The following is a 103,986-nucleotide window of genomic DNA, read 5'->3' as shown; positions in this document are numbered from 1 at the left end:
CCGTGAAACGACTCCACGCCGATGATAGTGCGGATCTCCCGTGTGAAAGTAGGTAATCGTCAGGCTCCTCATGCAGCAACAAAAACCCCACCCCCAAACAGGTGGGGTTTTTGCGTTTCTGCGGCATCTGGCGTGCAAAGAAAGCGCTGCTTGGTTCGAGCAGCGCCAAAATAAAAAAATCAAAGTTATCGGGCTAAGAACCGCTCTGCCAATCGAACCCAGTAAGACGAGCCGACAGACAACAAATCGTCATTGAAATCGTAACTGGCGTTATGCAACATGCAGGGACCGGCACCATGTCCATGATCCCGATGACCGCCGTTGCCATTTCCGAGAAACGCGTAACACCCGGGCTTTTCAAGCAACATGAACGAAAAGTCCTCCGCGCCCATTGTCGGTTCGACTGAGGCGTTCACCTTATCCTTGCCTACAACGGCAGTCATCACTTCCGCCGCAAACTTCGTCTGCTCAGCGTCGTTGATCGTCGGTGGATAATTTCGATGAAAATGCAGTTCCGCCTCGCAATCGTAAGCCGATGCCGTCGCTTCGACGATCTTGCGCATACGTTCTTCGATAACGTCTAAAGTCTCGACCGTGAACGTGCGCACCGTACCACCTAACCATGCCTCGTCCGGCACGACATTGACCGCGTCGCCAGCATGAATTTGGGTGATCGAAAGCACGGCGGTATCGATAGGCTTCTTGTTTCGAGTGATGATGCCCTGTAACCCATTAGCGATCTGCACAGCAGTGAATACCGGATCGCGTCCGTTATGAGGCATTGCCGCATGCGAGCCGATGCCGCGAATTGTGATCTGAAACTCATTGCTCGACGCCATGATTGGTCCGGAAACCACGCCGAAGTGCCCCGCTGGCATTCCCGGCCAGTTGTGAATCCCAAAGACGGCATCGACAGGGAAACGCTTGAACAAGCCGTCTTCGATCATTGCACGCGCGCCTGCGCCACCTTCCTCGGCCGGCTGAAAGATGAAAACAATCGTGCCGTTAAAGTTGCCATGCTCCGCCAAGTGTTTTGCTGCGCCGAGCAGCATGGCAGTGTGCCCGTCGTGACCGCACGCGTGCATGCGGCCGGGGTGGGTCGATCGATGCCCGAAGGTGTTGATTTCCTGAATGGGCAGTGCGTCCATATCGGCGCGTAGTCCGATCGACCCGTTGCCGGAGCCACGCTTGAGCACGCCGACGACGCCCGTCTTTCCCAGCCCACGATGCACAGTAATGCCCCATTGCTCGAGGCTTTCCGCGACAAGCTTGCTCGTCCCCGTCTCTTCGTAACGCAGCTCCGGGTGAGCGTGAATCGTTCGTCGGAGAGCTTTGATTTCTTCGTGCGATGCTTCGATTTCGGGGATCAGATTCATTTTGGAACCGTTCTCACGTTTGAATTCGGACGTTGCGCATTGACACTGCGTCGGTCCTTGCATTCTACGCCGTCATTATTTGATGATTTGAACGGTCGTTCTCACGACGACCATAATAAAATCGACTCATCTGACGCTTTTCATCTGGTAATCCCGGACCCACGCCATGAACGCTCCAACCGAGTTCGCCCGAGCCGTCTGCCCACATGATTGTCCCGATACCTGCGCAATGCGCGTCACGGTCAAGGACGGCAAAGCGGTAAAGGTCAGCGGCGATCCGGATCATCCGCCGACGCAGGGCGTGCTTTGCACGAAGGTGACGCGTTATGCCGAGCGCACGCATCATAAAGACCGGCTGCTCACGCCGTTGCGCCGCGTCGGCCGGAAAGGCGAAGGGCGCTTCGAGGCGATTAGCTGGAACGACGCGCTCACCTTGGCGGCCAACAAGCTGAAGTCGATTGGACAGCGCGCGCCCGAAGCGATTCTCCCGTACAGCTATGCCGGCACGATGGGACTGGTACAAGGCGAGAGCATTGCGGCGCGTTTTTTCAATGTGCTCGGGGCGTCGCGGCTGGATCGGACGATCTGCGCCGCCGCCGGGACTGCCGGCTTGCGCTACACATACGGCGCGAGCCTCGGCATGCATACCGAGTTTTTCGAGGAAAGCGAGCTCATCCTGATCTGGGGAGCGAATCCGATCGCGTCGAGCCTGCATTTCTGGACGCGTGCGCAGGAAGCAAAGCGGCGCGGCGCCAAGTTGATCGCAATCGATCCGTATCGGTCGCTCACGGCGGAAAAGTGTCATCAACATATCGCGTTGCGGCCCGGAACGGATGCCGCGCTCGCGCTCGGCATGATCGACGTTTTGATTCGCGAGGATCTCATCGACCGTGAATATGTCGATGCTCACACGCTCGGCTTCGAAGAACTCAAGGCGCGCGCGGCGCAGTTTCCGCCTTCGCGCGTGGCGTCGATATGCGGTCTTGACGAGAAGACGGTGATCGGTCTCGCGCGTGCATTCGGTTCTACCAGGAAGGCGTCGATTCGCCTGAATTACGGTATGCAGCGCGTGCGCGGCGGCGGCAATGCGGTCCGCGCCATTGCCTGTCTGCCGTCGCTCACGGGCGCATGGCGTGAGCGCGCGGGCGGAATGCTGCTGTCGTCGTCGGGTTGGACTGCGGTCGATGGAAACGCGCTCGAACGTCCGAACCTGTCGCCCGGCTGGCCGTCGAAACTGCCGCGCATCGTCAATATGAACGCTATCGGCGACGCGCTGCTGAACCCCGGAGACGACGCATTCGGCCCGAAGATCGAAGCGCTGATCGTCTATAACTCGAACCCGGTGGCCGTGGCGCCCGACTCCGCGAAAGTCGCCGCGGGCTTTGCGCGTGACGATCTGTTCACCATTGTTCTCGAACACTTTCAGACCGATACGGCTGACTATGCCGATCTGATTTTCCCGGCGACGACACAGCTCGAACACTTGGACGTCCATAAGTCTTACGGGCATACGCATGTGATGGCCAACTTGCCGGCCATTCAACCGGTCGGCGAAGCGCGCACGAATACAGACATCTTTCGCGGTCTCGCGCGCGCCATGGGCCTCACCGAACCGGCACTTTTCGAGACCGACGAACAGATTGCATCGAAAGCCTTTCGCTGGGCCGATGCGACGCTCGAAGGTCAGGACTGGAACGCGCTCAAAGAGACGGGTTGGCTGAAACTCAATCTCGCCGATGCGCCCTTGGCTCAAGGCGCCTTTCGCACGCCTTCGGGCAAGTGCGAGTTTTATAGCGAAGGTCTGAAAAGCGAAGGACTCGATCCGCTGCCCGATTATCTGCCGCCGTACGAATCGACGGACGGCTCGCCCGAACTCGCGGCGCGCTATCCGCTCGCGATGATCTCGCCGCCCGCGCGCAATTTCCTGAACAGCAGTTTCGTGAACGTCGAGAGTCTGCGCGCGACCGAAGGCCAGCCGCATCTCGATATCCATCCTGCCGATGCCGAACTCCGCGGTATCGAAGACGGCATGCTGGTTCGCATCTTCAACGATCGTGGCTCGATGCAAGCGCGCGCCCGTGTAACCGAACGCGCGAAGGAGGGCGTCGTGGTCGGGTTGTCGATCTGGTGGAAGAAGTTGTCCCCCGATGGCCGTAACGCCAATCAGGTAACGAGCCAGGCATTGACCGATCTGGGGGGATCGGCGACGTTTTACGACTGCCTGGTCGAAGTGGAGTCAATGCATTGAGTCGTAATGAAAGAGCAGGCCGGAACGAGTCTGGAAGGCGGCGTCTAACCCAATTGTCGGAAGCGAGGCAAGCAGCTAGCATCTCGTTTTCGCACGATCATTCTAAATTCCAATAAGAAGGAGACGCCGCATGGAAAAACCATGGTTGAAGTCCTACCCGGACGGCGTACCGGCTGAAATCGACGTTTCCGCGTACCTGTCGGTTTCCCAGTTGCTCGAAGACAGTTTCCGCAAGAACCGCGACCGGCGCGCGTTCGTCTGCATGGGCAAGTCGATTACCTACGGCGAACTCGACGACATGTCGAAAAAGCTCGCGGCATGGTTTCAGACGAAGGGTCTCAAGCCCGGCGCGCGCGTCGCGTTGATGATGCCCAACGTGTTGCAATATCCGATCGCGATTGCGGCGGTTCTGCGCGCGGGTTATATCGTCGTCAACGTCAATCCGCTTTACACACCGCGTGAGCTCGAACATCAGTTGAAGGACAGCGGCGCGGAAGCCATCGTTTTGCTCGAGAATTTCGCGCATACGCTGCAAGCCGTGGTGAAGAACACGGCCATCAAACACGTGGTTGTGGCCGCGCTCGGCGACCTCATGGGTTTGAAAGGGCTCGTCGTCAATCTGGTCGTGCGGCGCGTGAAGAAGCTCGTGCCCGAGTGGAGTCTGCCCGGACGGGTTCGCTTCAATGACGCGCTCAGCGAAGGTGGACGCGCCACGTTTCATAGCGTCGAACAAAGGCCCGATGACGTCGCGTTCCTGCAATACACGGGCGGCACGACGGGCGTTGCCAAGGGCGCGACGCTTTTGCATCGCAACCTGATCGCGAACGTGTTGCAATCCGAAGTCTGGCTGGATCCGGCACGCAAGCGCCGGCCCGATATCGACCAGTTCATCTGCGTGGTCGCGTTGCCGCTTTATCACATCTTCGCGCTGACGGTGTGCGGCATGCTGACGATCCGCACCGGCGGACTCGGCGTGCTGATTCCGAATCCACGCGATATCGCGGGGACGATCAACGAACTGAAGGGCATACAGATCAATACGTTTCCGGCCGTCAACACGCTCTATAACGCGCTGTTGAATCATCCCGAATTCGACCAGCTAGATTTCTCCAAGCTCATCGCGGCGAATGGCGGCGGCATGGCGGTGCAGGAAGCCGTCGCCAAACGCTGGTTCGCGAAGACGGGCGTGCCGATTGTCGAAGGCTACGGGTTGTCCGAAACGTCACCCTGTGTGACCTGCAATCCGGTCACGGCGATGGAATATACGGGGACGATCGGCTTGCCGTTGCCATCGACGGAAATCGTCATTCGCGACGACGACAACAACGACGTTCCGTTCGGTCAGCCCGGCGAAATCTGCATTCGCGGTCCGCAAGTCATGGCGGGCTACTGGAACCGCCCCGACGAAACCGCGAAGGTGATGACGCCCGACGGCTTCTTTCGCTCGGGCGACGTGGGCGTCTTCGATGATCGCGGTTACGTGAAAATCGTCGATCGCAAGAAGGACATGATTCTCGTGTCCGGCTTCAATGTTTATCCGAACGAGATCGAGGACGTGGTCGCCATGCTGCCCGGCGTGTTCGAAGTGGCCGCGGTCGGCGTTAAAGATCAGAACTCGGGCGAGGCGGTGAAGCTCTTCATCGTGCGCCGTGATCAGAGCCTGACCGAAGCGGATGTCGTGGCGTTCTGCAAGGAGCGGCTGACGGGGTACAAGCGGCCGCGCATCATCGAGTTTCGCAATGACCTGCCGAAGAGCAATGTCGGCAAGATCTTGCGGCGCGAATTGCGCGACGGCACGGCCTGAAGAATCGATTTGGCAAATGGAAAAGCCTTCGTGTCGAAAGACCGAAGGCTTTTTTCTTTGCATCGCATAGAAGCGGTTATGCCCGACGCGCCATGCCATATAAAAAAGGCGCCCGAAGGCGCCTTTCAAGAGATACCGCTATGTTAAGACTTGTTAGAACTTGTGGCGAATACCGACCAGTGCCGCGACCTGGTTCGACGTCGACGAAGGCGACAGACCGTTGATGCTTGCGACTGCTGCGCGTTGCGTCGAATCCGTACCCGTTGCGTGCTGGTACACACCGTCGATATACACGTCCGTGCGCTTGGACAGGAAGTAGTCCGCGCCGAGCATGCCTTGGTGGTACTTGGCATCGGCCAGGCCGTAGCCCTTCGTGTAGTCGTAAGCGACGCCGAGCAGCAGAGCCGGGGTCAACTGATACTTGAAGTTGAGTTCGGCGTTGTGGAACTTGCCCGAACCGCCCGTGTAAGCAGCCGGGTTGAGGCCGGCGCCGGCTTCGCGGCCGACATCCTTGAACTGCGTGTTGCTGTACGTCGCGCCGACCGTTGCCGCGCCGAACGTATAAGCACCGCCCGCCGAGATCACTTGTTGCGTGTGAGCCGATGCGAAGCCCGAGATCACGCGGCTGTTCGGGAAGTTCGAAGCCGTACCGGCCGTTGCAGCCGTGCGCGAGGTCGTGTTGTTGCCGAAGAACGAATAGTTCGGGTCCTTGACGTTCAAGTACGCAGCGCCCAATTGCAACGGGCCTTGCGAGTAGCCGAGGCCAGCCGACCAGATCTGGTTGCGATTGAACTGACCTGCGTTGCCGCCCAGGCTGTACAAGCCGCCGAACGTGAAGCCGGCGTAGTTGGCGCTCGTGAACTTGACCGAATTGTTGACGCGCAACGAGTTGTTCATGTTGTCGAGGTCGCCCGGGTGCGCACCGAAGTACGTCGCCCACTGGCTGCCGACTTCGAACGCGCCGGTGAAGTCAACCACGGAGTCGTACTGACGACCCAACGTGACCGTGCCGTACTGCGCCGTCGACAGACCGACGTAAGCCTGACGGCCGAACTCGTCGCCGCCTTGACCCAGCGCGCCGTTGAACACGTTGAAGCCGTTTTCCAACACGAAGAGGGCCTTCAGACCGCCGCCGAGATCTTCCGTACCACGCAGGCCCCAACGGCTGCCCTGCACGTTGCCGCTGTTCAAGGCATACAACTTCTGACCAGCGCTATTGTTCGAGTACAGGAAGCCAGCGTCGATGATGCCGTACAGCGTCACGCTGCTTTGCGCGTGGGCGGCGCCAGCGAAGGTGCCCAAAGCGGCCAAAGCGAGAAGCGACTTTTTCATTGAATAGATCTCCAAGGAGTGTTTGCGACTTTTGGGCAAGGTCACTGTTCTATCGCCAGTGTGTTGACGTCCCTGCCGGGCACTTCTGAATGAAGTTGAGACGTAATGTAACAAAGAGGTCTTGGGCGACAAAGGAAAAGGGGCCGGTCTGCGCACCTCGTGTGACGTTTTTGCAACATGCGCTAAAATCTTGGTTTTGCAGGAATTTTATGACTCGCGTTTGCCCTAATTCAAAATTTGATTAGTTCAAAAAGCCTGCTTTGGATATTTCTTGCCAGAGAATATGGCTTGCTGAAAGAAGGCGAAGAGCATCGAATTCCGCGCAACGAGATGAGGGAGAAAAACCATGACGCTAGACGAAGTCATCAGCGAATTCGACCGCGGCCTGCGTTCCATGGCGGGTATCAGCCGCATGTCGCGGCCGGTTCCGGAGCCGAACGCGCTCGGTCAGTCGGAGATGAGCCTTCCGGGCATCGACGAACCCGCGCTCGACGAGAAGGAGCGGTCGCACGCCGCTGGTCTGATGCGCGTGAACCATGTCGGCGAAGTCTGCGCGCAGGCGCTTTATCAGGCCCAGAAGCTGGCGACCAATAGCCCGCAGCTGAAGGCGAGCTTCGAACACGCCGCGCGCGAGGAAGAAGACCATCTCGCGTGGACGTCCAAGCGCCTTCGCGATCTCGATTCGCGCCCGAGCCTGCTCAATCCGTTGTGGTACGCAGGCGCACTAGCCATCGGCTTTGCAGCCGGACGCCTCGGCGACCGCGCGAGCCTGGGTTTCATGGCCGAAACCGAGCGTCAGGTGGAGCAACATCTCGATGGCCACATGAAGACGCTGCCGCAAAACGATCACGCGTCGCGCGCGATCGTCGAGCAGATGCGGCAGGACGAAGCCGCACATGCCGCCGCGGCTATCGGAGCGGGCGGTGGTGAGGTTCCGTTCCCCGTGCGAGCGTTGATGCGCGCAGCATCGAAGATCATGACCCGCACCGCTTACTATATTTAGACGGCAGTCTCATGGTCGATGGCCTGCTCCATCGACCAAATTACCGTTTGCGCGTGCGCGGAGGCGGCATATCCACCTATAAGAACGGTTACATTTCATTCATTTTGTCGGTCAAATTCACGTAACACTTTCACATCGTCCACTAGCTCTATAATTTATAACGCTTTTCTACTTTGTGCTACTTTAAGCTCCTGCGCTAAGTCCTTGTTCTAACGGGCAAAAACTACTCGAAAAAAAGTTTCGCGTCTTGACCGAGGAAATGCCTTCCACTAAAGTGGGAGACAGTGTCAGAAAGTGGTCTTTTGTGTGATTTCGGAGTCACATTAAGGCTACTTCGCAAAAAGACGGGCGCCAACGGGGGCGTCAGCACAGGGAGAAGGGCGAGTGTTCCAGGGAGCGTCGGCGCTGACGCTCGATGCGAAAGGACGGATGTCGGTTCCGTCTCGCTATCGGGAAGCGCTGCAAGGGCAGGCAGAAGGCCGGGTGACGCTCACAAAGAGCCCGGATGGATGCCTGTTGCTGTTTCCTCGCCCGGAGTGGGAAGTCTTTCGCGCCAAAGTCGCCGCGCTTCCCATGGAAGCCATGTGGTGGCGGCGCATCTTTCTCGGCAACGCAATGGATGTGGAAATGGACGGCGCCGGCCGCGTATTGGTCTCGCCCGAACTGCGCTCTGCCGCATCGCTTGAAAAAGAAGTGACCCTGCTCGGCATGGGCGTGCACTTCGAATTATGGGACTCGCAGACCTATGCGGCGAAGGAAGCCGCGGCGATGGCGCAGGGCATGCCCGACGCGCTGAAGAATTTCACTTTCTGACGCGGCGCTAAAAACATGGCACCTGCGATGAGAAATGAACTGCAGCATCGCACGGTGCTGCTAAACGAAGCAATTGACGGGCTGATCACGCGCGCGGACGGCATCTATATAGATGGCACTTTCGGGCGCGGCGGACATAGCCGGGGCATTCTGGATCGGCTGGGCGAAGCGGGGCGGCTCGTCGCCTTCGACAAAGACCCGCTCGCAATCGCCACGGCGCAACAGATACAAGACTCACGCTTTTCGATCGTGCATGACAGTTTCGCTGCCCTGCGCGATACGGCGAGCGAGCGTGGGATGGGGCGAGTGTCGGGCGTGTTGCTGGACCTGGGCGTGTCGTCGCCACAAGTGGACGACCCGGAGCGCGGCTTCAGTTTTCGCGCGCAAGGTCCGCTCGACATGCGCATGGACCCGACTCGAGGGGAGTCGGCGGCAGGGTGGCTCGCGCGGGCAACGGTGCAGGAACTCACGGAGGTGATCAGAGATTATGGGGAAGAACGGTTTGCTTTTCAGATTGCAAAGGCGCTTGTTGCTCGCAGGGCAGAGTCCGAGCGTCTTGGGCCTCTCGACAGCACGAGCGAGCTTGCCGAAATCGTGGGTCACGTCGTCAAAACCCGTGAGAAGGGCAAGGACCCGGCAACTCGCACCTTTCAAGCTATACGGATTCACGTCAATCAAGAGCTTGCGGAGTTGCAAGTAGTACTTGAGTCGGCACTTTCGTTGTTGGAGCAAGGGGGGCGGCTGGTCGTGATCAGCTTTCATTCGCTCGAAGACCGGATCGTCAAGCGTTTCATGCAGGCGCATGCCAGCGCGCCCGCCGTGGACCGTCGCTTGCCGATCCGCGCGGTCGATCTTCCCAGCCCGCCGTTGCGGGTCGTGGGCCGCGTGTTTCCGAGCGACGCTGAAGTCGCCGCCAACCCGCGCGCCCGGTCCGCGGTCATGCGTATCGCGGAGCGGATCGCGCCATGAATCGCCTCAACATCTTCCTGTTGATCGTCGTGCTCGGGTGCGCGTTGTCGGTCGTCAGCGCCACCAACAAGCAGCGGCAAGTGTTCATCGAATTGCAAAGAGCGCAGTCGCAAGAGCGTCAGTTGCAGCAGGATTATGCGCAGTTTCAGTATCAGCAGAGCGCGTTGTCGAAGACCTCGCGCATCGAGCAATTGGCTACTAACTCGTTGAAGATGCAGCCCGTCACTACCGGCCGCACGCAATACCTGACCTACGACCCGGCGACCTTCAAGGCCGCCGACGCGCCCATGCCGCCGCCGCTGCCCGCGTCGGCGCCGCCCGCACGCGGAGCCAAACGATGAAAAAATCCGCGAAACAAAAGGACGTCGCCTACACGCCGAATCCGATCCTCGCCGTGCGTCTGCCCATGTGGCGCTCGAAGCTGGTCGTGTTCATGTTGTTCATGGCGTTCGTCGCGCTCGCCGGGCGGGCATTCTGGATCCAGGGTCCGGGCAACGCGTTCTTCAAGAAGCAAGGCGAAAGCCGCTATCAACGCACGCTGGAAATGCCCGCCACGCGCGGCCAGATTCGCGACCGTAACGGTCTCGTGCTCGCCACGAGTCTGCCGGTGAAGGCCATCTGGGCAATTCCCGAAGCCGTGCCGAACGACCTCGGCGCGGACAAGCTCGCGCAACTCGCAAAGTTGCTCGACATGACGCAGAAAGATCTGCGCGCGAAACTCTCGATGGACAAGACCTTCGTCTACGTGAAGCGTCAGGTGCCGCTCGAAGTCGCGCAAAAGGTCGCGGAGCTCGACGTTCCCGGCATCTATTCGCGCGGCGAATACAAGCGCTTCTATCCGGAAGGCGAAATCACTGCGCATCTGATCGGCTTTACTAATATTGAAGACAAGGGACAAGAAGGCGTCGAACTCGGCGACCAAGGTGTCCTCGCGGGTACGCCTGGCATGCGTCGCGTCATCAAGGACCGCATGGGTCATATCGTCGAGGATGTCGACGAGCAGGTCGTGCCGCATAATGGTACGGACGTCGAACTCTCGATCGACAGCAAGATTCAGTACATCGCGTACACGAATCTGAAGGCTGCGGTCGAGAAGTCGAAGGCGAAGGCTGGCGCTGCAATTGTGATCGACACCAAAACGGGCGAAGTACTCGCGCTCGTCAACTATCCCACGTACAACCCGAACGACCGCACGCGCATGACTGGCGAGCAGTTGCGCAACCGCATTCTCACGGACACTTTCGAGCCAGGCTCGATCATGAAGCCGTTCACCGTTTCGCTCGCGTTGGATTTGCATCGCGTGACGCCGAATACGCTCGTCGAAACGGGCGGCGGCACGTTCGTGCTGGACGGCGCGCGCATCACGGACGATTCGGGTTTCGGCACGCTCACTGTCGGTGGAGTGATTCAGAAATCGAGCAATATCGGCGCGACCAAAATTGCGATGCAATTGCGCGCCGAAGAAATGTGGAACATGTACACGAGCCTCGGTCTCGGTCAGGCGCCGAAGGTTGGTTTCCCTGGCGCGGTGACGGGACGGTTGCGGCCGTGGAAGAGCTGGCGGCGCATCGAGCAGGCAACCATGTCTTATGGCTACGGCTTGTCTGCTTCGCTGTTTCAGCTAGCACGCGCTTATACCGCGATTGCGCACGACGGTCAGGTCATGCCGGTGTCCATTTTCCGCACGCCGGGCGATCAACCGGCGCAGGGTCAGCAAGTGTTTTCGCCAACCACCGCACGTGAAGTGCGCGCCATGCTCGAAACCGTGGTGTCGAAGGGCGGCACGTCGCCGGATGCAGCGGTGCCGGGCTATCGCGTCGGCGGCAAGAGCGGCACCGCGTACAAGCATGCGGGTCGCGGTTACGACCATTCGAAGTATCGCGCGTCGTTCGTCGGCATGGCGCCAATGCCGAATCCGCGCATCGTCGTGGCCGTATCGGTCGATGAACCGACGGCGGGCAGTCACTTCGGCGGCCAGGTTTCGGGTCCCGTTTTCTCGGCCATCGCCGGCGACACGCTGCGTGCGCTCAATGTGCCGCCCGACATGCCGGTCAAGCAAATGGTCGTGACCGACGATTCGAACTCCGCAACGCAACCGCCGGCGAAGCAGCCCGCGAACAACGCCAACAACGCAATAGCCGCGAAGAAATACGCAGTGTCGAGCAATACGAAGACGCATCCGGGAGTCGTGCGATGAGCGCGCAGGCCCGCCAGATATCGAACGCGGTCGAATGGCTGCGCGCACATGCGCAACCCTCGGCGAACCTGCATGCCGACACGCGCTCACTCAAGAGCGGCGACGTGTTTCTGGCCTATGCCGTCGATGGCGCGGACAACCGTTCTTATCTGAATGCCGCGCTCGCAGCGGGCGCGGTGGCGGCGCTGTATCAGCCGGAAAACTTCACGGGCAAGGCGGATGCGTCGAAGACGCTCGCCGTCGCAAAACTCAACGAACTCGCCGGCCCGATTGCCGCTGCATGGTACGGCGAGCCGACCGCGTCGATGCTCACCGTTGGCGTGACGGGCACCAATGGCAAGACTTCGTGCAGTCAGTGGATTGCCACCGCGCTCACCGCGCTTGGCCGGCCGTGCGCAATCGTCGGCACGTTGGGTATCGGCATGCCGGGCAAGCTCGTGCATACCGGCTTCACCACGCCCGACGCGGCACAGCTTCAGCGCAATCTCGCGCAACTCAAGACGCAGGGCGCGGAGGGCGTGGCAATGGAAGTCTCGTCGCATGCGCTGCATCAAGGGCGCGTGAACGGCACGGATTTCGACCTCGCCATCTTCACGAACCTCACGCAGGATCATCTCGACTATCACGGCACTTTCGACGCATACGAAGCCGCCAAGGCGCGTCTTTTCGCGTGGCCCACGCTCAAGACCGCAATCGTCAATCGCGACGACGCGGCGGGACAACGTTTGATCGAATCGCTGCGCGGCAAGGTGCGCACGATTGCATACGGCGTCGATATTCCCGTGAACGCCGTGCCAAGCGCCGATGCGCTTTTGCTCGCGACCAACGTGCGCGCCACCGCAACGGGCACCGCGCTTCATCTTTCGTCGGACTGGGGCGAAGCCGACGTGGAAGTCGGCACGCTCGGCGCCTTCAACGTCAGTAATCTGCTTTCCGTGCTCGGCGTGCTGCTCGAAGTCGGCGTGCCGTTCGACACCGCGCTTGCACGCATCGCGAAACTCGAATCGGTGAACGGCCGCATGGAGCGGCTCGGCGGACGGCCGCAAAGCGATGAGCCGCTCGTCGTGATCGACTACGCGCATACGCCCGACGCGCTCGACAAGACACTCGCCGCCTTGCGTCCAATTGCGACTGCGCGTGGCGGCGAACTCGTCTGCATGTTCGGATGCGGCGGCGACCGCGACGCGACCAAGCGCCCGCTCATGGGCGCGATTGCCGAGCGCCTTGCCGATCAGATCGTCATCACGAGCGACAACCCGCGCGGCGAAGACCCGCAAGCGATCATCGACCAGATCGCGGGCGGCATGAAGGACGCCAGGAAAGCGCGCCGTATCGAAGATCGCGCGAGCGCGATCTTGCAGGCGATTCGCGCGGCGGCGCGCGAAGACGTCGTCGTGCTGGCCGGAAAGGGCCACGAAGCCACGCAGGAAATCATGGGCAAGAAACGCGCTTTCTCGGATCAGGACCACGCACGCCTCGCGCTTGCCGCACGTGCCACGCAGCAGCGCGGAGGTGGCGAATGACCATGTTCACCTTGCGCGAAGCCGCAGCGCTCATTCCCGGCGCCGTTTTGCAGGGCGATGAAAACCTCGCGATCGAACGCATCGTCACCGACAGCCGCGCGGTTCAGGCCGGCGATCTCTTCGTAGCGGTGAAGGGCGATCGTTTCGATGCGCACGACTTCCTCGATCAGGTTGCAAAGGGCGGTGCGTCGGCGGCGCTCGTTTCGCGCGAGCCATCATCCGGGAATGCCTGGCCGCTGCCAGTCATCAAGGTAAAGGACACGCGCATCGGGCTCGGTGCGCTGGCACACGGCTGGCGTGAGCGCTTTGCCATGCCGCTCGTCGCCGTTACCGGCAGCAACGGCAAGACCACGGTCAAGGAAATGATCTCGTCGATCTTCGCGGCCGCGGTCGGCGAAGATGCGCGGCTCGCCACGGCCGGCAACTTCAACAACGACATCGGTTTGCCGCTCACGTTGTTTCGCCTGAACGCGGCGCACAAGCTCGCGGTCGTCGAACTCGGCATGAATCATCCCGGCGAAACGAGTGTGCTCGGCAAGATCGCCGCGCCGACCGTCGCCGTGGTGAACAACGCGCAACGCGAGCATCAGGAATTCATGGCAACGGTGGAAGCCGTCGCGCTCGAACATGCATCGGTCATTCACGCGCTCGGCGAAACCGGCACGGCCGTGTTTCCCGCCGACGATCACTACGCGAGCATCTGGCGCGTGGCCGCGACCGGCAATCCGATCATGGACTTCGCATTGAGCGAGGACGCAGCGAAGGCGGCCGTCACCGGCACGCTCGACGGCACGACGGTGCACGTTCGCTCGCCGCAAGGCGAGATCGACATCGCGCTTGCCGTGCTTGGCGATCACAACGCGCGCAACGCATTGGCCGCAACGGCGGCGGCACTGGCTGCAGGCGTATCGCTCGATGCCGTCAAGCGCGGTCTCGAAGCATTTCAGCCGGTCAAGGGACGTCTGCAAGTGAAGCGCGCGGTGCTTGGCGCGCTTTCCGGCGCCACCGTTATCGACGACACGTACAACTCCAACCCCGACTCCATGCGCGCGGCCATCGACGTGCTCGCATCGCAGGCATCGCCGCGCGTGCTCGTCATGGGCGACATGGGCGAAGTAGGCGAAGAAGGTCCCGCGTTCCATCGCGAAGTCGGTGCTTATGCGGCACAACGCGGAATCGACGCGCTCTTCGCGTTGGGCGACGCGAGCGTCGATTCCGTGAACGCATTCAACGCTGCGGCATCGAAGCAGGCCGGCGCGCATTTCAACGATGTCGCCGCCCTGATTCAAGCAGTGCAACAAGCCGGCTTCGGACCCGGCGCCACGTATCTCGCGAAAGGCTCGCGCTTCATGAAGATGGAGCGCGTGGTGGACGCCGTGACAAGTCCACAACCACCCGTCGCGGGCACCACGCCCGCGGCACACTGAACTGAAAGAGAAGGACCAGCATGCTACTCGCACTCGCGCAATGGCTCCAGAATGACGCCAGCTTCATGCGCGTGTTTACCTACATCACGTTCCGCGCAGTGGGCGCCACGGCGACGGCGCTCCTGATCGGGCTCGTCTGCGGTCCGTGGGTGATCCGCAAACTGACCGCGCTGAAAGTCGGTCAGGCCGTGCGCCGTGACGGCCCGCAATCGCACCTCGTCAAGTCCGGCACGCCGACCATGGGCGGCGTGCTCATCCTCATTGGTATCGCCATTTCGACGCTGTTGTGGGCCGACCTCACCAACCGCTTCGTGTGGATCGTGATGCTCGTGACCTTCGGCTTCGGCGTGATCGGCTGGGTGGATGACTACCGCAAGGTCGTGTACAAGGACCCGCGCGGGATGTCGTCGCGCGAGAAGTATTTCTGGCAGTCGGTCATCGGTCTCTTCGCCGCGGTGTACCTCGCCTTCAGCGTGTCCGAAGCGAACAACGCGCGCGTGTTCGATCTCTTCATGGCGTGGGTGCGCAGCGGTCTTTCCATGGGTCTGCCAGCGCGTGCCGACTTGATGCTGCCGTTCATCAAGGCGATCAGCTATCCGCTCGGCGTATGGGGCTTCATCGCGCTGACGTACTTGGTGATCGTCGGCGCCAGCAACGCGGTGAATCTCACCGACGGCCTCGACGGCCTGGTCATCATGCCCGTGGTGCTGGTGGGCGCGTCGCTCGGCGCGTTCGCTTATGTCATGGGTAGCTCCGTGTATTCGAAGTACCTGCTGTTCCCGCATATTCCCGGCGCGGGCGAATTGCTGATCTTCTGTTCGGCCATGGGAGGCGCCGGTCTCGCTTTCCTCTGGTACAACACGCACCCGGCGCAAGTGTTCATGGGCGATGTCGGCGCGCTCGCGCTCGGCGGCGCGCTCGGCACCATTGCCGTCATCGTGCGTCAGGAGATCGTGCTGTTCATCATGGGTGGCATTTTCGTGGCCGAAACGCTTTCGGTCATGTTGCAAGTCTTCTGGTTCAAGTTCACGAAGCGCCGTTATGGCGAGGGCCGCCGCTTCTTCAAGATGGCGCCGCTGCATCACCATTACGAACTGTCCGGCTGGACCGAGACGCAAGTGGTGGTGCGCTTCTGGATCATCACGTTGATGCTGTGTCTGCTTGGTTTGTCGACGTTGAAGCTGCGTTGATTTCGCGGTGATTTTCGTGTCGATGGTGCGACGTTCGAAGGTTTCTTGAATTTTCGTTTCAGGTCAAAGGTAAAGCGATGTTTGGCGAGAAGTTTGTGGATCGGCAAAGTCCGATGGTGCTTGTGCTGGGACTCGGTGAATCGGGTCTCGCGATGGCGCGCTGGTGCGCCAGGCACGGCTGCCGCCTGCGCATCGCCGACACGCGCGAACTGCCGCCCAATCTTTCAGAGCTCGCCATCCATCAGATCGATGCGGACTTCGTCGGCGGTCCGTTCTCGACTGAATTGCTCGATGGCGGTATCGAGATCGTCGCCATCAGCCCGGGACTTTCGCCGCTCGCGCCGGACCTCGCGCCGCTGATCGATGCTGCTAAAGCACGCGGCATTCCTGTGTGGGGCGAACTCGAATTGTTTGCGCAGGCGCTGGCCAAGCTCGGTATGGACGGCTATCAGCCGAAGGTGATCGCCATCACGGGCACGAACGGCAAAACCACGACGACCGCGCTCACGGGCCTCCTGTGCGAACGCGCGGGCAAGCGCGTGGCGGTCGCGGGCAACATCAGCCCGGCCATGCTCGACAAGCTCACGGAAGCCATCGATCAAACCGCGCTGCCCGACGTCTGGGTGCTCGAACTGTCGAGTTTCCAGCTCGAAACCGCGCACACCTTCGCGCCGGACGCCGCCGCCGTGCTGAACATCACGCAGGATCATCTCGACTGGCACGGCGGTCTCGACGCCTACGCCGCCGCGAAAGGCCGCATTTTCGGCGCGCGCACGACGCGCGTGCTGAACCGCGACGACGCCCGCACCATGGCGCTCGCGAAGAACGTCGCGGCGAATCGCGTGGTGAGCTTCGGTCTGGACGAGCCGGTCAACGTGGGCGACTACGGGCTTTTGCGCGAGAACGGCATGGTCTGGCTCGCGCAAGGCGTGGATCAGGACGCCGCCGACGAACCGGTCAGCTCGCGTCGTCGCAAGCAGGAAGCCGCCGCGCCGAACGTGGTGAGCAAGCGCCTCATGCCCGCCGACGCGCTGCGCATTCGCGGTCTGCATAACGCCGCCAACGCGCTGGCGGCGCTGGCGCTCGCACGTGCGGTCGATCTGCCGCTCGCCGCCTTGCTGCACGGCTTGCGCGAATATCACGGCGAGCCGCATCGCGTCGAAGTGATCGCGCAGATCGAAGGCGTCGATTACGTCGATGACAGCAAGGGCACCAACGTCGGCGCCACGGTCGCCGCGCTCGACGGTCTCGCGCAACGCATCGTGCTGATCGCGGGCGGTGACGGCAAGGGCCAGGATTTCTCGCCGCTCGAAGCACCGGTCGCACGCTGGGCGCGCGCCGTCATGCTGATCGGCCGCGACGCGCCGCGCATTCGCGAAACGCTCGAAGCCACCGGCGTCGCGCTCGAAAATCACGCCTCGCTCGAAGCCGCGACGCAGTCCGCCGCGCGCCTCGCGCAACCGGGCGATGCCGTCCTGCTCTCGCCCGCCTGCGCGAGCCTCGACATGTTCAAAAACTATGCACATCGCGCCGACGTATTTCGCGGCGCGGTCGAAGAAATTGCCGCCGCGCGGGGAGTCATGCTATGAGCTGGTCGGAACGCTTTGGATCGAAATTGACTGGCCAGCGCAACGCGGTTCCGCAGGATTCGCTTGCGGGTCGCGCGGGCGCTTCGGTGCGCGTCGGACGTCCCGAAACCGCGGGCGGCATTTCGAGCGCGGTCAACGGCGTGCGTCCGGCGCGCTCGCGCATGCTCGACTACGACTACTCGCTTTTGTGGGTGATGATCTCGCTGCTCGGCCTTGGCATCGTGATGGTGTATTCGGCTTCGATCGCCATGCCCGATTCGCCGAAGTACGCGCAGTATCGCGACTATCACTTCCTCGTGCGCCATCTGATCTCGATAGCAACGGCGCTCGTCGGCGCGGTCATCGCGTTCAAGATTCCCATCAAGACCTGGGACAAATACGCGCCGAAGCTCTTTCTCGTGGCGCTCGTGCTGCTCGTCATCGTGCTGGTGCCGCATGTGGGCAAGGGCGTGAACGGCGCGCGCCGCTGGATTCCGCTTGGCATCACGAACATGCAGCCGTCGGAAATCATGAAGCTCGCGGTGACCATCTACGCCGCGAACTACACCGTGCGCAAGCAAGAGTTCATGCATAGCTTCGGCAAGGGCTTTTTGCCGATGGCGGTCGCGGTCGGCGCGGTCGGCGCGCTCTTGCTGCTCGAACCGGACATGGGCGCGTTCATGGTGATCGCGGCTATCGCCATGGGCGTGCTGTTCCTCGGCGGCGTCAACGGCAAGCTGTTCGGCGGCCTGGTGGCGACGGCGGTCGGCACCTTCACCTTGCTCGTGTGGGCATCGCCTTGGCGTCGTGAGCGAATCTTCGCTTACCTCGATCCGTGGGACGACCGTTACGCGCAAGGCAAGGCTTATCAGCTCACGCACTCGCTCATCGCATTCGGACGCGGCGAATGGTTCGGCGTGGGCCTCGGCGGCAGCGTCGAGAAGCTCAACTATCTGCCGGAAGCGCATACCGACTTCATCCTCGCGGTGATCGGTGAAGAGCTCGGCTTCGTCGGCGTGATCTGCGTGATCCTGTTGTTTTACTGGATCGTGCGCCGCGCATTCGAGATCGGCCGTCAGGCACTCGCACTCGATCGCACCTTCGCCGGTCTGATGGCCAAGGGCGTGGGCATCTGGTTCGGCGCGCAGACCTTCATCAACATGGGCGTGAATCTCGGTCTTCTGCCGACCAAGGGTCTCACGTTGCCGCTCGTGAGCTACGGCGGCTCGGGCATTCTTTTGAACTGCGTCGCGCTCGCGGTACTGCTGCGCGTCGATTATGAAAACCGGGTGCTGATGCGCGGAGGCAAGGTATGACCGTGCAAGGCTCATCCACTGCGAACGCACGCACGCTGATGGTCATGGCGGGCGGCACCGGGGGCCACGTGTTCCCCGGTCTAGCGGTCGCGCACTGGATGCAGGCGCAGGGCTGGCGCGTGGTGTGGCTCGGCAATGCGAGCGGCATGGAAGCGACGCTCGTCCCGAAGCACGGTATTCCGATGGAGTCCGTGCGCTTCGGCGGCGTGCGCGGCAAGGGCATCAAGACCAAGTTCATGTTGCCCGTGAATCTCTTGCGCGCGTGTTCGCAGAGTCTGCGCGTGCTGCGTCAGGTGAAGCCGGATGTCGTGCTCGGCATGGGCGGCTACATCACGTTCCCGGCGGGCGTGATGACGAGACTCGCCGGCTGCCCGCTCGTGCTGCACGAACAGAATTCCATCGCGGGACTCGCGAACAAGGTGCTCGCGCATCTTGCGAAGCGCGTGCTCGTCGCTTTTCCGAACGCGCTGCCCAATGCCGAATGGACGGGTAATCCCATTCGTGCGGAACTAACGCGCACATTGCCACCTAAAGAACGCTATGCCGCGCGTTCGGGCCGGTTGAACGTGCTCGTGGTCGGCGGCAGTCTCGGCGCGGCTGCGCTCAACGAAACGGTGCCGAAGGCGCTTGCCCTGTTGAGCGACGAAGAACGTCCGCGCATCGTGCATCAGGCAGGCGCGAAGCATATCGAAGCGCTCGAAGCGAATTACGCCGCGGCAGGTTTTTCGCGTGGCGGCGACTTGCAACTCGTGCCGTTCATCGAAGACATGGCAAGCGCTTATGCGGCAGCCGATCTCGTGATCTGCCGTTCAGGCGCGATGACCGTCTCCGAGATCGCGGCGGTCGGCGTAGCGGCGCTGTTCGTGCCGTTCCCGTTCGCCGTCGACGATCACCAGACGACCAACGGCGCGTTCCTCGCCAGGAACGGCGCGGCGAAATTGATACAACAACGCGATTTGTCGGCGGAAAGGCTCGCCGGCTGGTTGCGTATGCAGTCGCGCGAAACGCTCACGGCAATGGCCGAGCGTTCGCGCGCGCTGGCGAAACCGGACGCGACCGAACGGGTCGCGAAGGTTTGCGCCGACGTGGCCGGTGCGCGTACCCACGCGCAAGCTCGAGAGGCACATTAAGTCATGAAACATATCGTCAAACACATTCACTTCGTCGGCATTGGCGGAGTCGGGATGAGCGGCATCGCCGAGGTGCTGCTCAATCTCGGTTATCAGGTCAGCGGTTCGGACCTGTCGAACAACGCAATCACCGAGCGCCTCAAGATGCTCGGCGCGCGCGTGGCTATCGGGCATCACGAACAGAACATCGAAGGCGCGAACGCGGTCGTCGTATCCACGGCCGTGCGGCAAGACAATCCGGAAGTGCTGGCCGCGCGTCATCGTCGCGTGCCTATCGTGCCGCGCGCGGTCATGCTCGCGGAACTCATGCGCCTGAAGCAGGGCATCGCCATTGCCGGCACGCACGGCAAGACCACGACCACGTCGCTCGTCGCAAGTGTGCTGGCGGCAGGCGGACTCGATCCGACCTTCGTCATTGGCGGCCGGCTGATCAGCGCGGGCGCGAATGCGCGGCTCGGCACCGGCGACTTCATCGTCGCGGAAGCGGACGAGTCGGACGCGTCGTTCCTCAACCTCTTTCCCGTGATCGAAGTCATCACGAACATCGACGCCGATCACATGGACACCTATGGCCACGACTTCGCGCGGCTGAAGCAGGCGTTCATCGAATTCACGCATCGCCTGCCGTTCTATGGCATTGCCGTGTTGTGCGTGGACGACCCGAACGTGCGCGAAATCCTGCCGTTCGTGTCGAAGCCGATTATCCGCTACGGTCTCGGCGCCGAAGCGCAAGTGCGCGCGGTGAACGTCGAAGCGCGCAGCGGCCGCATGAAGTTCACGACGCTGCGCGAAGACGCGCCGCCGCTCGATATCGAACTGAATCTGCCGGGCACGCACAACGTGCAGAACGCGCTCGCCGCCATCGCCATTGCGACCGAACTCGAAGTCGCGGATGCCGATATCCAGCGTGCGCTCGCCGAGTTCAACGGCGTGGGCCGGCGCTTCCAGCGTTATGGCGAAGTGAAGGCGAACGACAACGAAGGCGCGTACACGCTGATCGACGACTACGGTCATCACCCGGTCGAGATGGCCGCGACCATCGCGGCGGCGCGCGGCGCGTTCCCGGATCGCCGGCTCGTGCTCGCGTTCCAGCCGCATCGCTACACGCGCACGCGCGACTGCTTCGAGGATTTCGTGAAGGTGTTGTCCACCGTCGATGCCCTCGTGCTCACCGATGTCTACGCCGCGGGCGAAGCGCCCATCGTCGCCGCCGACGGCCGTGCGCTCGCGCGCGCCATCCGCGTGGCGGGCAAGGTCGAACCGGTGTTCGTCGAAACCGTGGACGAAGTACCCGATGCCGTGACGACGCTTGCGCGCAACGGCGACGTGGTGATCACCATGGGCGCGGGTTCCATCGGCGGTGTATGCGGGCGGCTCGCGCTGAGCCAGAACTGAACATGAAAGACGCAACCAAAAGCAACGTGAATCAACTCGATCCCAAGGTCTTCGGCAAGGTCGCCGTGCTGCTTGGCGGTAACTCGGCCGAGCGCGAAGTCTCGCTCAACTCGGGACGGCTCGTGCTCGAAGGTTTGCGCGACGCGGGCATCGACGCGCATCCGTTCGATCCGGCGGAGCGTCCGCTCTCGGACTTGAAGGCGGAAGGTTTCGAGCGCGTGTTTATCGCGCTGCATGGCGGCTATGGAGAGAACGGCCAGTTGCAGGGCGCGCTGGACTTTTACGGCATCCGTTATACGGGCAGCGGCGTGCTCGGTTCGGCGCTCGGCATGGACAAGCTGCGCACCAAGCTCGTGTGGCAGCAGACCGGCATTCCCACGCCGCCGTTCGAGACCGTGTATCGCGGTGAAGACTACGACGCGCGCACACACGAGATCATTGCGAAGCTCGGCTTGCCGCTCTTCGTGAAGCCGGCGACGGAAGGCTCGAGCGTCGCGGTCATCAAGGTGAAGAGCGCGGAAACGCTCGCGCCCGCGCTCGAAGAAGCCGCGAAGTACGACAAGATCGTGATCGTGGAGAAGAGCATCGAAGGCGGCGGCGAGTTCACGTGCTGTATCGCCGGCAATCTGGATTTGCCGGTCATCAAGATCGTGCCGGCGGGCGAGTTTTACGACTATCACGCGAAGTACGTCGCCGACGACACCCAGTACCTGATTCCCTGCGGCCTGACCGAAGCGGAGGAAGCGCGCATGAAGCAACTGACGCAGCGCGCCTTCGACATGCTCGGCTGCACGGACTGGGGCCGCGCCGACTTCATGCTGGACCTCGACGGCAATCCGTACTTTCTCGAAGTCAACACGGCGCCGGGCATGACGGATCACTCGTTGCCGCCGAAAGCGGCGCGCGCGGTGGGCATCAGCTACAAGGATCTGGTGGTGAAGGTGTTGTCGTTGACGCTCGAAGACTAAGCATTCGCACAGGACACAAGCAAACGAACCATGTGGAACAACGTTCGCCAAATGAACCTCGCCGCCAGCGCGCTGCACTTGATGCTCGTGCTCATGCTGCTGGCCGCCGCGGGCATCTGGGCGATACAGCGTCCCGAGTTTCGTCTGCGCGGTATCCAGATCGACGGCGACACGGCGCACATCAACACGCCGACGGTGCGCGCGAGCGTGGTGGGGCATCTGAAGGGCAATTTCTTCACGGTCGATCTCGATACGGCCCGCGCCGCGTTCGAGCAGATGCCGTGGGTGCGTCATGCAAGCGTGCGGCGCGTCTGGCCGAATGCGCTCGCAGTGACACTCGAGGAATACAAGCCGCTCGGCACCTGGGGCAACGACCAGTTGGTGAGCGTGGACGGTGAACTCTTCACGGCGAACCAGGGCGAACTCGACGACGACCTGCCCGCGTTCGACGGTCCCGAGGGCACGGCGAAGGAAGTGGTCGCCCGGTATCACGATTTTCAGAAGTGGTTCGCGCCGCTCGACGCGCAGCCGGAGGAAGTGACGCTGTCGCCGCGATTCGCGTGGACGGTCAAGCTCTCGAACGGCACGCAGCTCGAACTGGGCCGCGAGCGCAATGAAGACACATTGCTCGAACGCAGTCGGCGCTTCGTCGCGTCGTGGCCGTCGGTGACGGGGCGTTGGGGCAACGACATCGAATACGCGGATTTGCGTTACCCGAATGGCTTCGCGATACGAGCAGCTGGAATGCGTTTCATCAATGACACCGACAAGGCCAAGAAGTAAGCAGACAAAACGGGCATGAGCACGCTATGAGCAAAGACTACAAAGACCTGCTGGTTTCCCTCGACATTGGAACGTCGAAGGTGGTCGCGATCGTCGCCGAACTGAAAGGCGAGGGCCACTACGAGGTGATCGGACTCGGTCAGAGCGACTCGAAGGGGTTGAAGAAGGGCGTCGTGGTCAACATCGAGGCCACGGTGCAATCCATTCAGCGCGCGCTCGAGGAAGCCGAGCTGATGGCGGATTGCAAGATCACGAATGTCTTCACGGGCATTGCGGGAAGCCATATCCGCAGCTTCAATTCGAGCGGCATGGTGGCGATCAAGGACAAGGAAGTCACGCAGACGGACGTCGCCCGCGTGATCGAAACGGCCAAGGCCATCAACATCCCGACCGATCAGCAGGTGCTGCATATCCTGACGCAGGAATTCATCATCGACGGTCAGGAAGACGTGCGCGAGCCTATCGGCATGAGCGGTATCCGGCTCGAAGTAAAGGTGCATATCGTGACGGGCGCGGTGAGCGCGGCGCAGAACATCGTGAAGTGCGTGCGCCGCTGCGGGCTCGAAGTGAACGACCTCATTCTTCAGCCGCTCGCCTCGTCGCTGGCGGTGTTGACGGAAGACGAGAAGGAACTGGGCGTGGTGCTCGTCGATATCGGCGGCGGCACGACGGACATCGCCATCTTCAGCGAAGGCGCGATCCGTCACACGGCCGTGATTCCCATCGCCGGCGATCAAATCACGAGCGACGTCGCGATGGCGCTGCGCACGCCGACGCCGGACGCGGAAGACATCAAGGTGAGCTACGGCATCGCGAAGCAGGCGCTCGCCGATCCCGACGAGATGATCGAAGTGCCGGGTCTCGGCGAACGCGGTCCGCGCACGCTGTCGCGTCAGGCGCTCGCAGCGGTGGTCGAGCCGCGTGTCGAGGAACTGTTCTCGCTGGTGCAGCAGGTCGTGCGCGAATCCGGCTACGAAGAATTGCTGTCGAGCGGCGTCGTCCTGACCGGCGGCGCGGCGATGATGCCCGGCATGGTCGAACTCGGCGAAGACATTTTCCTGAAGCCAGTGCGTATCGGCGTGCCGGAATACGCGGGCGGCCTTGCAGATGTCGTGCGCAATCCGCGCTATTCGACGGCCATGGGCTTACTCGCCGAAGGACGCTCGCAACGCATGCGCGGCCGCAAGGTCGCGGTACAGAACGGATCGATGGGCCAGGTCTTCACGCGCATGAAAGACTGGTTTCTCGGAAACTTCTGAATCGAATAAGAAACATAAGTAGCACGAAAGAAAAAGCAGCAGACGCTGAATATAATTCGTGCCAGTACCGGCGGCTGGCGCGCGGTGAGGGGTTGCCCGATCTCTCGCCGAATAACGCCGATCTTCATTCTTGACGGAGGCAACATGGATTTCGAAATGCTGGAAACGGAAACCAACGGAACGATCATCAAGGTGGTCGGTGTCGGAGGTGCGGGTGGCAACGCCGTGCAGCACATGATCAACAGAGGTGTACAAGGCGTCGACTTCATCGTGATGAATACCGACGCGCAGGCACTGGCTCGCTCACGCGCGCCGGCGGTTCTGCAATTGGGCATGACCGGTCTCGGTGCGGGCGCCAAGCCGGACAAGGGTAAGGAAGCGGCGGAAGACGCGCGCGAGCGTATCGCCGATGCATTGCGTGGCGCGCACATGGTGTTCATCACCGCGGGCATGGGTGGCGGCACGGGGACGGGCGCGGCGCCGGTGGTCGCGCAGATCGCGAAGGAAATGGGCATTCTGACCGTCGGCGTCGTGAGCAAGCCGTTCGAGTTCGAAGGCGGCCGCCGCATGCGCGTGGCGGAAGCCGGCTCGCAGCAGTTGGAAGATCACGTCGACTCGCTCATCGTCGTGTTGAATGACAAGCTGTTCGACGTAATGGGCGACGACGCCGAAATGGACAAGTGCTTCCAGTGCGCGGATGACGTGCTGAACAACGCTGTCGCGGGCATCGCGGAAATCATCAACGTCGATGGTCTCGTGAACGTCGACTTCGAAGACGTGAAGACCGTGATGGGCGAGCAAGGCAAAGCGATGATGGGCACGGCGACAGTCGCCGGCGTCGATCGCGCGCGTCTCGCGGCGGAACAGGCCGTGGCGAGCCCGTTGCTCGAAGGCGTGGACTTGTCGGGTGCGCGCGGCGTGCTCGTGAATATCACGTCGAGCCGTTCGCTGCGTTTGTCGGAAACGCGTGAAGTGATGAATACCATCAAGAGCTACGCGGCCGACGACGCAACCGTGATCTTCGGCGCGGTGTACGACGACGCAATGGGCGACGCCCTGCGCGTGACGGTGGTGGCAACGGGACTGGGCCGCGCGGCGAAGAAGCAGCAGCAAGCGCCAATGACCCTCCTGCGCACGGGCACCGACAATCAGCCGGTCGCGCATGCGCACGCAACGCACAACACGTATTCGCCGCAGCATGGTCAGCCGACGGATTACGGTCAGCTGGACACGCCGGCAGTGTGGCGTTCGACGCGGGAAACGGCGGCATCGCATGTGCAGGCATTGCAGGAAAAGGGCGTCGACACTTACGACATCCCGGCGTTCCTGCGCAAGCAAGCGGACTAAGACGGGCCTCATCGCCGAATCATGGCGACGAGCGAAGCCGTAGCAGCCGTTATCACGCGCGCTGAGTCGAGAAGCGCGACAATGCAGGCTTCACGTGGGGCGACTGTCCAAGGCCGCGTTCGAGGACGTATCGAATCGGACGCCAGGCCGTGGCCAGGCGCTCTCCACGAATTTGCCACTGTGCAGATGAAGCCGGTGTCGTCGAACTTCGCGATAAAGCGTCAAGCGCGGGACGATGCACTTCGCCGGAATGTGCGGGCACTGACGAGGGAAGGACCGAGCATGATCAAAGTGGGTGAAACGTTGCCGGATGTGCGTCTCTTCGAGTTCATCGAGGAGCCGAGCGAAGGCTGCGCCGTGGGACCGAACGGGTTCTCGGCGCGCGAGCGGACCGCTGGCAAGCGCGTGGTGATCTTCGGATTGCCGGGCGCGTTCACGCCAACGTGTTCCGCCAGACACGTGCCCGGCTACGTCGAGGCGGCGGAGGAGTTTTCCGCTGAGGGTATCGACGAAGTCTGGTGCGTTTCCGTCAACGACGCGTTCGTCATGAACGCGTGGGGACGCGATCTTCAAACCGCGGGCAAGGTGAAGATGATCGCGGACGGCAGTGCGCGTTTTGCCCAGGCACTCGGACTGGATCAGGATTTGACCGAGCGCGGCATGGGAATTCGTTCCCAGCGCTACGCGATGGTGATCGACAATGGCGTGGTCAAGACGCTCAATGTCGAAGCGCCCGGCAAGTTCGAAGTCAGCGACGCTCAAAGCATCCTGGCGACGTTGCGCTGAGTGAAGCGGCGTCGCGTTGTCTCTGTACAACGCCGCAGACGCACTCTCAAACAGCCGCAACTTGGGGCCGATGACCGGAAATGCCTCCATTCCGGCCATCGGCCCGTTCTACTTCATTAAATCTGTCATCGGCAGGTAACACCGGGAAACACTTGAAACCTCCCGGAGCGCGACGACGTGCACTGGATGGAGTATACTTCGGCCTATTAGCTTATATAGTGCGATTAATTCTCTTTATTGGGAATTCATATCGGAAGAAGAAAATCATGTTGAAGCAGCGAACAATCAAGACCGTAGTCAAGACCGTGGGGATCGGGCTCCATTCCGGCCGGAAGGTCGAACTGACGCTCAAGCCCGCACCGGCTGGCACGGGCATCGTGTTCTCGCGTATCGACTTGCCGCAGCCGGTCGACATTCCCGCGTCCGCGATGTCCGTCGGCGACACGCGCCTGGCGTCCGTGTTGCAAAAGGACGGCGCGCGCGTTTCCACTGTCGAGCACTTGATGTCGGCATGCGCGGGACTCGGGATCGACAATCTGTATGTCGATGTAACCGCCGAGGAAATCCCGATCATGGACGGCAGCGCGGCTTCGTTCGTGTTTCTGATTCAATCGGCGGGTATCGAAGAGCAGAACGCACCGAAGAAATTCATCAAGGTGACGAAGCCCGTCGAAGTGCGCGACGGCGATAAATTCGCGCGTCTCGACCCGTATTTCGGCTTCAAACTGAGCTTTACCATCGACTTCCGTCACCCGGCCGTCGACAAGACCGGTCAGGCGTTGGAAGTGGATTTCGCGACTACGTCATATGTGCGTGAAATCGCGCGTGCTCGTACGTTCGGCTTTGCGCACGAAGTTGAAATGATGCGTGAACTCGGTCTCGCACGCGGCGGCAGCATGGACAACGCGATCGTGCTCGACGAGTACCGCATCCTGAATAACGACGGCTTGCGCTACGACGACGAATTCGTGAAGCACAAGATGCTGGACGCCATTGGCGACCTGTATGTCGTGGGGCATCCCCTGCTCGCGTCCTACAAGGCGTACAAGGGCGGCCACGCCATGAACAACATGCTTTTGCGCGAATTGCTCGCGAACGAAGACGCTTACGAAATGGTCACGTTCGAGGACATTCAGAAGGCGCCGCGCGGTTTCAGTTTCGACACGCAGACGGCATTTGCCTGAGTCACTTCAGGCAGCGAGTTTCAAGCGAATGAGCGGTGCGAAAGCATCGCTCATTTTTTTTCGCCTTTGCCTTGATGACGCGCGGCCATTTTCGCGAGCGCTTCCTGCAGCGGCGAAGGCGCGAGCGTCTCGGCAAGCTCGTGCAGCGCCGATGCGCCCGCCGCCGACATCCGCGCTTGCTTGGGCGGCACCGCGTCCTGCATCGATTGCGGACGCACGCGCACTCTCAGCGAGTTGACCGCCCAGCCGCGTTGCTGCAAATCGGCGAGCAAAGTGGGCTCGATATGGCGCAGCCGCGCCGCGAGCGCGTTATGCGCGGCGAAAAGCGCTAGCACGCCATCCTTGATGAAACCGGGCTCGACATTGGCCGCGAGATAATCCGGCAGGAGCGTGCTCAGATCGCGCTGCAGCGCCGCCACTTGCTCGACGCCTGCCCGCAATGCGCGAAAGGCATCGGTGCGATCAAGGACATCGGCCAGCGCCTGTGGCTTGCGCGGATCGAACCGCTGCGGTCCAGATCTTGAATTTGTAGAAAAACGGCTCATTTTTGGCTTGAGAACGCCCGACGCAATGGTTCGATTGTAACGCGCGCCCGCGCGCTTCCCCGACGCGCAAGCCTTATTCGGCAACCGCGCCGGAACAAACTTTCAAACGGTTGACTGTCGCGTTCCCCCGACGCGCGCGAGCCCACGCGGACGTAAGGTCTGCCAAACTCGCGTGCTAAAATTCCCGATTCGATTTCACCCAATGGACTTAAGTCGCCGGGGTTCTCCGAACTCGGACGCAGCAAGCAACATGCGCCCATCCGAAGCCGCGACGCAGACACTGATCCGATGACCACCGGTTTCCTTCAGAAGATTTTTGGCAGCCGCAATCAGCGGCTGGTCAAGCAGTACCAAAAGACCGTTGTGGCGATCAACGCCCTCGAGCCGACCGTCGAGAAATACACGGACGATCAGCTACGCGCGAAGACGGACGAGTTCCGCCAGCGCGTCGCGAGCGGCGAATCGCTCGACGTGCTTCTGCCCGAGGCGTTCGCGGTCTGTCGCGAAGCGAGTCGGCGCGTCCTGAAAATGCGCCACTTCGACGTCCAGTTGATCGGCGGCATGGTGCTGCATTACGGCAAGATCGCGGAAATGCGCACGGGCGAAGGCAAGACGCTCGTCGCCACACTCGCCGCGTATCTGAACGCGCTGTCGGGCCGCGGCGTGCATGTCGTGACGGTGAACGACTACCTCGCGCAACGCGACGCCGAATGGATGGCGCGTCTCTACAACTTCCTGGGTCTTTCGTGCGGCGTGAATCTGTCGCAAATGGAACACGGCCAGAAGCAGGAAGCCTACGCGGCGGACATCACTTACGGCACGAACAACGAATTCGGCTTCGACTATCTGCGCGACAACATGGTCTACGAGACCAACGCGCGCGTGCAGCGGCCGCTCAACTTCGCCATCGTCGATGAAGTGGACTCGATCCTCATCGACGAAGCGCGTACGCCGCTTATCATTTCCGGTCAGGCCGAAGATCACACCGACCTCTACGTGCGCATGAACGCGCTCCCGCCGCTGCTCGAACAGCAGATCGGCGAGGAGAAGGCGGACGGCACGGGCGTCGAAAAGCCGGGCGACTACACGCTCGACGAGAAAGCGCGTCAGGTGTTCCTCACCGAATCGGGCCATGAAAAGGCGGAGCGTCTGCTTGCCGAATGGGGTTTGATCGGCGAGGGCGAAAGTCTCTACGCGCCGCAGAACATCACCTTGATGCACCACGTGTACGCCGCTTTGCGCGCGCACACGCTGTTCTTCCGCGATCAGCACTACGTCGTGCAGGGCAGCGAGGTCGTTATCGTCGACGAATTCACGGGCCGCATGATGACGGGCCGCCGCTGGTCGGACGGTCTGCATCAGGCAGTGGAAGCCAAGGAGCACGTGCAGATTCAGAGCGAAAACCAGACGCTCGCTTCCATCACGCTGCAAAACTATTTCCGCATGTATTCCAAGCTGTCCGGCATGACCGGCACGGCTGACACGGAAGCCTACGAGTTCCAGGAAATCTACGGTCTGGAAACGGTCGTGATCCCGACCAACCGGGCGCCGAAGCGTGTCGACAAGCAGGATCAGATCTACAAGACATCGAAGGAACGTTACGACGCCGTCATCCGCGACATTCGCGAGTGCGTCGAACGCGGTCAGCCAACGCTCGTCGGCACGACGTCCATCGAAGCGTCGGAATTGCTCTCCGGCCTGCTCACTCAGGCAGGCATTCGCCACGAAGTGCTGAACGCGAAGCAGCACGCGCGCGAAGCGGCCATCGTCGCGGAAGCGGGGCGTCCGAGCGCCGTGACCATTGCGACCAACATGGCCGGTCGCGGCACGGACATCGTGCTTGGCGGCAATGTCGAGAAGCAGGCTTCGTTCATCGAGGCGGATCTTTCGATTGCCGAAGGCGAAAAGGCCCGGCTGATTCAGAAGCTGCACGACGAATGGCAGATGCTGCAGGACACCGTGAAGGAAGCGGGCGGCCTGCATATCATCGGGACCGAGCGGCATGAATCGCGCCGTATCGACAACCAGTTGCGCGGCCGCGCGGGCCGTCAGGGCGATCCGGGTTCGTCGCGCTTCTATCTTTCGCTGGATGATCCGCTTCTGCGCATTTTCGCAGGCGACCGCGTGCGCGCGATCATGGACCGCCTGAAGATGCCGGAAGGCGAGCCGATCGAAGCGGGCATGGTCACGCGGTCGATCGAAGGGGCGCAGCGCAAGGTGGAAGCGCGCAACTTCGACATCCGGAAGCAACTGCTCGAATACGACGACGTCTCCAACGATCAGCGCAAGGTGATCTATCAGCAGCGCAACGAGTTGCTGGAAGCGACGGACGTGCAGGAAACCATCGCGGCCATGCGTCAGAGCGTGATCGGCGACCTGGTGCGCAACTTCGTGCCGGCGGGCAGTATCGAGGAACAGTGGGACGCGCCCGAGCTCGAAGAAGTGCTGCGCAATGACTGGTCGCTCGATCTTGCCGTGCAGGAGATGATCAACGAGTCGAACTCCATCGACGCCGAGGAAATCAACGAAGCCGTGCTCGCCGCCGCCGACGAAGCGTACGAGGCGAAGGTCGCCATGGTCGGCCGCGATTCATTCAGCGCGTTCGAACGCTCGATCATGCTGCAGACGCTCGACAGCCGCTGGCGCGAACATCTGGCCGCGCTCGATCATCTGCGTCAGGGCATCCATCTGCGTGGCTATGCGCAGAAGAACCCGAAGCAGGAATACAAGCGCGAGGCGTTCGAACTCTTCGCGGCCATGCTCGACGAGGTCAAGCAGGAAGTCACGCGCGTCGTGATGAACGTGCAGATCCAGTCGCCGGAGCAGCTCGAAGAAGCCGCCGAACAGTACGAAGAGCGCGGCAGCCATCTGGAGAACGTGTCGTTCACGCACGCGGATTTCAACGCGCCGGCGGCAGCGCCCGCGCTGGCCGCGGTGGCGGCAACTGCCGCCGCGCAGATGGTCAATCAGGCTATGTCCGCAGGCGACGACGTCAGCGTCGTCACACGTTCAGCCGACGATCTGCCGAAGGTCGGCCGCAACGACCCGTGCCCGTGCGGCAGCGGGAAGAAGTACAAAAACTGTCACGGCAAGCTGGCTTAATAGGCTGCTCAGACGAAACGGACCAAGCGACGCAGCAATGCGTCGTTTGTCCATCTGGCGCTTTCGCGCGCGTTTCACGGCGTCGCTCCGCTTCCGGCGCGCGTCAGTCCTTCATCCTGTGCCGGCCTGGTCTTCTCACCGGCACGCGTCACCTACAGCTGAGTCGCGAACATGGCCGTCAATTTCCCCTCGATCGTTCCCGCAGCGCTTCATCCCGTCGCCGGCGTCACGCTAGGCTGGGCCGAGGCGAACATTCGCAAGCCCAATCGCAAGGACGTGCTGGTCATTCGCGTCGATGAAGGCGCGACCGTGGCGGGTGTGTTCACGCAAAATCGTTTTTGCGCCGCGCCGGTAATCGTCTGCCGCGAGCATCTCGAAGCCGTTCGCGCGGGCGGCAAGGGCATTCGCGCGCTCGTCATCAACACGGGCAACGCGAATGCGGGCACCGGCGAGCCGGGCCTCGTGATCGCTCGCGAGACTTGCGCGGAGCTTGCGCGCCTCGCGAACCTCGACGCGCAGCAGATCCTGCCGTTCTCCACGGGCGTGATTCTCGAGCCGCTACCGCTCGATCGTCTGAAAGCGGGCTTGCCTGCCGCGCTGGCCAATCAGCAGGCCGCGCACTGGTTCGAAGCCGCGCAGTCCATCATGACCACGGACACGCTGCCGAAAGCCACGTCGCGTCAGGTGCGGATCGACGGCCACACGGTGACCTTTTCGGGCATCAGCAAGGGCGCGGGCATGATCAAGCCGAACATGGCCACCATGCTCGGGTTCCTCGCCTTCGATGCCAACGTCGCGCAACCCGTGCTCGACGAACTGGTGAGGCACGTTGCGGATCGCTCGTTCAACTGCATCACCATCGACGGCGATACCTCGACCAACGATTCATTCATCCTGATCGCGTCGGGCAAATCGAGCCTGCCGGCAATCACTTCGACGGATTCACCCGCTTACGCTGCTTTGCGCGATGCAGTCACTGCCGTCGCGCAAGAACTGGCGCAGCTCATCGTGCGCGATGGCGAAGGCGCGACCAAGTTCATGACGATCACCGTCGAAGGCGGCAAGGACGTCGCGGAGTGCCGCCAGATTGCTTATGCAATCGGCCATTCGCCGCTCGTGAAGACCGCGTTCTATGCGTCGGACCCTAATCTCGGGCGTATTCTCGCGGCAATCGGCTATGCGGGCGTGGCGGACCTCGACGTCGGCAAGGTCGATCTTTACCTCGACGACGTGCTCGTCGCGAAAGCGGGCGGGCGTAACCCCGAGTATCGCGAGGAAGACGGCCAGCGCGTGATGAAAAAGAGCGAGATCGCGATTCGCGTGCTGCTCGGCCGTGGCGACGCACAAGCCACCGTTTGGACCTGTGACCTTTCGCACGATTACGTGAGCATCAACGCCGACTATCGCTCCTGATCCGGCGCGCCCAAGAAAAAGACACCATGGACAAGCTCGAACAATTCCTTACGCGCGCCGAAGCGGTGCTGGCGCGCATCGAAGGCATGTTGCCGCCCGCGGCGCCGGAAATCGACTGGGAATCCGCAGTGGCGTTTCGCTGGCGCAAGCGCCAGGGGCGCGGCTATTTGCAGCCGGTGACGGCTGTTTCGCAGATTGCGCTGGATGATCTCCAGAACATCGACCGTCAGAAAGGCCTGATCGAACAGAATACGCGCCAGTTCGTGCAGAAGCTGCCCGCCAACAATGTGTTGCTGACGGGCGCGCGCGGCACGGGTAAATCGTCGCTCATCAAGGCTTGCCTGAACGCGTATTCGAAAGACGGCCTGCGTCTGATCGAAGTCGACAAAGACGATTTGCACGACCTTGGCGATATCGTCGATCTCATTTCGACGCGACCGGAACGCTTCATCGTGTTCTGCGACGATCTTTCCTTCGAGGAAGGCGAGTCTGGCTACAAGGCGCTCAAAGTCGCGCTCGACGGCTCGGTTGCCGCGCAGTCTGACAACGTGCTCATTTACGCGACGTCGAATCGCCGGCACTTGATGCCCGAGTACATGAGCGAAAACGAGACGTACAAGCACACGTCCGATGGCGAGATTCATCCGGGCGAAGTCGTCGAAGAAAAGATTTCGCTGTCGGAGCGTTTCGGGCTGTGGGTGAGCTTCTATCCATTCAAGCAGGACGATTATCTGGCGATCGTCGGCCATTGGCTGAAGCATTTCGGCGTCGATGAAGCCGAGATTGCCGGCGCTCGTGGCGATGCGCTCGTCTGGGCGCTCGAGCGCGGTTCGCGTTCGGGCCGTGTTGCATGGCAGTTCGCGCGCGATTGGTCGGGACGCAAGCAATGACGGACATGACCGACGCCAGGAACGAGAACGAGGCGACCATCGATCTTGCACCCGATGGCCGCAAGGTGACGAAAGTGGCCGTCGGCGTCATGGTTCAGCCGGACGGGCGCTATCTGCTTGCGCAGCGTCCGCCGGGCAAGCCATACGAAGGTTACTGGGAATTTCCGGGCGGCAAGCTGGAACGAGGAGAGAGCGTCGAGGCTGCGCTTGGCCGGGAGTTGCATGAGGAGCTGGGTATCGACGTGGTCGCCTGTGAACTTTGGCGCACGCTCGAACACGATTATCCGCATGCCTACGTGCGGCTCTTTTTCTGCAAAGTGACGGAGTGGAAGGGCGAGCCGCTCGGGCGCGAAGGGCAGGCTATTTCTTGGCAGACTCTGCCGGTGGACGTGGCGCCGCTGCTGCCTGCAGCCATTCCCATTTTGGAATGGCTCGCCGAAGAAGCTTAGTTCAGGCTGCCGCGCGTGTCGTCGTCAGGCGGCGTTTCCTGGGCGTTGCCTCCGATCTTGTACTTTTCGGTGGCCCAGGCGCCCAGATCGATCTGCTTGCAACGCTCAGAGCAGAACGGACGAAAACGGTTTTCCGGTACCCAGCGAACTTCCTTGGCGCAGGTCGGGCATTTGACGACAGTGGTCATGACGATGAGACGTAACGAATGGAGCGGGCTTCGATCTATCCTCGATACGAAACCGAAATGCTCGGGTTCAAAGGCTGCAAAGCGTCAGATGAAAGGGCACGTCGACATCGACGGCGCGCGGCTTGAGATCGCCGTCCTGCACGGTGAAACGCACCCACAGCATGTACTTGTTTGCGCTTGCTTCGGGAATCATGCGAACTTCTTGCGACACCCGCACCTGCATTAGTTGATACGTTCTGCCGGACAACATCTGCTGATAGCTGCCCTGCATGGCCATGACTTTAGACGCCTGGCCGGATTCGCGCGCAAGCCGCAATACGATGGCGGCGGCGTCGCGCAAAGCGAGCATGGGCATGACCCATTTGGCGATTTCCTGCCGGCGCTCTTCCACCGGCAACTGCTGCCACGCGTAATACGAGGGCAAATCGAATTTGCACGTACCGCCGGGAATGATCGTACGACTACGAATACTTGCAAGCCACTCGTTGTCCGCAAGATGCTGGCCGGTCTTGCCGTGCATGTCCGCAAGGCCCGCGAGCGTCTGTTCGATCTCGCCCAGCACCGCTTCCAGCGCTTCTTGTTCGATCCCGGGATTGCCGCGAAAGGGCGCAAGCGTCTGGCGCTGGCGCTCCAGTTCCTTCATGAGATCGGCTTTGAGGTCCGTACGGCCCGCTACTTCGGCGATCTCGAAGAGCGTGATCAACGCGACATGATGCTCCCGCGGATCTTCCTGAGTCAGAAAGAACGTGAAGCGCTCGAACAGGTCTTCGAGACGCAACAGCGTCCGGATTCGCTCGTTGAAGGGATACTCGTAAAGGATCAAGCGCTCGCCTCGGCGTAGGTCGGTTGCTTCCCCGGCAGGGAAGTCAGGACATTCTAATGCTGCATCCCTACCCTAGCAAATCGCGCCACATTTAGGTCGATTTCGAAGCATTTCGATAATTTCGCCCATGCCGGCCGCAACGAACGCTCATTCGGACGCCAGCGCGAGATAGCGGGCGTGCAAGGTGTCGACATGACGGGCGAGCGTGTCCAGCGTGGATGTTTCATCGTTTATGACGATATCGTCCGCTGCTTCGAGGCGTGCTTCGCGCGTTGCCTGCTTCGCAATGATCGCGAGCACTTGTTCGCGCGCAAAGCCATTACGCCGCATGACGCGCGCGATCTGCGTTTCCACCGGGCAATCGACCACCAGCACGCGTGACACTCGCGTCTTCCAGTTGCCCGATTCCACCAGAAGCGGTACGACGACGATGTGATACGCGCCCGTTGCAGCCTGCCGCTGACGCTCGGTCTCCGCGCGAATCAGCGGATGCACGATGCCTTCGAGCCGGGCCTTCGCGGTATCGTCGGAGAAGACGAGCGTGCGCATTTTCGTGCGGTCGAGCGAGCCGTCGGTTGCAACGAACTCTCGGCCGAATTCATTCGCGATAAGCGGCATTGCGACGCCGCCCGGCGCTGTCACCCGATGCGCGATGAGATCGGTATCGACTAGCGGCACACCGCGCGCCGCGAAAAGGTCAGCGACCGTGCTTTTGCCGCTGCCGATGCCGCCCGTCAGACCGATGCTGAACATCCGTGGCTCCTTGTCGTCATCCGAACAAAGCATAAAGCGGTGTTCCGATAAAAAGCGTGATCGCGCCGCCCGCCGCGAGGAACGGCCCGAATGGCAGCGGTTCTTCGAAGCGCATGCGCCCGCGCCACGTCGCCACGATGCCGAAGGCCGCGCCCGCAACCGCCGAGATCAGCACGACCTGCGCAAGCGCTTCCCAGCCGAGCCACGCGCCGATAGCCGCGAGTAGCTTGAAGTCACCGTAGCCCATGCCTTCGACGCCGCGCGCGAGTTTGAAGAGCCAATAGACGCACCACAGGAAAAGGTAGCCCGCGATGGCACCGGTCACGGCATCGTGCAGCGTCGCAAACCCGCCCGCGCCGAAATTGACGATGAGCCCGGCCCAAAGCAGAGGCAGCGTCAGCACATCGGGTAAATAGCGCGTGTCGTAATCGATGAGACTGGCCGCCAAGAGCGTCGCGCACAGCCCGAACGCGGCGAACGCGGGCCAGTCCGGTCCGAACGCGTAGAGCGAAAGCGCGGCGAACGTGCCCGTCGTCAGTTCGGTCAGCGGGTAACGCGGGCTCACGCGCGCGCCGCATGACGCGCATCTTCCACGCAGAGCGAGATAGCTGACGACGGGAATGTTTTCCCACGCGCGCAGGACGTGACCGCAATGAGGGCACGCACTGCGCGGCACGGCGAGGTTGAAGCGTTCAGGGTAGGAATCGCCTTCGGGCTGCGGAGCATTTGGAAGCGCTGCATCGACTTCGGCGCGCCAGGCGCGTTCGAGCATGACCGGCAAGCGGTGCACGACGACGGTGAGAAAGCTGCCGATCACGAGGCCGAACACGATGGCGAAGCCGTACTGAACGGCGTACGGAAGCGCGGCAAAAGCCGCGAAATAGCGGCTGGCGTAATGAACGGCGGATGGATCGAACAAAGGCTGCATGTTAGTGAAACGATGGCTTTGGCCCGCGATGCTACACCACGTTGCCGAGCTGAATGATGGGAAGATACATCGCGATGACGAGACCGCCCACGAGCGCGCCCAGCACGGCGATCACCACGGGTTCGCACAGACTCGCAAACGTGCCGATGCGATCGTCCACCTGCCGGTCGGCAAGGCTCGCGAGATTGAGCAGCATGGCGTCGAGCGAGCCGGATTCCTCGGCGACGGCGATCGGCTGCACGACGTCATCGGGGAAGCACCGCAGCGCGCGCATGGCGGCCGCGAGACGCTCGCCGCGCCGCAGACGCACGGCGATCTCCACGGTGGCGTCGTCGAACACGCGATTTCCGGTGGCCTGAGTGAGCGAATCGAATGCGTCGGAGAGTGGCGTGCCGGCCGCGAGCAGCGTGCCGAGCGCGCGGCTCCAGCGCGCCACCGCAAGCGAGCGCAGCAACGTGCCCGCGAGCGGCAAACGCAGCGCGGCGAGATCCACGCGCCGTCGCGCCTGCGGTGACCGCTTCAGCCGATGCACGCCGATCAGCGCCACGCACGCGCAAACCACCACGAACGGCACGCCATGACGCGCGACGCCGTCCGATAGCGCGAGCACGAAGCGGGTCGGCGCGGGCAGGGCGGCGCCGAAGCCGTCGAAGATCGTCTTGAAGGTCGGCACGACGCCGATCAGCAGCCCCGCCGTGATCGCGAGCGACAGCAGTAGCACCATCACCGGATAGGTCAGCGCGGCCCGCAGCTTCGCGCGTTGCGACGCGCTGCGCTCGCGGTCATCGGCGATACGTCCGAGTACGGCAGGCAGCGCGCCCGCCACTTCGCCGACCGCGACGAGCTGACAATACAGCGCATCGAACGAAGCGGGATGACGCGCTAGCGCCGCCGAAAACGGCACGCCGCGTGTGATGTCGCGGGCGAGCGTGCGCATGAGACGCGCCAATCCGCCGCGCGAACCGGCATTGGATAGCATGTCGAGCGCATTTGCGAGCGGCAGTCCCGCGCGCAGCAAACCGGCGAGCTGACGCGTAAAGACCGTGATCTCGATCCCTTTCGTGCGCGGCGCCGGGGCCCGGCCGAGTGCCTCCAGCCCGATGACGATCACGCCGTTGGACCGAAGCGACGCGCGCGCCGATGCGGCATCGGCGGCGATGGTCTTGCCGCTGCGGCGCCGGCCGTCGGCATCGACGCCGCGCCACGCGAAGCGCGTGTCCGTGGATTCGTCGCGCATCATGCGATTTCCGTGGCCTCGGTGGCTTCCGCGACGCTCGTCACGCCCTCGCGAACGCGTGCGAAAGCGGCATCGCGCAAGGCGGGCATGCCGTGCAGTTGCGCTGTGCGGGCAATGGCGTGCGTCGCCGCGCGTCCGACGATGAGTTCGCGGATGTCATCGGAAACCGGCATAACTTGATGCACGCCGACGCGCCCGCGATATCCGATGCCATGACACGCCGGACACCCACGCGGTTCGAACGGCCGGATGCCGTCATCTAGCGTAAGTGGCGCGGGCGCGCGACACGCTTCGCACAGCTTGCGCACGAGCCTTTGCGCGGTGACGAGCCGCAGCGCGGATGCGAGGTTATACGGCGCGACGCCGATATCGATCAGCCGTGCGATAGCCGCGGGCGCGTCGTTGGTGTGCAGCGTCGAGAGCACGAGATGGCCGGTCTGCGCGGCTTTCACGGCGACGTCGGCGGTTTCGGCATCACGGATTTCCCCGACCATCACGATGTCCGGGTCTTGCCGCATGAACGCGCGCAAGGCGACGGCGAAGTTGAGCCCCGCCTTGTCGCGCACGTTCACCTGATTGATGCCCGCGAGCTGAATCTCCACCGGGTCCTCGACCGAGCAGATGTTGCGCGCCTCGGCGTTGAGCATCTGCAGGAAACAATAGAGCGAGAGCGTTTTGCCGCTGCCGGTCGGACCCGTCACGAGCACGAGACCATGCGGCGCGCGAATGGCGGACTCGACCGTGCGACTTTGCTGCGCATCGAGCCCGAGGGCATCGAGCGAAAGAGCGGGCGGCAGCGCGTCGAGCCTGCGCAATACCAACTTTTCGCCGAACACGGTCGGCAGCGAACTCACGCGATAGTCGCCGACTTGCCCGCCCGCCAGCGCGAGACGCAGCCGCCCGTCCTGCGGTACGCGCCGCTCGGCGATATCCATCCGCGCCAGCACCTTGATTCGCGTGATAACGGCATCGCGCAGATGCGTCGGCGGATGCCGCAACACATGGAGCACGCCATCGACACGCAAACGAACGCGCCAGCCATGCTCGCCCGGCTCGATGTGGACATCGGACGCGCCGCGCGAAGCCGCTTCGCGCAGCGTATCGGCGACGAGCGTGACCGCGGGCGCGTCTTGATCGGAAGGGGAATCGGGTGCCGGATCGGCGGTAGAAGCAAGGCGAAAGGGAGAATTCATGCGCGTGAGCCGGTCGATGTCGGAAGGCTCCGATCATCTCGCGGCGCATGGCGCGTGCGTAGTCGTCCGAATGGCTAACGCTGCGGCCGTTTGACCGGCGCGACGGGGCGGAAAATCTTGACCGTGCGGATGGCTTGATCGTCGCTGCGCATGACTTCGAAATACACGCCCGCGATGCGCACCGACACGTCGCCGTCCGGAATGTCCTCCAGCGTTTCGAGGATCAGACCGTTGAGCGTCTTGGGGCCATCGGTCGGCAGGGTCAGCTTGAGCCAGCGGTTGAGTTCGCGCAGCGGCATGCTGCCCGCCACGATGCACTCGCCTTTGTCGTCCCAGCCGCCGCGCGAACCTGCGCCGCGCGGAATCGTCGTCGTGAATTCACCGATCAGTTCTTCGATGATGTCTTCCGGCGTCACGAGCCCCTGCAATTCACCGTATTCGTTGACGACGATCGCGATTCGCTGGCCGCTTTCCTGAAAGTACTGAAGCTGCTGGAACACGGGCGTTCCGGTCGGCACGAAGTAAGGCTCGGCGAGCAGCGCGCGCAGCGTCTCGCGTTCGAGTTCCTGGTTATGCAGCGCGGACAAGGTCTTGCGCACGTGGAGCACGCCTAGCACGCGGTCGATATCGCCCTGAAACACCACCAGCTTATTGTGATAGCAGGTTTCGAGTTGATGCAGAATTTGGTCGAAGGGCGCATCGAAGTCGAGCGCTTCGATGCGTCGGCGCGGGATCATCACGTCATCGACGGAAATGTTTTCTAGATCGAACAGATTCAGCAGGATGCTGCGGTGCTTGGTCGGCATGAAACTGCCCGATTCCAGCACGATGGTGCGCAATTCTTCCGGCGAAATGCGCTGATCGCGGCCGCCTTTCGTGTTGATGTGCAACGCGCTCAGAATGGCGTTGGCGAAAAGATTCACGAACCACACGAGCGGCCGCGCGATGCGCATGAGCGGCGAAAGGATCAGGCTCGCGGGCAGCGCGACTTTTTCGGGATACGTCGCGCCGACGATTTTCGGCGCAATTTCCGCGAACACGATGATGAGAAACGCGACCATGCCCGTCGTGATCGACAGGACCATGTTGTTGTGGCCGAAAGTCTTGAGCGCAATCGACGTGGTGAGAACCGGGATGATCGTATTGATCAGGTTGTTGCCGATGAGAATGACCGAAAGCAGTTGATCGGTCTTGGCGAGTAGTCCTTGCGTGGTGCGCGCGCGCAGCGATCCTTGACTAGCAAGGAATTTCAACCGATGGCGATTGAGCGCCATCATCGACGTTTCGGAAATCGAGAAAAAACCGGAAAGAATGAGCAGCAGAAAGATGGCGCAAATTTGCGCCCATAAGGGAAGGTTGTCCACGCGTTGATCGAGTAGGGGCGGTGATGGGGACGACTATAACAGACGGTTTTATTGACTTGCCTGCTGCGTGCACGCGCTTGGCGGACCCATGGCAGACGCGTAAATCAGCCGCGCAAAACAAAAAACCCGCATGGCGGACCATGCGGGTTTTTCAGCAATTCTGGTCGGGGTGAGAGGATTCGAACCTCCGGCCTCTACGTCCCGAACGTAGCGCTCTACCAGGCTAAGCTACACCCCGAATTTGTTTTTACCTGGACTTTAGAGGCGGTTTAGTCTCTTTCAAGACTGCCTCGACGTCGAGTAAGAACATAATTCTATCAGGCTTTCTTTGTAAATGGAATCTGGAAACGAAGAAATCGCGCTTGCCGCAGCGTGCGCTTCCTTGCGCGCGCACTCAAGCGTGTGATCGAGCGCGCCGGAAGTCGTAATGGCGTGGAAGATCGTATCGAATCGATCGGTGCCGCCTTGCTCGATCGCCTCGCGCGCGAGTGTCGCTTGCTCCGGCGTGCCGTGCTCCATCAAATAGATGAGCGGCAGCGTGGGCTTGCCTTCGCGCAGGTCGTCGCCGGCATTCTTGCCCATGGATTCAGGCGTACCGGTGTAATCGAGCCAGTCGTCCATGATCTGAAACGCGGTGCCGATGCGCCGGCCGAATTCCGCCGCCGCTGCTTCCGTGCGCGCGTCAGAGCCTGAAAGTACCGCGCCGAGCTGAGCCGCCGCTTCGAAAAGCTTCGCCGTCTTGTAGCGGATCACCTGCATGTAACGCGCTTCGTCCACGTCCGGATCGTGCATGTTCAGAAGCTGCAGCACTTCGCCTTCGGAGATGACGTTGGTCGCGACGGATAAAATCTCCATCACGCGCATCTTGCCAACGGTCACCATCATTTCGAACGAGCGCGAATACAGGAAGTCGCCGACCAGCACGCTCGCGGCATTGCCGAAGAGCGCATTGGCCGTCTTGCGGCCGCGACGCAGGTCGGATTCGTCGACCACGTCGTCGTGCAGAAGCGTCGCCGTATGAATGAACTCGACCACGGCGGCCAGTTCATGCCGGTGCCCCGTCGTGTCCCCGAGCGCGCCCGCGACGAGTAGCAAGAGCGCCGGCCGCAAGCGCTTGCCGCCCGCGCCGATGATGTACTCGGAAATCTGGTTGATGAGCATCACTTCTGATGCCAGGCGCTGCCGGATGACGCGATTGACCTGCTGCATGTCCTCGGCGATCGGGGCAAGCAGTGCGGCGGCGTTGGGAGGGGAAGTGGCGGTGGACGACATGATCGGCTAATAAGGTGATGCGGCGGATTATAAGGCGAATCCGACTGACCACGCGTGTCGGGCGCGAGCATCGGAGGCGTTTGCCCGCGAAATCGGCGTCAAATCGGACTGTTTTCGCCGAGGATCGCGCCGTCATGCACAACGCACGGGATTGTCAATGCGTTTTGACGAAGCCTCTAACCCTATGTATAATCTCGTGTTTTCCTCGCGCGGTGCGTGGAAAAATGAATTCAGAGTGAGGTTCTCAATGTACGCGGTCATAAAAACCGGCGGCAAGCAGTACAAAGTTGCCGTTGGCGAAAAATTGAAAGTAGAACAGATACCGGCAGACATTGACGCTGAAATCACGCTCGACCAGGTTCTCGCAGTAGGCGAAGGCGAATCGATTAAGTTCGGTGCGCCGCTGGTCAGTGGGGCTTCCGTCAAGGCTACCGTGGTCTCCCAAGGTCGTCATGCCAAAGTGACCATCTTCAAGATGCGTCGCCGGAAGCACTACCAAAAGCACGCTGGCCATCGCCAGAACTACACCGAACTGCGCATCGACGCGATCAACGCCTAAGGCGTGGTCGCATCGTTATCGTTACGCGGAAATCGGTTAAGGAGCTAATCAAATGGCACACAAAAAAGCAGGCGGGTCTTCCCGCAACGGCCGCGACTCAGAATCGAAACGCCTCGGCGTGAAGGTTTATGGCGGCCAGGCAATCAACGCAGGCGGCATCATCGTTCGCCAGCGCGGCACGCGCATGCACCCGGGTGAAAACGTCGGCATCGGCAAGGATCACACGCTGTTCGCGCTGGCCGACGGTCACGTCAAGTTCGTGACGAAGGGCGCAGCAAGAAAGCACACGGTCGTCGTCGTCCCGGCAGCTTAAGTTTTACTGCACGGGCTTCAGGACCGACAAAGGCCCCGCGAAGTTCGCGGGGCCTTTTGTTTTTTGGATGCGCGAAACGCCGCATCGCCAGGAATTCTTCATCACCATGGCTGGCGCACGTCAGTCACGGCAAAATAGTATCTCGACCGGAATTGGAGCTTCAATGCTTGCTCCGGTCTCATCGAGCAGAAACACGGGACGGAGCAACGCATGAAGTTCATTGACGAAGCGAGAATTGAAGTCATCGCCGGCGACGGGGGAGATGGCAGCGCGTCGATGCGCCGCGAAAAATTCGTCCCGTTCGGCGGACCGGACGGCGGCGACGGCGGTCGCGGCGGCAGCGTCTACGCGGTTGCGGATCGCAATATCAATACGCTGATCGACTACCGGTTCTCGAAGAAGCATCAGGCGCGCAACGGCGAAAACGGTCGCGGCGCGGACTGCTACGGCAAAGGTGGCGACGACATCACGTTGCGCATGCCGGTCGGCACCATCATCACGGATCAGGACACGGGCGAACTCATCGCCGATCTGACCGAACACAATCAGCAGATTCTGATTGCTCAAGGCGGCTCGGGCGGCCTCGGCAATCTACATTTTAAGTCGAGCACGAACCGTGCGCCGCGTCAGAAGACCGACGGCAAGCCGGGCGAGCGCCGCATGCTCAAGCTCGAGCTGAAGGTGCTCGCGGATGTCGGTCTGCTCGGCATGCCGAACGCGGGGAAATCCACGTTTATCGCGTCGGTGTCGAACGCGCGGCCGAAGATCGCCGATTATCCCTTCACCACGCTTGCGCCGAATCTCGGCGTGGTGCGCGTGGGTCCGAGCAAGAGCTTCGTGATCGCGGACATTCCCGGCCTGATCGAAGGCGCGGCGGAAGGCGCGGGGCTTGGGCATCGCTTTCTGCGTCACTTGCAGCGCACGGGCGTGCTGCTGCATCTGGTCGATCTCGCCCCGTTCGATGAAAACGTCGATCCCGTTGCCGAGGCGAAGGCCATCGTCAACGAACTGCGCAAATACGACGAGTCGCTCTACGAAAAGCCGCGCTGGCTCGTGCTGAACAAGCTCGACATGGTGCCGGAAGACGAACGTCGCGCGCGTATCGACGACTTCGTCGAGCGTTTCGAATGGACCGGGCCGGTGTACGAGATTTCGGCGCTGACCGGTCAGGGTTGCGAGGCGCTCATCTACGCAATCTACGACTACATTTCGCAGAACTCGGACGCGTCGCGCGCGGCCGAAGCCGAGGATCTCGCGGCGGACGTGCGCTTTCGCGACACGCCTGTGAAAGAGCAAGCAGACAAAGACGTAGACGAAGAGTAACGACGCGGCCCGCCCGCGTGGGCCGCGACACCCGAGGAGAATGCGCACGATGCGTTCGGTCATCGCCGCTGCGAAGCGAATCGTAGTGAAAGTAGGGTCCAGCCTCGTTACCAACGACGGGCGCGGGCTCGATCATGCGGCAATCAATCGCTGGGCGGCGCAAATCGCGGCCTTGCGCGAGCAGGGCAAGGAAGTCGTGCTGGTGAGTTCCGGCGCGATCGCGGAGGGTATTCATCGGCTTGGATGGACCAAGCGTCCGCGCGAAATCGACGAATTGCAGGCCGCCGCCGCCGTCGGGCAGATGGGGCTTGCGCAGGTCTACGAGAGCAGCTTCGGCGCGCACGGCATTCGCACCGCGCAGATTCTGCTGACGCACGCCGACCTGGCCGACCGTGAGCGCTATCTGAACGCGCGTTCCACTTTGCTCACGCTGCTGCGTCTGGGCGCGGTGCCGATCATCAACGAGAACGACACGGTCATCACCGACGAAATCAAGTTCGGCGACAACGACACGCTCGGCGCGCTCGTGGCGAATCTGATCGAAGGCGACGCGCTCGTCATTCTCACCGACCAACGCGGCCTCTTTACCGCCGATCCGCGCAAGGACCCGAGCGCGACGCTCGTCGGACAGGCGGACGCCGGCACGCCAGAACTCGAAGCCATGGCGGGCGGCGCGGGTTCGAGCCTCGGACGCGGTGGCATGCTGACGAAGATTCTCGCGGCGAAGCGCGCGGCGCATAGCGGCGCGAACACGGTGATCGCAAGCGGCCGCGAAGCCGATGTGCTCACGCGGCTCGCTTCCGGCGAGATGATCGGCACGCAACTCATCGCGCGTACGGCGCGCATTGCGGCGCGCAAGCAGTGGATGGCGGATCACCTTCAAATGCGCGGTCACGTGGTGATCGACAACGGCGCGGTTCAGAAGGTCACGGCCGAAGGCAAGAGCTTGCTGCCGATCGGCGTGATCGACGTGAAGGGCGCGTTCGATCGCGGCGAAGTCATCGCCTGTTTGGACGACGAAGGACGCGAAGTGGCGCGCGGTATCACGAATTACAGCAGTTCAGAAGCGCGGCTGATTCATCGGCGGCCGAGCGGCGAGATTGAAACGGTGCTCGGCTATATGCTGGAGCCGGAGCTGATTCACCGCGATAATCTGGTGCTCGTCTGAGATTTGATGCGTAAAAGGCCCGCGTGAAAGCGGGCCTTTTCGCATGAGCGCATGTTCGACGCAACTCAACTCAACGTAAACTCAACGCAACCCAACTTCAGCGCACGTTGATGGAACTCTGTGTGCGCTTGTACTGAATGTTGCTGGCGATCTGCTTGGCCGTGCCGACCGGCAGTTTGCTCGTGCAGAAATAATCCTGATACAGCGCCGCCTGATACGCATTCAATTCGCCATTTTCTATGCGGCGAAAGTCGAATGCGACCTCGCGATCCCAGGCCGTACCGTTATCGTTGATGCTCGCGTAGCGGCGCCATTCGTAGGTATCGCAGCGAATGCCTTCGTAATTTACATTGCGCGCGCCGCTCGGGCTCGTCGCGACGATCACGTAGCGAATGACGCCATCCTTGCCGACCGAAAGCGAAGTCTTGTCGACGGCGAAAATCAGCGGCGTATTCTGCGACACGTTGAACGCAAGCATATTCGAGGCTTCGGGCAGCGGCGGAAGCGTATCGACCTTTTCCTCGGTCCACTCCGGCTTCTGGTCGAGCAGATAGGTGAAGACGCCATCGTCCTGAGTGGACGGGCCTTTGTTGCTGGAGCAGGCAGCGAGCGTGGCCAGCATGGCCACGGATACCGCAGCGGACAACGCAAATGAACCAATGGCTTTCAATTCGATCTTCCCGAAAACAGGTGCGCATACGGCAACAGCACGGCGAATTGCTCGCCGTGCCGTGCTCAGTGTCAAAGTAAAAGAAGAACCGCAGTGATCAGTCGCACGAAGACCGCTGCACGATGATATGCACTTCCTCGCTGATCGTGCATTCTGCCTGAACCTCGTTGCCAGCGACGGTTACGGCAGGTGCTTCGATCGTCATCGTCTGGACGACGCGTGGATAGCGCGGTCCGTGATGCGCGACGCGCTCGCCGCGTTCGACGCGGGAGTTGGTACGCCGCAAGAAGCGGGATAGCTCGGTCAGAGCCAGTTGATAAACGTCACGCTTGAACTCGATTACCGCATCCAGCGGGACCCAGTATTCGTTCCAGCGCCAGGCATCGAATTCCGGATGGTCCGTCGCGCGCAGGCAAATGTCACAGTCGCGTCCCACCATGCGCAGCAGAAACCAGATCTGTTTCTGTCCGCGATAATGTCCGCGCACTTCGCGCTTGATGAACTTATCCGGCACCTCATAACGCAGCCAGTCGCGCGTGCGACCGACGACCTTGACGTGCTCCGGAAGCAAGCCGGTTTCTTCGTGTAACTCCCGATACATCGCTTGCACAGGGGTCTCACCGTACTTGATGCCCCCTTGCGGAAACTGCCAGGAATGTTCACGCAGCCGCTTACCCCAAAACACTTCGTTGCGCGCGTTCAAGAGGATGATGCCGACGTTCGGGCGAAAGCCTTCACGATCCAGCATACAACCACCTTCGAATCCTTTAAAATTGCTTTGATTATAAACAGATAACGGGCACGGCGTATTGGAATCAACCCGCGGAACCGGCCTTCGTCATTAGCCCGGGTTCGAAGCACGCATAAGCGACTTTTTGCCAGAGCACTCCGCGTGCGGCAAAATCTTCTTCCGTTGGCCGAAGTAGCGCATCGACGCGCTGCCTCTGCTCCGTACAAAGCCGTCGTCCGTCCCGTCGTTCACACGTATCGCCAGTTTCGAGAGCCAGAGCTTTCGAAGCGCGTGGCGCATTTGGAAAACTCGAATGAAAGCATCCCGTTTCTTCATCGGCACCCTGAAAGAGGCGCCCTCCGAGGCCGAAATCGTCAGCCACAAGCTCATGATGCGCGCCGGCATGATCCGTCGCGTCGCGGGCGGCATTTACGATTACCTGCCAATCGGCTTGCGTTCGGTACGCAAGGTCGAGGCCATCGTGCGTGAAGAGATGAACCGCGCGGGCGCGCTCGAACTGCTGATGCCCGCCGTGCAGCCCGCCGAACTGTGGCAGGAATCGGGACGTTGGGAACAATACGGCCCCGAACTGCTGCGCTTCAAGGACCGTCACGACCGCGACTTCGTCATGGGCCCGACGCACGAGGAAGTGGTGACCGAGATCGCGCGCAGCGCAATCAAGAGCTATCGGCAGTTGCCGGTGAACTTCTATCAGGTGCAGACGAAGTTCCGCGATGAAATCCGCCCGCGCTTCGGTGTCATGCGTGGCCGCGAGTTCATCATGAAAGACGCGTATTCGTTCGATAAAGACACGGCCGGCCTCGCCGAGTCGTATCGGAAAATGTTCGATGCCTACGTGCGCATCTTCACGCGCATCGGCCTGGAGTTTCGCGCCGTCGCGGCGGACAACGGTTCGATTGGCGGCAGCGGCTCGCATGAATTCCACGTGATCGCCGAGACGGGCGAGGACGACATCGCGTATTGCCCGGCTTCGGATTTCGCGGCGAACGTCGAGGCTGCCGAAGGCGTGCCGCTCATCGCCACGCGCGCCGCGCCCGCCGAAGAGCTCAAAAAGACGCCGACGCCCGGCAAGGCGAAGTGCGAAGCCGTCGCCGAGTATCTCGGCATTCCGCTCGAGCGCACGATCAAGTCGATCATTCTCGCCACCGACAACGAAGGCGCCGAGCCGACCATCTGGCTTCTGATGCTGCGCGGCGACCATTCGTTGAACGACATCAAGACGGGCAAGTTGCCGGGCCTCAAGGGTTATCGCTTCGCGACGGAAGCGGAGATCGTCGAATGGTTCGGCACGCCGCCGGGCTATCTCGGCCCAATCGGCACGAAAAAGCCGGTGCGCGTGATCGCCGACAGCACGGTCGCGAACATGAGCGACTTCGTGGTCGGCTCGAACGAAGTGGATTTCCACACGACCGGCGTGAACTGGGGCCGCGATCTGCCCGAGCCGGAAGTCGCGGATATCCGCAACGTCGTCGCGGGCGATCCCTCGCCGGACGGTAAGGGCACGCTCGAAATCTGTCGCGGTATCGAAGTGGGCCACGTGTTCCAGCTTGGCACCAAATACTCGGATTCGATGGGCGCGACCTTCCTCGACGAAAACGGCAAGCCCGCGCCCATGCAGATGGGCTGCTACGGCATCGGAATCACGCGTATTCTGGGCGCAGCCATCGAACAGAACTTCGACGACAAGGGCATCATCTGGCCGGAAGCCATTGCGCCTTTCGAAGTCGTGATCTGCCCGATGGGCTACGACCGCAGCGAAGCCGTGCGCGAGCAGGCCAACAAGCTCTACGCGACCTTGCAGGAAGCCGGCCTCGACGTAATTCTCGACGATCGCGGTGAGCGCCCGGGCGTGATGTTCGCGGACTGGGAACTGATCGGCGTGCCGCATCGCATCGTCATTGGCGATCGCGGGCTCAAAGACGGCAAGCTGGAATATCAGGCGCGCCGCGATACCGAAGCCACGCTCGTGCCGGTGGACGAGGCCGCGGGCATGGTGACGGCCAAGATTCGTGAGGCGCTCGCGAAGTAACGTGCAATACAACTTCCTGTCGGCGACGATTCTGCTTCTGTTGATTACCGATCCGCTCGGCAATATTCCAATCTTCATCAACGCACTGCGCGGCGTCGCTATCGAGCGGCGCCGCGTCGTGATTTTGCGGGAAGTGGCGATTGCGTTCGTGATCCTGCTGGTGTTCATGCTGGCCGGCGACCGCTTCCTGCGCGCGATGAACTTGACGGATCTGTCGTTGCGTATCGGCGGCGGGATCGTGCTGTTTCTGATCGCGCTGCGGATGATCTTTCCGCATCCTGACGGCCCGATGGGCGGCGACTCGCGCGGCGGCGAACCGCTTATCGTGCCGCTCGCCATTCCCGCGCTTGCGGGACCGTCCGCGCTTGCCACGGTAATGCTGCTGACATCGCAAGCGCCGGGGAAGATGCTGGAATGGATCGGCGCGCTCACGGTCACCATGGTCGTGTGCGCCATCGTGCTCGTGCTGGCCGAGAAGATTCAACACTGGCTCGGCGAGCGCGCGGTGACGGCATTCGAGCGCTTGATGGGGCTCGTGCTCGTGGCCATTTCGGTCGAGATGATGCTCACGGGCATACGGACCTTCGTGCATCAGCTATGAAAAAAGCGGCCTCGGCCGCTTTTTTTCACTGACTACCGAACGAACGCTCATGCGCCTTCGGTTAGCGCGCGAATGGTTGGTAGATTCCGCCAATAACCCTTCGCGTCCATGCCGCAGCCGAACACATAACGGTCCGGCACTTCGAAGCCGCAGAAATCAGGACGCAGCGGTTTCGCCTTCGGGATGATCTTCTCGCACAGCACCGCCGACAAAAACTGCTTCGCGCCCATCGCCATGATGCGGTCGCGGATAGCAGCCATGGTTTCGCCTTCGTCGAGGATATCGTCGAGTACGAGTACCACGCGATCTTTCACCGATTCGGCCGGCGCCACGCGCCACTGCATTTCGCTGCCGCCCTTGATGGCGTTGCGATAGCGCGTCAGATGGATGTAATCGAACTCGAGCGGGAAGTCGAGATGCGGCAGCAGCATGCCGGTGAAAACGGCCGCGCCTCCCATGACCGAAAGCACGAGCGGGAAATCGTCGCTCGTTGCCGCCTTGATGGCTGCAGCCATGCGTTCGATCGATGCGTTGACGGCCTCGACCGAAACGATCTCTTCGGAGTGGCTGAAAATATGGAGAGCTTCTTCGCGATTCATAGAGGGAAGCGGGGAGGCGGACTACTTAGTGTGGAAAGAAACGGCGGCGTGCGCCCTATGATAAACCCGCGCTCCTCGCGGCGTTCGGCGCGAGCGCGGGCCTGTTCTGTCGCGCCTAGCGCATGCCGGGCATCATGCCCTTCATGCCGCGCATCATCTTTTGCAGGTTGCCGCCCTTGAGCTTCTTCATCATGCCGCGCATTTGCTCGTACTGGTTCAGCATGCGGTTGACTTCCTGCACATGCACGCCCGCGCCCGCCGCGATACGACGTTTGCGCGCGGCCTTGATGAGCTCGGGCTTCGCGCGTTCCTGAAGCGTCATGGAATTGATGATGCCTTCCATGCGACGCATCTGCTTCTCGGCGTTGTTCATGTCCGCGCCTTGCGCCGCTTGCTGAAACTGCGCGGGCAGCTTGTCCATGAGCGAAGAGAGGCCGCCCATTTTCTTCATCTGCGAGAGCTGCGCCTTGAAGTCGTTCAGGTCGAAGTCGCCGCCTTTCTTGACCTTGTCGGCGAGTTGCTGCGCGGCTTGCGTGTCGACGCCGCGCTGCGCTTCCTCGACGAGCGCGAGAATGTCGCCCATGCCGAGAATCCGGTTCGCCATGCGATCCGGATGGAACACTTCGAGACCGTCGAGCTTTTCCGCGACGCCGACGAACTTGATCGGCTTGCCGGTGACATGACGCACGGAGAGCGCCGCGCCGCCGCGCGAGTCGCCGTCGAGCTTGGTGAGCACGACGCCGGTGAGCGGCAGGGCGTCGTTGAACGCCTTGGCGGTGTTGACCGCGTCCTGACCGAGCATGGCGTCGACGACGAAGAGCGTTTCGGCGGGCTTGAGCAGCGCGTGTAGCTCGCTGATCTCCTTCATCATGGCTTCGTCGATACCGAGACGGCCGGCCGTGTCGACGATCACGACGTCATGGTAGTGGCGCTTGGCCCAGTCGATTGCCGCGCGCGCGATATCCGCGGGCTTTTGATCCGGCTCGGACGGGAAGAAGTCCGCGCCGACCTGCTCGGTCACCGTCTGCAACTGACGAATAGCCGCCGGACGATACACGTCGACAGAAACCGTCAGCACCTTCTTCTTGCTCTTTTCGCGCAGCAGCTTGGCGAGCTTGCCGGTGGTCGTGGTCTTGCCCGCGCCCTGCAAGCCGGCCATGAGGATGACGGCGGGCGGCGTGACCGCGAGATTCAGTTCGGCGGCCTTGCCTTCGTAGTCGCCGCCGATCACGGCAGTCAGTTCGCGCTGCACGACGCCGACGAGCGCCTGGCCCGGCGAAAGGCTCGACAGGACTTCCTCGCCGAGCGCCTTTTCCTTCACCTTGGCGATGAATTCGCGCACGACCGGCAGCGCCACGTCTGCTTCGAGAAGCGCGAGACGCACTTCGCGCAGCATCTCCTGCGTGTTGGCCTCGGTGAGGCGGGCCTCGCCGCGCAGCGTCTTGACGACGCGCGCCATCCGTTGAGTGAGGTTGTCGAGCATGGGGAGCGCTATAGAATGCGGCCCAGAATTCACAGTGACATGGCGCGCTCACCGCGCTGCGCACTATGCTGGCGCAAGGGTGAAGGCGTCGCGGAACCGGGGCCTAGTGTAAACTTCGAACATGGATATTGTACTGTATGCCCTCACTGCGCTTCTCTACGGCGGACTAGCCGTGGCGGGGTGGCGCGCGCATCGTCATACCGCCGTCGAACCGGCGCTGGCGGGCGTGCCTGCGGGCGTAGGCTCGATGACATCGACGTCGCGCGCATCGGGCATGAGCGGTGTCGGGCGCGCTTTATTATTAGTGGCATTGCTGGTGCACGGCGTTCTGCTGCACACCACCATCTTTCCGCAGAACGCGATGATCTTCGGCTTCGCGTTCGCGCTCTCGGCCATGTTCTGGCTGGGCGCGGGCATCTACTGGATCGAAAGCTTCTTCTTTCCGCTCGACGGCCTGCGTCTGCTCGTGTTGCCGCTCGCTTGCGTGGCGTCCTTGCTGCCGCTTCTGTTCGGCGGCGTGCGCGTGCTCTCGTATTCCGCCGCGCCAATGTTCAAGCTGCATTTTCTGATCGCCAATATCGCTTATGGGCTGTTCGCCATCGCGGCGCTGCATGCGGTGCTCATGTTGCTGCTCGAGCGCCGGCTGCAGCGCATGCGCGGTCTCAACACGCGTCATGCGGCCAATGGCGGCTGGCTCGCGAGCTGGCTCGATACCTTGCCGCCGCTGCTTACACTCGAAAAGCTGCTGTTCAGATTGATCGCGGCTGGCTTCGTGCTGCTTACGCTGACGCTGGTGTCGGGCATCGCGTTCAACGAGCAACTGGTCGATCGCGCGCTGCGTCTCGATCACAAGACCGTGTTCGCGTTCCTTTCCTGGGTAATGTTCGGAGCACTGCTGACCGCGCGACGCGTTTCCGGCTGGCGCGGACGCGCTGCCTTGCGCTGGGTGCTCGCTTCGTTCGTCGCGTTGCTGCTGGCTTACGTGGGCAGCCGGTTCGTCTTCGAAGTGCTGCTGCATCGCGCAGTGGTGTGAGCGCGGCATTTCCAACCTGTTCAAGTCGATGCGAAACTTCATTCTTCTGATCGCGCTCTTCTTCGTGACCCAATGGCTCCTGAAGAAACTGCGCCGCGCCAACGAGCGCGCTCAAGCCGATGCGCGTTCGTCTGCGGGAAGCGGCGCGCCGGGTTCATCGGGCGCTGCGGGTGCTGCGGGTGCCACTGGTGCGCGTCGCACGCGTGGCGGCGCCGCTGCGAGCGATGCTCCGCAGCTCACCGATCCGCTCATCCGCTGCGTGCAATGCGGCGTGCATACGCCACGCAGCGAGTCGATCGTGGTGGCGGGACAGCGCTTTTGTTGCGATGAACACGCGCGACGTCATGCCGCGAGCCCGCGAGGGCGTGACGCGCGTTGAGCCTTCGGTGCCGAAACGAACATGCGCCGCCTCACGTCGAGGATGTCTTGCAGACCGCAAAGGCGCGCTGTTCCCGCAAAGGCCGTGCTGCGGTAAGCACGGTCATCCTCCATTGACACGCACTAAGCGCATGCGGCGGCTACTTAGCCAACCGTGAACGTGAGATGCGGTTTGCGGCGTCTATAGTGCGGCGAGCGCAGTCTCATACATCTAAACTCTCGCCGACTGCAAACGCCTCCATCGCCAGGATGGCTTCGGCGCGAACGTCCCGCACGCGCAAAAACTCGAAGCGGCCTTCGCGTATAGCGCAATCACGCGCCCGATTCACGCCTGTCCACACATCTTGACTTCGTTATAAACACCTCGCGGAAGCTCCGTCTCGCTGCGCCGCAGCAAGCTCACGCCCGATCCCTTGCCGTGCTTTGACGCAGCAAAAGTCAACCCCGTGAGCGCATGGTCAGAGCAAATAAAACTTTTTGAGACTGTGCGAAAGTCCACTATACTTGGTGCCGAAAGACGTACTTTGCACTATATCTTGTGTTGTTGAGGCGGCGCCCGCTCTAATGAGCCGGCGCCGTCGGCTTTCCGGCGTAAGAGAAGTTGGCTGGCCCGGGGCGGTGCGCGCGACGCTTCCATCTGCGAGGAATGGGGCATCGGTGTATCGAGCGCCAGCAAGAAGCACCGTGAAGAAGGCATGCAAGTGAACGTGAGTCGGAACGTGAGTCGGAACGCGAGTTGAAACGTGAAATCGCGTCGACCGACACCGCGCGCCAACGCGGGCATCGCATGAGACGCCAGAAACAATGCGGGCCGTTATCGGCGTTATTTTTTGCGCGATTCGTGTTCCGAGCCTGCTGTATTCACAGCCTGGCTTTACCGTCAAACATCGCGCGTGTCGCATCGGTTCAACGACGACAGCAAACGCGCGCGGCATAAGTGATAAATCCGCGGACCATCCGCACCATTCGAACATCAGGAGTTTTGCACATGCAAACCACCGAGAACGCCACGACTTCCTTCGAAGGCGCATCCGCGCGGCCGCAGGGCGGCGCCAATGCATCGGGCGCGCCAGCGCTCGCGCCGAACACGACGTACGCGGACTACAAAGTCATCCGCCGCAACGGAAGCGTGGTGTCGTTCGAGCCGTCGAAGATCGCCATCGCGGTCACGAAGGCGTTCATCGCCGTGAACGGCGGTCAGGGCGCGGCGTCCGCTCGCGTGCGCGAACTCGTCGACCAACTGACGCAAGCCGTCGTGCGCGCGCTCGTGCGCAGCCGTCCGCATGGCGGCACGTTCCATATCGAAGACATTCAGGATCAGGTCGAACTCGCGCTGATGCGCGGCGGCGAGCACAACGTCGCGCGTGCCTATGTGCTGTATCGCGAGAAGCGCACACAAGAGCGCGCGCACGCGCCGGAAGTCCGGGCGAACGCGAGCGGCATCAACGTGGTGGACAACGGCGTCACGCATCCGCTCGATCTGGACGCGCTCAAGGCTCTGATCGTCTCGGCCTGCGCCAATCTGGGCGATGCCGTCTCTGCCGACCCGATCGTCGCCGAAACGGTGAAGAACCTGTACGACGGCGTGCCGATGAGCCAGGTCTACGACTCGGCCATCCTCGCCGCGCGCACGATGATCGAAAAAGACCCGGCGTACAGCCAGGTCACCGCGCGCATTCTGCTGCACACCATCCGCCGCGAAATTCTCGAAGGCGAAGTGACGCAAGCCGAAATGGGCGAGCGCTACGCCGAATACTTCCCGCAATTCATCAAGCAGGGCGTGCAAGCCGAACTGCTCGACGATAAGCTCCAGCAATTCGACCTGAAGCGTCTCGGCGCCGCGCTCGACGCGAGCCGCGATCTGCAATTCGGCTATCTCGGCCTGCAGACGCTGTACGACCGCTACTTCCTGCACACGGAAGGCAAGCGTATCGAACTGCCGCAAGCGTTCTTCATGCGCGTCGCAATGGGTCTGTCGCTCAACGAGATCGACCGCGAAGCGCGCGCCATCGAGTTCTACAACGTGCTGTCGTCGTTCGACTTCATGTCGTCCACGCCCACGCTCTTCAACTCCGGCACGCGCCGTTCCCAGCTTTCGTCGTGCTATCTGACGACCGTCGCCGACGACCTCGACGGCATCTACGAAGCGCTCAAGGAAAACGCGCTGCTCTCGAAGTTCGCGGGCGGGCTCGGCAACGACTGGACGCGCGTACGTGCGCTCGGCTCGCACATCAAGGGCACCAACGGCAAGTCGCAAGGCGTCGTGCCGTTCCTGAAGGTCGTGAACGATACGGCCGTCGCGGTGAATCAGGGCGGCAAGCGCAAGGGCGCGGTGTGCGCGTATCTGGAGACGTGGCACCTGGACATCGAGGAATTCCTGGAACTGCGCAAGAACACGGGCGATGACCGTCGCCGCACCCACGACATGAACACGGCGAACTGGATTCCCGACCTGTTCATGAAGCGCGTGCACGAAGGCGGCGACTGGACGCTGTTCTCGCCGGCTACCTGCCCGGACCTGCACGACCTGTTCGGCGCGGCTTTCGAAAAGGCCTACACGGCTTACGAAGAGAAAGCGGCGCGCGGCGAGATCAAGCTGTTCAAGAAGCTGCCCGCGGCGCAACTGTGGCGCAAGATGCTCGGTATGCTGTTCGAGACCGGCCATCCGTGGATCACGTTCAAGGACCCGTGCAACGTGCGCTCGCCGCAGCAGCACGTGGGCGTCGTGCACTCGTCGAACCTGTGCACGGAAATCACGCTGAACACGAGCGATAACGAAATCGCCGTGTGCAATCTGGGTTCCGTGAACCTGGTCGCGCACTTGGCGAAGCAGGCGGACGGCACGCTCGCGCTGGATCACGCGAAGCTCAAGCGCACCATCAGCGTGGCGATGCGCATGCTCGACAACGTCATCGACATCAATTACTACGCGGTGGCGAAGGCGCGTAACTCGAACCTGAAGCATCGTCCGGTGGGCATGGGCATCATGGGCTTCCAGGACTGCCTGCATCTGCTGCGCACGCCGTATGCGTCGCAAGAGGCGGTCGAGTTCGCGGATCGTTCGATGGAAGCCGTCTGCTACTACGCTTATTACGCGTCGACGGAACTGGCGGAAGAGCGCGGCCGTTACTCGAGCTATCGCGGCTCGCTGTGGGATCGCGGCATCCTCCCGCAGGACACGCTGCAGTTGCTGGCCGAGGCGCGTGGCGGTTATGTCGAAGTCGATACGTCCGAATCCATGGACTGGTCCGTGCTGCGTTCGCGCATCTCGACGCACGGCATGCGCAATTCGAATTGCGTGGCGATTGCGCCGACGGCGACGATCTCGAACATCATCGGCGTGTCGGCGTGTATCGAGCCGACGTTCCAGAACCTGTACGTCAAGTCGAACTTGTCGGGCGAGTTCACGGTGGTCAACGACTACCTGGTGCGCGACCTGAAAGCGCGCGGCCTGTGGGACGAAGTCATGGTGTCGGACCTGAAGTACTTCGACGGCACGCTGTCGCGCATCGACCGCATTCCGGCCGATCTGCGCGCCATTTACGCCACCGCGTTCGAACTGGACGCGAAGTGGGTGGTGGAAGCGGCGGCGCGTCGCCAGAAGTGGATCGATCAGGCGCAGTCGCTCAATATCTACATGGGCGGCGCATCAGGCAAGAAGCTGGACGAGGTCTACAAGCTCGCATGGCTGCGCGGCCTCAAGACCACCTACTATCTCCGCACGATGGCGGCGACGCACGTCGAGAAGTCGACGGTGGCGCACGGCGCGCTCAACGCGGTTCCTTCAGGCGATGGCGGTAGCGGTGCCGCTAGCGCCGGTGGTGCGGACGGATTCAACGGCGGCGCGGTTGGCGGTGCGGCGGCGGGCGGATTCAACGCTGCGGCGGTGGCTGCTGCCGTGCCGGTTGAAGCGGCTCCGGAAGCCGATGGTCCCGTCTGCATGATGCGTCCCGGCGATCCCGGCTTCGACGAGTGCGAAGCTTGTCAGTAAGCTAGTTGCTGGCGGTTCGATCAGGTAGGGCTTTATGTTTTACGCCGGGCCGGCATTGCGTGCTTCGTTGAAGGAAGCGCGCGGTGCCGGCCCGGTTTCGTTTTGGTTCGATCGTTCTGTTTGCTTCGCGGCTTTGCAGCGTGGCGCTTCAGGCTTTCATCAACCTCGCGTTCCTCGCGAAATCTCCGATCCGGCATCGAGCGGCAATCGCGCGGTTATCGGCATCGACAAGAACGAAAACATTCCGACGACGAAAAACGCGGGCCAAAAATCCGACCACTGCACAGCCGAATGTCCGTTCAGATACTGCGAGAACTCGAGCGTCACGCCGGCGATCGTCACACCCAGCCCGAGCGATACCTGCTGCACGAAGCTCGCGAGACTCGTCGCGCGTCCGACATCGCGCGTTTCGATCTCCGCATAAGCGAGCGAGTTGAGGCTCGTGAACTGCAATGCGGGAAAGAAGCCGCCAAGCAGCACGACTGCCCAGATCAGCCAGGTCGGCGTGCCCGGAAAGAAGGTCCCGCAGGCGGCGATGGCAATGCCGGAAAGCGCCGCGTTGAAGAAGAGCGTGCGTCGAAAGCCGAAGCGCCGCAACACGCGCGACGCCAGCGAGCGCATGAACATGCCGCCGAAAGCCGAAGCGCAGGTGATCGCGCCGGACTTGAATGCCGTCATGCCGAGCCCTTCCTGCAACGCGAGCGGCAGCAGAAACGGCACCGCGCCAAGCCCGATGCGAAAGAGCGATCCGCCGATCACGCTCGCCTGAAACGTCGGCACCTTGAAGAAGCGCAGATCGAGCAGCGGCCGTTCGACGCGCGCCGCATGCATGATGTAGAACGAGACCATGAGCGCGCCGACGACGCACATCGCAACGGCCACGCTTGGCGACACGAGCTCGCCGCCCACGAGCGACAAGCCGAGCAGCAGCAGCACGCCCGCGCCCGCCGAGAGAAAGAAGCCGAACCAGTCGAGCCTGCCCGGATGCTCCTCGCGCGAATCCGCGATGTAGCGGTTGGTCAGATAGATACCGAGAATGCCGATCGGAATGTTGATGAAGAAGATCAGCCGCCAGTGCAGATAGGTCGTGATGAAACCGCCGAGCAGCGGCCCCACGGCGGGTCCGAGCATTGCGGGCAGCGAGAGATAGTTCATCGCGCGAATGAAGTCCGCGCGCCGCACCGAGCGGAAGATGATGATGCGCCCGACCGGCACCATCATCGCGCCGCCGACGCCTTGGATGAAGCGCGCCACCGTGAATGGTCCGAGCGAGGTGGACGCCGCGCAGAGGATAGAGCCGACCACGAACACGCCGATGGCCGCACGAAACACGGTGCGTGCGCCGAAGCGGTCGGCGACCCAGCCGCAGATCGGTATGAAGACGCCGAGGCCGAGCACATAACTCGTGACGGCAATCTTCAGCGTGACGGGATCGCGCCCGAAGGCACGCGCCATTTCGGGAATCGCAGTGACGATGACATTGGCATCGACGCTTTCCATGAACATCGCGCACGCGACGATGAGAGGGGCGATGAGAGCTTTGGCGATCGGCATGGAGAATCGCGTTCGACACGAGGCAGCGAGAGCGGCGATTATGGCACCGATATGGAGCAGCCGACGAGTACGAAACTCGCAACGCGCCGCGTTGAACATGGAAGAGGAGTGAAGAAGCGATGGACCCGCAAGACCTGCAACGACTCGTCACGCAGACGATGCCCTACGGCAAGTACAAGGACCGGCTCATCGCCGACTTGCCCGCTCACTATCTCGCGTGGTTCGCGCGTGAGGGTTTTCCAGAGGGCAAGCTGGGTCGCCTGCTTGCGCTCATGCATGAGATCGACCATACAATTTGCGCTCTCTGCTCGATCCGCTGCGAGGCCGCTGAGGCTGTGCGTCAAGCGCTATAGGTTGTATTTGCCGGGAACGCAAGACACAATATCTAGTGGAAATTGGATGCGCCAAATGCTAGACTTCGGCAACGGTTTCGACGCATCGGAGCGCTTTGCCGAGAGGTCGGAAACAGCCTTCGGTGCATGCATGAACAGGCTTCGAACCCTTGCATCGAGTCACTCGTCGAGCTCATGCATCCGCGTCTCGCGAGACCACGGCAAAGCACATCGAAGCACGGCGAAGAGCATGCAGAGATGACGTATCGACACCACGAATCATCCAAGCGCTTGAGTCTTGTGACATCGCTCGACATTGCATCGCTCGAACATCGCAAGCAAGAACGTCAGCGCTACGCGGCATCTATCGCGAAGAGAGTCATCGAGCAAGCGCGAAGTCACGCGACATGATTTGATCGTCAGCCGCAAAGCCTTATGCGGCAACGCTCTCAGAGCTTCGAGAGAACACGGTCGAAGCACTCGCCGGTGTCATCGAACACACTCGATCAGGACCGCTTCACACACGCTTCCACCGATCTTGCATGACGCTTCACACACGATGTGATGAACCAAATGTTGTATGCAGGAAGCAACGCCGAAACTAAAACGCGTGAAAACGAGAATTTCCATGAGCAAACTCTTTTAATGCTCATGGAAAGATGGTACAAACCGAACTAAATTGATGGTGAGAATTTATGCTCAACTGGGATGACGAGACCACTGCCGTAGCTCCCTCGAGCGCTTCGCAACAGAACCCGTTGCAGAACGCTCAAGGCACGACTTTCGGTACGCAAGGTACAGCGCATGTCGATCATCGTGCTGCCCAAGCTCATCAAGCTGCTCATCAGATCGCGCAAGCGAACAACATCTTCTCCGATGGCTTCGTTCCGCCCGCAGCCGCGACTCCTTCCGCTGGCGTCATCGCCGCGCAAAGCGAAGCACGCGTCAACGTCGCGGACAAACGCATCATCAACGGCAAGACCGACGTCAATCAGTTGGTGCCGTTCAAGTACAAGTGGGCGTGGGAAAAGTACCTTGCGGGTTGCGCGAACCATTGGATGCCGCAGGAAGTGAACATGTCGCGCGACATCGCCCTGTGGAAAGACCCGAACGGTCTTTCGGACGACGAGCGCCGCATCGTCAAGCGCAACCTGGGCTTCTTCGTCACGGCAGACTCGCTCGCCGCGAACAACATCGTGCTCGGTACGTACCGTCACATCACCGCTCCCGAGTGCCGCCAGTTCTTGCTGCGCCAGGCGTTCGAAGAAGCCATCCATACGCACGCGTATCAGTACATCGTCGAATCGCTCGGGCTCGATGAAAGCGAAATCTTCAACGCCTATCACGAAGTCGCTTCCATCCGCGCGAAGGACGAGTTCCTGATTCCGTTCATCCAGACGTTGACGGACCCGGCCTTCACCACGGGCACGCTGGAAGCGGACCAGAAATTGCTGAAGTCGTTGATCGTGTTTGCCTGCATCATGGAAGGGCTGTTCTTCTATGTAGGCTTCACGCAAATCCTGGCGCTGGGTCGCCAGAACAAGATGACGGGGGCTGCCGAGCAGTATCAGTACATCCTCCGCGATGAATCGATGCACTGCAATTTCGGCATCGACCTCATCAACCAGATCAAGCTCGAAGAGCCGCAATTGTGGACCGCCGACTTCAAGGCCGAGATCCGCGAGCTCTTCAAGGAGGCGGTCGAACTTGAATATCGCTACGCTGAAGACACCATGCCGCGCGGGGTGCTCGGCCTGAACGCGTCGATGTTCAAGAGCTACCTGCGCTTTATCTGCAACCGGCGTTGCCAGCAGATCGGGCTTGACCCGCTCTACCCGAACGAGGAAAACCCGTTCCCGTGGATGAGCGAAATGATCGACTTGAAGAAGGAACGCAACTTCTTCGAGACACGCGTGATTGAGTATCAAACCGGCGGCGCGCTGACCTGGGAATAACAACAAGCCCAGGACGTGTTGCAGACGAAATCGATGGGACGGCCGGGCAGCGGCGTGACACTCACGCGCGCTCGGCCGACAAGGTTTAGGAGAACGGTCGCCTGATGCAGAGTGCGCCTTGTGACTTAGCTAGCCCGTGCTCGTACACGGCTGCGATAGAAGACAGGCCTTTTGCGATCCCTTCAATGGGATGGGCAAACTTCCCCCCGGAAAACGCCAGCGGCAAGCTCGCTGGCTCGATCAAGCGATGGCCGGCGCCGCGTATCAGCGGTGCTGACACTATCTGGCGCGCGGTGCCAAAGGGCACGGCGCGCCTTGCCGTATTCATTAGCGTAAGCAGGTGGGATCAGCGTACGCCGATGAATAATCCGCTTCGTAGCGTGCGCCTTGAGAAGCGACGCGTGGGAAGCGGGTTTTGACGAAGGGTGTAGTTTGAACTGACTCTCATCTGAAAACCTGAAGGAGAAAAACCATGGCAGTTGCCAAGAAAAAACCCGCAGCCAAGAAGGTTGCAGCAAAGAAAGTCACCGCAAAGAAGGCCGCCCCGGCGAAGAAAGTAGCAGCCAAGAAGGTCGCCACGAAGAAGGTAGCAGCCAAGAAAGTCGCGGTGAAGAAGGTCGCGGCGAAGAAGGTTGCAGCGAAGAAGGCTCCGGCCAAGAAGGCGGCAGCAAAGAAGGTAGCGTCGAAGAAGGTCGCAACGAAGAAGGTTGCTGCCAAGAAGGCGCCCGCCAAGAAGGCTGCAGCGAAGAAGGTAGCCACCAAGAAAGTAGCCGCGAAGAAGGCGCCTGCGAAGAAGGCCGCAGCGAAGAAGGCTGCTGCCAAGAAGGCGCCTGCTAAGAAGGCTGCGGCGAAGAAGGCCCCCGCGAAGAAGGCTGCCGCCAAAAAGGCTGCCGCGAAAAAGGCTCCTGCGAAGAAGGCTGCCGCGAAAAAGGCTCCCGCCAAAACCGCTGCTGCCCCTGCTCCCGCCGCCGCGCCTGCCCCCGCTGCCGCTCCTGCTTCCGCTGCTCCCGCAGCGAAGAAGGCTCCCGCAGCCAAGAAAGCTCCGGCCAAAAAGGCCGCTGCTGCGAAGAAGACTACGGCTGCCGCTCCTGCAACGACGGCAACGACCGTATCGACGCCTGCTCCGGCTCCGGCCGCCGCAGTCAAGACGGCGTTGAATCCGGCGGCAGCATGGCCGTTCCCGACGGGCAGCCGTCCGTAAGTCTTTACGTTCGTAGTTGGCAGGACCACGGCACACACCGATGTGCCTTTCGACCGGGTAGGCCTACCCGGCCTCAAACCCGCTGCTCAGGGAAACCTGGCGGCGGGTTTTTCCGTTCGCATGACTTGGGGCTTCGCCGCGTTTTCGTGAGCCAAAGAAAAAGCGCGTGCATCTTTCGATACATGCGCTTCGTTCGGAACGCGAAAGACCTGCGTGCGCTCGATCTGACGAGCCCACGCGAGGGCTAATCCTCCGCTGAATACCTTAGTGCGTGACGCGTGTGACGCCGCCACTCGACAGCAGGCGAACCCGCTCGCCTGCCTGGAACACTTCTCCGTTCGAGGTTTGCGTGATGGCGCGCATGTCGCCGTTATCGAGACGCACGGTGATCTCCAGGCCGTTCTTCATGGCGACGTTGTTCTCGACCGCGTTACCCGCGACCGCGCCTGCCAGACCGCCGATGATGCCCGCGATGATCGACCCGTTGCCGCCGCCGATGACGCTGGCTGCGGCCACGCCGCCGAGCGCGCCGCCACCTATGGTGCCGAGACCGGTCGGTTGACCGTTGTTCGAGCTGATCTTCACGCCCCGCACGCTTTCGACGGTCGCCATGCGCACCGTCTCTTCACGTTGCGCCTGCGAAGCCGTGTACACGTCCGGCGAACTGCTGTTGTAGGCGCAGCCCGTGAGCGCCACCGAGCCGACGAGCGCTACTGCAAGCGCGATACGACTTATCGTTTTCATTCCATTACTCCACTCAATCACGACAGGCTGCTTCCGAAAGCCTGCTTGTAACGCTCTTCAATTTCGGCACGTGCCGGCTCATAAGTTTGCGGACCCTGATGTTCGATCTTCAATGCGCCCATCAGACTTGCAAGACGGCCCGTCTTTTCCCAACCAAGCTTGTTTTCGATACCGTACAGCAGGCCGCCGCGGAATGCGTCGCCGCAGCCAGTGGGATCGACGACTTGCCGCGCTTTCACGGCGGGCACTTCGAGCACGCCGTCCTCGTGATAGATCTGCGCGCCATGCTCGCCGCGCGTGATGATGAGCGCATCGACGCGGCTCATGATGTCTTCGATCGACCATCCGGTCTTGTTGCTCAACAACTTGGCTTCGTAATCGTTGACCGCCACGTAAGTGGCAAGTTCAATCATGCGACAAAGCTCGACACCTTCCAAGATCGGCAGACCCTGACCCGGATCGAACACGAACGGCACGCCCGCCGACGCGAACTGCGCCGCGTGCTCGCGCATGCCGTCGGCGCCATCCGGAGCCACGATGCCAAGCGAGATGTTCTTAGCTTCCTCGGCGCGGTTCAGGTGCGACTCCATCATCGCGCCGGGATGGAACGCGGTGATCTGATTGTTCGCCAGGTCGGTCGTGATGAAGCATTGCGCCGAGTGCTGGTCCGGCAGGACGCGCACGTACTCTTTCGAGATACCGAGCGCGTCGAGCCGGTCGATATACAACTGAGCATCCGCCGCGCCCAGTGTCGCCATGATCTTGGGATCGCCGCCAAGTAGCTTGAGCGCGTAGGCGATGTTGCCCGCGCAGCCGCCGAAGTTGCGCCGCATCGTCGGCACCAGGAAGCTGATGTTCAGCATGTGCACCTGGTCCGGCAGGATGTGGTCGCCGAAGCGGCCCTGGAAAGTCATGATGTTGTCGTAGGCGAGCGAGCCGCAGATAAGCGTAGCCAAGGCGAACGTCCTTTAAGTTTAGGTGCCGAGGAAGAGGGTGCGCATACGGCGCGCGGCGGTGAAACCCTTATGAGCGTCCACCGCGTCCCGTATGCGGACCGCCGAACCGCCGCGGCGGTCCGGCATGCCGTCGACCTTACTTGAGCGAAGCAAGCGCGGCGTCGTAATTCGGCTCCTGCTTGATTTCCGGCACGAGTTCCGAATGCAGCACCTTGTTGTCTGCGTCCAGGACGACGACGGCGCGTGCCGTCAGGCCCTTGAGCGGTCCGCTCGTGACGTCCACGCCATAAGCTTCCGCGAATTCGTGACCGCGAAACGTCGATGCCGTCACCACGTTTTCGATGCCTTCGGTCGTGCAGAAGCGCTTGGCGGCGAACGGCAGATCGCCCGAGACGACCACCACGACCGTGTTGTCGAGGCCGGCGGCGGCCTCGTTGAACTTGCGCGTCGAGGTCGCGCAGGTCGGCGTGTCGAGACTCGGCACAATGTTCAGCACTTTGCGCTTGCCCGCGAAATTCGCCAGCTTGACGTCGCCGAGATCGGCGCCGACGAGCGTGAATTCGGCCGCCTGCTGGCCGGCGCCCGGAAACGTGCCGCGTACGTCGATAGGATTGCCGCCGAGGGTAACTTGACTCATGTTGCGCTCCAGAGAATGTGTCAGATGCTGACGGGAAAGCGCGCGCGTTCGTTCATCTTCGATGTTAACGCGCGCGTCAGAATGGACAGGGTTCGTGCGGCCGCGCGGGCACGCATCATGGATAGAAAACCTGAACCCTGTAGTTCGCGGCGACCGCATCGCCCGTATCCAGCCTCACGACGACCGGCTGCGCGCTTTGCGGCGGAAGGCCGATGGGGAATATCGTACCCGGTCGGGCGTAATCCTGCGGCCACAGCACGCGGCGCACGGCGACGTTGCTCTTGTCGTCGAGCAGGGTGAGTTCGAGCGCAGGATAAGCCAGCGATACATCCGACCGATTGCGCAGCGACAGCTTCAGTTCGAGCTTGTGCGGACCGTCGACCTGACGCAGCCCGGAGCTCTCGATCTGCAGCCCGTCGATATAGCGCGGCGGCGCGATGGTGCAGCCGAACTGATAGCAGATATCCGCGTAGAGCGAATGCGTGCCGGGAACGTAGACCATGACGGATTCGCGTTGCCACCACAATATCTGTCCGATCAGCGTCAGCACGAGCAGCACCGAGAGCACGATGCCCGCCGCGCGCCAGCCCTTGCGCGGACGCGTCCATTCGGGATCGGGCGGATCGAGCGGACCGAGTGCATCGCGCGATTCGCGGATGACCGGGAACGCTTCGTTGGCGCTGGCCGCGTGCGCGGCGCCCGGCGGGCGCGGTGACTTTGCGCCGAAGGCCGGCTCGGGGTCCTTGCCCCAGTCGGCGGCGGGCGCGGGCTCCGGTGCGGGACGCGGCGGTTCGGCCGCGGTCGGCGTCGGGCCGATGAACGGCTCCGCGCGATCGTCCGGCGGAACGAAGCGTGCGGCGGGTGTCTCGGGCGGAGGGACAGGGCGCGTTGGAGATTGTGCGGCCGGAGTGACGTGATCGGCTGGCGGTGCATCGACACGAACGAACTGCTTCGCGGGATGGTTCTGCGCTGGTTGCGCGGATGCAGGCGTATTCGCGTAGACGGTGCGGTCGCTGTCCTCTTCAGGCGCCAAAGGCACAAGCGGCGCGGGCGGCGCGGGCGGATTATTCGCGCCGAGATCGAGCGGTCGAGGCGCAGATGCAGACGGTCCGCTTGGAACCGGCGCAGGTGTCTTTCGCGTGATCGGCTTGGCGGCGGGAGGCGTCGAAGGCTTTACAGCGGCAGGCGCTGCCGGACTCGGCGTCGCCGGCTTCCCTACTTCCTTCGCTATCTTCGGCGTTGCCGGCGCCGTAACACCCGGAGATTCCGCTGCCACCGAATTCGCCGATGCATCGCCCTTCGCATCGGATGCAAAGCTTGCAGGACCGACGGCGACTTCATCGTCGATGATCGCCGCATGTTGCGCCTCGTGCGGCGCGGCGTGCTCTTCCGGAAGCTCGAAGCGATGATGCGCGGCGTCGAAGACTTCCTGACAATGGCCGCAACGCACGCGGCCGTCATGCGGCGCGAGCAGATGCGGGTCCAGCCTGAAGACGGTTTCGCAGTGTGGGCAGCGGGTTGCCAGCGCCATAGGAGAGTGCCATTGGCCTCGCGGCCTAGTCGTGGACGATGGCGTTATTCTAAAGGCTTTCGCGCCGAGTTCCGGCGAGGCACACCCAGCCTTCGTGCTCGCGCCAGACAGCGATGTCGATCCACTGCGCGTAGACCGCCGCAACCTCGTCGGCCTGTCGCGCGAGAATGCCCGACAACGCGATACGGCCGCCCGCTTTCACCTTCGAGGCAAGCATCGACGCCATCAGCTTGAGCGGATTGGACAGAATGTTGGCAACGACGATATCGAACTCGCCGGCAGGACATTCGTCGGGCAGACCGTAGATGACGTCGGCGTGATTGCGTTCGCTATTCTGACGCGCGGATTCCACCGCCTGCGGGTCGATGTCGATGCCATATACCGGCTGTGCGCCGCACTTCTTCGCGAGAATCGCGAGGATGCCCGAGCCGCAACCGTAATCGAGCAACGACTGTCCGGGTTTCACCGACTGCTCCAGCCACTCCATGCAGAGCCGCGTGGTCGGATGGCTGCCCGTACCGAACGCGAGGCCCGGATCGAGTTCGAGCACGAGCGCGTCCGGGTCGGGCGCGTCATGCCACGAAGGCACGACCCAGATACGCTCGCCGATATGAATCGGATCGAACTGCGCTTGCGTGAGCCGCACCCAATCCTGCTCTTCGACTTCGCGCAGGGAATAGGCGGGCGTGTCGGCGAGACGGATTTCATTCGCGGCGGCCGCGAGAAGCACGGCGGGATCGGCGTCGTCGGCGAGCAGCGCGACCACGCGCGAACGCTTCCACGCGCTCTTCTCCGGCGTGAGGCCGGGTTCGCCGAAAAGCGGTTGCTCGTCAGGCGTGTCGGCGTCGGCGTCCTCGACGGAGACCGACAGCGCGCCCACGTCGAGCAACGCATCCGACAGCGCTTCCGCGTGCTCGCGATCCAGCTCGGCGATCAATTCCCGGTAACTCATGCTAATCGACTCGCTTATGCCTTCGACTCTTCGGCCACCGCCGCCTTGCGCGCGGCGAGCTTGTTTTCGAGGTAATGGATGCTCGTGCCGCCTTCGACGAACTTGGCGTCGATCATCAGTTCGCGATGCAGCGGGATGTTGGTCTGAATGCCTTCCACGACCATTTCCGAGAGCGCGATCCGCATGCGGTTGATCGCCTGCTCGCGCGTCGCGCCGTAGGAGATCAGCTTGCCGATCATCGAGTCGTAGTTGGGCGGGACGAAATAGCCGTTGTACGCATGCGAATCGACGCGGATGCCCGGACCGCCCGGCGCGTGCCACGACGTGAGACGTCCCGGCGACGGCGTGAACTTGAACGGATCTTCCGCGTTGATCCGGCATTCGATCGCGTGGCCGCGAAACTGAATGTCTTTCTGGCGGATCGAGAGCTTCTCGCCAGCCGCGATGCGAATCTGTTCCTGCACGATATCCACGCCCGTGATGAGTTCCGTCACCGGATGCTCGACCTGCACGCGCGTATTCATTTCGATGAAGTAGAACTCGTTGTTCTCGTACAGGAACTCGAACGTGCCCGCGCCGAGATAGCCCATCTTCTTGCACGCGTCGGCGCAGCGGTCGCCGATACGCTCGATCAGCCGCCGCGCGATACCCGGCGCCGGCGCTTCCTCGACCACTTTCTGGTGTCGGCGCTGCATCGAACAGTCGCGCTCGCCGAGCCAGATCGCGTTGCGGAACGAATCCGCCAACACTTGAATCTCGATATGCCGCGGGTTCTCCAGGAATTTCTCCATGTAGACCTGCGGATTGCCGAACGCACGGCCCGCTTCCTCGCGCGTCATGTTTACCGCGTTTACGAGCGCCGCTTCCGTATGCACGACGCGCATGCCGCGTCCGCCGCCGCCGCCCGCCGCCTTGATGATGACCGGATAGCCGACCGTGCGCGCAATCTTCACGATCTCTTTTGGATCGTCCGGCAACGCGCCTTCCGAGCCCGGCACGCACGGCACGCCGGTCTTGATCATGGTCTGCTTGGCCGTGACCTTGTCGCCCATCATGCGGATGGTTTCGGGACGCGGCCCGATGAACGTGAAGCCCGATTGCTCGACGCGTTCGGCGAAATCGGCGTTCTCGGAAAGGAAGCCGTAGCCGGGGTGGATGGCTTCGGCGTCCGTGACTTCGGCCGCGCTGATGAGCGCGGGCATGTTCAGATAACTGAGGTTCGACGGCGCCGGACCGATACACACGGCTTCGTCGGCCAACTTCACGTACTTTGCTTCCTTGTCGGCTTCCGAGTAGACGACAACGGTCTTGACGCCCAGTTCGCGGCACGCGCGCTGGATGCGAAGCGCGATCTCGCCGCGGTTCGCAATGAGGATTTTTTCAAACATGGCTGTGGGTCGGCTCATCAACGGGCGCGACGGGCGCGCCCTCAGGAATCGAATCGGCGGCGCGCGGTTCGGGCATCGGGGAAAACCGATGCGAAGCGCGCGGACACGGCGGGCAGCCGGAGATCGAAAACACGGTGCGAGCCATCGTGATGAGGTGCATCCGGCGTCGTCCGGCGTAACGCGTCAGTCGCCGATCACGAAGAGCGGCTGGCCGTATTCGACCGCCTGACCGTTCTCGACGAGGATCTCCTTTACGACGCCGGACTTGTCGGCTTCGATCTCGTTCAGGAGCTTCATGGCTTCGATGATGCAGATGGTCTGGCCTTCCTTGACCGTATCGCCGACCTGGACGAACGGGTCCGCGCCCGGCGAAGGCGCGCGGTAGAACGAGCCGACCATCGGCGAAGTGACGATGTGTCCTTGCGGCGCGACGGCAGCGGGGCTCGCGGCGGGCGCCGCCGAACCTTCGCCTGCGCCGCCGGCGAACGGCGCGGGTGCGGCCTGCATTTGCGGCGCGTATTGCTGAGGCGCCTGCATGTAGACCGGCGCCGCATTCTTGACGATGCGAACCTTGCCTTCGCCTTCCGTCACTTCGAGTTCCGAGATGCCGGATTCCGAGACGAGGTCGATCAGCGTTTTAAGTTTACGAAGGTCCATCGAAAATTCCCCTTTCAATGCTTGGAGACCGGGACTGTCCCCGGTGCTTGACTTGACTTTGTGGTGTTCTGACTGTCAGCCGCGGACCGGCAGGGCCAGCGCTTCGGCACGCGTTTGTTGCAAGCGCCGTGCGCTGGACCAAACGTGAGCCGAAGTTGCGGCGGCAGAATCGATTGGCACGCAAGGCGCGTTCATGTCGAATGCGTCATCGTGATCGTTTTGAAGCGCGCTCCCCGATGGCCTGCGAAAAGGCTGGCCGACGCACACCAAACGCGTGTCGGTTTCGACAGCAATGTCGCCTTGCGGCACCGGTTGAGTGTTCATGGTCGCTTCGGGTTGTGCGGAATTCGGCGCACTTTAGCGCTCTTTAGAGAATTTTGTCTAGTTTTACCGTTCCGACAGGGTCCGATCAGTAGGGCAGAAGTTCGGACAAGTCGTAGCGAAAGAGCGAAGTTCCGGCAAGATCGGCGTTCAACCTGCTAACTTGCTGCTTATTGAGCGACACTTCGGTTAAAAACGCAGCGAATTTTTACAGCGCGTCGAGTGTGCGCTTAAGTTCGGCGACGTTGACTTCACCAAGCTTGGTCGACCGGACCACGCCTTTTGCGTCGATCACGACGGTGAACGGCAAACCGCCCGCGTTATTGCCGAAGCTGCGCGCGAGGTCGGCACCGCCGAAGCCCGTCACATAGACGGGATAGTCCACGTTCACCTTACCGAGAAAATCGTTGACGTTCTTCTCGCTGTCCACTCCCAAGCCGATGAATGTGATGCCTTTTTTCTCATATTCGCGATGCAGCGCCGACAACTCCGGCATTTCCTTGACGCACGGTCCGCACCACGAAGCCCAGAAGTTCACGACGACCGGTTTTCCTTTGAAGGATGCAAGCGGTTGCGCGGTGCCCGAGGCTCCCGGCGGCGCGGCCTTCCATAATTGTTCGACGGCGTTGCCATTGTTCTGTGTCGCGGCCACGGTTTCGCCGCCGGTGAAGACATGCCCCGCGTAGAAGCCGCCGACCGTCGCTGCGACCGCGACGACTAGAAGCGCCAGAATCCGTTTGCTGTTCATAGGAAAAATAGCGTCAGCCGCTGATTTCGAGCGACGGGGTATCGGGATGATCGAGCAGCGTGCGCACCGTCGCGGCGTTCGCCCGCGCGAGACGACCGCGGCCATCGGCGCGCACGGCGCCGCGCAGGTCGTCAGGATCGTACAGCGCGATGTGCAGGCCCATTGGTTCCTCGCCGGGTATGCGCTGCAAAAAACTCAGCGTTTCCACGTAACCGCGCCCGGCGAAATGCCGCGTCTCCGACACGTCGTACTGAATGTTCGCGTTCAGCAAGTAGATCGCGACTTCCTTCGGGTTGTCGCAGAAGCATTGCAAGTGGACGTCGGAATGCTCGCCCGCCGTGCCGTTGAGTACCGCGCCGGTCAAATACGGATCGAAGGGCTTCAACCGTTCCATCCATTCGAGCGCGAACTCGCGCATGCGGCGCAGGACGACAGGCTGACTGTCGCTCTGGAAGATCGCCTGATACTCGCGGATCTCCTCTTCGATCTGATCGTTGTCGGGCAAGAACTCGCCGCCGATCTTCGCCTCGCCGACCACCTGCCGCGCCGCCTTGCGCTTGGCTGTGGAGTAGTCGAGGCCGTCTTCGGCGATCATTCTCGCGGCCGCGATGGCGATTTCCTCGCGCACGCGCTGCGGATCGAAATGTGATTTGCGAACCATGGCGAAATAATACTAGATATCGTTGAACGGCTTCGATCGGGTCTCGATCGAGCGTTGATCGGCCCTCGATCGCGCCGGTTTGCATCGGCTGCTGGCGGGCGTAAGGTGGCGGAGTGCGTCGGTTACAATATGCGCCTCCAGGCGTCTTCGCGCACGGCGTGCACGCGGCGCCGTTTCATGTTTCCCGCACTCTTCGCCCACGCGGCGCGACACGGTTTATGCACATCCACATCCTCGGCATCTGCGGCACCTTCATGGGCGGACTCGCCGTGCTGGCGCGCGAAGCGGGCCACAAGGTCACCGGCTGCGACGCCGGCGTCTACCCGCCGATGAGCACGCAACTCGAAGCGCAAGGCATCGAACTGATCGAAGGTTACGGCGTCGAGCAACTCGCGCTCGAACCCGACCTATTCGTGATCGGCAACGTGGTGTCGCGAGGCAACCCGCTGATGGAGGCCATTCTCGACCGCGGCCTGCCTTACACGTCAGGTCCGCAGTGGCTCGGCGAGCACGTGCTTGCGGGCAAGTGGGTTCTGGCGGTTGCGGGCACGCACGGCAAGACCACGACGAGCTCCATGCTTGCGTGGTTACTGGAAGATTCGGGCTTGAATCCGGGCTTTCTCATTGGCGGCGTACCGCTCAACTTCGGCATTTCCGCGCGACTGACCGATTCGAGCTTCTTCGTCATCGAAGCCGACGAATACGACACCGCGTTCTTCGACAAGCGCTCGAAGTTCGTCCACTATCGGCCGCGCACGGCGGTGCTCAACAATCTCGAATTCGATCACGCCGATATCTTCCCCGATCTCGCCGCCATCGAAACGCAATTTCATCATCTTGTGCGCACGGTGCCGGGCATCGGACGCATCGTCACGAACGGGCGCGAAGGCGCGCTCGAACGCGTGCTGACGCGCGGCTGCTGGTCGAGCGTCGAACGCTTCGGTGTGGATGGCGGCTGGCAAGCGCTACCCGCGACCGAGGGCGCGCGCGTCGACGAGCAATTTGCGGTGTATTGGGAAGGCGAGCGTCAAGGCGTGGTCGAGTGGCAAGTGCAGGGCGAACACAATCGCATGAACGCGCTCGCGGCGATCGCAGCGGCGCGCTCGGTTGGCGTGCCGGCGTCGCAAGCGGTCAAGTCGCTGGCGAGCTTTCGCAACGTCAAGCGGCGCATGGAAGTGAAGGGCAGCGTGGATGGGGTCACCGTCTACGACGACTTCGCGCATCATCCAACCGCCATCGAAACCACGGTTGCCGGCCTGCGCACGCGTATTGGCGACGCGCGCATTCTGGCCGTGCTGGAGCCGCGCTCCAACACCATGAAACTCGGCACGATGAAAGCGCAGTTGCCCGGCAGCCTCGCCGACGCGAATCTCGTGTTCGGCTATGGCGCGCGTGATGGCCGCGACAAACTCGGCTGGGATCTGGCGGAAGCGCTCGCACCGCTCGGCGACAAGGCACAGGCATTCAACGAGATCGAACCGTTGGTGAAGGCGGTCGCGGCCGCCGCGCGCCCCGGCGACCACGTGCTCGTGATGAGCAACGGCGGCTTCGGCGGCGTGCATCAAAAGCTGCTCGACGCACTTTCGGCGCGTCCGTCCGGAGGAAACGCGTGATTCTCTACCTACACGGCTTTCGCTCCTCGCCCCAATCTTTCAAGGCGCGCGTCATGCATGCGCGTCTGGCGGACCTCGGGCGGCTGAGCGAATGGCAATGTCCGGTATTGCCCGTCTCGCCGAAAGAAGCGATCGAACTGGCGGAATCGCTAGTCGCGAATACGTCCGCTGCTGAAATCACCGTGGTCGGCAGTTCGCTCGGCGGTTTCTACGCCACGTATCTCGCCGAAAAGCACGGCTGGCGCGCCGTGCTGCTCAATCCCGCCGTGGTGCCGCAGCGCGATCTGAGCCACTATCTCGGCGAACAGCCGCTGTGGCATGGCGGCGGCAGCATCACCGTGTTGCCGCGCCATCTGGACGAACTGCGCGCGCTCGCCGTCGAGAAGATCACGCAGGCCGAGCGTTACTATCTGATTGCGGCCACCGGCGACGAAGTGCTCGATTACCGCACCATGCTCGCCCACTACCCCAGCGTGCGCACCACGCTGATCGAAGGCGGCGATCACGCCATCAGCGACTTCCCCGACTATCTGGACGACGTGCTCGCGTTCTGCGGACGCGAACCGCCGCCCGCCGTCGCATCCGCGGCCGCGTGACACGCGCGCGGCGCGAGGACATAGCCCATTCAACCGCCGGCGCGCTTGCCGCGACCCGGTCCACCGTTTTACGAGAGTATTGAGTGAACGTTTTCTTCGAGGAATCGGGTAGTTTCAAGGCCGGATCGGTGCTGTCCAAACAGGGCGATGCCTTCCAGGTCGAATTGCCGGGCGGACGGCGTGCGAAAGTGCGCGCGAAAGACGTGCTGATCGAATTCGATAAACCCGCTGCGGGCGAGCTGATGCAGGAAGCCGACGCCATCGCGCAGGAAATCGATCTCGACTTTCTGTGGGAATGCGCGCCCGACGACGAATTTCCGTTCGCCACGCTCGGCGCGGATTACTTCGGCGACAAATTCGGCGCGGCCGAACGCGCGGCGCTCGTGCTGCGCATGCATGGCGCGCCGGTGTACTTTCGCCGCAAGGGGCGCGGGCAGTATCAGCGAGCGCCGCAAGAGCAATTGCAGATGGCGCTTGCCGGGCTCGAACGCAAGCGTCAGCAGGCGCTCGTGCAAGCGGGCTACGAAGAGGAACTGAAGGCGGGCAAGTTGCCCGAGGCGCTCGCGGGCAAGGCAATCGGTTTGCTCACGAAGCCCGACAAGAACTCCATCGAGTACAAGGCGCTCGAAGCGGCGGCCGCCGCGCGCGGAATTTCGCAAGCGCGGCTTATGCTGGAATGCGGCGGAATTGCCTCGGCGCGCGCCTTGCACGAAGCGAAGTTCCTGTCGGAGTTCTTTCCGCACGGCGTCGGTTTTCCGTCGCTGCAACCCGCGCCTTTCCCGGAAGACTTGCCCGAAGCGGATGTCGAAGCATTCTCCATCGACGACGTCACGACGACCGAAATCGACGACGCCTTCTCCGTCCAGCATCTCTCCGATGGCCGCGTGCGCGTGGGTATTCACATCGCGGCGCCGGCGCTTGGCATCGCGCGGGGCGATGCGATCGACGCCATTGCGCGTGGCCGGCTGTCCACGGTCTACATGCCGGGCGACAAGATCACCATGTTGCCCGACGACGTCGTCAATGTTTTCACGCTCGGTGAAGGCGGCTTGCGCCCGGCGCTGTCGCTTTACATCATCGTGAATCGCGAGACGCAGGAGATCGTCGCCACCGAAACGCGCGCCGAACGTGTATTCGTGAAGTCGAATCTGCGCCACAACCATCTCGACGAACACGTCACCGAAGAGACGCTCGCGGACGGCAGCGGCGATTATCCGCACAAGGCGGACATTGCCGTGCTCTGGCCGCTGGCTCAAGCGCTCTTCGAAAAGCGACAGCAGGCGCGCGCCACTTACGGTCTGAAGCGCGAAGTGCAGCGTAACAACGACTTCAACTTCTATGTCGAAGGCGAGCACATCACCATTACGCCGCGCCGCCGTGGCTCGCCGCTCGATCTGATCGTCGCCGAACTGGCGATTCTCGCGAATTCGTCGTGGGGCGCGTTTCTCAACGATCACGGCGTACCGGGCATCTACCGATCGCAGCGCGGTTTCGGCGGTCCCGGTCCAAAGCGCACGCGCATGCAGACCACGCCCGCGCCGCACGAAGGCTTGGGTGTCGCGCAATATGCGTGGAGCACCTCGCCGCTGCGCCGTTATGTCGATCTCGTGAATCAGTGGCAATTGCTCGCGTGCGTGCAGCATGGCGTGACGGCCAAGCTCGCCGCGCCGTTCAAACCGAAGGACGCGGATCTCTTCGCCGTGGTGCAAGGTTTTGACGATACCTACACCGCTTATGCCGATCATCAGCGCCGCATGGAGTATTTCTGGTGTCTGCGCTGGCTCAAGCAGGAGAACAAGCGGCAAGTTCCAGCATCGGTCATCAAGGACGATCTGGTGCGTCTCGAAGAAATTCCGCTGATCCTGCATGTGCCCGGACTCGGCGTGCATGCGCGCGGCACGCGTTTGATGCTCGAAGTCGTATCTATCGATGAACTGACCGTCGAGGCGTCGTGCCGCCTGCTGCACGTGATCGACGCGCCCACGCAAAGCGCGCCGGTGGAAGAAGACGAAGCCGAGGAAGAGATCGTCGAAACCGTCGATCTCAGCGCCGAAAGCGAAGCCGAAGCGCAGGCGGAAGTCTCCGCGACGGAGCCGTCGGCCGAAGGTGCCGAAGGTGCCGGCGGAGTCGAGGGTGCAGGCGAATCGCAAGCGTCTTCGGGGCGGGCGGAATGAAGCCGCGCGCCGGCATGATCCAGAGCGCGCACGCCGCGCGCCAACTCACGGGACGCGCGCGATGACGCAACGCGATCAATACGTGGTGATCGGCAATCCGATCGAGCACAGCAAATCGCCGTGGATTCACGCGAAATTCGCTATCCAGACCGGCGAGCCTATCGAGTACGGACGCATCCTCGGGCCGCTCGGCGGCTTCGAGGAGCAAGCCAGAACGTTCATGGCGTCGGGCGGACGCGGCATGAACGTGACCGTGCCCTTCAAACTCGACGCCCACGCTTTCGCCAATACACTCTCGCCGCGCGCAGCCGCTGCGGGCGCGGTCAACACGCTGTCGTTCGGTGCGGATGGCGTGCGCGGCGACAACACGGACGGCGTCGGCCTCGTGCGCGACATCGAAGTGAATCTCGGCGTGAGCCTCACGGGCAAGCGCGTGTTGCTGCTCGGCGCGGGCGGCGCGGCGCGCGGCGTCGTGCTGCCTATCTTCGATCGCTCGCCGGCGGCGCTCACCATCGTGAATCGCACGGCTGAGAAGGCGCTGCAACTGGTCGATCAGTTCGCGGAAGCCGCGCTCGCGTCGAACGTGCGGTTTGCGGGCGGCAGTGCGAAGAGCGCGGAAGAAGGGCGCTACGACGTCATCGTCAACGCGACCGCGGGCAGTCTCGACGCCGCCTTGCCCGACTGCGACGACGCCGCGTTCGGCGCCGGCACGCTCGCCTACGACATGATGTACAGCGCGAAGCCAACGGTGTTCATGCAGCACGCCGAACGCCTTCAAGCGCGCGCGGCGGATGGCCTCGGCATGCTCGTCGAACAGGCGGCCGAATCGTTCTTCATCTGGCGCGGCGTGCGCCCGGACGGCGGCGCGGTATTGCGCGAGCTGCGCCAGGTGCTCGCAGCCAAAGTCTGATGACGACCGCACCCATGTCCGAGCACACGCGCACGCGGCAGCGGCGCGGGGTGCGGCTCGGTCCCGCGCGCTGGATCGGTTATGGCGTGTCGGTACTGGTTATCGCCGCGCTCGCGACGCAGCTCTACTTCTTCGCGCAGATCGCGGTCTGGACCGTGGTGAATCCCGGCGCGACGGCCTTCATGCGCGCCGACGCCTGGACCCTCGCGAAAGAGCGTCCTGGCATCGAACTGCAACGCACGTGGGTTCCGTACGACCAGATTTCGCGCAATCTGAAGCGCGCGATCATCGCGTCGGAAGACTCCAACTTCGTCAATAACAACGGCTACGAAACCGACGCCATCTTGCAAGCCTGGGAAAAGAACAAGGCGCGCGGAAAGATCGTCGCGGGCGGTTCGACCATTTCGCAGCAACTGGCGCGGAATCTGTTCTTGTCGCGCGAGAAAAGCTATATCCGCAAGGCCGAGGAACTCGTCATCACGTCGATGCTCGAGCTTTTGATGGACAAGCAGCGCATCTTCGAGATTTATCTCAATTCGGTTGAGTGGGGTAATGGCGTCTACGGCGCGCAGGCGGCGGCCCAGTATTACTACAAGACGACAGCGGCAAAGCTGTCCGCGTCGCAAAGCGCACGGCTTGCCGTCATGCTGCCGCGTCCGAAATACTTCGACGATCACCGCGCGACGCCGTATCTGACCAGGCGCGCCAACGTAATCGCGCGGCGAATGGGCGCGGCCGAGTTGCCCGAGTGAAATTTAGCTGGCCGCGCTAAACAAGTTAAAGCCCTGATTTGTCAGGGCTTTTTTGTTTGCAAAAGGCTGTCGGCCGTCAGCTTAACTCCCATTATGTGAACAGTGCGATCACATATTGAATTATCGAGATAGGCGGAACTACAATCCGACCACAGCATAAAAAGCACACGCGCCGGTCTTCCGAAACGGGCGCGACGAAGAATATCCAGAACAACGGAGACAAGTCATGCAATTGATCGCCTGCCCGCGTTCGCGGGTCGCGTCACGCGCCTCATCTTTCGGATTCGTCATCGCTTCGGCGGGCGCTTGGGCTTGTGCCGCGCGCGCCGTCCAGCTTGCACGCTTCGCATGACGCGCGTCGTGTTCATCGAGGAACGAGCGGCATGACCAAAATCGAACAAACCGAATCCGCGCCGAACGTGCGCGATATGTCGGCCAACGCCATGAACGACGGCGCCGACAAGAAAAGCAACGGCCATCATCGGCGCGATCCGGACGCCTTCGCGCTGCCGAGCGCGCTCGTCGACATCACGCCGCAACAGGCAGGCACGCAAACGCTTTTGCGCGGCCTCGCGATTCTCGAAGCCGCCGCCAACGGCGCGCGCGATCTGCGCTCGTTCGGCGCGGCGCTCGGCACCACGCGCAGCACGACGCATCGGCTCGTGAGTTCGCTCGTGCAGGCGCGTTATCTCCGGCAAGTGCAGGGCGGCTATCTGCTCGGGCCGAAACTGATCGAACTCGGCACCATCGCGCTCGAACAGATGCCGCTCACGGCGGTCGCGCGTCCGCATTTGCAATCGCTCGCGGAATACACGCACGACACCATTCACCTCGGCGTGCGCGACGGTGACGACGTGCTCTACATCGACAAGATTCCGGGCACGCGCGGGTTGGAAATGCGCTCGCGCGTGGGGCATCGCATGCCGCTGGCATCGACGGGAATCGGCAAGGCAATGATGCTCGACCTCGAAGCCAACGTCTGGAAGAAGCTGCTCGATGCATCGCTGCGCGCGCTCGCCCGCACGAGTTTCAAGCCGGAGAATCGGCCGGACATGGACACGTTTTTGCAGCGCATGACACGCTATTCGCAAGGTGGCTTCACCTTCGATCTCGAAGAGAACGAGGCGTCGATCCGCTGCGTGGCGGCGCCCGTGCGCGATGCGTCGGGTGCGATCGTCGCGGCGCTTTCGGTGGCGAGCACGATTCCCTATATGCCCCACGAACGCATGGAAGAACTGATTCCGGTCGTGCAGCGCGAAGCGCGCGCAATCTCCGAGGAACTCGGCTGGCGCGCGCCGCAAGCCAACCGCAGGATCAAGCGATGAGCGCGCCCGTTCTGATCGCGCTCGACTGGGGCACGACGTCCCTGCGCGCTTATCTGCTCGATGCCGCGGGCGCCGCGCTCGACACGCGCGCTTCGTCGGCGGGAATCATGAAGCTGCCTGCTGGCGGCTTCGATCAGGCTTTCGAGGAAACCTGCGGCGCTTGGCTGAGCGCAAATGCGCAGCTACCCGTCATCGCGGCGGGCATGGTCGGCAGCGCGCAGGGTTGGATGGAGGCGCCTTACGTCGAAACGCCCGCCGATGCCGACGCGCTCGTCGCGGGCATCGTCACGGTAAAGGCGGCGCGGGGCGCGACCGTTCATGTCGTGCCGGGCGTGCTCGAACGCGGCACGCTGCCGAACGTGATGCGCGGCGAGGAGACGCAGATTTTCGGCGCACTCGCGAGCGATGCGTCGCTGAACACGGCGAGTGGCGCGCTCATCGGTCTGCCGGGCACGCATGCCAAGTGGGCATTCGTGCAAGCGGGACGGATCGAACGCTTCTATACGTTCATGACGGGCGAGACCTTCGGCGCACTGCGCGATCACACCATCCTCGGCCGCACGATGGAGCAGGACGCGAAGCCGGATAGCGCGGCGTTTCTGAGAGGCGTCGATACCGCGCGCGATGCCGGTCATGCCGGCCTTCTGGCGACGATCTTCAGCACGCGCACACTCGGACTGACCGGTCAGCTCACGGCGGCCGAGCAGCCGGATTATCTGTCGGGACTTTTGATCGGCCATGAACTGCGCGGCCTGAACGAAGTGCTGGCGCGCGAGAACGCGACGCTCGCCGGCAAGACGCTGCGTCTGATCGGCAACGATGCGCTGTGCGACCGCTATCGGGCGGCCCTCGCGCAATACGGATGCAACGACGCGCAGACGGTGGCGCAAGCGACCGAATCCGGGCTTTATCGAATCGCATTGCAGGCCGGGTTGATCGCCAAGCCCGCGCGCATGTGACACGGAAAGGAGAAACGAATGCAACCGCCCATCAATCTACCCGCGCCTTACGGCATGCACGGCGGCCTCGCGAAAGCGTTCGCCGCGTGTCCGCTGATCGCGATCCTGCGGGGCATCACGCCCGAGGAAGCCGAGGCGCACGGCCGCGCGCTGTATGAAGCGGGCTTTCGCATCATCGAAGTGCCGCTCAATTCGCCGCAGCCGTTCGACAGCATCGCGGCGATTCGCCAGGCGCTGCCCGCCGATGCCATCGTCGGCGCGGGCACGGTGCTGCATGCGAGTTACGTCGACAGCGTGCGCGCGGCAGGCGGCGAACTGATCGTGATGCCGCACAGCGACGCCGATGTCGTGCGCGCGGCGAAAGCGCAGGGGCTCGCCTGCGCGCCGGGCGTGGCAACGCCGAACGAAGCGTTCCTCGCGCTCAAGAACGGCGCGGACGTATTGAAGATGTTCCCCGCCGAACAACTCGGCGCGCATGTCGTGAAGGCGTGGCGCGCGGTGATCGCGAAGGAAGTGCCGCTGGTGCCGGTGGGTGGCGTCGCGCCGGACAACATGGGGCCGTTTCTCAGCGCGGGCGCGAACGGCTTCGGTCTCGGCTCGGCGCTGTACAAGCCGGGGCAGAGCGAAACGGCGACGGCATCGCATGCGAAAGCGTTCATCGACGGACTAGCGGTCGCGCGTTCCACACGGGGCGAGAAGCAATGAACCGCCTCGCCGGCAAGGTCGCGATGATCACGGGCGCCGGGCGCGGCATCGGTGCGGCGATCGCGCTGGCTTTCGCGCGCGAGGGCGCTGCGGTCGCGCTCGCGGAACTCGATATCGAGACGGCGCAAGCGACGGCTGAACGCATCGCGAAGGAAGCGAATTCGACGCGCGTCGTCGCGATCGGCACGGACGTGACGCAGAGCGCATCGGTGAAGGAAGCGGTCGCGCAAACCGAAAGCGCGTTCGGCCCGCTCGACGTGCTCGTGAACAACGCGGGCATCAACGTGTTCTGCGACCCGCTCACGATGACCGACGAAGACTGGCGGCGCTGCTTCGCCGTCGATCTCGACGGCGTCTGGAACGGCTGCCGCGCGGCGCTGCCCGGCATGGTCGAGCGCGGCGCGGGCAGCATCGTGAATATCGCCTCGACGCATTCGTTCAAGATCATCCCCGGCTGCTTTCCGTATCCGGTGGCCAAGCACGGCGTGATCGGACTGACGCGTGCGCTCGGCATCGAATACGCGCCGAACAACGTGCGCGTGAATGCCATCGCGCCGGGTTATATCGAAACGCAACTGACGCTCGACTGGTGGAACGGCCAGCCCGATCCAAAGGCCGCGCGCCAGGCCACACTGGATTTGCAGCCGATGAAGCGTGTCGGCCAGCCGCAAGAAGTGGCGATGACGGCGGTGTTCCTTGCATCCGACGAGGCGCCGTTCATCAACGCGAGTTGCATCACGATCGATGGCGGGCGCTCTGCGCTCTACCACGACTGAAGTCACGAATGACGCACTGGCCGTGGTGCGGCATCACTACAAAAACGCGGCCGCCAACCAACTGAGCGCCCGTGCGCGGGCATGATTCGAGCAAAAAGTCGGGAGACAAAACGATGAAACGCAGACTGTTCCTTACCCTTCTCGCCGCTGCGACGGCCACGAGCGCCACCATGATCGCCGCGCCGGTTGCGCAAGCCGCCGACGACGTCAAGATCGGCTTCCTGGTGAAGCAACCCGAAGAACCGTGGTTCCAGGACGAATGGAAGTTCGCCGAAATGGCCGCGAAAGCGAAGGGCTTCACCCTCGTGAAGATCGGCGCGCCGTCGGGCGAAAAGGTCATGAGCGCGATCGACAACCTCGCCGCGCAAAAGGCTCAGGGGTTCATCATCTGTACGCCTGACGTCAAGCTCGGACCGGGCATCGTGGCCAAGGCGAAGGCCGATAAGCTCAAGATGATGACGGTGGACGACCGTCTCGTCGACGGTTCCGGCAAGCCGATCGAAGCCGTGCCGCACATGGGCATTTCGGCTTACAACATCGGCAAGCAAGTCGGCGACGGCATTGCGGCCGAGATCAAGAAGCGCGGCTGGGACGTGAAGGAAGTCGGCGCCATCGACGTGACTTACGAACAGCTGCCGACCGCGCATGACCGCACGGCCGGCGCCACCGACGCGCTCGTGGCATCGGGGTTTCCGAAGGCGAACATCATCATGGCGCCGCAAGCGAAGACCGACACCGAAAACGCGTTCAACGCCGCGAACATCGCGCTCACGAAGAACCCGCAGTTCAAGCACTGGGTGGCCTACGCGCTCAACGACGAAGGCGTGCTCGGCGCGGTGCGCGCGGCGGAAGGCCGTGGCTTCAAGGCTGACAACATGATCGGCATCGGCATCGGCGGCTCGGATTCGGCGATCAACGAGTTCAAGAAACCGAACCCGACGGGCTTCTACGGCACGGTCATCATCAGCCCGAAGCGTCACGGCGAGGAAACCTCGGACCTGATGTACGCGTGGATCAAGGACGGCAAGGCGCCGCCGGCACTCACGCTCACGACCGGCATGCTGGCAACGCGTGAAAACGTGGCGTCGGTGCGTCAGCAGATGGGCTTGGCATCGAACTAAGTCATTGGACGAGAGCGGGCCGCGCGTGGCGTGGCTCGCTCGAAGCATAAGGAGGCGATGTGTCAGCGACGCTGCGTTTTGACAATATCGGCAAGGTTTTTCCAGGCGTGCGCGCGCTCGACGGCGTGTCGTTCGACGTCAACGCCGGCGAAGTTCACGGTTTGATGGGCGAGAACGGCGCGGGTAAATCGACCTTGCTCAAGATTCTCGGCGGCGAGTATCAGCCCGATTCGGGGCGCGTGCTCATCGACGAAAAGGAAGTGCATTTCGGAAGCGCCGCGGCTTCGATTGCTTCGGGCATCGCGGTGATCCATCAGGAGTTGCAGTACGTGCCGGACTTGACCGTGGCCGAGAACCTGCTGCTCGGCGCGCTGCCGAACCGGCTCGGCTGGGTCAACAAGCGCGAGGCGAAGAAGCACGTGCGCGACCGGCTGACGGCAATGGGCGTCGATCTCGATCCCAACGCCAAGCTGCGCAAGCTCTCGATCGCGCAGCGGCAGATGGTGGAAATCTGCAAGGCGCTGTTGCGCAACGCGCGCGTGATCGCGCTCGACGAACCGACGAGTTCGTTGTCGCATCGCGAGACGGAAGTGCTGTTCAAGCTCGTGCGCGATCTGAAGGCGGACAACCGCGCGCTTATCTACATCTCGCATCGCATGGACGAGATTTACGAACTGTGCAATGCCTGCACCATCTTCCGCGACGGCCGCAAGATCGCGTCGCATCTTTCACTGAAAGACTTGCCGCGCGACACGCTGGTTCAGGAGATGGTCGGCCGCGAGATCAGCGATATCTATAACTATCGCGCGCGGCCGCTCGGCGACGTGCGCTTCTCGGTCAAGAACCTGCAAGGCGCCGCCCTGAGCGCGCCGGCGAATTTCGAAGTGCGGCGCGGCGAGATCGTCGGTTTCTTCGGGCTGGTGGGCGCGGGGCGCAGCGAATTGATGCACCTCGTCTACGGTGCGGACAAGAAGAAGGAAGGCGCGATCGAACTCGACGGTCAGCCGATCAAGGTGCGCAGCACGGGCGAAGCGATTCGACACGGCATCGTGCTGTGTCCGGAAGATCGCAAGGAAGAGGGCATTGTCGCGATGGCGACGGTCGCGGAGAACATCAACATCTCGTGCCGCCGGCATTATCTGCGCGCGGGTTTGTTCCTCGATCGCAAGAAGGAAGCGCAGACGGCGGATCGCTTCATCCAGCTCTTGAAGATCAAGACGCCGAGCCGCAGACAGCGCATCCGCTTTCTGTCGGGCGGCAATCAGCAGAAAGCCATTCTGTCGCGCTGGCTCGCGGAGCCGGATCTCAAGGTCGTGATCCTCGATGAACCGACGCGCGGTATCGACGTCGGCGCCAAGCACGAGATCTACAACGTGATCTATCAACTGGCGGAGCGCGGCTGCGCCATCGTGATGATTTCTTCGGAACTGCCCGAAGTGCTGGGCGTGTCCGACCGGATCGTCGTGATGCGGCAAGGGCGTATCGCGGGCGAATTGCCGCGCGGGAAGGCGAACGAGCAGTCGGTGTTGAGTCTGGCGCTGCCGCAATCCGACACGGTCGCGGAAGCGGCTTAAAGAGAGAAGACAGGGGAGCACATCATGGAAGCAAGAGAAAACATCGTCGGGCAAGCGGGTGAGGCGGTGGCGAACGCGCTGATTCCGCAGAAGAACGACAAGCAAAAGTGGTATCAGCAACTGACGGAATATAGTTTGATCGTGATCTTCGTGGTGATGTTCGCCACGATGTCGCTGACGGTCGATCACTTCTTTTCGATCGAAAACATGCTCGGACTGGCCTTGTCGATCTCGCAGATCGGCATGGTGGCCTGCACGATGATGTTCTGCCTCGCCTCGCGCGACTTCGACCTTTCGGTCGGCTCGACGATCGCCTTCGCCGGCGTGCTTTGCGCGATGGTGTTGAACGCGACGGGCAATACGTTCATCGCGATCATCGCGGCGGTGGCGGCGGGTTCGGTGATCGGCTTCGTGAACGGCGCGGTGATCGCCTATCTGCGCATCAACGCGCTGATTACCACGCTCGCCACGATGGAAATCGTGCGCGGCCTGGGCTTCATCGTGTCGCACGGTCAGGCGGTGGGCGTGTCGTCGGACACCTTCATCGAACTCGGCGGACTGTCGATGCTGGGGATTTCCCTGCCTATCTGGGTCACGCTTGCATGTTTCATCGTTTTTGGCGTATTGCTCAACCAGACTGTGTACGGCCGCAATACGCTCGCAATTGGCGGCAATCCGGAAGCCTCGCGGCTCGCGGGCATCAACGTGGAGCGCACGCGCGTGTGGATCTTCCTGATCCAGGGCGCGGTCACCGCGCTCGCGGGCGTCATTCTCGCTTCGCGGATCACGTCGGGTCAGCCGAATGCCGCTGAAGGTTTCGAATTGAACGTGATTTCCGCGTGCGTGCTGGGCGGCGTGTCGCTGCTCGGCGGACGCGCGACGATCTCGGGCGTCGTGATCGGCGTGCTCATCATGGGCACGGTCGAAAACGTGATGAACCTTTTGAACATCGACGCGTTCTATCAGTACCTCGTGCGCGGCGCGATCCTGCTGGCCGCCGTGCTGCTGGATCAGCTGAAGAATCGCGGGTCGCGGGACTAAGCCTCCGGTCGTGTCGTTTGCATCGCCGCGAAAGCCATACGGCTTTCGCGAAGCCAAACTCTTGTGAACAAGCCCATGTCAGCCACTGAAAAGAAGCTCGCCGTTTATCCCAGCCTCGCGGGCAAGACCGTGCTCATCACGGGCGGCGCCACCGGTATCGGCGCGTCCTTCGTGGAAAACTTCGCCGGTCAGGGCGCGAAGGTCGCGTTCTTCGATATCGATACGGCCGCGGGCGAAGCGCTCGCCGACCGGCTCGGCGCGTCGCTGCCCGAAGGCCGTTTCAAGCCGCTCTTCCTGCGTATCGATCTGACCGACATCGACGCCTTGCGTAAAGGCATCGTCGATGTGCGCTCGGCGCTCGGGCCCATCAGCGTGCTCGTCAACAACGCGGCGAACGACAAGCGTCATTCGATCGAATCGGTGACGCCCGAATCGTACGATGCCGGCATCGCGGTGAACATTCGCCATCAGTTCTTCGCGGCGCAGGCGGTCATCGAAGACATGAAGCAGCTCGGCGGCGGCTCGATCATCAATCTCGGCTCCATCAGCTGGATGCTCAAGCAAGGCAATTTCCCGGTCTACGTCACGTCGAAGTCGGGCGTGCAGGGCATGACGCGCGGCCTCGCGCGCGATCTCGGCAAGTTCGGCATTCGCGTGAATACGCTCGTGCCGGGCTGGGTGATGACCGAAAAGCAAAAGACGCTCTGGCTCGACGACGCAGGCCGCGAAGCCATCAAGCTCGGCCAGTGCATCGACGCCGAACTGATGCCGGAACATCTCGCGCGCGCGGCGCTGTTCCTGGCGTCGGACGACAGCAGCATGTTGACCGCGCAGGATATCGTTGTCGACGGAGGATGGGCGTGAAAGCGCGCCTTCTCGTCGACAGCCAGTGCGCGCTCGGCGAAGGCGCGACGTGGTGCGCGCGAAGCGGCCGCTTCTACTGGACCGATATCGAAGGCAAGCGTCTGTGGCGTTACGATCCGCGCGATGGCAAAAGCGAATCCTTCGAAATGCCCGAGCGGCTCGCGTGCTTCACGCCGTGCGCCGATGCGGGACGCTTGCTGCTCGGCCTTGCATCGCGGCTCGCGTTCTTCGACCTGACGACGCGCGAGATCGAGACCATCATGCTCGTCGAAGCCGATTTGACGACGCGTCTGAACGATGGCCGCTGCGACCGCGAAGGGCGCTTCGTGTTCGGCACCAAGCACGACGTGGAGGATGCGCAGGCGGTCGGCGGGTTCTATCGGCTGAATCACGAGTTGTCGCTCGAACGGTTGCCGCTTCCGGACTGCGCGATCTCGAACAGCATCGGCTTCAGCCCAGATGGCGCGACGATGTACTACTGCGATTCCCCGACGCGCCAGATTCGCGCGTGCGATTACCCGAGCTTCGCGAACGACCGCGTGTTCGTCGAATTGAGCGATGCGACGGGCGTTCCCGACGGTTCCATCGTCGATGCCGATGGCGGGCTCTGGAACGCGCAATGGGGCGGTTATCGCGTGGTGCGTTATGCACCCGATGGCCGCGAAAGCGCGCGTGTCGATGTGCCGAGCGCGCAACCGAGTTGCGTCGCGTTCGGCGGCGCGGACTTCGCATCGATGTATGTGACGAGCGCGCGCGTCGGACTGAACGAGCGTGCCTTGCAGACCGATCCGCATGCAGGCGGCGTGTTCATCGCCACACCGGGTGTGCGCGGAATCGAAGAAGCGGTATTTCAGGGCAAGCCATAAAACCAAGGCGCCGCGCTCTGCGTTCAAGCGCGCCCAAGCCCGGCCACGCCGGGCAGTTTCGCCTCTCGCTGGAGTACGAGCCATGACTGCTGCGCGCACAGAAACAGGATCGAACGCGGTATCCGCATCCACGGCGCAGGCGAACGCCCGCCGTTCTCGTCTCGCCGCCGCCAAGGAGCCGCCGATACGCCCCGGCCCGGGCACCGCGGCGGTCGCTATCGGCAGCGCGGGCGTCGCTGGCTGCATCACGCCTGCAAACGCGCATTTGCGGCTCGATGTCGCGCCTTCGCTCGGCGGCGGCATCACACGATTCGACTGGCGTCATGAAGGCGCGCTCGTGCCGATCTTCCGACCTTGCATCGAACCGGGCCCGGACACCGATCCGAATCAGCTCGCCTGCTATCCGCTGCTGCCGTATTCGAATCGCATCGGCAATGGGCAGTTCGAGTTTTCCGGCCGCGCCATCGACGTGCCGTGCAACCGCGCGGGCGAACCGCTGCCCATTCACGGCGACGGCTGGCTCGGCGCGTGGCAAGTGGAAGACGAAGACGCAGACGCAGCCCATGTGCGCATGACGCTCGACCGGCGCGACGGCAAGCCGTATTCGTATCGCGCAACGCAGACTTATGCGTTGGACGACGCGACGCTCGTCGTGACACTCGACGTTCAGAACACGGGCGATCAGGCGCTGCCGTTCGGTCTCGGGCTGCATCCGTTTCTGATGCGCGAAGCGGATACGGAGTTATCCGCGGCGGCGGGCGGTCTCTGGCTTTGCGGCGACGACTGGCTGCCGGTGCGTCACGTTCCCGCGCCGCCCGCGTGGCAGTTCGGCGTGGCATACCCGATGCCGTCCGAGATGGTGAACAACGCCTTCACCGGCTGGAGCGGACGCACGAGCGTGCTGTGGCCCAGGCGTCGGCTGTCGCTCATCATCGCCGCCGATACCGACTACTACGTGCTCTACGCGCCGCCCGGCGAGAACTTCTTTTGCTTCGAGCCGGTGGATCATCCGATCAACGCGGTGAACCTGCCCGGTGGAGGCGAGGCGCACGGCATGACGGTGCTCGAACCGGGCGAGCGGCTCGCGCGTACGTTTCGCTTCACGGTCGAGCGAACGGGCGATGCGTCGCGGCGGGCCAGTCCACGCACGCGCGCCCGCGCGGGTTCGGGCGCGAAGGCGAAGGCACGCGCAACGCATGCACGCGTGGATGGCTGAAGGAAAGCCAGATGACAGACGCCTGAGAGCAAGCGATCAAAGCGGCGGCTTGCCGGACGATTCGGACGAGTAGGGTGGAACGCCGGCACGTTAAAATGCGTGCCATCGACGTTCTTCGAGAAGCCTCCCGCCATGTCCTTCATTCAATCGCTCAACGCCGCGTGGTCGCGCACGCAATCGCTGCTGTGCGTCGGTCTCGATCCCGAGCCGTCGAAGTTCCCGGCCGCGCTCAAGGGCCGTTCGGACGCGATCTTCGAGTTCTGCCGCGATATCGTCGATGCCACCGCGCCTTACGCGTCATCGTTCAAACCGCAGATCGCGTACTTCGCGTCGAATCGCGCGGAAGATCAACTCGAAGCGCTGATCGCGCATATCCACGAGAAGCATCCCGGCATTCCCGTGATCCTGGATGCCAAGCGCGGCGACATCGGCAGCACGGCGGAGCAATATGCGCGCGAGGCGTTCGAGCGCTATCGTGCGGATGCGGTCACGGTCAACCCGTACATGGGTTTCGATTCCATCGAGCCGTATCTCGCGCATAAAGGCAAGGGCGTGATCGTGTTGTGCCGGACCTCGAACGCGGGCGGCTCCGATCTGCAGTTTCTCGATACAGGCGGCAGGCCGCTTTATCACGTGGTCGCGACGCTTGCGGCCGAAAGGTGGAATAAGAACGGTCAGCTCGGACTCGTGGTTGGCGCGACGTTTCCGAGGGAAATCGAAGCGGTGCGTTGCATTGTCGGCGAGATGCCGTTGTTGATTCCAGGTATCGGCGCGCAAGGCGGAGATGTCGAAAGAACCGTGCGCGCGGGCCGCACTGGCAACGGCACGGGCATGCTGATCAATTCGTCGCGCGCGATCATCTACGCGAGCAAGGGCGAGGATTACGCTCAAGCCGCTGCGGACGCGGCGAAGAAAACGCGCGATTCGATCAACGCGTATCGATAAGAACGATGCGCGGCTTCGGCAATGCGACGATGCATTAAAGCCGCGCTGAAACGTGGATCAGCGGGTACCGATGAATGCGCGGCGTTTCAACGCTACGCCAACTCACGACCAATACCGCGAAGTCAGAACGCGATGCGATCGAAGCCACATCGCCGCTTACTTCTCCCTGCGCTCCAGCAACTCCAGCAAGCCCCTCAACGCATGCGCCGCCGCCTGCGTGCGTACTTGTTCGCGGTCCCCCTTGAACAACTGCGTCTCGACAGCCGTATGCAGCCGATTGCTCCACGCAAACGACACCGTTCCCACCGGCTTCGCCTCGCTGCCGCCCCCTGGCCCCGCCACGCCCGTGATCGACACCGCCACCTGCGCGCGGCTGTTGCGCAAGGCGCCTTCGGCCATTGCTTTCGCCACCGGCTCGCTCACCGCGCCATGCTGTTCGATCAACGCAGCCGGCACGCCGATCATCTCGGTCTTCGCGAGGTTCGAATACGTGACGAAGCCGCGCTCGAACCACGCACTGCTGCCGGAAATATCCGTGATCGCCGCCGCGACCATGCCGCCCGTGCACGACTCGGCGGTCGCGAGCGTCAGCCGTTCGTCGCGGAGCTTGTTGCCGACGCGAATCGCGAGTTGGTGAACGACGGTATCGGTTGCCATGACGATGTTCCGAAGGGTTGAAGGTGAGAAGAACGACCGTCAGACGGTCATGCGCCAGAGCGCGATCACGAGCAGCGAGAAGAACGCCGCGACCAGGTCGTCGAACATGATGCCGAAGCCGCCTTTCAAATGGCGGTCGAAATAGCGAATGGGCGGTGGCTTGACCATATCGAAAAAGCGAAACACGACGAACGCCCACAACTGTCCGGTGAACGTCGCGGGCGTGACGAGCAGCAGCACGAGCCAGAACGCGATGATCTCGTCCCACACGACCGCCGACGGGTCCGCGACATTCATCTTCTTCGCGGTGAAGCCGCAGAACCAGCATCCGGCAACAAAGCCGATGACGATCAGCGCGCCCCATTCGGCCACCGTCAGATACTGATTGAACACGACGAACGAAACCCACGCGAAGAGCGTACCGACGGTGCCGGGCATGATCGGCGAAAGCCCGCTGCCGAAACCGAGCGAAAGAATATGCAGCGGATGCGTGAGCATGAAGCGCGCGCTCGGCTTGCGCGGCGCGCCGCGCGCAGTTGGGGGATCGCCCGGGAGCGCCGGGGTCGGGTCAGTCTGCATGAAAGTGGTCGAAGCCTTGCAACGTCAGTGAAAGCGGCGCGCCCGTGTTGTCGCGCCAGTCGATGGCGGGCGTACTCGTCGTGCACGGCGCGCTCATCGCTTCGATTGTACCGATGCGCGTCAACGCCACGCCCACGCGTTCTGCAATGCGAGCCACGGCGTCACGCCGCTCGCGCGGCGCGGTGAAGCAGAGTTCGTAGTCGTCGCCGCCCGCGAGCGCGCATTGGCGGCGCGCGGCTTCGGGCAACGCGCGAACGGCATCGGAGCACGGCACGGCGTCGGCATCGACGATGGCGCGCACGTTCGACCGCCTGAGGATATGCATGAGATCGCCGGCCAGGCCATCGGAGATATCGAGCGCCGCGTGCGCGACGCCGCGCAGCGCGAGACCGAGCGCCACGCGCGGCTCGGGGCGTTCGAGCGCCACGTTCCATGCGGACGACGCCGCCGGCCATTCGCCGCGTATTGCGCCGAGTCCCGCGCGGGCATCGCCCAAGGTGCCGGAAACGTAGATGTCGTCGTCGGGCTTCGCGGCATCGCGACGCAATGCCGCGCCGTGCGGCACGTCGCCGAAAACGGTGATGCAGATGTTGAGCGGACCGCTCGTGGTGTCGCCACCGATCAGCGCGCAGTCGAAGCGCTGCGCGAGCGCGAAGAGGCCGTCGCTGAATGCGGCGAGCCACGCTTCGTCGGCGCGCGGCAAGGCGAGCGCAAGCGTGAACGCGTGCGGCTTCGCGCCCATCGCGGCGAGATCGGAAAGGTTCACGGCGAGCGCCTTGTGGCCGAGCGCGTTCGGATCGACATCGGGAAAGAAGTGACGGCCTTCGACCAGCATGTCCGTGGAAATAGCCAGTTGATGTCCGGCGGGCGGCGCGATCAGCGCGCAATCGTCACCGATGCCAAGCGGCATGGCGGCCGCGTTGTCGTGTCGTGACGATGGCGGGCTCGCGCGGCGGGCGAAGTATCGATCGATCAGTGAAAACTCGGAGAGCATCGTGGGCGTCAAGGCTGATTGTTGCGCTGCAAGATAGAAATGTATTGGACGGCAAAATGCATCGGCGAGCGGTGAACGTACCCGCATCGTGTCTCGAAAAAACCGGCCGATGCGCTGAAAGCCTTACTGCGCTTCAGGATCAGAACTTTTAAAGTCACGGCACTTGTAGCTGAATTGCATGGACTGCGGGCTAAAGCGCTACACGAATGGCGCTACAATGCGTTCGAACTTCCATTCTAATTCCCGCACTGCTAGCCCGCCTTATGACGACTGACGCCAATACCAAGCTTCGCGAAGCCGCGCTCGACTATCACGAGTTTCCGGTCCCCGGAAAGATCGCAATTGCGCCGACCAAGCAGATGATCAACCAGCGCGATCTCGCGCTGGCTTACTCGCCGGGCGTCGCGTTCGCGTGCGAGGCGATCGTTGAAAATCCGCTCAACGCCGCACGTTTCACCGCGCGCAGCAACCTCGTGGGCGTCGTGTCGAACGGCACGGCGGTGCTGGGTCTCGGCAACATCGGTCCGCTCGCTTCCAAGCCGGTGATGGAAGGCAAGGCCGTGCTCTTCAAGAAGTTCGCGGGCATCGACGTGTTCGACATCGAGCTCAACGAAAGCGATCCGCACAAGCTCGTCGAAGTGGTCGCCGCGCTCGAACCGACGTTCGGCGGCATCAATCTGGAAGATATCAAGGCGCCGGATTGCTTCATCGTCGAGCGCGAGTGCCGCAAGCGCATGAAGATTCCTGTCTTCCATGACGATCAGCACGGCACGGCTATCGTGGTTGCGGCAGCCATCACCAACGGCCTGAAGGTGGTCGGCAAGGACATCGCCGAAGTAAAGCTCGTGGCGTCCGGCGCGGGCGCGGCGGCGCTGGCCTGTCTCACCTTGCTCGTCGATCTCGGCATGAAGATCGAGAACATCTTCGTCACGGACTTGGCCGGCGTGGTCTATAAAGGCCGCACCGAACTCATGGACCCGGACAAGGAACGCTTTGCTCGCGAGACCAGCGCGCGCACGCTCGCCGAAGTGATGGAAGGCGCGGACGTGTTCCTCGGCTTGTCGGCAGGCGGCGTGCTCAAGCAGGAAATGGTCAAGGGCATGGCCGCGAAGCCGCTCATTCTCGCGCTTGCCAATCCGACGCCGGAAATCCTGCCGGAACTCGCGCTCGAAGTGCGCCCCGATGCCGTGCTCGCCACCGGCCGCACGGACTACCCGAATCAGGTCAACAACGTTCTGTGCTTTCCGTTCATCTTCCGTGGCGCGCTCGATGCGGGCGCGACGACCATCACGAAGGAAATGGAAATCGCGGCGGTGAATGCAATCGCGGAACTAGCGCGTCAGGAACAAAGCGATATCGTCGCGACCGCGTACGGCATTCAGGACTTGTCGTTCGGCCCCGAGTATCTGATTCCGAAGCCTTTCGATCCGCGTCTCATCGTGAAGATTGCGCCAGCGGTGGCCAAGGCCGCGATGGACAGCGGCGTGGCGACGCGTCCTATCGAGGACATGGACGCCTACGAACAGCACTTGCAGCAGTTCGTCTACCACAGCGGCACGACCATGAAGCCCGTGTTCCAGCTCGCGCGCAGCGTGGAGCCGGAGAAGAAGCGCATCGTGTTCGCGGAAGGCGAGGAAGAGCGCGTGCTGCGCGCCGTGCAGATCGCCGTCGACGAAAAAATCGCCAAGCCGATTCTCATCGGCCGGCCGGCGGTCATCAGACAGCGCATCACGAAGTTCGGTCTGCGTCTCACGCCGGATGTCGACTTCACGATGGTCGACACCGATCACGACGAGCGCTACCGCGACTTCTGGCAGACGTACTACAAGATGATGGCGCGCAAGGGTATCAGCGAGCAGATGGCCAAGCTCGAGATGCGCCGCCGCACCACGCTCATCGGCGCGATGCTGGTGGAAAAGGGCGAAGCCGACGGCATGATCTGCGGTACGGTAAGCACGACGCATCGGCATTTGCACTTCATCGATCAGGTGATCGGCAAGAAGGAAGGCGCGAAGGTCTACGCGGCCATGAACGGCCTCGTGTTGCCGGGCCGCCAGATTTTCCTGGCCGACACGCACGTCAACGTCGACCCGACGCCCGAGCAACTCGCGGAAATCACCATCATGGCGGCGGAAGAGGTGAAGCGTTTCGGCATCGTGCCGAAGATCGCGCTGCTGTCGCATTCGAACTTCGGCACGAGCAACGCGCCGACCGCGCAGAAGATGCGCGAGGTGCTGGCTATCCTCAAGCAACGCGCGCCCGATCTCGACGTCGATGGCGAAATGCACGGCGACGTCGCGCTCGACTCACGTCTGCGCAAGGAAGTGCTGCCGGAATCGACGCTCGAAGGCGACGCCAATTTGCTGATCCTGCCTAACATCGACGCCGCGAACATCTCGTACAACCTGCTGAAGACTGCGGCGGGCAACAACATTGCCATCGGTCCGATGCTCCTCGGCGCGGCAAAACCGGTGCACGTGCTGACGGCATCGGCGACGGTGCGGCGTATCGTCAACATGACGGCGCTGCTCGTGGCGGACGCGACGGCTGCACGGTGAACGAATGAACTGAGCGTCTGCCGTACGACGACGTGCCAATTGAACGCGGCGGAATTTTCCGCCGCGTTTTTTTTTCGGCAGCAAAAAACGCGGGCGAAAAAAAAGCGTGCCGTGGGTCGTTGGCACGCTTCGAGGCAAGAGCAAAGGGGATTCACTCGCCCTCCAAGGGTCAAAAACAGAGCCTCGGCGGAGCGCCTGCCGTGAAGCCGACAAGTGAGGCGACTCGTCATATGGCTTCGCGGCTCTGCGGGACAAATTATTATCTCGTTCAGGATAAAAATCTCTCAGATTTGGGCTAAATATTGACTTGATTTTTTGCCAATCTCCATGCTTTTTGGCAATTTCAAGGAAGAATTGCCGATTTCTCGCGGAACGTTGCTTCCCCTTGTCATTAGCGATACCCTTGCATCTTTCATGGTCGTCGAATTCTGATAACGCGGGGACAACCGTTTCGTGATGCGTGCATGGGTTTCAACCATCGTCGCCTTGAGTCTCATTCTTGGCGGGTGTGGCAAGGACGAATCCCGTGGCGGCGCACCAGATGCGGCATCCGCGGGTCCCGCTGCCATTCAGGCAAGCGAGGCGCCGGGAACGCCCGCCGAATCGGCAGGGTCTCTTGGTCGGGGACCGGTGCGGGAACCCACGCAACGGTCTGCCGAATCCGGCCGGCCTGAGCGTGACGGGCTCGCCACCATCGGCATTGCGCAGTTGCCGAAGCAGGCAGTGGCGACATTGCGGCTGATCGAAGCGGGCGGCCCTTTCCCTTATCCAAAGGACGGAGTCGTGTTCGGCAATCGCGAGCGTGTGCTGCCGCGGCATCCGCGTGGTTATTACCACGAGTACACGGTGCCCACGCCGCGTTCGCGTGACCGGGGCGCCCGGCGAATCGTGTGTGGCGGGTCGAAGCGGCAGACCGGCGACTGCTACTACACGGACGACCATTACGCCAGTTTCAAACGCATTGCGGACTAACTAGGGATTAACGGCATGAGCGACAACATCTACGCGCACGACAACGGCGTCGCGAGTGATCTTTTCGCAACCGGCGATGGCAACCTGTTCCAGCGAGTATTGCGGCTACGCATGACAGAACACGACAACAGACCCGATGACGAGCCGAATCCGGTGCAGGCGCATCCTCAGGAACCGGCGGAGGAATCCGAGTCTCTTTTCGCGACGGTGCGGCCGAATATCGTGCAATCCATCCGCGCGTTCCGTGTTCAGGAACTCGCCGACGAAGCGAATCGACTCGAACAGCATTTTCTTTACGCGTATCTCGGGCAGGCGCAGAGCAAGCAGGAAATCCTGGAGACCATTGCGACGTCGTTCCTGTTTCCCAAGCACTTCGGCAAGAACTACGACGCGCTGTACGACTCGCTGACCGATCTCGTCCACAAGGCGGGCTCGCAACCGGGCTTCGTGATCGTGCTGGAGCAATTGCCGATTGCGCAGAAATTCGACAAGGAAGGGCGCGAGACGCTGCTCGACGTGTTCCGCGACGCGGCCGAGTTCTGGGCCGAACGGCGCGTGGCGTTCCGCGTGTTCTATTCGTTCGTGTGACGCGCTGAAGCGAGCGCTGCTCGCGCGACGTTTAAAAATGAATCAGCCCGATGGGTCTTGCTCATCGGGCTGATTTTGTTTTGCGGGCTGTCGTCCCGTTCACCAGCCGCCCCAACGCGCGGCGAGCGCGGCCAGTACCGCGATTCCCGCCGTCTCCGTGCGCAACACGCGCGGTCCGAGACCGAGCGCGGAGAAACCCGCCGCCACGATCTCACTTTCTTCCGATGGCGAAAATCCCGCCTCCGGTCCAATCAGCAAAGTCACCGGTTCGCGCGGCGCTTTCGCGGGCAGCGTCGCGAACGTGAGTTCCGCGCGCGGCGAAAGCAGCAAGCGCAGCTCACCATCGGAGGCGGGCGGCAAGTCGGCGAGCCACGCGTCGAGATCGCGCGGCGGCGCGACGTGCGGTACGCGATTGCGTCCGCATTGCTCGCAGGCGGCGCGAACGAGCGCTTGCCAGTGCGCCTGACGCTTGAGCGCGCGCTCGCCCGCAAGCCGCACGACGCCGCGCTCGGTTGTCAGCGGCACGATATCCGCGACGCCCAGCTCCACCGTTTTCTCGATCAGCCAGTCCATCTTGTCGCCGCCTGCGACGCCTTGCGCGAGTATCACGCGATACGGCGGCTCCGCGTCACGTTCGTCGTGTTCGTCGATCCGCGCGCTGGCCGCACGTTTCGCGATCTCGGTCAGCTCCGCGCGATACTCGCCGCCTTCGCCATCGAAGAGCGTGATGACATCGCCGGTCTGGAGGCGCAGGACGTGCACGTGGCGCACGACATCGTCGGGGAGGGGCAAGGTTTGGCCCACCGCGAGCGGGCCGTCAACGTAAAAGCGTGGCATAGGTAACGATCGCGGATGCAGAACCCGCGGATAGTGAAGTTGCCTTGAGGGAATGAAACAGCGCTTAGTTCAGATGCCGCGCAATCGCCCAGCGATAGCCATCCGGATCTTCGATCTGCGCAAAGCGGTCGCCCCAGAACTGATCCTGTGGCTCGATGAGCGCTTTCGCGCCCACGGCGATGGCCTGCGCGAAGGTGGCATCCACGTCGTCCACATAAAGATAGAACGACTGCGGCGCCATGATGCCGGAGCTCTTCGGCGTGCGCGCCTGCGAGCCGTAAGCGCCCTCCGGCGCGAACATCACGATCAACTGGCCGCGATACGTCATCTCGACGTGGATGATGCTGCCATCGTCGTTCACGCTGTCGCGCACCGCGAAGCCGAGCGCTTTCTCGTAGAACCCGATGCTCACGCGCGCATCGCGCACGGTGAGATAGGGCGTCAACCAGGGCACGTCGGCCGGGCGTGGGTCTGTCATCGAAAGCACTCCTTCAAGCCTTGCTGCACGAATACGGTGAGGGACATTCTGCCACGAAGCCCGGCATGCCATCCGGAGGCGCCGGCGCTCGAAGCGAAGCAGCCGCTGCACGGAACGTGCCCGCCGCGATGGTCAGCGATGCGCGTCGAACGGCGATGCTTTGGCGCTTGCTCGCGGCCTGTCAATCGGACCGGTCTGTTAGAATGACGGCCTCCCGATCCTCGTCGTTTCTCGTCGTTCCGGTCCTGAAAACGTTGTGTGCCGCGGGTCCGGCGCGTAGCAGAATCACTGCGGATTATTTCAGGACCAGCCGGAAGCTCCCGAGCTTTCCAAGCACTCGACACGACATGACGACCCAGCCCTCCAGTCAGACCGCCCTCATGGCCAACGCGATCCGCGCGCTTGCCATGGATGCCGTTCAACAAGCCAATTCCGGTCACCCCGGCATGCCCATGGGCATGGCCGAAATCGGCGTCGCGCTGTGGTCGCGCCATCTGAAGCACAACCCCACGAATCCGCACTGGTTCGACCGCGACCGTTTCGTTTTGTCGAATGGTCACGGCTCCATGCTGCTGTATTCGCTGCTGCACCTGACCGGCTACGACCTGCCGATCGGTGAACTGAAGAACTTCCGCCAACTGCATTCGAAGACGCCGGGCCATCCGGAAGTGGGCATGACGCCGGGCGTCGAGACCACCACCGGGCCGCTCGGTCAGGGCGTCGGCAACGCGGTCGGCATGGCGCTCGCCGAAGCATTGCTGGCGGCCGAGTTCAACAAGGCCGACGCGAAGATCGTCGATCACCATACGTATGTTTTCCTCGGCGACGGTTGCCTGATGGAAGGCATCTCGCACGAAGCCGCATCGCTCGCCGGCACGCTCAAGCTGAACAAGCTGATCGCGCTATACGACGACAACGGCATCTCCATCGACGGTCACGTCGAACACTGGTTCCACGACGACACCCCGAAGCGTTTCGAAGCCTACGGCTGGAACGTGGTTCGCGCGGTAGACGGCCATGACGTCGAAGCGGTCGATGCCGCCATCGCCACGGCGAAGAACTCGGACAAGCCCACGCTGATCTGCTGCCGCACGGTCATCGGCAAGGGTGCGCCGACGAAGGCGGGCGGTCACGACGCGCACGGCGCGCCGCTCGGCGACAAGGAAATCGCCGCGACGCGCGCGGGCCTCGGCTGGAATTACGAGCCGTTCGTGATTCCGCAGGAAGTCTATGCGGCGTGGGACGCGAAGGAACAAGGCACGCACGCCGAAGCCGAGTGGAACAAGGCGTTCGAGGCCTACCGCGCGAAGTACGGCAGCGAAGCGGTCGAATTCACGCGCCGCATGAAGGGCGAATTGCCGGCTGACTGGAAGGCGAGCGCGGTGAAGATCATCGAAGATGCGAACCAGCGCGCCGAAACGGTCGCTTCGCGCAAGGCATCGCAACAGACCATCGAAGGTCTGGCCGCTGCGTTGCCGGAACTGCTGGGCGGTTCAGCGGATCTCACGGGATCGAACCTCACGAACTGGAAAGCGTCGAAGCCCGTACGCGCCGCCGGCGACGCAGAAAACGCGAACCCCGGTCACGCGGGCATCCAGTGGGGCAACCACATCAATTACGGTGTGCGCGAATTCGGCATGAGCACGGCCATCAACGGTCTCGCGCTGCATGGCGGCTTCCGCCCGTTCGGCGGCACGTTTCTGACGTTTTCGGATTACAGCCGCAACGCGCTGCGCGTCGCGGCGCTGATGAAGTCGCGCTCCATTTTCGTGTTCACGCACGACTCCATCGGTCTTGGCGAAGATGGCCCGACGCATCAGTCGATCGAACACGTGTCGAGCCTGCGTCTGATTCCGCAACTGCAGACGTGGCGCCCGGCCGACACCGTGGAAACGGCGGTGGCCTGGACGCATGCAATCGAACATCAAGGTCCGTCCACGTTGATCTTCAGCCGGCAGAATCTGCAATTCTCGCCGCGCAACGACGTGCAGATCGCGAACATCGCGAAGGGCGGCTACGTGCTGCGCGACTGGAACGACGACATTCCGGCGCGCAAGATCATCCTCATCGCGACCGGCTCGGAAGTGCAGCTCGCGATGCAGGCGGTCGAGGCGCTGGCGAAGGACGGCATTGGCGCGCGCGTCGTCTCGATGCCCTGCACCAACGTGTTCGACAAGCAAGACGCCGAATACCGCGAGCGCGTGTTGCCCAAGGGCGTGGCGCGCGTGGCGATCGAGGCGGGCGTGACGGATTTCTGGCGCAAGTACGTGGGCCTCGAAGGCGGCGTGGTCGGGATCGACACGTTCGGCGAATCCGCACCGGCGGGCGAGCTGTTCAAGCATTTCGGCTTCACGGTGGAACATGTCGTCGAGACGGCGAAGTCCGTGCTCGCGGCCTGAACCCGGCAGTCAACGGTTTTTTTAGCCATCAGGAGATTGACCATGACGATTCGCGTTGCAATCAACGGCTACGGCCGGATCGGCCGCAATACGCTGCGAGCTTTCTACGAAAACGGCAAGAAACACGACATCGAGATCGTCGCCATCAACGATCTCGGCGATGCCAAGACGAACGCGCATTTGACGCAGTACGACACGGCGCACGGCAAGTTCCCGGGCGAAGTGTCGGTGGACGGCGATTACCTCGTCGTCAACGGCGACAAGATTCGCGTGCTGGCCAACCGCAACCCGGCCGAACTGCCGTGGGGTGAGCTGAACGTCGACGTCGTGCTGGAATGCACGGGCTTTTTCACGACGAAGGAAAAAGCGAGCGCGCACATCAAGGGTGGCGCGAAGAAGGTCATCATCTCGGCGCCGGGCGGCAAGGACGTGGACGCAACCATCGTGTATGGCGTGAACCACCACGTGCTGAAGGCATCCGACACGGTCATCTCGAACGCGTCGTGCACGACGAACTGTCTTGCGCCGCTCGTCAAGCCGCTGAACGACAAGATCGGTCTCGTGAACGGTCTGATGACCACCATCCACGCCTACACGAACGATCAGGTTTTGACCGACGTGTATCACGAAGACCTGCGTCGCGCGCGCTCGGCCACGCATAGCCAGATCCCGACGAAGACGGGCGCGGCTTCGGCGGTCGGTCTCGTGCTGCCAGAACTGAACGGCAAGCTGGACGGCTATGCCATTCGCGTGCCGACCATCAACGTGTCGGTGGTCGATCTGTCGTTCATCGCCGCACGTGATACGACGGTCGAGGAAGTCAACAAGATCATGAAGGAAGCAGCGGAAGGTTCGCTCAAGGGCATTCTCGGCTATAACGAGGCGCCGCTCGTGTCGATCGACTTCAACCACAACCCGGCTTCGTCGACATTCGATGCAACGCTCACGAAGGTGTCGGGCCGTCTCGTGAAGGTGTCGAGCTGGTACGACAACGAGTGGGGCTTCTCGAACCGCATGCTGGACACGGCTGTAGCGCTCGCGAACGCGAAGTAAGCTTGCTGCACTGACCGACGTAAAAAAAGCCGCTCTTCGGAGCGGCTTTTCTTTTCCCGCGCGTGTTCCGGCTTACGCGAAATTTCTGCCGGCAATGCGACACGATGTAAGCCGCAGCCGCAGCCGCAGCCGCAGCCGCAGCCGCCGCAGCCGCGTTCGCCGATGCCGTGCCCCTGAGATCGAGTCGACAGCGCATCGCTGGAAAGGCCGGACCTACGCTCGGTGTGGCACCGGAAAATGCACGCCCGCGCGTTGCGCCGCGTTGACGATGTGCCGCTCTATTGCAATGCCGGCTTTCTCGCCGTCTCGCGCCTTGAGTGCTTCGACGATCACCATGTGTTCGTTATAAGTCGAAAGCACGAGCTCGCGCCGATAGAACGGCAAGCGCTGGCTCTCTTTCATGATGTCGGCGCTGCCACGCAAGATGGACTCGATGGCCGCATTGCCCGCGAGACTCACGATACGCATATGGAATGCGAAGTCGAGTTGCGCGGCCTCCTCGAGTTCCGCCGCCATGAGCGCGCCTTGCAGCGCGTTCAGATTGTCATCGAGCCAGTCGATGTCGGCGTCGCCGATGGAATGCGCCGCCAGCCGCGCGACGAATCCCTCGAGCGCGAAGCGCATCTGATACGTATCGGGCAACGACGCCTGATCGGCAAACCGCCAGCCATGCGCGCTCGACGCCTGCGCGCTGCTCACATACACACCCTTGCCGGGACGGATGTGCAGCATGCCGAGCGCTTCGAGCGTGGTCAGCGCCTCGCGCAACGAAGCACGGCTGATCGCCAGTTCCTCCGATAGTTGCCGCTGCGCGGGCAGCAAACTGCCCACGGGATACATGCTTGACTCGATACGCTCGCGAATGGTCGCGATGGCGGCATCGGTCACGGTATGCGGAACGTTTTTCATAGGAAGAATTGGGAATGGCCGGTCTGACCGCCATTGTATGCGCGCCTTTCGTAAGCGTGTGCTCCGGTTCGAATCAAGCGATTCCATGCCAGAAGGCAACAGGGTAAACCGTTAGCACGCGTTGCTTGACGCGGTTATATCGGCTTTCTAATATGCCTCATCACATCACTGGTCCGACCAGTCGGAACAGTTGCCTGAAAATGAAACCCTTCAACGACAAGGAGAAGGTCGTGTCGAGATTCCTGAATTCGCTGTTCGGCAGGGTGATGATCGCGCTGGTCATCGGTATCGTGGTCGGCGCGCTTTTCCCGCACTTCGGCCAGTCGCTGCGGCCGCTCGGCGATGGCTTTCTCAAGCTCATCAAGATGGTGATCGGGCCGATCGTGTTCTGCGTCGTCGTGAGCGGCATGGCGAGCGCGGGCGATCTGAAGAAGGTCGGGCGCGTCGGTCTGAAAGCGGTGGTCTACTTCGAGATCATGACTACGCTGGCGCTCGTGATCGGCGCGATCCTCGCGTGGGTGACGCGTCCGGGCGTCGGCATGAATATCGACCTGCATACGCTCGACGCGTCGTCGCTCACGACCTACACGGAACACGCGAAGAGCCTCAAGGACACGGCGGGTTTTCTGCTGAAGATCATTCCCGATACCGCCATCGACGCCTTCGCCAAGGGCGACATCCTGCAAGTGCTGGTGTTTTCCGTGCTATTTGGCTCGGCGCTCTCGTTGCTCGGCGACAAGGCGAAACGCGTGACCGGTCTGATCGACGAACTCTCGCACGTGTTCTTTCGCATCATGGCGTTCATCATCAAGCTGGCGCCGCTCGGCGTGCTCGGCGCGATTGCGTTCACGACCGGGCAGTACGGCGTCGAATCGTTGAAGCAACTCGGCCTGCTCGTGGCCGTGTTCTATGCAAGCTGCTTCCTCTTCGTGTTCGTCGTGCTCGCAGTGGTGATGCGCCTCGCGGGCTTCTCCATCATCAAGCTCGTGCGCTATCTGCGCGAAGAATTGTCGATCGTGCTCGGCACTGCATCGTCCGATGCCGTGCTGCCGCAGATCATGCGCAAGCTCGAATGGATGGGCATCAAGGACTCGACCGTCGGCCTCGTGATTCCGACCGGCTATTCGTTCAACCTCGACGGCTTCTCGATCTACCTCACGCTCGCGGTGATCTTCATTGCGCAGGCGACCAACACGCCGCTTTCGCTGCATGACCTGATCGTCGTGGTGCTCGTGTCGCTCGTGACTTCGAAGGGCGCGCACGGCATTCCCGGCTCGGCCATCGTGATCCTTGCGGCCACGCTGTCGGCCATTCCCGCGATTCCCGTGCTCGGTCTCGTGCTGATTCTGCCGGTCGACTGGTTCGTCGGCATTGCGCGGGCGGTGACGAATCTCATCGGCAATTGCGTGGCGACCGTGGTCGTGGCCGTGTGGGAGAACGACATCGACCGGGCGCGCGCCAGGCGTGTGCTCGACCAGGACGCGGATTATCGCTTCGTGCCGGCTGCGCCCGAAACCTCGCATGGGCATGAGAACGCGCACGCGATCTGATGCCGAAGCTGCGCTCGATCTTCAAATAAAAGGACATACGAATGGCAAACCCGATTCTCGATCCCGATGCGCCCGCCTTTACGCGCCGCTATATGAACCTCGCGGACCCGCGTCTCGGCGCGCAGGCGCTCTTCGCCACGGACGAATTCTTCGCGCCGAAGGAACGCATGCTGGAGCCGCAGCCGGCGGTGTTCATTCCCGGCAAATACGACCAACACGGCAAGTGGATGGACGGCTGGGAAACGCGCCGCAAGCGCACGACGGGCTATGACTTCTGCGTCGTCAAGCTCGCGCGCGCGGGCACGATTCACGGCATCGATATCGATACGAGTCATTTCACGGGCAACTTTCCGCCGGCCGCGTCGGTCGAGGCGTGCTACAGCCCGAACGCCGATCCGGCGAGCGCGCCCGAAGACGGCGACTGGCGCGAGATCGTGCCGGCGACGACCTTGCAGGGCAATCGTCATCACTATGTCGAGATCGCCGATACGCGCGCTTACACGCACTTGCGCGTGAACATTTACCCCGATGGCGGGATCGCGCGGCTACGTGTGTATGGTCAGCCGAAGACGGATTTTTCGCGCATCGAGCGCGGCACGCTGCTGGACCTCGCGGCTGTCGAGAACGGCGCGTATCTGGTCGCGGCGAACAATCAGCACTTCGGGCCAGCATCGCAAATGCTGATGCCGGGACGCGGCGTGAATATGGGCGATGGCTGGGAAACGCGTCGCCGTCGCGAGCCGGGCAACGACTGGGCGATCGTAGCGCTGGCCGCGCCCGGCGTGATCCGCGCGATCGAAGTCGATACCGCGCATTTCAAAGGCAATTTCCCGGATCGCTGCTCGCTGCAGGCGGCGCGTGTCGAGGGCGGCACGGATGAATCGCTCGTGACGCAAGCCATGTTCTGGCCTGTGCTGCTCGACGAGCAAAAACTCGCTATGGACAACGTGCATCGCTTCGAGAAGGAGCTCGCGAAGCTCGGGCCCGTGACGCACGTGCGCTTCAATATTTTTCCGGATGGCGGCGTGTCGCGGCTGCGCGTCTTCGGCGAAATTCAATGAAGACGCCGATGCTTGTCTTGCTCGCGCGCCGAGCGTTCGCGTTCATCGATCAAGGTGCGTGAACGTAATTGCGAATCGTGCGCATACGCATCTCGCAAACCGTACAGGCGAAATGAAACCGCCGTCCATCGTTGCCGATGGGCGGCGGTTTTGCCTATTGCGCGCCGGGCACCCGGCGCATCCGCTCAATGCTTGCGGTGCGGGCAGTTTTCTTTCGTGCAGGCGCCGTACAAAGCCAGCGCATGCTCGTGGAGCTTGAAGCCGCGCTCTTTCGCGATGGACTGCTGACGGCGTTCGATCTCGGCGTCGAAGAACTCTTCCACGCGGCCGCAGTCGATGCACACGAGGTGATCGTGATGCGAACCTTCGTTGAGTTCGAAGACGGCCTTGCCCGATTCGAAATTGCTTCGCGACAAAAGTCCGGCTTGCTCGAACTGCGTGAGCACGCGATAAACCGTGGCGAGACCGATATCCAGCTCTTCGGTGAGCAGGTTTCGATACACGTCTTCAGCGGTCAGATGGCGCACCGGACTGTGCTGGAAGATTTCGAGAATCTTGAGGCGGGGCAGGGTCGCCTTGAGCCCGATATTTTTGAGATCGGCGGGATTGGTCATGGCTAGGCATCCCTAGAGTACAATTTGAGGTTCTCATAGTAATGCGTTTTGACCGTTCCCGACATCATGAACAGAAATGACACGGATCGGTCCGCATGAGCACGTGACTGTCGCGTATTGGCTCACGTATTGGCTTGGATTGGCTTGGATTGGCGCGGCCTTCGAAAACGCCTCGCGCGAAAGGTTGAAATGTTCTCAAAAATTTTATCGAATTGCAGGGAGAGCCGTCGCATGCGGGGAACCATGATCGCTGCAACCGTGGCCGCATTGCTGGCCGGTTGCTCGACTTACGACAGCATCACGCAGAAGATCGCGCAGAGCATCACGCCGTATCGGATCACGGTCGTGCAAGGCAATTTCGTTTCGCAAGAAGCAGCAAGCCAGATGCAGGTCGGCATGTCGCGCGATCAGGTCAAGCAAATTCTCGGCACGCCGCTTCTCACCGACATGTTCCACGCGGATCGCTGGGACTACGTCTTCTACTTCAAGCGCGGTTCCACGTCGGTCGTGCAGCAGCGCGACTTTGTCGTGAACTTCGCGAGCGAGCGCGTGGTGAGCTGGTCGGGCGGCGAGAATCTGCCTTCGAACCTCGAACTGCTCGCGGAAATCGACGGCGACAAGGGCGTGAAGGTCGCGAAGGCCGCGGTGCCTCCCGCTTCCGCGCCGGTCGCGGCATCCACCGTGGCCGTGACCGCTCCGGCGGGCGAGCCTTCCACGCAGCCAAACGCAGCGGCGGCTTTTTCGGGCGACGCGAACCAGCAAGCGGCGCAGGCCGCGAATCGCGCGACCGCTCAGGTGGATACGCCAACGGGCCGTCAGCGTTCTTCGGCCTACAGCAGCGCGCCGCAAAGCGCGGGCGGTGCGCCGGGTTCGGCGGGCGCGGGCGGCAGCAACTCGCAAATCCAGTTGCAGCGCAAGCCGCAGCAAATCAACATTCCGGATAGCAGCGCGGTAGGCCCGGCGAGCACGTCGCCCACGCCTTCCAACGCC

The 103,986-nt window shown here is 62.3% G+C and carries 90 protein-coding genes, 1 tRNA gene and 4 pseudogenes (1 of these 95 only partly in view); 62 read left to right on the top strand and 33 right to left on the bottom strand.

The features are described 5' to 3' along the window. Positions 1-185: 185 nt before the first annotated feature. On the bottom strand, positions 186-1,376 hold the full coding sequence (locus QCE79_RS12440; RefSeq protein ID WP_309844487.1) for a M20 aminoacylase family protein: 1,191 nt from the start codon (positions 1,374-1,376) through the stop codon (positions 186-188). A 166-nt stretch (positions 1,377-1,542) separates the two neighbouring features. Here QCE79_RS12440 and QCE79_RS12435 point away from each other — a divergent pair, with 166 nt between their 5' ends. Both QCE79_RS12435 and QCE79_RS12430 read left to right on the top strand, forming a co-directional pair. Continuing rightward, positions 1,543-3,624, top strand: a complete 2,082-nt coding sequence (locus tag QCE79_RS12435; RefSeq protein WP_309844484.1) for a molybdopterin oxidoreductase family protein — start codon at positions 1,543-1,545, stop codon at positions 3,622-3,624. Between the two features lie 130 nt (positions 3,625-3,754). Further along, positions 3,755-5,428, top strand: coding sequence for a long-chain fatty acid--CoA ligase (locus QCE79_RS12430; RefSeq protein WP_309844482.1), 1,674 nt, complete (start codon positions 3,755-3,757; stop codon positions 5,426-5,428). 153 nt (positions 5,429-5,581) lie between these two features. On the opposite strand, the gene QCE79_RS12425 is transcribed toward QCE79_RS12430, so the two are convergent. Further along, positions 5,582-6,760 carry a porin gene (locus QCE79_RS12425; RefSeq protein ID WP_244826313.1) on the bottom strand — a complete coding sequence of 393 codons (1,179 nt, stop codon included), beginning with the start codon at positions 6,758-6,760 and terminating at the stop codon, positions 5,582-5,584. A gap of 346 nt (positions 6,761-7,106) precedes the next feature. Here QCE79_RS12425 and coq7 point away from each other — a divergent pair, with 346 nt between their 5' ends. The 18 genes from coq7 to lpxC all read left to right on the top strand — a co-directional run bounded on the left by coq7 (position 7,107) and on the right by lpxC (position 27,618). Continuing rightward, positions 7,107-7,763, top strand: coding sequence for a 2-polyprenyl-3-methyl-6-methoxy-1,4-benzoquinone monooxygenase (gene coq7 / locus QCE79_RS12420; protein ID WP_244826312.1), 657 nt, complete (start codon positions 7,107-7,109; stop codon positions 7,761-7,763). Positions 7,764-8,147: 384 nt separating this feature from the next. Further along, complete coding sequence (gene mraZ, locus QCE79_RS12415; protein WP_250465724.1) at positions 8,148-8,576, top strand: division/cell wall cluster transcriptional repressor MraZ; 429 nt, start codon at positions 8,148-8,150, stop codon at positions 8,574-8,576. A 15-nt stretch (positions 8,577-8,591) separates the two neighbouring features. After that, complete coding sequence (rsmH, locus tag QCE79_RS12410) at positions 8,592-9,545, top strand: 16S rRNA (cytosine(1402)-N(4))-methyltransferase RsmH (RefSeq protein ID WP_309844478.1); 954 nt, start codon at positions 8,592-8,594, stop codon at positions 9,543-9,545. Continuing rightward, positions 9,542-9,886: a cell division protein FtsL gene (ftsL, locus tag QCE79_RS12405; protein WP_250509509.1), complete on the top strand. Its 345-nt coding sequence runs from the start codon at positions 9,542-9,544 to the stop codon at positions 9,884-9,886. The genes rsmH and ftsL overlap by 4 nt, the downstream gene beginning before the upstream one ends. Beyond that, positions 9,883-11,742, top strand: coding sequence for a penicillin-binding protein 2 (locus tag QCE79_RS12400; RefSeq protein WP_244826308.1), 1,860 nt, complete (start codon positions 9,883-9,885; stop codon positions 11,740-11,742). Before ftsL ends, QCE79_RS12400 begins: the two co-directional genes overlap by 4 nt. Next, on the top strand, positions 11,739-13,265 hold the full coding sequence (locus QCE79_RS12395; RefSeq protein ID WP_309844470.1) for a UDP-N-acetylmuramoyl-L-alanyl-D-glutamate--2,6-diaminopimelate ligase: 1,527 nt from the start codon (positions 11,739-11,741) through the stop codon (positions 13,263-13,265). Before QCE79_RS12400 ends, QCE79_RS12395 begins: the two co-directional genes overlap by 4 nt. Continuing rightward, complete coding sequence (gene murF / locus QCE79_RS12390; protein ID WP_244826306.1) at positions 13,262-14,692, top strand: UDP-N-acetylmuramoyl-tripeptide--D-alanyl-D-alanine ligase; 1,431 nt, start codon at positions 13,262-13,264, stop codon at positions 14,690-14,692. Before QCE79_RS12395 ends, murF begins: the two co-directional genes overlap by 4 nt. Before the next feature lie 20 nt (positions 14,693-14,712). Further along, a complete protein-coding gene (gene mraY, locus QCE79_RS12385) occupies positions 14,713-15,882 on the top strand; it encodes a phospho-N-acetylmuramoyl-pentapeptide-transferase (protein WP_250465716.1) in 1,170 nt (389 codons plus the stop codon). 77 nt (positions 15,883-15,959) lie between these two features. Continuing rightward, positions 15,960-17,471: a UDP-N-acetylmuramoyl-L-alanine--D-glutamate ligase gene (gene murD, locus QCE79_RS12380; protein WP_309844467.1), complete on the top strand. Its 1,512-nt coding sequence runs from the start codon at positions 15,960-15,962 to the stop codon at positions 17,469-17,471. Then, complete coding sequence (gene ftsW, locus QCE79_RS12375; protein ID WP_244826303.1) at positions 17,468-18,766, top strand: putative lipid II flippase FtsW; 1,299 nt, start codon at positions 17,468-17,470, stop codon at positions 18,764-18,766. Before murD ends, ftsW begins: the two co-directional genes overlap by 4 nt. Then, complete coding sequence (gene murG / locus QCE79_RS12370) at positions 18,763-19,896, top strand: undecaprenyldiphospho-muramoylpentapeptide beta-N-acetylglucosaminyltransferase (protein WP_309844463.1); 1,134 nt, start codon at positions 18,763-18,765, stop codon at positions 19,894-19,896. The genes ftsW and murG overlap by 4 nt, the downstream gene beginning before the upstream one ends. A 3-nt stretch (positions 19,897-19,899) precedes the next feature. After that, positions 19,900-21,291 carry a UDP-N-acetylmuramate--L-alanine ligase gene (gene murC / locus QCE79_RS12365; protein ID WP_309844460.1) on the top strand — a complete coding sequence of 464 codons (1,392 nt, stop codon included), beginning with the start codon at positions 19,900-19,902 and terminating at the stop codon, positions 21,289-21,291. Positions 21,292-21,317: 26 nt separating this feature from the next. Next, positions 21,318-22,259 (top strand): D-alanine--D-alanine ligase, encoded by a 942-nt coding sequence (locus tag QCE79_RS12360; protein WP_309845299.1) that lies wholly within the window; start codon positions 21,318-21,320, stop codon positions 22,257-22,259. A 30-nt stretch (positions 22,260-22,289) separates the two neighbouring features. Beyond that, positions 22,290-23,042, top strand: a complete 753-nt coding sequence (locus tag QCE79_RS12355; protein WP_244826300.1) for a cell division protein FtsQ/DivIB — start codon at positions 22,290-22,292, stop codon at positions 23,040-23,042. Positions 23,043-23,068: 26 nt separating this feature from the next. Continuing rightward, entirely contained in the window at positions 23,069-24,301 is a 1,233-nt protein-coding gene (ftsA, locus tag QCE79_RS12350) for a cell division protein FtsA (protein WP_244826299.1), read from the top strand. A gap of 144 nt (positions 24,302-24,445) precedes the next feature. Continuing rightward, complete coding sequence (gene ftsZ, locus QCE79_RS12345) at positions 24,446-25,648, top strand: cell division protein FtsZ (protein WP_244826298.1); 1,203 nt, start codon at positions 24,446-24,448, stop codon at positions 25,646-25,648. A gap of 282 nt (positions 25,649-25,930) precedes the next feature. Continuing rightward, the gene (locus QCE79_RS12340) at positions 25,931-26,434 is read left to right on the top strand and encodes a peroxiredoxin (RefSeq protein WP_244826297.1); all 504 of its coding nucleotides are present in this window, start codon (positions 25,931-25,933) and stop codon (positions 26,432-26,434) included. 266 nt (positions 26,435-26,700) lie between these two features. Next, entirely contained in the window at positions 26,701-27,618 is a 918-nt protein-coding gene (lpxC, locus tag QCE79_RS12335) for a UDP-3-O-acyl-N-acetylglucosamine deacetylase (RefSeq protein ID WP_244826296.1), read from the top strand. Between the two features lie 50 nt (positions 27,619-27,668). Here the strand turns inward: lpxC and QCE79_RS12330 are convergent, their stop codons facing one another. Then, on the bottom strand, positions 27,669-28,163 hold the full coding sequence (locus QCE79_RS12330) for a DUF721 domain-containing protein (protein WP_309844456.1): 495 nt from the start codon (positions 28,161-28,163) through the stop codon (positions 27,669-27,671). A gap of 288 nt (positions 28,164-28,451) precedes the next feature. Here QCE79_RS12330 and secA point away from each other — a divergent pair, with 288 nt between their 5' ends. From secA to QCE79_RS12310, 4 genes are all read left to right on the top strand, one after another. After that, a complete protein-coding gene (secA, locus tag QCE79_RS12325) occupies positions 28,452-31,265 on the top strand; it encodes a preprotein translocase subunit SecA (protein ID WP_309844454.1) in 2,814 nt (937 codons plus the stop codon). A gap of 171 nt (positions 31,266-31,436) precedes the next feature. Next, entirely contained in the window at positions 31,437-32,678 is a 1,242-nt protein-coding gene (gene argJ, locus QCE79_RS12320) for a bifunctional glutamate N-acetyltransferase/amino-acid acetyltransferase ArgJ (protein ID WP_309844452.1), read from the top strand. Positions 32,679-32,704: 26 nt separating this feature from the next. After that, positions 32,705-33,568, top strand: coding sequence for an ATP-binding protein (locus QCE79_RS12315; protein WP_244826292.1), 864 nt, complete (start codon positions 32,705-32,707; stop codon positions 33,566-33,568). Between the two features lie 5 nt (positions 33,569-33,573). Next, positions 33,574-34,017, top strand: coding sequence for an NUDIX domain-containing protein (locus QCE79_RS12310; RefSeq protein WP_309844451.1), 444 nt, complete (start codon positions 33,574-33,576; stop codon positions 34,015-34,017). Here the strand turns inward: QCE79_RS12310 and QCE79_RS12305 are convergent. The 9 genes from QCE79_RS12305 to QCE79_RS12265 all read right to left on the bottom strand — a co-directional run bounded on the left by QCE79_RS12305 (position 34,014) and on the right by QCE79_RS12265 (position 41,775). After that, a complete protein-coding gene (locus QCE79_RS12305; protein ID WP_244826290.1) occupies positions 34,014-34,205 on the bottom strand; it encodes a DNA gyrase inhibitor YacG in 192 nt (63 codons plus the stop codon). The genes QCE79_RS12310 and QCE79_RS12305 overlap by 4 nt on opposite strands. Before the next feature lie 67 nt (positions 34,206-34,272). Beyond that, positions 34,273-35,028, bottom strand: a complete 756-nt coding sequence (gene zapD / locus QCE79_RS12300) for a cell division protein ZapD (protein WP_309844448.1) — start codon at positions 35,026-35,028, stop codon at positions 34,273-34,275. Positions 35,029-35,175: 147 nt separating this feature from the next. Continuing rightward, entirely contained in the window at positions 35,176-35,781 is a 606-nt protein-coding gene (gene coaE / locus QCE79_RS12295) for a dephospho-CoA kinase (RefSeq protein WP_309844446.1), read from the bottom strand. Positions 35,782-35,797: 16 nt separating this feature from the next. After that, complete coding sequence (locus QCE79_RS12290; protein ID WP_309844444.1) at positions 35,798-36,709, bottom strand: A24 family peptidase; 912 nt, start codon at positions 36,707-36,709, stop codon at positions 35,798-35,800. A 31-nt stretch (positions 36,710-36,740) separates the two neighbouring features. Beyond that, complete coding sequence (locus QCE79_RS12285; RefSeq protein WP_309844442.1) at positions 36,741-37,949, bottom strand: type II secretion system F family protein; 1,209 nt, start codon at positions 37,947-37,949, stop codon at positions 36,741-36,743. Beyond that, a complete protein-coding gene (locus tag QCE79_RS12280; protein WP_309844439.1) occupies positions 37,946-39,139 on the bottom strand; it encodes a GspE/PulE family protein in 1,194 nt (397 codons plus the stop codon). The genes QCE79_RS12285 and QCE79_RS12280 overlap by 4 nt, the downstream gene beginning before the upstream one ends. 74 nt (positions 39,140-39,213) lie before the next feature. Next, complete coding sequence (locus QCE79_RS12275; RefSeq protein WP_244826284.1) at positions 39,214-40,503, bottom strand: HlyC/CorC family transporter; 1,290 nt, start codon at positions 40,501-40,503, stop codon at positions 39,214-39,216. A gap of 161 nt (positions 40,504-40,664) precedes the next feature. Beyond that, positions 40,665-40,741: transfer RNA gene (locus QCE79_RS12270), tRNA-Pro, on the bottom strand. A 41-nt stretch (positions 40,742-40,782) separates the two neighbouring features. Then, positions 40,783-41,775: a polyprenyl synthetase family protein gene (locus tag QCE79_RS12265; RefSeq protein ID WP_244826283.1), complete on the bottom strand. Its 993-nt coding sequence runs from the start codon at positions 41,773-41,775 to the stop codon at positions 40,783-40,785. A gap of 247 nt (positions 41,776-42,022) precedes the next feature. Between QCE79_RS12265 and rplU the strand changes: the two genes are divergently transcribed. From rplU to proB, 4 genes are all read left to right on the top strand, one after another. Further along, positions 42,023-42,334 carry a 50S ribosomal protein L21 gene (gene rplU, locus QCE79_RS12260; RefSeq protein ID WP_244828118.1) on the top strand — a complete coding sequence of 104 codons (312 nt, stop codon included), beginning with the start codon at positions 42,023-42,025 and terminating at the stop codon, positions 42,332-42,334. Between the two features lie 52 nt (positions 42,335-42,386). Next, the gene (gene rpmA / locus QCE79_RS12255) at positions 42,387-42,647 is read left to right on the top strand and encodes a 50S ribosomal protein L27 (RefSeq protein WP_014192314.1); all 261 of its coding nucleotides are present in this window, start codon (positions 42,387-42,389) and stop codon (positions 42,645-42,647) included. A 210-nt stretch (positions 42,648-42,857) separates the two neighbouring features. Beyond that, positions 42,858-43,970: an Obg family GTPase CgtA gene (gene cgtA / locus QCE79_RS12250; protein ID WP_244826282.1), complete on the top strand. Its 1,113-nt coding sequence runs from the start codon at positions 42,858-42,860 to the stop codon at positions 43,968-43,970. Positions 43,971-44,019: 49 nt separating this feature from the next. Further along, a complete protein-coding gene (gene proB / locus QCE79_RS12245) occupies positions 44,020-45,138 on the top strand; it encodes a glutamate 5-kinase (protein WP_250509496.1) in 1,119 nt (372 codons plus the stop codon). 97 nt (positions 45,139-45,235) lie between these two features. Here proB and QCE79_RS12240 read toward each other — a convergent pair whose 3' ends face one another. Both QCE79_RS12240 and QCE79_RS12235 read right to left on the bottom strand, forming a co-directional pair. After that, a complete protein-coding gene (locus QCE79_RS12240) occupies positions 45,236-45,799 on the bottom strand; it encodes a CNP1-like family protein (protein WP_404989365.1) in 564 nt (187 codons plus the stop codon). Between the two features lie 106 nt (positions 45,800-45,905). Beyond that, positions 45,906-46,556: an RNA pyrophosphohydrolase gene (locus QCE79_RS12235; protein ID WP_244826279.1), complete on the bottom strand. Its 651-nt coding sequence runs from the start codon at positions 46,554-46,556 to the stop codon at positions 45,906-45,908. A 295-nt stretch (positions 46,557-46,851) separates the two neighbouring features. Here QCE79_RS12235 and QCE79_RS12230 point away from each other — a divergent pair, with 295 nt between their 5' ends. Continuing rightward, on the top strand, positions 46,852-48,588 hold the full coding sequence (locus QCE79_RS12230) for a proline--tRNA ligase (protein WP_250509495.1): 1,737 nt from the start codon (positions 46,852-46,854) through the stop codon (positions 48,586-48,588). Between the two features lies 1 nt (position 48,589). Beyond that, entirely contained in the window at positions 48,590-49,189 is a 600-nt protein-coding gene (locus QCE79_RS12225) for a MarC family protein (RefSeq protein WP_244826277.1), read from the top strand. A gap of 47 nt (positions 49,190-49,236) precedes the next feature. Here the strand turns inward: QCE79_RS12225 and QCE79_RS12220 are convergent, their stop codons facing one another. Both QCE79_RS12220 and ffh read right to left on the bottom strand, forming a co-directional pair. Then, on the bottom strand, positions 49,237-49,788 hold the full coding sequence (locus tag QCE79_RS12220) for a hypoxanthine-guanine phosphoribosyltransferase (protein WP_244826276.1): 552 nt from the start codon (positions 49,786-49,788) through the stop codon (positions 49,237-49,239). A 115-nt stretch (positions 49,789-49,903) separates the two neighbouring features. Then, positions 49,904-51,271, bottom strand: a complete 1,368-nt coding sequence (gene ffh, locus QCE79_RS12215; RefSeq protein WP_244826275.1) for a signal recognition particle protein — start codon at positions 51,269-51,271, stop codon at positions 49,904-49,906. A gap of 121 nt (positions 51,272-51,392) precedes the next feature. Between ffh and QCE79_RS12210 the strand changes: the two genes are divergently transcribed. The 3 genes from QCE79_RS12210 to QCE79_RS12200 all read left to right on the top strand — a co-directional run bounded on the left by QCE79_RS12210 (position 51,393) and on the right by QCE79_RS12200 (position 56,673). Next, on the top strand, positions 51,393-52,304 hold the full coding sequence (locus tag QCE79_RS12210) for an inner membrane protein YpjD (protein ID WP_244826274.1): 912 nt from the start codon (positions 51,393-51,395) through the stop codon (positions 52,302-52,304). A gap of 28 nt (positions 52,305-52,332) precedes the next feature. Further along, complete coding sequence (locus QCE79_RS12205; RefSeq protein WP_244826273.1) at positions 52,333-52,683, top strand: PP0621 family protein; 351 nt, start codon at positions 52,333-52,335, stop codon at positions 52,681-52,683. Between the two features lie 987 nt (positions 52,684-53,670). Further along, complete coding sequence (locus tag QCE79_RS12200; protein WP_309844427.1) at positions 53,671-56,673, top strand: ribonucleoside-diphosphate reductase subunit alpha; 3,003 nt, start codon at positions 53,671-53,673, stop codon at positions 56,671-56,673. A 159-nt stretch (positions 56,674-56,832) separates the two neighbouring features. Here the strand turns inward: QCE79_RS12200 and QCE79_RS12195 are convergent, their stop codons facing one another. Beyond that, a complete protein-coding gene (locus QCE79_RS12195) occupies positions 56,833-58,227 on the bottom strand; it encodes an MFS transporter (protein WP_244826271.1) in 1,395 nt (464 codons plus the stop codon). A gap of 119 nt (positions 58,228-58,346) precedes the next feature. Between QCE79_RS12195 and QCE79_RS12190 the strand changes: the two are divergent. From QCE79_RS12190 to QCE79_RS12175, 4 genes and pseudogenes are all read left to right on the top strand, one after another. After that, a pseudogene (locus QCE79_RS12190) lies at positions 58,347-58,558 on the top strand (DUF3820 family protein). Positions 58,559-59,254: 696 nt separating this feature from the next. Continuing rightward, a complete protein-coding gene (locus QCE79_RS12185; protein WP_250465682.1) occupies positions 59,255-60,514 on the top strand; it encodes a ribonucleotide-diphosphate reductase subunit beta in 1,260 nt (419 codons plus the stop codon). A 104-nt stretch (positions 60,515-60,618) separates the two neighbouring features. Next, positions 60,619-60,955: pseudogene (locus tag QCE79_RS12180) on the top strand (hypothetical protein). A gap of 31 nt (positions 60,956-60,986) precedes the next feature. Then, positions 60,987-61,715, top strand: coding sequence for a histone H1-like DNA-binding protein (locus QCE79_RS12175; RefSeq protein WP_244826268.1), 729 nt, complete (start codon positions 60,987-60,989; stop codon positions 61,713-61,715). A gap of 264 nt (positions 61,716-61,979) precedes the next feature. Here the strand turns inward: QCE79_RS12175 and QCE79_RS12170 are convergent, their stop codons facing one another. The 9 genes from QCE79_RS12170 to QCE79_RS12130 form a co-directional block, all read right to left on the bottom strand. Next, entirely contained in the window at positions 61,980-62,459 is a 480-nt protein-coding gene (locus tag QCE79_RS12170) for a glycine zipper 2TM domain-containing protein (protein ID WP_244826267.1), read from the bottom strand. Positions 62,460-62,476: 17 nt separating this feature from the next. After that, positions 62,477-63,415 carry a carbohydrate kinase family protein gene (locus QCE79_RS12165; protein WP_309844423.1) on the bottom strand — a complete coding sequence of 313 codons (939 nt, stop codon included), beginning with the start codon at positions 63,413-63,415 and terminating at the stop codon, positions 62,477-62,479. Between the two features lie 136 nt (positions 63,416-63,551). Further along, entirely contained in the window at positions 63,552-64,052 is a 501-nt protein-coding gene (gene tpx, locus QCE79_RS12160) for a thiol peroxidase (RefSeq protein WP_250465680.1), read from the bottom strand. Between the two features lie 115 nt (positions 64,053-64,167). Further along, positions 64,168-65,583, bottom strand: coding sequence for a DUF3426 domain-containing protein (locus QCE79_RS12155; protein WP_309844419.1), 1,416 nt, complete (start codon positions 65,581-65,583; stop codon positions 64,168-64,170). A gap of 49 nt (positions 65,584-65,632) precedes the next feature. Further along, on the bottom strand, positions 65,633-66,535 hold the full coding sequence (prmA, locus tag QCE79_RS12150) for a 50S ribosomal protein L11 methyltransferase (protein ID WP_309844415.1): 903 nt from the start codon (positions 66,533-66,535) through the stop codon (positions 65,633-65,635). A gap of 14 nt (positions 66,536-66,549) precedes the next feature. Further along, on the bottom strand, positions 66,550-67,923 hold the full coding sequence (gene accC, locus QCE79_RS12145; RefSeq protein ID WP_244826262.1) for an acetyl-CoA carboxylase biotin carboxylase subunit: 1,374 nt from the start codon (positions 67,921-67,923) through the stop codon (positions 66,550-66,552). Positions 67,924-68,106: 183 nt separating this feature from the next. Then, positions 68,107-68,580, bottom strand: a complete 474-nt coding sequence (gene accB, locus QCE79_RS12140; protein WP_244826261.1) for an acetyl-CoA carboxylase biotin carboxyl carrier protein — start codon at positions 68,578-68,580, stop codon at positions 68,107-68,109. Between the two features lie 529 nt (positions 68,581-69,109). Then, positions 69,110-69,649 (bottom strand): TlpA disulfide reductase family protein, encoded by a 540-nt coding sequence (locus QCE79_RS12135; RefSeq protein WP_250465675.1) that lies wholly within the window; start codon positions 69,647-69,649, stop codon positions 69,110-69,112. Positions 69,650-69,662: 13 nt separating this feature from the next. After that, positions 69,663-70,310 (bottom strand): UDP-N-acetylmuramate--alanine ligase, encoded by a 648-nt coding sequence (locus tag QCE79_RS12130; protein ID WP_244826259.1) that lies wholly within the window; start codon positions 70,308-70,310, stop codon positions 69,663-69,665. Positions 70,311-70,528: 218 nt separating this feature from the next. On the opposite strand from QCE79_RS12130, the gene mpl reads away from it, so the two are divergent. The 16 genes from mpl to pyrF all read left to right on the top strand — a co-directional run bounded on the left by mpl (position 70,529) and on the right by pyrF (position 87,747). Beyond that, entirely contained in the window at positions 70,529-71,923 is a 1,395-nt protein-coding gene (mpl, locus tag QCE79_RS12125; protein WP_244826258.1) for a UDP-N-acetylmuramate:L-alanyl-gamma-D-glutamyl-meso-diaminopimelate ligase, read from the top strand. After that, positions 71,920-72,519 carry a YqiA/YcfP family alpha/beta fold hydrolase gene (locus QCE79_RS12120; RefSeq protein WP_309844409.1) on the top strand — a complete coding sequence of 200 codons (600 nt, stop codon included), beginning with the start codon at positions 71,920-71,922 and terminating at the stop codon, positions 72,517-72,519. The genes mpl and QCE79_RS12120 overlap by 4 nt, the downstream gene beginning before the upstream one ends. Before the next feature lie 83 nt (positions 72,520-72,602). Next, the gene (locus tag QCE79_RS12115; RefSeq protein ID WP_309844407.1) at positions 72,603-74,693 is read left to right on the top strand and encodes an RNB domain-containing ribonuclease; all 2,091 of its coding nucleotides are present in this window, start codon (positions 72,603-72,605) and stop codon (positions 74,691-74,693) included. Between the two features lie 61 nt (positions 74,694-74,754). Next, a complete protein-coding gene (gene aroE / locus QCE79_RS12110) occupies positions 74,755-75,603 on the top strand; it encodes a shikimate dehydrogenase (RefSeq protein WP_250492725.1) in 849 nt (282 codons plus the stop codon). Positions 75,604-75,617: 14 nt separating this feature from the next. Beyond that, positions 75,618-76,355 (top strand): monofunctional biosynthetic peptidoglycan transglycosylase, encoded by a 738-nt coding sequence (mtgA, locus tag QCE79_RS12105; RefSeq protein ID WP_309844404.1) that lies wholly within the window; start codon positions 75,618-75,620, stop codon positions 76,353-76,355. 443 nt (positions 76,356-76,798) lie between these two features. Next, a complete protein-coding gene (locus tag QCE79_RS12100; RefSeq protein WP_250509520.1) occupies positions 76,799-77,680 on the top strand; it encodes an IclR family transcriptional regulator in 882 nt (293 codons plus the stop codon). Beyond that, positions 77,677-78,639, top strand: coding sequence for a 2-dehydro-3-deoxygalactonokinase (locus tag QCE79_RS12095; protein WP_244826253.1), 963 nt, complete (start codon positions 77,677-77,679; stop codon positions 78,637-78,639). The genes QCE79_RS12100 and QCE79_RS12095 overlap by 4 nt, the downstream gene beginning before the upstream one ends. An 18-nt stretch (positions 78,640-78,657) precedes the next feature. Continuing rightward, positions 78,658-79,344: a 2-dehydro-3-deoxy-6-phosphogalactonate aldolase gene (locus QCE79_RS12090; protein WP_250465664.1), complete on the top strand. Its 687-nt coding sequence runs from the start codon at positions 78,658-78,660 to the stop codon at positions 79,342-79,344. Next, complete coding sequence (locus tag QCE79_RS12085; protein WP_309844402.1) at positions 79,341-80,120, top strand: SDR family oxidoreductase; 780 nt, start codon at positions 79,341-79,343, stop codon at positions 80,118-80,120. The genes QCE79_RS12090 and QCE79_RS12085 overlap by 4 nt, the downstream gene beginning before the upstream one ends. A 113-nt stretch (positions 80,121-80,233) precedes the next feature. Next, positions 80,234-81,241 (top strand): arabinose ABC transporter substrate-binding protein, encoded by a 1,008-nt coding sequence (locus tag QCE79_RS12080; protein ID WP_244826250.1) that lies wholly within the window; start codon positions 80,234-80,236, stop codon positions 81,239-81,241. Positions 81,242-81,300: 59 nt separating this feature from the next. Next, positions 81,301-82,815 carry an L-arabinose ABC transporter ATP-binding protein AraG gene (gene araG, locus QCE79_RS12075; protein ID WP_250465661.1) on the top strand — a complete coding sequence of 505 codons (1,515 nt, stop codon included), beginning with the start codon at positions 81,301-81,303 and terminating at the stop codon, positions 82,813-82,815. A gap of 24 nt (positions 82,816-82,839) precedes the next feature. After that, positions 82,840-83,856, top strand: coding sequence for an L-arabinose ABC transporter permease AraH (gene araH / locus QCE79_RS12070; RefSeq protein ID WP_244826248.1), 1,017 nt, complete (start codon positions 82,840-82,842; stop codon positions 83,854-83,856). Between the two features lie 75 nt (positions 83,857-83,931). After that, positions 83,932-84,720 (top strand): SDR family NAD(P)-dependent oxidoreductase, encoded by a 789-nt coding sequence (locus QCE79_RS12065; RefSeq protein ID WP_244826247.1) that lies wholly within the window; start codon positions 83,932-83,934, stop codon positions 84,718-84,720. Continuing rightward, complete coding sequence (locus QCE79_RS12060) at positions 84,711-85,586, top strand: SMP-30/gluconolactonase/LRE family protein (RefSeq protein WP_309844397.1); 876 nt, start codon at positions 84,711-84,713, stop codon at positions 85,584-85,586. The genes QCE79_RS12065 and QCE79_RS12060 overlap by 10 nt, the downstream gene beginning before the upstream one ends. An 82-nt stretch (positions 85,587-85,668) precedes the next feature. Then, positions 85,669-86,802 (top strand): aldose 1-epimerase, encoded by a 1,134-nt coding sequence (locus QCE79_RS12055; RefSeq protein WP_309844394.1) that lies wholly within the window; start codon positions 85,669-85,671, stop codon positions 86,800-86,802. Positions 86,803-86,934: 132 nt separating this feature from the next. Then, positions 86,935-87,747 (top strand): orotidine-5'-phosphate decarboxylase, encoded by an 813-nt coding sequence (gene pyrF, locus QCE79_RS12050; RefSeq protein ID WP_250465655.1) that lies wholly within the window; start codon positions 86,935-86,937, stop codon positions 87,745-87,747. Between the two features lie 156 nt (positions 87,748-87,903). Here the strand turns inward: pyrF and QCE79_RS12045 are convergent, their stop codons facing one another. Genes QCE79_RS12045 through thiL form a run of 3 tightly spaced genes read right to left on the bottom strand, consistent with a single transcriptional unit; the run spans position 87,904 to position 89,977 of the window. Then, positions 87,904-88,404, bottom strand: a complete 501-nt coding sequence (locus QCE79_RS12045; protein ID WP_244826243.1) for a CinA family protein — start codon at positions 88,402-88,404, stop codon at positions 87,904-87,906. 39 nt (positions 88,405-88,443) lie between these two features. Beyond that, positions 88,444-88,983, bottom strand: coding sequence for a phosphatidylglycerophosphatase A (locus tag QCE79_RS12040; protein ID WP_244826242.1), 540 nt, complete (start codon positions 88,981-88,983; stop codon positions 88,444-88,446). Beyond that, positions 88,973-89,977, bottom strand: coding sequence for a thiamine-phosphate kinase (gene thiL, locus QCE79_RS12035; protein WP_250465738.1), 1,005 nt, complete (start codon positions 89,975-89,977; stop codon positions 88,973-88,975). The genes QCE79_RS12040 and thiL overlap by 11 nt, the downstream gene beginning before the upstream one ends. A gap of 263 nt (positions 89,978-90,240) precedes the next feature. On the opposite strand from thiL, the gene QCE79_RS12030 reads away from it, so the two are divergent. The 4 genes and pseudogenes from QCE79_RS12030 to QCE79_RS12020 form a co-directional block, all read left to right on the top strand. Next, complete coding sequence (locus QCE79_RS12030; protein WP_250492722.1) at positions 90,241-92,535, top strand: NADP-dependent malic enzyme; 2,295 nt, start codon at positions 90,241-90,243, stop codon at positions 92,533-92,535. A gap of 453 nt (positions 92,536-92,988) precedes the next feature. Continuing rightward, positions 92,989-93,507 (top strand): ribonuclease, encoded by a 519-nt coding sequence (locus tag QCE79_RS12025; RefSeq protein ID WP_250509480.1) that lies wholly within the window; start codon positions 92,989-92,991, stop codon positions 93,505-93,507. Between the two features lie 15 nt (positions 93,508-93,522). Beyond that, positions 93,523-93,630 (top strand): annotated as a pseudogene (locus QCE79_RS39340) (barnase inhibitor); the annotation flags it as partial. 69 nt (positions 93,631-93,699) lie between these two features. After that, positions 93,700-94,095: pseudogene (locus tag QCE79_RS12020) on the top strand (barstar family protein); the annotation flags it as partial. 99 nt (positions 94,096-94,194) lie between these two features. Here QCE79_RS12020 and QCE79_RS12015 read toward each other — a convergent pair. Then, entirely contained in the window at positions 94,195-94,932 is a 738-nt protein-coding gene (locus QCE79_RS12015; protein ID WP_250465647.1) for a 16S rRNA (uracil(1498)-N(3))-methyltransferase, read from the bottom strand. A 64-nt stretch (positions 94,933-94,996) separates the two neighbouring features. Next, positions 94,997-95,410 carry a glyoxalase/bleomycin resistance/extradiol dioxygenase family protein gene (locus tag QCE79_RS12010; RefSeq protein WP_244826237.1) on the bottom strand — a complete coding sequence of 138 codons (414 nt, stop codon included), beginning with the start codon at positions 95,408-95,410 and terminating at the stop codon, positions 94,997-94,999. 347 nt (positions 95,411-95,757) lie between these two features. Between QCE79_RS12010 and tkt the strand changes: the two genes are divergently transcribed. Then, entirely contained in the window at positions 95,758-97,809 is a 2,052-nt protein-coding gene (tkt, locus tag QCE79_RS12005) for a transketolase (protein ID WP_309844382.1), read from the top strand. A gap of 42 nt (positions 97,810-97,851) precedes the next feature. Beyond that, positions 97,852-98,862, top strand: a complete 1,011-nt coding sequence (gene gap, locus QCE79_RS12000; RefSeq protein ID WP_244826235.1) for a type I glyceraldehyde-3-phosphate dehydrogenase — start codon at positions 97,852-97,854, stop codon at positions 98,860-98,862. A 213-nt stretch (positions 98,863-99,075) separates the two neighbouring features. Here the strand turns inward: gap and QCE79_RS11995 are convergent, their stop codons facing one another. Continuing rightward, the gene (locus QCE79_RS11995) at positions 99,076-99,771 is read right to left on the bottom strand and encodes a FadR/GntR family transcriptional regulator (RefSeq protein WP_244826234.1); all 696 of its coding nucleotides are present in this window, start codon (positions 99,769-99,771) and stop codon (positions 99,076-99,078) included. A 230-nt stretch (positions 99,772-100,001) separates the two neighbouring features. Here QCE79_RS11995 and QCE79_RS11990 point away from each other — a divergent pair, with 230 nt between their 5' ends. Continuing rightward, a complete protein-coding gene (locus tag QCE79_RS11990) occupies positions 100,002-101,321 on the top strand; it encodes a C4-dicarboxylate transporter DctA (protein WP_309844379.1) in 1,320 nt (439 codons plus the stop codon). Positions 101,322-101,362: 41 nt separating this feature from the next. Next, positions 101,363-102,382, top strand: a complete 1,020-nt coding sequence (gene alc / locus QCE79_RS11985; RefSeq protein ID WP_250492720.1) for an allantoicase — start codon at positions 101,363-101,365, stop codon at positions 102,380-102,382. A gap of 185 nt (positions 102,383-102,567) precedes the next feature. Here the strand turns inward: alc and fur are convergent, their stop codons facing one another. Beyond that, positions 102,568-102,996, bottom strand: a complete 429-nt coding sequence (gene fur / locus QCE79_RS11980) for a ferric iron uptake transcriptional regulator (RefSeq protein ID WP_244826232.1) — start codon at positions 102,994-102,996, stop codon at positions 102,568-102,570. Positions 102,997-103,227: 231 nt separating this feature from the next. Here fur and QCE79_RS11975 point away from each other — a divergent pair, with 231 nt between their 5' ends. Continuing rightward, positions 103,228-103,986 carry the 5' portion of an outer membrane protein assembly factor BamE gene (locus QCE79_RS11975; protein WP_250526245.1) on the top strand. 33 nt of this gene lie beyond the right edge of the window, so 759 of the gene's 792 nt are visible here — the first part of the coding sequence; the start codon lies at positions 103,228-103,230; its stop codon lies off the right edge, out of view.

Source organism: Caballeronia sp. LZ003 (assembly GCF_031451465.1).
GTDB lineage: Bacteria > Pseudomonadota > Gammaproteobacteria > Burkholderiales > Burkholderiaceae > Caballeronia.
The sequence above is the reverse complement of the archived record's forward strand: the minus strand, read 5'-3'. Positions and strand labels throughout refer to the sequence as shown.

Coding starts and splice junctions, on each gene's coding strand:
- QCE79_RS12440 (WP_309844487.1), bottom strand. CDS start 1,376: ATGAATCTGATCCCCGAAATCGAAGCATCGCACGAAGAAATCAAAGCT.
- QCE79_RS12435 (WP_309844484.1), top strand. CDS start 1,543: ATGAACGCTCCAACCGAGTTCGCCCGAGCCGTCTGCCCACATGATTGT.
- QCE79_RS12430 (WP_309844482.1), top strand. CDS start 3,755: ATGGAAAAACCATGGTTGAAGTCCTACCCGGACGGCGTACCGGCTGAA.
- QCE79_RS12425 (WP_244826313.1), bottom strand. CDS start 6,760: ATGAAAAAGTCGCTTCTCGCTTTGGCCGCTTTGGGCACCTTCGCTGGC.
- coq7 (WP_244826312.1), top strand. CDS start 7,107: ATGACGCTAGACGAAGTCATCAGCGAATTCGACCGCGGCCTGCGTTCC.
- rsmH (WP_309844478.1), top strand. CDS start 8,592: ATGGCACCTGCGATGAGAAATGAACTGCAGCATCGCACGGTGCTGCTA.
- ftsL (WP_250509509.1), top strand. CDS start 9,542: ATGAATCGCCTCAACATCTTCCTGTTGATCGTCGTGCTCGGGTGCGCG.
- QCE79_RS12400 (WP_244826308.1), top strand. CDS start 9,883: ATGAAAAAATCCGCGAAACAAAAGGACGTCGCCTACACGCCGAATCCG.
- QCE79_RS12395 (WP_309844470.1), top strand. CDS start 11,739: ATGAGCGCGCAGGCCCGCCAGATATCGAACGCGGTCGAATGGCTGCGC.
- murF (WP_244826306.1), top strand. CDS start 13,262: ATGACCATGTTCACCTTGCGCGAAGCCGCAGCGCTCATTCCCGGCGCC.
- mraY (WP_250465716.1), top strand. CDS start 14,713: ATGCTACTCGCACTCGCGCAATGGCTCCAGAATGACGCCAGCTTCATG.
- murD (WP_309844467.1), top strand. CDS start 15,960: ATGTTTGGCGAGAAGTTTGTGGATCGGCAAAGTCCGATGGTGCTTGTG.
- ftsW (WP_244826303.1), top strand. CDS start 17,468: ATGAGCTGGTCGGAACGCTTTGGATCGAAATTGACTGGCCAGCGCAAC.
- murG (WP_309844463.1), top strand. CDS start 18,763: ATGACCGTGCAAGGCTCATCCACTGCGAACGCACGCACGCTGATGGTC.
- murC (WP_309844460.1), top strand. CDS start 19,900: ATGAAACATATCGTCAAACACATTCACTTCGTCGGCATTGGCGGAGTC.
- QCE79_RS12355 (WP_244826300.1), top strand. CDS start 22,290: ATGTGGAACAACGTTCGCCAAATGAACCTCGCCGCCAGCGCGCTGCAC.
- ftsA (WP_244826299.1), top strand. CDS start 23,069: ATGAGCAAAGACTACAAAGACCTGCTGGTTTCCCTCGACATTGGAACG.
- ftsZ (WP_244826298.1), top strand. CDS start 24,446: ATGGATTTCGAAATGCTGGAAACGGAAACCAACGGAACGATCATCAAG.
- QCE79_RS12340 (WP_244826297.1), top strand. CDS start 25,931: ATGATCAAAGTGGGTGAAACGTTGCCGGATGTGCGTCTCTTCGAGTTC.
- lpxC (WP_244826296.1), top strand. CDS start 26,701: ATGTTGAAGCAGCGAACAATCAAGACCGTAGTCAAGACCGTGGGGATC.
- QCE79_RS12330 (WP_309844456.1), bottom strand. CDS start 28,163: ATGAGCCGTTTTTCTACAAATTCAAGATCTGGACCGCAGCGGTTCGAT.
- secA (WP_309844454.1), top strand. CDS start 28,452: ATGACCACCGGTTTCCTTCAGAAGATTTTTGGCAGCCGCAATCAGCGG.
- argJ (WP_309844452.1), top strand. CDS start 31,437: ATGGCCGTCAATTTCCCCTCGATCGTTCCCGCAGCGCTTCATCCCGTC.
- QCE79_RS12315 (WP_244826292.1), top strand. CDS start 32,705: ATGGACAAGCTCGAACAATTCCTTACGCGCGCCGAAGCGGTGCTGGCG.
- QCE79_RS12310 (WP_309844451.1), top strand. CDS start 33,574: ATGACCGACGCCAGGAACGAGAACGAGGCGACCATCGATCTTGCACCC.
- QCE79_RS12305 (WP_244826290.1), bottom strand. CDS start 34,205: ATGACCACTGTCGTCAAATGCCCGACCTGCGCCAAGGAAGTTCGCTGG.
- coaE (WP_309844446.1), bottom strand. CDS start 35,781: ATGTTCAGCATCGGTCTGACGGGCGGCATCGGCAGCGGCAAAAGCACG.
- QCE79_RS12290 (WP_309844444.1), bottom strand. CDS start 36,709: ATGCAGCCTTTGTTCGATCCATCCGCCGTTCATTACGCCAGCCGCTAT.
- QCE79_RS12285 (WP_309844442.1), bottom strand. CDS start 37,949: ATGATGCGCGACGAATCCACGGACACGCGCTTCGCGTGGCGCGGCGTC.
- QCE79_RS12280 (WP_309844439.1), bottom strand. CDS start 39,139: ATGAATTCTCCCTTTCGCCTTGCTTCTACCGCCGATCCGGCACCCGAT.
- QCE79_RS12265 (WP_244826283.1), bottom strand. CDS start 41,775: ATGTCGTCCACCGCCACTTCCCCTCCCAACGCCGCCGCACTGCTTGCC.
- rplU (WP_244828118.1), top strand. CDS start 42,023: ATGTACGCGGTCATAAAAACCGGCGGCAAGCAGTACAAAGTTGCCGTT.
- rpmA (WP_014192314.1), top strand. CDS start 42,387: ATGGCACACAAAAAAGCAGGCGGGTCTTCCCGCAACGGCCGCGACTCA.
- cgtA (WP_244826282.1), top strand. CDS start 42,858: ATGAAGTTCATTGACGAAGCGAGAATTGAAGTCATCGCCGGCGACGGG.
- proB (WP_250509496.1), top strand. CDS start 44,020: ATGCGTTCGGTCATCGCCGCTGCGAAGCGAATCGTAGTGAAAGTAGGG.
- QCE79_RS12235 (WP_244826279.1), bottom strand. CDS start 46,556: ATGCTGGATCGTGAAGGCTTTCGCCCGAACGTCGGCATCATCCTCTTG.
- QCE79_RS12230 (WP_250509495.1), top strand. CDS start 46,852: ATGAAAGCATCCCGTTTCTTCATCGGCACCCTGAAAGAGGCGCCCTCC.
- QCE79_RS12220 (WP_244826276.1), bottom strand. CDS start 49,788: ATGAATCGCGAAGAAGCTCTCCATATTTTCAGCCACTCCGAAGAGATC.
- ffh (WP_244826275.1), bottom strand. CDS start 51,271: ATGCTCGACAACCTCACTCAACGGATGGCGCGCGTCGTCAAGACGCTG.
- QCE79_RS12210 (WP_244826274.1), top strand. CDS start 51,393: ATGGATATTGTACTGTATGCCCTCACTGCGCTTCTCTACGGCGGACTA.
- QCE79_RS12205 (WP_244826273.1), top strand. CDS start 52,333: ATGCGAAACTTCATTCTTCTGATCGCGCTCTTCTTCGTGACCCAATGG.
- QCE79_RS12200 (WP_309844427.1), top strand. CDS start 53,671: ATGCAAACCACCGAGAACGCCACGACTTCCTTCGAAGGCGCATCCGCG.
- QCE79_RS12195 (WP_244826271.1), bottom strand. CDS start 58,227: ATGCCGATCGCCAAAGCTCTCATCGCCCCTCTCATCGTCGCGTGCGCG.
- QCE79_RS12185 (WP_250465682.1), top strand. CDS start 59,255: ATGCTCAACTGGGATGACGAGACCACTGCCGTAGCTCCCTCGAGCGCT.
- QCE79_RS12175 (WP_244826268.1), top strand. CDS start 60,987: ATGGCAGTTGCCAAGAAAAAACCCGCAGCCAAGAAGGTTGCAGCAAAG.
- QCE79_RS12170 (WP_244826267.1), bottom strand. CDS start 62,459: ATGAAAACGATAAGTCGTATCGCGCTTGCAGTAGCGCTCGTCGGCTCG.
- tpx (WP_250465680.1), bottom strand. CDS start 64,052: ATGAGTCAAGTTACCCTCGGCGGCAATCCTATCGACGTACGCGGCACG.
- QCE79_RS12155 (WP_309844419.1), bottom strand. CDS start 65,583: ATGGCGCTGGCAACCCGCTGCCCACACTGCGAAACCGTCTTCAGGCTG.
- prmA (WP_309844415.1), bottom strand. CDS start 66,535: ATGAGTTACCGGGAATTGATCGCCGAGCTGGATCGCGAGCACGCGGAA.
- accC (WP_244826262.1), bottom strand. CDS start 67,923: ATGTTTGAAAAAATCCTCATTGCGAACCGCGGCGAGATCGCGCTTCGC.
- accB (WP_244826261.1), bottom strand. CDS start 68,580: ATGGACCTTCGTAAACTTAAAACGCTGATCGACCTCGTCTCGGAATCC.
- QCE79_RS12135 (WP_250465675.1), bottom strand. CDS start 69,649: ATGAACAGCAAACGGATTCTGGCGCTTCTAGTCGTCGCGGTCGCAGCG.
- QCE79_RS12130 (WP_244826259.1), bottom strand. CDS start 70,310: ATGGTTCGCAAATCACATTTCGATCCGCAGCGCGTGCGCGAGGAAATC.
- mpl (WP_244826258.1), top strand. CDS start 70,529: ATGCACATCCACATCCTCGGCATCTGCGGCACCTTCATGGGCGGACTC.
- aroE (WP_250492725.1), top strand. CDS start 74,755: ATGACGCAACGCGATCAATACGTGGTGATCGGCAATCCGATCGAGCAC.
- mtgA (WP_309844404.1), top strand. CDS start 75,618: ATGTCCGAGCACACGCGCACGCGGCAGCGGCGCGGGGTGCGGCTCGGT.
- QCE79_RS12100 (WP_250509520.1), top strand. CDS start 76,799: ATGAACGACGGCGCCGACAAGAAAAGCAACGGCCATCATCGGCGCGAT.
- QCE79_RS12095 (WP_244826253.1), top strand. CDS start 77,677: ATGAGCGCGCCCGTTCTGATCGCGCTCGACTGGGGCACGACGTCCCTG.
- QCE79_RS12090 (WP_250465664.1), top strand. CDS start 78,658: ATGCAACCGCCCATCAATCTACCCGCGCCTTACGGCATGCACGGCGGC.
- QCE79_RS12085 (WP_309844402.1), top strand. CDS start 79,341: ATGAACCGCCTCGCCGGCAAGGTCGCGATGATCACGGGCGCCGGGCGC.
- QCE79_RS12080 (WP_244826250.1), top strand. CDS start 80,234: ATGAAACGCAGACTGTTCCTTACCCTTCTCGCCGCTGCGACGGCCACG.
- araH (WP_244826248.1), top strand. CDS start 82,840: ATGGAAGCAAGAGAAAACATCGTCGGGCAAGCGGGTGAGGCGGTGGCG.
- QCE79_RS12065 (WP_244826247.1), top strand. CDS start 83,932: ATGTCAGCCACTGAAAAGAAGCTCGCCGTTTATCCCAGCCTCGCGGGC.
- QCE79_RS12060 (WP_309844397.1), top strand. CDS start 84,711: ATGGGCGTGAAAGCGCGCCTTCTCGTCGACAGCCAGTGCGCGCTCGGC.
- QCE79_RS12055 (WP_309844394.1), top strand. CDS start 85,669: ATGACTGCTGCGCGCACAGAAACAGGATCGAACGCGGTATCCGCATCC.
- pyrF (WP_250465655.1), top strand. CDS start 86,935: ATGTCCTTCATTCAATCGCTCAACGCCGCGTGGTCGCGCACGCAATCG.
- QCE79_RS12045 (WP_244826243.1), bottom strand. CDS start 88,404: ATGGCAACCGATACCGTCGTTCACCAACTCGCGATTCGCGTCGGCAAC.
- QCE79_RS12040 (WP_244826242.1), bottom strand. CDS start 88,983: ATGCAGACTGACCCGACCCCGGCGCTCCCGGGCGATCCCCCAACTGCG.
- thiL (WP_250465738.1), bottom strand. CDS start 89,977: ATGCTCTCCGAGTTTTCACTGATCGATCGATACTTCGCCCGCCGCGCG.
- QCE79_RS12030 (WP_250492722.1), top strand. CDS start 90,241: ATGACGACTGACGCCAATACCAAGCTTCGCGAAGCCGCGCTCGACTAT.
- QCE79_RS12015 (WP_250465647.1), bottom strand. CDS start 94,932: ATGCCACGCTTTTACGTTGACGGCCCGCTCGCGGTGGGCCAAACCTTG.
- QCE79_RS12010 (WP_244826237.1), bottom strand. CDS start 95,410: ATGACAGACCCACGCCCGGCCGACGTGCCCTGGTTGACGCCCTATCTC.
- tkt (WP_309844382.1), top strand. CDS start 95,758: ATGACGACCCAGCCCTCCAGTCAGACCGCCCTCATGGCCAACGCGATC.
- gap (WP_244826235.1), top strand. CDS start 97,852: ATGACGATTCGCGTTGCAATCAACGGCTACGGCCGGATCGGCCGCAAT.
- QCE79_RS11995 (WP_244826234.1), bottom strand. CDS start 99,771: ATGAAAAACGTTCCGCATACCGTGACCGATGCCGCCATCGCGACCATT.
- alc (WP_250492720.1), top strand. CDS start 101,363: ATGGCAAACCCGATTCTCGATCCCGATGCGCCCGCCTTTACGCGCCGC.
- fur (WP_244826232.1), bottom strand. CDS start 102,996: ATGACCAATCCCGCCGATCTCAAAAATATCGGGCTCAAGGCGACCCTG.